This window comes from Cytobacillus sp. FSL W7-1323 (assembly GCF_038595015.1).
Lineage (GTDB): Bacteria > Bacillota > Bacilli > Bacillales > Cytobacillaceae > Cytobacillus > Cytobacillus kochii.
Genome location: NZ_CP151998.1, coordinates 1,614,797 through 1,727,166 on the forward strand (window position 1 = coordinate 1,614,797; position 112,370 = coordinate 1,727,166).

Below are 112,370 nucleotides of genomic sequence, written 5' to 3' on the forward strand. Positions count from 1 at the left end.
GAGGCAAACGATATTGCATACAAAGAAAGAAATATTTTCTCAGAACCTTTAGCAATTGATGAAATTAAAGAAATCCTTCGTATGACAGAAGATGGAACAGATGAGATTATTTCAACACGTTCTAAAACATTCCAAAAATTGGATGTTAATCTTGAAACGATGCCTTTACAGGATTTATTTGAATTGATAAGAGATAATCCTGGATTATTAAGAAGACCGATTATCTTAGATGAGAAAAGATTACAAGTAGGTTATAATGAAGATGAAATTCGACGCTTCCTTCCTAGGAAGGTTCGTACGTATCATCTACGTGAGGCTCAAAAGTTGGTTAACTAAAACCAATCGTACTCACTTAACTTCACATTTAATCCTAAGTATGCTTAAATGAAAACGAACAAATCCTTTTATATGATTTGTTCGTTTTTTAGTTTCTTTCAAATAATTTTTGGATAAGTTTAGAAAAAAGCATTGCGCATCCATCTCCAGAGATACAGTAAAGATAGCCGAACCAAATTCTTTAGTCTATACACTAGATATTTCTGATACATAATAGAAGAACCACATTTCTGCCCCATGATATTCGTACTAATCATTTTACTGTTATTCATACTCGATTATTTCCAAAGGCCATTACAGTGTTTTATCACAAATCAATAGCGAAAAAAAGCTTTTCATCAGCCTAAGCTTGTTTCTTGTAGGGGACAGGTTTTTTTGATAAAATACAAACACAATAAATATATATTGTATTAACGAATATAGGCATTCATTCGTTTTTTGCCAATTGTATTTTTGGGCATTCCCTTTACAGCATATTTATCATAAAATATAACAAAAGGTAAAACATAATAGGTATATCTGTTGTTACACATTATTTTCTCATTATTCTTGCTAGAATGATCACTAAAAGAATAATTTTCTTGAAATAGGGTAAATGGTAGTAAAGTAGTACAAATTAGGGGTTATAATCCCTTCACAAAAAGCAAGAAGGGAGAGTTGCTAAGTGGAAATCGAGAGAATTAATGAAAACACGGTGAAGTTTTATATCTCATATATTGATATTGAGGAAAGAGGCTTTGATCGTGATGAAATATGGTACAACCGAGAGAGAAGTGAAGAACTTTTTTGGGATATGATGGATGAGGTTCACACAGAAGAAGATTTTGTGATGGAAGGTCCATTGTGGATTCAAGTTCAAGCACTCGATAAAGGATTAGAAATCTTAGTAACGAAGGCGCAGTTATCTAAAGACGGACAAAAGTTAGAGCTCCCTGTTTCTGATGAAAAAATGAAGGATTTTGCTGTAGATGAAAGAGTAGAAGCAATGCTTGATCAATTACAGGAAAATGAAGAAGAGGAAGCGGAAGAAAAATTAGATTTCGTTATTGCCTTTAGAGACTTTGAGGATATCATTTCATTATCCAAGAGAGTGGAACTAGGAAATGTTCATACGCAACTGCGTTCATACAAGAATAACTATTATTTAATCGTCGAATTTCCCGAGGAACAATTCGAAGAGGATGAAATTGATAATATTCTAAGTATACTACTTGAATATGGGCATGAAACAGATACAACCATTCACGTGATTTCTGAATATGGAAAGGTAATTATCGCTGAAAATGCTTTAATTGAACTAAAAAAATACTTTTAATAAAAAAGCCGATTTCTTTAAGAAGTCGGTCTTTTCTTTTTATGCAGGAATAAAGAATGATAGGGGAGAAGATAGAATGTATAGAAAGGATGTGAACCTACATGTTAAAGGCAATAACGAATGATGGCAAACTTATTAATGCCCAAGATGTTCAATACGGTAAATATAAGGAAAAGTCTTTTTACTGTCCAGAGTGTAAGGATGTTGTCATTTTAAAGAATGGCATCTTTAAAAAGTCTCACTTTGCTCATAAACCGCATAGTCAATGCTTTGAATCATATGAAAAAGAGTCAGAAGTCCACTTAAAAGGTAAATTATTGTTATACGATATATTAAGAAAATACTATAAAAATGTTGAGGTTGAAAAATATTTCGCTAACATCCATCAAAGGGCGGATCTCAGCTTTGAACATAACGGACTTGTTTATGCCATTGAGTTTCAATGTTCAATAATTCCTACAAAAATAGTTTATAAGCGTACAAATGGCTATATAAAGTCAGGAATAAAACCACTGTGGATATTATCCCACCAACAGCTCCATACTATAGGAAATCATTTATTTTCTTTAACCGCTTTTCATTACTCTTTTCTTCAGCAAACTTCCGCTAAAAAATTTATTATCCCTATTTTAAACGTTGATACAGAAAATTTGTATATACTCTCTCATCTCCTACCAATTTCTACGAAAAAGTCTTTTGCCCATCTAGATCTAAAGCCACTTCGCTCGAATAATTTGTACGAATTATTGAATCTAAGAATTAATAGAATGAGAATGGGCTTTTCTTCTTGGTTGCAAGAAAGGGAGAATATAAAAAGGTATGGAAGCTTTAAATATAGCTCATTTTCTAAACGATTTAAAGATGAAATCTACCGTTGCGGGCTTCATATGGGAAATCTACCAGATTTTTGTGGTCTTCCTGTAAGGGGGAGTGCTAAGCTGAGTACTTCGCCAATTCAGTGGCAAACATATATTTTTATAGATATATTACGCCATGAAGAGTTATTTTCTATAGAAGATGCATATGATTCCATGCAATGCCGCTTGGAGAGAAAAGATATTCGTATACGTGTAGAGGTACCCATAGATCTTAAAGAAGTAATCGATGCTTATTTACATCTTTTATACACTATAAAAATAATTGAGAAAATCGACTGTACCAAATTTCAAATCAGGTCTTCTGAGATGAAAAATAAGAAAATAAGTAAGGCAGAAGGGGAAATAATTATGAAAATGGCATTAAGTTGATATTGAAGTATTTTAAATCAATTGGTGAAACATAATACTGAACAATTACTTTCATTTGATGTAAGATAGTAACAGATAGTAATTTTTAACATAATGAATGTAGGAGGAAAACAATATGGCTAACGATTCTACAGTTAAGAAACTACCAACAAGAAAAGAGGTACCAGTTGAAGAAACTTGGCGTCTTGAAGATATTTTTTCAAGTGACGATGAATGGAATAAAGAATTTAATGAAGTAAAAGAGTTATCTAAAGAAGCAGGCAAGTTTAAAGGGATGTTGCATGAAGGTGCAAAGGTTCTTTATGATGTTTTACAATATCAAGATCACTTACTTTCTCGTATTGTGAAGCTCTTTACATATGCAAGAATGAGATATGATCAAGATACAACAAATGCAACGTATCAAAGTTTAGATGATAAAATCAAAGGGCTGTATTCAGTGGTTGCTAGTGAACTTGCTTTCATAGTGCCAGAAATTCTTGCCATTGATGAAAATCAATTAGCACAGTATATAGCCGAGAAAGAAGAATTAAAAATGTATGAACATGCACTTGAAGAAATCAATCTTCAACGTCCTCATGTACTTACAGCGGAAAAAGAAGCTTTACTTGCACAAGCATCAGAAGTAATGGATGCATCAAGTAATACTTTTGGAATGTTAAATAATGCTGATTTAACATTCCCATCGATTAAAAACGAAGAGGGAGAAGAGGTTGAAGTGACACACGGTCGATTTATCAACTTCCTAGAGAGTGATGATCAGCGTGTACGTCGAGATGCTTTTCGTGCGATGTATACAACCTATGGACAGTTTCGTAATACATTCGCTAGTACGTTAAGTGGAAATGTGAAAAGAAATAATTTCAATGCAAAGGTACGAAACTATCAATCAGCTCGACATGCCGCTTTATCAGCGAATAATATACCAGAATCTGTTTATGATCAATTAGTAAGCACGATTAATGATCATCTTCATTTGCTTCATCGATATGTGAAACTAAGGAAAAAAGTTTTGCAATTAGATGAATTGCACATGTATGATCTCTACACACCTTTAGTAAAGGATGTAAAAATGGCGATTACTTATGATGAAGCCAAAAAGCTAATGATTGAAGGCTTAGCTCCTTTAGGTGAGGAATATTGCAGTATTTTGGAAGAGGGTCTACAGAATCGCTGGGTGGATGTTTGGGAGAATAAAGGGAAGAGAAGTGGTGCCTATTCTTCTGGTGCTTATGGTACGAATCCTTATATCCTCCTTAATTGGCAAGATAATATCAATAACCTCTTCACATTAACACATGAATTTGGTCATTCTGTTCATAGTTATTACACACGTAAGTCGCAACCATATGCTTATGGTGATTATTCCATTTTTGTGGCTGAAGTAGCATCAACTTGTAATGAGGCGTTATTAAATGATCATTTATTAAAAACGATTGATGATGATAAAAAACGTTTATTCTTACTCAATCATTTCTTAGAAGGGTTTAGAGGAACAGTATTCCGTCAAACGATGTTTGCAGAATTTGAGCATGAGATTCACCAAATGGCTCAAAATAATGAAGCTTTAACAGCAGATGCACTTACTGAAAAGTATTATGAACTGAACAAGAAATACTTTGGTGGTGAGGATATCATTATTGATGAGGAAATTGGATTAGAATGGTCAAGAATCCCTCACTTCTATTACGATTATTATGTATACCAATATGCTACCGGTTATAGTGCTGCAACGGCTTTAAGTGAGCAAATTTTAACAGAAGGAAAACCGGCAGTTGATCGCTTTATTGGTTTCCTTAAAGCAGGTAGTTCTGATTACCCGATAGAAGTGCTTAAAAAAGCGGGTGTGGATATGACAAGTTCAGAACCGATTAAGGCAGCATGTAAAGTGTTTGAAGAAAAGTTAAATGAGATGGAACAATTGTTAGAAACGATTTAATATTTTTATCTAGCAGCCTTTATCAAATGATTTAGGCTGCTAACTTTAAAGTAAACAAAAAGTAATGAAGAAAGACAAGATGTTTTCTAATAATAATGGCAGTTCACTATGAGTAGTAGAGAATTTGACAATAATGTGAAATGGTACACAAACTATTGCGAGCTTAAAAAAGCCATGGTATATTTGTATTGTGAAGTTAATCACAAACAAACAATTTACCCCTTTGTTTGATCGTGAAAAATTTCTCCCATCCCCTTTGTTAAATATATTTACATGAAAAACCCTACGCCTCATGAGAGAGTGTAGGGTTTTTTACTATGTGGATTGAAGGTTGATTGACTTATGTTTTTAAGAAAAATAAATATGACATACCATCCATAAACTGATTCTCCACTTGATTGGGTCTTACAAACCATTTTGACTAAGAAACAGGCATTGCAATTAATGATAAACAGCATTAGATAGAAGTTTCGTTTCACTTACAAGAGAAGCCAATGGTGTGAACAATAGAAAGAGAGAACTAATTTTGTCATGTTAGGCGATTAACAGGGAGTGTGAGCATGAATAGGGGAGACGCTTCATACTGTAATGGTGAGGTTTTTCCTTTTAGTCCGCCCTTTACCACGGCATAAAAAAGACTGATGATAAGTATCATCAGTCTAGTGATTTCCAAAAAGATCCGTGCTTTGCAGGTACTTGCTCGACCACTTGCTTCAGTTGAAGTTTTTTCATTTCTTTATTTACTTCTTGCTCCGTCATATTATAAACGACTGCTATTTCTGAAGTTGCGACAAGTTTATAATGTTTAATAAACAGCTCTATGTCAGGTAATGGAGAAGGTTCGAGTCTATATGGAACCATTTCCTTTAGTATTTGCTCATACACATCAAAGCTGTACTGCCCTGTAACTTTTATGCCTTCATCTTCAATGTTTTCATTGAAGAACACCATCGTTGGAATTTCTTCTACATCCATCTCAGCTGTAATCTTTACATCACATTGAAATGCTTTTGCAGCACTTTCTGAATGTATATCGGTTACAAATTCAACTACGTCTAAGCCAATTTGGCTGGCGCATTCTTTTAATACATCAAAGTCTGATACGTTTTTCTTTTCGAGAAACAACTTCTCTTGAAGTTTTCTCAAAAAACGAATGCCGGCTTTTCTGCCCTGTAGTTCGGCTGCCTTAATGGCAATGGAGGCTAACTGAGGGGATAATACCGGATTTTCGTACCAAACAGAGCCGTCACATGACATCCCTGATCGACTAGCGGTTTTCTCCCATTGTTCAACTAATTGGTCGTAGTTTTGTCTTTTGCCTCTATTTAAAGCATTGAGCTTCCCACTTATTACATGCTTGAGAGAAAAATACCGACCATATTCTACAGACAGTTTTTTAATTATCGGCTCTAAACTCCAACATTCTGGGCATAGCGGATCAATAAACATATAGATTTCTAACGGCTTATTTTCACTACCATGACAATGTGGTGAGACAGATTTACTTTCAAATTCTTCATGATTCATTTGTCATCACCCTCTAATTCATCTTTTTCAGGTGTATTTACCATATGTTGTGCTGTGAGAGTCAGTCTCTCGAGAAATCCTTCTTTCAAGCGTGTATCCAATTCGACTTCATTCATTGCATCCTCCATACAAGAGAGCCATGCCTTCGCACGTGTCATTGTGATGGCAAAAGGTAGGTGCCGTGCTCTCAGCATCGGGTGACCGTGTTCTGAGGTATATAATGGCGGGCCGCCTAAAAATTGTGTCAGAAACTGCTTTTGTTTTCTAATTGTTTCAGTTAGATCGTCAGGAAAGATTGGGACGAGCTCAGGATGTTGTCCAACCCGTTTATAAAATGCTTCAACAAGTAGGTGAAGTTTTTCCTCACCTAACGCGTCGAACGGAGTATTGATATTCTCGACCATTGTGATAGAACCCCTTTAAACAAAAGTATGTTAATAAAAGCGATGATTATTTCATCAGCTAGACATAATTCCTTCATGTTTTGATATTATTTTATCAATGTAACGGCTATATCTCAAACAAATAGCTTTGTGCCACGAATTAATATTCAGTATGCAGGTATTTTCAGTTCTATTATATGGGGCAGATCTCTTGGAAAACAAGTACGGAGGATGATTCTCGAGGTTGGATTTCTAAAACAAAAAAGTAGTGACTCAAAAATGAAGTCACTACGATACTTAGACAAATTGTTTTTGGTTTAGTAAATTCTCTGTCACCTTTTGAACATAGTTTTGTGTTTCTTTAAAGGGTGGAATGCCATTATACTTATCAACATTACCAGGACCAGCATTATATGCTGCTAAAGCAAGCTCGGTATTATTCCCATAACGATCAAGCATTTGTCTTAAATATTTTGTTCCTGCCATAACATTTTGGGTGGCATCAAATCTATCATTCACACCAAGCCACTTAGCTGTTTCGGGCATTAATTGCATCAAACCACTTGCACCTGCTGAACTAACTGCATTCGGATTAAAGTTGGACTCTTGTTGAATAACAGCAGTAATTAATTCAGTTGGTACGTTATAGGCGGATGCAGCTTGATGAATGATATTTTGAATTGATTGATCACTATTCTCTCCTTTAAACTTCGTAAGCTGTACAGGAGGAAGAGAAACAGGAGAAGAGGTGAGCATTGTTTCGGCTATCGTTTGAACTGCTCCTATCTCCTGTGAGAAATCAGCAGAAGAATCATTCATTCTTGCTGTAATTGAATTTGATAATAATTGTGAAAAATCAGTTGTATTGCTGTTTTGCGTTGTATTTGGAAGAAAGGTTTGTAAGCTTTGCATTTGCATTAATAGTTTAAGCTGATCAATATTCATTATGACTCTCCTCATATGTCCTTGTTAATCATCTATTCTTCTTTTCTGAACTTCCCGAAATAATCTTTTCACTTTGTTCTCTGTTTTTCTTATCGGTATATTCATCTCTTTTAATAGTTTTTTAAAGGAATTTAAGCCATTTTCCCTATTCAAAACCTCATATTCTAATTCAAAGTCCACCTTATTTAAATATTCACTATTATCTAGGACGATTAAACCGTCCGCATTATTTTTTTCTGCACGGCTTGTTAATAAAGAACCAAATAACTTAAACGTCTCCTCAGGGAAATGGAGGTCACTTTTAAGTGAAGCTAAATATTGCTTATCGATGTACCCTTGTTTGATGATATGCTTTGCTTCTTCCGGTTGAAGATCATGGTTAGTTTCTAATAAGCCATCTGGGTGAGGTTGCTTTAATGTGAGTTCGAATTGATTATTTTTTTCTCTAATTCGAAGCGCACATCCTTCGTTTTTTAAAAAGAAAGTTGGCGTATCAAAATAATAGTTGATTTGAGTGAAGAAATCTTTGTCTTCTATATGAAGATGCTTTCTTAATTGAGCAAATTCCTGTTCTGTAAGCATATTTTTAAATTCAATTTCTATATTTTGTGACATGATTAATCCTTCCTATTCTCTCGACTACATGTATAATCAAATGAGAGATACATGATTTCTTAATACTTATCATTATTATGGCGCTGTATCGCATAATCTGCAATGTTCTTTGAGATTTTTTCCCCTTCTATGGTAAAATGTAAGAGTTTGGAGGTAGATGAAATGAATAAAAAAGTAGAAGTACAAAGTGCGTTATGGAATGATGAAGGAAAGGAATTATTATTAGAAATTGACTCTACTTTATCTGTGAATGATTTCGAGCCAAGAGCACAGATGCTAGTAGATTCCGACCATTTATCATTTATATACATAACAGAAAAAAATGATGATTATACATATATCATGTTACATGAATCATTATGGCAACAATTAAAGCAAGCATTGGTTTTTAATGGTGAAGTGTATTTGCATGATGGAAAAGAAAAGCTTAAATTACCTTTATTTCAAGAGGAATTACAATATCTTATTGAAAATATACGGGGTAACAGTAATTATGGAGATGAAATGGTTGAGAAAGTCGAGGCTATGTTTGAGTAACTTCTCTACTAATGAAGAGTAAATCATGTACCTAAGTTTCTTTCGTCGCTTTATTGCAAAAATTTCTAACTAAATCAAGTTAGAGAAATGAACTTACATAAGGGTGGTGCATGTATGAAGCATTGGGATCAATTTTTAGGGCCATATAAACAAGCTGTAGAAGAGTTAAAAGTGAAACTAAAAGGGATGAGAAGTCAGTTTGATTTCGTCCCAGAGCACTCTCCTATAGAATTTGTGACCGGCAGGGTAAAACCTATAGCTAGTATATTAGATAAAGCCAACCAAAAAGGAATTCCACTTAATAGGTTGGATGTAGAAATGCAAGACATAGCAGGTATGAGAATGATGTGTCAATTTGTTGATGATATAATGAAGGTAGTAGAATTGTTACGTATGAGAAATGACTTTGAAGTGGTGGAAGAAAGAGATTATATTTCTCATGAAAAAGCAAGTGGGTACCGCTCTTATCATGTAGTTATCGCTTACCCTGTACAAACTATCCATGGGGAGAAAAAGATATTAGCGGAAATTCAAATTAGAACGTTAGCGATGAATTTTTGGGCCACGGTTGAGCATTCATTAAATTATAAATATAAAGGCCAATTTCCATCTGATATTCAAATGAGATTACAAAGAGCAGCTGAAGCAGCATTTAGATTAGATGAAGAAATGTCATCGATTCGAGGAGAAATTCAAGATGCACAAGCATTTTTTTCACAAAATAAAGAAAAGCAGCAAAAGAATAAGTCATAGAATGAAAAATAAGAGGAGCTACTAAACAATGAGATTTGCGATTACGTCTAAAGGTGATACGAAATCGAATACATTGATGCATAAGATGAGATCGTACTTACTTGATTTTGATCTAGTATATGATGAAGAACAACCAGATATAGTCATTTCTGTTGGTGGCGATGGAACTTTGTTGTACGCATTTCACAGATATAGCAGCCGCCTTGATAAAACAGCATTCGTTGGTGTTCATACGGGCCACTTAGGATTTTATGCTGATTGGGTACCTGATGAAATTGAAAAGCTTGTAATCGCAATAGCAAAAACTCCTTTCCAAGTGGTGGAATACCCTCTTCTTGAAGTCATTGTCCGCTATTTGAATGGGGGCAAAGAAACAAGGTATTTGGCTTTGAACGAGTCTACAGTTAAAGCTGTGAATGGTACATTTGTGATGGATGTAGAGATTCGAGGTCAGCATTTTGAAAGATTTAGAGGAGACGGTTTATGTTTATCCACGCCTTCAGGGAGTACGGCTTATAATAAGGCGTTAGGTGGTGCGATATTACATCCGTCATTACCTGCTATTCAATTAGCTGAAATGGCATCGATTAATAATAAAGTGTTTAGAACAGTCGGTTCACCTTTAGTTTTACCAGCACACCATGCTTGCCTTTTAAAGCCTGTGAATAAACCGGATTTTAAGATTACAATCGATCATTTATCGCTTTTGCATAAAGATGTAAAATCAATTCAATACCGTGTAGCCGATGAAAAAATTCGCTTTGCTAGATTCAGACCATTTCCATTTTGGAAAAGAGTACATGATTCATTTGTTGCTGATTAACTGAGTGACTTTGGGTAAAATGGATGCTAGTTGAATGGAAATCCGAACAAGTTATTCTAATTCTGTCAAAGGGTTTGAATATGTTCGGATTTTTCTTTCCTGTAAATGCAAAATGTATAAGTTCAGTAATCCACAAGCAAAAATAGAAAAAGTCACTATGACCAAGCATCCAAGCGTTTGACAAAAGAGAATGGCAATATAATAAAATTGTTCGCACACTTAACTCTGATATTTTCTAAAGGAGCATGATATAGAAGCTTTGAGTTGCTGTCCACAGCAATATTCCTAAGGTAGGCTGGAAAAATAAGCTTCATTTCACTCGTATCCCAATGCTTCTTAAAGAACTGTCTTTGTTTGCATTTACTTCGTTTATAAGGAGATAAAAGAATGTTTACTTTACAATGGCAAATTGATTCACTTGATACACCAGTTAATATCAAATCATTCCTATCACAGCAAAATATTTCTAAAACCGCTTTGACAGATATAAAGTTTGCTGGAGGTTTTATAAAAGTGAATGGAGTAGAACAAAATGTGCGGTATATGATTAATAACGGCGATGTATTAGAGGTTGGCTTTCCACTTGAGAAAAGAAGTGAAGGTTTGCAACCTGAAAATATTCCTCTCTCCATTCTTTACGAAGACGATGCAGTATTAATCGTTGTGAAGCCAGCAGGTATGAGCACTATTCCATCGCGAGAACATCCAGGTGGGAGTTTAGCGAATGCCTTATTAGGTTATTATATCAACCAAGGAATAGAGTCCACTATTCATATTGTTACAAGACTGGACAGAGAGACGTCAGGTTTAGTATTAATTGCCAAGCACCGTCATGTTCATCATCTTTTAAGTCGTCAGCAGCAAAATAATGGTGTTCAAAGAAAATATAAAGCTTTTGTTTGTGGGTTAATGGCAACAAAGGAAGGGTGGATTGAGGAGCCAATTGGCAGAAAACCTGATAGCATTATCGAAAGAATGGTTAGCCCGAATGGTAAACATGCAGTGACGTATTTTAAACAACTATCTCAGCAAAAAGAAAGACAATTCACTGAATTAGAATTGTCTTTAAAAACGGGCAGAACCCATCAAATACGAGTGCACCTATCTCATATCGGCTTTCCTTTAGTAGGAGATAATTTATATGGGGGTTCGACCAAATTGCTGCAACGTCAAGCCTTGCATTGTTTTTCCCTATCTTTTACCCATCCTATATCGATGGAAGTCCTTAACTTTTCAATTCCTTATCCTGAAGATATGCAAGCATTACTAAGTTAATCAAAGCGAGCAAATTTACCCTCCTGGAAGGGAAGCGAAGAGGAAACAGATACAGTCTGTAATTCAGGGTATTTAAGAGCCGTTAATTTATTGCCAAAAACTGCGCCAGTATCAATATTATATGTTTGATTGATTTTGCGCACTTCTCTCACAGGTGTATGGCCGTAAACAATTAATGTTTGTCCAGCATAATTTTGTGCCCAATCTCTTCTAATAGGAGATCCATCAGGATGGTTCTCTCCTGTAATATCACCATAAAGAGCAAATGTTTTTGCTTTTTTATCTTTTTTACCAATCCACTCTTCCTTCATTCCTGCATGTACTAATAATAGTCTTCCTTCGTCTAGTAAATAATAAAGAGGAGATTGTTCGTATAACTCGATAAACTTACGAAGTATATCTTTTCTTTCTTGTTTATTTAAGCTTTGTAATTCTTCTACTGTCGTTTCTAAACCGTGAGTAGTCTTTACAGGATTTCCTAGTGCATAGCGGTATAATTTATTGCAGTGATTGCCAGGAACATAATAAGCTCGATTCTTTTTTATTAATTGATATACGGTTTGAATGACTTTTAATGATTGTGGACCACGATCAGTTAAATCACCGATAAATGCGAGCTGCCTATCGTGTTTTAAAGGAATGCCTGAATGCCAGTCATAGCCTAGCTGAACGGTTAGATCCTTAAACTCTTTATAACAACCATGAATATCCCCAATTATATCTAGTTTCATTTACAGTCCCTCACTTTTAAAGTAGTTTGAATCGTTTAGATATGAAAGTTATAGAATTCTTATCGTTTGCATTTTTATTTTTCATATGTTTAGATTTTATTTCGACTAATTTTATTAAAAAGGAGTGATATAGAATGGAACATGGAAATTCAGTCGCCTCACTTGTAATTGTTATCGTGATAGCTTTCTTAGTACCGATTATACTACATCGTCTAAAAATCAACTTTATCCCAGTTGTAGTAGCAGAAATTCTAGCAGGATTAATTATTGGGAAAAGTGGATTTAATATAGTACAAGAGGATATGTGGCTTGAAACTTTATCGACATTAGGTTTTATCTTCTTAATGTTTCTAAGTGGGCTTGAAATAGATTTTTCCGCATTTTCATCGAAAAAGAAAAAGCACCGATTGGAAAATGGCAAACCTGAACCAAATGCATTTCTCACTGCGAGCATCATTTTCGCCGGTATTTTTATCGTGTCATTAGTTTTATCATATGTATTTGTTTTAGTAGGCTTTATCGATAATGTGTTTCTAATGACGTTAATTATATCAACGATCTCACTTGGCGTTGTTGTTCCTACCTTAAAAGAAGGGAACATCATGAATACTAATATCGGGCAAATCATCTTGCTTGTAGCGGTCATTGCCGATTTAGCAACGATGATTCTACTCGCCGTATTTGTTTCAGTAAATGATGGCGGAGAAGGGAATACATGGTTATTATTACTACTATTTGTTGTTGGCGTGATCTTATACTTTGTAGGAAGAAGATATAAAAATAATAACTTCATACAGTCGCTATCAACTGGAACAATTCAAATTGGCACGAGGGCTGTTTTTGCACTCATTATTTTCTTAGTAGCTGTTTCAGAATCTGTTGGAGCAGAGAATATCTTAGGAGCATTTTTAGCAGGTGTACTTGTCTCATTATTGGCACCAAACCAAGAACTTGTTCATAAATTAGATTCGTTTGGATACGGCTTTTTAATACCAATTTTCTTTGTAATGGTAGGTGTTGATTTAGATATTTGGTCACTTTTCGCTGAGCCAATGTTATTAGTGTTTATTCCATTATTATTATTGGCATTGCTCATATCTAAATTAATCCCGGTTTTTTATATGAAGAAATGGTATGATATGAAAACTGTTGTCGCGTCAGGATTTATTTTAACTTCGACGCTTTCATTAGTCATTGCAGCTGCGACCATTGGTCAAAGAATGGGTATGATCTCTGAAGAAATGGGGGGGATGCTAATATTGGTAGCTGTTATCAGTAGCATCTTTACACCTATTGTCTTTAAGAAATTATTTCCAAAAGAAACGGTCAAAGAGAAGAAGATTAAAGTATCCTTCATTGGTGCGAACCAGATTACAATGCCGTTATCCAATGAATTAGCTTCAGATATGTATGAAACGAGTGTTTATCATACAGCTCAGCAAAAAGAGGAACCATTTATTATACCAGCCTTCGAGTTGAATGAACTTCCTGCTTTTTCAATGGAAGCAATAAAAGAAACAGAAATATTGCAAGCTGATGTTGTTGTGATTACAACTGGAGATGAGGATATTAACCTTGAACTGGCAGAAGCACTGAATGAATCAGGAATTAATCGTGTCATTTGTCGTTTAGAAAACCCCATTCTTGAAGAAAAGGCAATAGGTGCTGGAATTGAATCATTTTCAAGTATGTTGTCAACGAAAACTTTATTACGAGCGTTGATCGCTTCTCCGAGTGTAGTGGAGATATTTGAAAATCAAGAAACGACCTTATATGACGTGAAATTACGAAATTCTAAATTTGATGGAATGACAATCAGACGATTTCCTTTTGCCGGTGATGTTATATTTGTTCGTATCTTAAGGGGGCAAGAAACAATTATTCCCCACGGTGATACAGAGCTTTTATTAAACGATCGCTTAATCGTCACCGGTTCTCGGGAATATGTGGAAGAATTGAAGTGGGAATTAGAGCTTCACTAATTATTTCTAGGTACGAATAGATTCTATGACAGAGTCTATTCGTATTTTTTTTGTATAACCTCATGCGTCACATTCCTATTGAAAGTTGAATGTTTTTCATGTAATATTAGTACTAGGTACTAATAACATGTATAAATTATAGGGGGATTATAAAATGACGATCTCATTAAAAGGGAAAACTTACGTTGTAATGGGCGTAGCGAATAAACGTAGTATTGCCTGGGGAATAGCAAGGTCACTACATACAGCAGGTGCAAGCCTCATTTTTACATATGCTGGTGAAAGATTAGAGAAAAGTGTCCGAGATTTAGTAAGTACCCTTGATGGTGCGGAGAACTCACTTGTATTACCTTGTGATGTGACGAATGATGAAGATGTAGAGAGTTGTTTTAGACAAATAAAAGAAGCAGTTGGAGAAATTAATGGTATTGCACACTGTATCGCATTTGCCAATAAAGAAGAGCTTCAAGGAGAGTATATGAATACATCTAGGGATGGCTTCTTGTTAGCGCATAATATTAGTTCGTATTCTTTAACAGCTGTTGCTAAAGCAGCAAGACCATTAATGGCTGAAGGCGGTAGCATTGTTACCATGACTTACCTTGGTGGTGAAAGAGCAATTAAAAACTATAATGTCATGGGTGTAGCAAAAGCTTCACTTGATGCAAGTGTTAAATATTTAGCAGTTGACTTAGGAAAAGAGAATATTCGCGTAAATTCTATCTCTGCTGGTCCTATTCGTACTTTGTCAGCTAAAGGTATTGGTGAATTCAATTCAATCTTAAAAGAAATCGAAGAGAATGCGCCATTACAAAGAACAACAACGCCTGAAGAAGTAGGAGATACAGCTGTGTTCTTGTTTAGCGACATGTCAAGAGGTATTACGGGAGAAAATATTCACGTCGATTCTGGTTATCACATTCGCTAATTCAGTACAATTGTTAATAAATGAATGGCTAGCATTCATTTAAAATTGCACAATTTATTTCATGCGCACACAACTCGTTAACTATAAGACAAGTTGTGTGCGCATTTTCTATTTCCATAGCACGGTGTGTTGGAGTGGAAACGAGACGCGAAATGTCCAGCTAATAATATACATGAAAAAAAGAATCATGGTAATGTTTGTGTATCTTCGGTTTGCACATATTTTGCAAACGCTCTTAGCTCGGCTTACATCTTTGATTTTGTATTTCAGTACCATGCCAATCCTATTTGCGGGGCACTCATGTGAGATTTCGCATTTGAGAGCTGTGCAAATCGCATTAGCGGGGCACTCAAGAGAGGTTTTGCATGTGAGTGCTGTGCAAATCCCATTAGCGAGGCACTCGAGTGAGATTTCGCATGTGAGTGCCGTGGGAATCCCATTAGCGAGGCACTCAAGGAGAGGTTTCTTATTTGAGCTCCGTGCAAATTCCATTAGTGAGGCACTCAAGTGAGATTACGCATGTGAGTGCCGTGGAAATCTTATTAGCGAGGCACTCGAGTGAGATTACGCATGTGAGTGCCGTGCAAATCTTATTAGCGAGGCACTCGAGTGAGGTTTCGCATGTGAGTGCCGTGCAAATCGCATTAGCGGGGCACTCAAGAGAGGTTTTGCATGTGAGTGCTGTGCAGATCCCATTAGCGGGGAACTCGAGTGAGGTTTCGCATGTGAGTGCCGTGGAAATCCCATTAGCGAGGCACTCAAGTGAGATTACGCATGTGAGTGCCGTGGGAATCCCATTAGCGAGGCACTCGAGTGAGATTTCGCATGTGAGTGCCGTGGAAATCTTATTAGCGAGGCACTCGAGTGAGATTTCGCATGTGAGTGCCGTGCAAATCGCATTAGCGAGGCACTCAAGAGAGGTTTTGCACGTGAGTGCTGTGCAGATCCCATTAGCGGGGCACTCGTGTGAGGATTCGCATGTGAGTGCCGTGGAAATCCCATTAGCGGGGCACTCAAGTGAGATTTCATATTTGAGCGCCGTGCAAATTCCATTAGTGAGGCACTCAAGTGAGGTTTCGTATTTGAGTGCTGTGCAAATTGCATTAGCGGGGCACTCAAGTGAGATTTCGTATTTGAGTGCCGTGCCAATCCCATTAGCGAGGCCCTCGAGTGAGGTTTCGTATTTGAGTACTGCGCAAATCCCATTAGCGAGGCACTCGAGTGAGATTTCGCATGTGAGTGCCGTAGAAAATCCCATTAGCGAGGCACTCGTGTGAGGTATCGCATGTGAGTGCCGTGGAAATCCCATTAGCGGGGTACTCAAGTGAGATATATATTTGAGCGCCGTGCAAATCCCATTAGTGAGGCACTCAAGAGAGGTTTCGTATTTGAGTGCTGTGCAAATCGCATTAGCGAGGCACTCAAGTGAGATTTCGTATTTGAGTGCCGTGCCAATCCCAATAGCGAGGCACTCGAGTGAGGTTTCGCATGTGAGTGCCGTGGAAATCGTATTAGCGAGGCACTCGAGTGAGATTTCGCATGTGAGTGCTGTGCAAATCGCATTAGCGGGGCACTCAAGAGAGATTTCGCATGTGAGTGCCATGCCAATCCCAATAGCGAGGCACTCAAGAGAGATTTCGCATGTGAGTGCCGTGCCAACCCCATTAGCGAGTCACTCGTGTGAGGTTACGCATGTGAGTGCTGTACCAATCCCATTAGTTGGGCACTCAAGTGAGATTTCGCATGTGAGTGCTGTGCCAATCCCAATAGCGAGGCACTCAAGAGAGGTTTCGCATGTGAGTGCTGTGCCAATCCCAATAGCGAGGCACTCAAGAGAGGTTTCGCATCTGAGTGCGGTGCAAATCCTATTAGCGAGGCACTCGAGTGAGATTTCGTATTTGAAAGCTATGCCAATCTCATCAGCGAGGCACTCAAGTGAGATTTTGCATTTGAGTGTCGTGCAAAACTCAGCTCTCATCATGCCATTTACATTGTGAAAGGCTTCACGCTTAGTTTCTTAATTCTATTATTTTTAATCTAACTTATGACACACTTCTTCACCATTGTCTACTGATCTTTTGGAAAACCTGAAAAAACGTTAGTAACATGTACTGATAATTAAAGAGGAGTCTGAAATATTTGAATACTGTTTCATAAGATCTTTTTTCATTATTTTTTTGATCGATAAAGAAACTTTAAATAAGGTGATATAAGACAATCAGGGATATGAATATAAATTTATTGTAGTAGGACTCTATATGAAAACATTTCGTAGATTGAAGTCTTCTGGCGAATTTTTTCCTTTCAGTTAGTTAAAATGAACGCCCATTTTTATTTCACATATAATATGTTGGCGCTTCGAATTTATTGAAGAGGGATAGGTGAAAGACATGGATACGCAAAATAAAAAAAAGAAGCCTTTATTATATGTACAACAATCTAATCTTCCTTCTCCTTCGACATCAATGCAGTCAACTTATTCCAGTAAAAATGAAGTTGAGGAAGAAGAAAAAGAGGTTATCACAAATTCTTCAATAGATGAACAAGGTGAGGTGGAGAAAAAAGAAGAACATGTACAGCAAGTTTTAGAAGAATACGAGGAAAGTCAGTCAGAAAGTGAGCAAGGGTTTAACCGTGTGAAAAGTTTTAAGGATATGAATGTCCAGGAAAGGATTGATTATCTCCTTCATTTTCCTAAGCAATTACCTCCTGTACCTTGCTTATTTATAAGTGATGATAAGCATATTAGGGGATTTATTGAGTTAAAACAAGGCAATGAGTTAATGATTAAAACATTAAGCGGCAGTATGCAAACCATTCATATTCATAGTATAAAATCGATAAAAATGGTCGGTTTTAGGTGAGTAGACTGTATATAAAAAGCCAGTCGAGTAAACGACTGGCTTATATACAATTAGTCTTCGAAATATTCAACACAATTATCTACTGGTAAATAAATATCTTGAATACATTGAACTGCACAGAAGCAATCCAAATCTACAGTGATACAGTTTTCACTAGAACGGAAACCATCTACTTTACAAATTTTAGATAAATCAATGCAGCAACCTTCTGTAATATCAGCTGTTTCATAGCAACCAGGACTTGTTTCAGTAACTGGTTCTAAAACTCTTAGCGTAGCACATGAATTATCGAATATCTCTTCTACTCTAAAGAAAATTGACGTACAAGAGCAATCATCAACATTTGTTAAAAATGCGTGGAATGGTGAACCATCAGCTGTACTTAACGTAAATACGCGCGTGTTAGGGCGTCTCACTCTCTTCTTTTTACCTCTCTTTGGAGAGATCGCACCGATTGGTTCTAAAAAACAATTAGAGCCACAATTACAATCTTCATCTTCACGAATTTGATCTTGGATATCTCTTATCGCACGTACGACTTCAGCTACACAGCTGCCGTATTTATTATCCTTTTTGTTACAACCCATATTCTTTTCCTCCTTATTCATTCTTTGATCTACATTAATAACATATTGAAGAAACAGGCTATGGGTTACGGACAAACGCCTTATTTTTTGAAAAAATAGGCATATTTTTTAAAGGAAGGGTGGAGATATGAATGGATCTTACCTTTTTTGAATTTCTTTTACTCTCATTTGCTTCTTTCCGTCTAACAAGACTAATTGTTTATGATCAAATCACTGAATTTATAAGAAGACCATTTATGTTAGAAGTTGATGAAGAGGATGAACATGGGAAAATAGAAACATATATCATTCCAAAAAATAAAGGTATAACTGGATTTTTTGGTAAGCTTCTTAGTTGTTATTGGTGCACTGGGATATGGAGTGCGGTGATTATATACTTAATGTATGCATATTTCCCTACAATAGGTGTGTTGTTAGTGGTGATTTTGTCAATTAGTGCATTGGCGGCAATTATTGAAGGGATCATTCAAAAAATGATTATTCAATAAAAATTGGGCTATTGGATTATACGAGCTCTTCCTCACTTGAATATGTTAAAGGTAAAAGGCATATATGATGAAGGAGGGCATTTGAAGTTGAACAAAAAAATATATACAAATAAAGAAGCTTTTAAAAAGAGAATTGCAGAATCAGGGGGAAGTAAAAAATCCTCCGGTTGTGGTTGTGGAAAGAAAAAGAAGAAAAGCAATTAATATAAAAAGACGAGCCATTAATAAATGGTTCGTCTTTTGTTTTTTTTGGATAAGAAATTAACTTTTAGAGAAAATAAAAAAATAATGAAAAAGGTAAGGAAGGGACAAGAATGCCAAAATACTTGCTACTATTTATAAGTTTATTTTTAATTGCTGGATGTAGTAAACATGATTCTAATGAAGCACCGTTATCACTTGTTAAAGCAACAAACCCTACTCCGTCATTAATACATAGTGAATCACGGTCAACTGATGAAGATATGCTGCAAAGTATAGAAAAAGATATCGAAAAACAGAAAGAATTATATGATGCAGCAATTGTAAAGAATGATGATACCGTTTTAGTTGTTTACAAAGTAAGACATTTACAAAGATTTCACATGAAAAAAATTGAGAAAAATGTTACAGGGAAATTAGAAGATAAATATCCTGATGTTAAATTTATTGTTTCAAGTGATTTTAAGATTTTTCTTGAAGTAGTCGAATTACATGAACAAATGAAGAATCCCAATTTTAGTGCAAAAGAAGCCGAAAAAAAGTTCGAGAAAATAGTTAAGTTGAAAAAAGAATTAACATAGGAAGGTGAATAAGGATGTGTGCTAAACCAAAAAAAACGCCTGACCAAGAGCAATATGATCAATTAGAAAAAAAATATGAAACGAAGCGCCCAGTCTTGAAAAATTGTCTTCGGGCATTTTGGGTTGGAGGATTATTCTGCATAGTAGGACAAGCGATTTCATATTTTTATATCTATTTCTTTAATTTCACAGAGCAAACAGCAAGTAATCCTACTGTAGCTACTATGATATTTATTGCGATGCTTTTAACTGGATTTGGTGTTTATGACAGACTTGGACAATTCGCAGGAGCAGGTAGTGCAGTGCCAGTAACTGGTTTTGGAAATGCGGTTATTTCAGCGGCAATTGAACATCGCACGGAAGGGTTTGTCCTCGGTGTCGGTTCTAATATGTTTAAGCTAGCAGGTTCGGTTCTATTATTTGGAGTATTCTCAGCTTTTGTGGTTGCATTAATCAAAACTATTCTAATATATATGGGGGTAATTTAATGCTAAAGGGGAAGCAATCATGGGTTTTTAGTCAACGCCCAGCTATTATTGCTACCGGTGTGACTGGAGGGCCGTTTGAGGCAAATGGTCATTTAGCTGATGACTTTGATCTTCTCCATGAAGATTTATGGATGGGAGAAGATTCATATGAAAAAGCACATCGTGTGCTAATGGAAGGTGCTAGTCGAACGGCATTAAGAAAAGCAGAAATGGAAAAAAAAGATGTGCAATTCTTCCTAGGTGGTGACTTAATTAATCAGATCACCCCGACAAGTCTCAGCGCAAGATCATTAGAAATACCTTACTTCGGTTTGTTTGGTGCATGTTCCACATCAATGGAAGGATTAGCGCTTGGTTCATTTATGATTAATTATGGTGGGGCAAATGCAGTTATAACAGGAGCAGCAAGTCATAATGCTGCTGTTGAAAAACAATTTCGCTACCCTACAGAGTATGGAGGGCAAAAGCCACCAACTGCACAATGGACAGTAACAGGTGCTGGTGCAGCACTTCTCGTTCAAAATAATGGAGGAAATGATCCGGTTACGACAGCTGCAACAATCGGTAAGGTGGTTGACATGGGGGTGACTGATCCATTTAATATGGGTGGGGCAATGGCTCCTGCAGCAGCAGATACCATTTATAATCATTTTCAAGACATGCAAATAGAACCCTCTTATTATGACTTAATTGTTACTGGAGACTTAGGAAAAATTGGTCGTGTAACTGCATTGGAATTATTAAAGAATAAGGGGCTTATTATTCCAGATGAACAGTTCCAAGATTGTGGCATACTCATTTATAAAGAAGATCAGCCCGTGCAATCAGGTGGAAGCGGTGCAGGTTGTTCTGCATCCGTTTTATATGGTCACCTCTTAAATAGAATGAAAAGAGGAGAGCTAAAAAAGATCTTAATGGTCGCTACAGGAGCCTTATTATCGCCACTTACAGTACAACAAAATGAATCAATTCCATGTATTGCACATGCAGTGGCGATTGAAATGCCATAAAGTTAGGAGGATGAATATATGCTACCAATGTTTTTTTGGGCTTTTGTTGTTGGAGGCTTATTTTGTGTGATTGGTCAAATTTGTTTTGATGTATTTAAACTGACACCAGGTCATACTTTGAGTGCGCTTGTCGTGTTAGGAGCGATATTGGATGGGGTAGGACTTTACGAGCCATTATTGGATTTTGCTGGTGCTGGTGCATCTGTACCCATAACGAGTTTCGGTAACTCACTTGTGCACGGAGCTTTACAAGAAGCAGAGCAACATGGATTAATTGGCGTACTAACAGGGATGTTTGAAGTTACGAGCTCAGGTATTTCATCCGCCATCCTGTTTGCTTTTATTGGCGCCCTTATTTTCAAACCAAAAGGATAAGCCTGATTTCAATGAATTAAGGGCCAAGCGGGTACATGCCCAAACATTCTCATATAACCATACATAATGTATAAGGACAAATACATTAGTGAGGTGAATTTATATGGGCTTTGGAGGCTATGGCGGCAATTGTGGTTGTGGCGGTTATGGCGGCGGCTACGGTTACGGCGGTGGCGGTGGCTATGCTGGAGGTACTTTCGTTTTAATCGTTGTCCTCTTCATTTTATTAGTCATTGTCGGTGCTAGTTTCTGCTAATTGTCTTTTATTCTTTGGAGAGATGTGTAATAATAGCATCTCTTCTTTTTTATAGTTATAAATTTTCTGAAAGAAATTTTTATCACGTTTTTAATTGGGCGACATAAGATAAATGGAGTTCAAGAAGGAGCGTGAGGTAGCGGATGGATAATCATTTTTTTAAGAATATCGAGAAAAAAACAGGCGTGAATATGAAGGATGTATTTGAATTAGCGGGCTCGTTACAAAATGCGAATTTTAAAGATGAAGACACGGTTCGTGGCGTCATTCGCAGGGTGTCGCAAATCGCCAACAAACCAGTATCTCAAGAAATGGAAGACAAAATTGTCGATTCTATTGTAAAAGAAGGTAAGTCTTTAGACTTTAATACAATAAACAAAATGATTAATAAAAAATAATGAGAGTCTAACAAGAATTTTTTATCGAACGATTGATTGCCTGCGTGAGATGATACACACGCAGGTTTTTTATTTACTATATATTTTATTTTTGATATGGGGAAGAAAGCGTGATGGATAGGCTTTTTTTCCTTTTCTATGTTGCAAAAGTGATAAATGTAACTGTTCCTTGGCTCTAGTCATTGCTACATATAATAGTCTTCGTTCTTCTTCTAAACTCTGCTCTGTTCCTGTACGATATTCTTCAAGGGCATAATCGTGGGGAAGGCTGCCATCGACTACACTTAAAATATAGACAAAGGGATACTCTAACCCTTTGGCTTTATGAATAGTACTAAAGGTTACAGCGTTCTCAATCGTTTTACTTATTTGCTTCATTTCTTTGATTTTTGCACGCATATGATCCGCATACTCAATGAACTCAAGTAAAGTAGTAAACTTCTTAGCAATTAATTTTAGTTCTCTTAAATCCTCTGAACCTTTATCCATTTTGTTTCCTTCATTACCACGCTTCTTAATGAAATCTTGTATTTGTAGCTCTTTTTCGATTTTTTCAAGTGCTAATAAAGGTGATAGTTGTTTAATTGCTTTAATCGTAGTTACCGTTTTCTTTGCTTTGCTTTGTTGAAACGCATATTTGCTCTGTACCATAGATAAACATTCAAGTAAGCTGCAATCATGTAAGATACTATTCGCTTTCATATCTTGCAAGTGTGATTGTGTTAAAAAAAGAGCCGGTAAGATATCCTTAAGAGCCTGCGCATCTTCCTCATTAATCGCAAGTCTTAAAAAACTAAGCAGTGTCCGGATAATAAAGCGATCATAAAATGATTCGGCATCTTGTTCTATTTTAAATGGAATATTAGACCTGGTAAATCGTTCAAATAGTGCACGACTTGTTGAATGCGTTCGATAAAGGATGGCAAAATCATTAGGTTGGTGCCCTTGTCTTATTCTCTCTTGAATATCTGTCAAAATCATTAAAGCTTCTTCTTCTTCATCGTAAGGGTAGAAGAGTGTAGGGTATGCTTCGTTTTTAAATTGTGCGACCATGTTTTTTGCTTTTCTTCTTTTGTTTTTTTTGATAACTTGACTCGCAAATGCAGTGATTTCGTGACTAGAGCGATAATTTTGTTGTAATGTAATTTGAAAACTGTCATCAAACATCTGTTCAAACTCGGTTAAATACGATGGATCACTACCTCTAAAAGCATATATAGATTGATCATCATCACCTACTGCACAAATATGCTCACTTTCAGGTACTAGCATTCTAAGTAATTCAAATTGAACTTTATTTACATCTTGGAATTCATCAATTAAGATATATTTAAATCGCTTTTGATACTGTGCTAAAATTTGCGGATTTTTTTTAAATAGCTCATAACAGCTACTGAGCATATCATCAAAATCAAAGGTATTCAATCGCTGTTTCTCTTCTTCATAGGCTTGATACATTTGTAGTACCTTTTCCTCCCATGAATCATTCGCCCTTACATCCGTAGGGGATTGCAGCGAGTTTTTCCAAAAGCTAATTAACTGTAAGGCCATATCAAAAGGGAAATCCTTTTCATCAATATGTAGGGCCCTTGCTGATTGTTTGATCATTTGTTCCTTCTGCCAGTTCTTTAAAAGGTAACGGTGGTCCCATTTTTGATTATTATGATCATGAAAAGAAAGAATACGATAGAAAATGCTATGGAAAGTTCCGCAAACCATTTGATTAATATGCTTTGCTGTAACGTATGGATAAGTTTTTATCCGTTGTTTCATTTCGTTAGCTGCCTTAGCTGTAAATGTAACGAGTAGAACAGAACGGGGATCAACTTGATATTCATTGAATAAATAAGCCGTTTTCCCTGTTAAAACGCGTGTTTTTCCACTTCCTGCTCCTGCGAGAACAAGTAACGGACCATGACAATACGTAACAGCTCTTTTTTGATCATGATCAAAAGAAATCCCGTGCTCTTCAAGTGAACGAAGATACCCCTCTGTAGGACTAGCTTGAGAAGCTGTATTTTCTGCAAATGGTGGAATATTTTTAATACGTACAGGGGTTTTAAAAGGCTTTTCCACTTCTTCGAGAATTGATCGACCTTGAGGTAAACGAAAGCCATTGACTTCTTTTTCTTTCGTTTTCTCTGTTGCTTTCGGAATGACTTCGTCCACATAAGCGCACTCTTTTTCATTGTTATGATAAAATTTTGGTTCATCCTGAATACCTAAATAAAATAAAACGTTTTCACCACAATGGGTACAATAAAGGTTCCCTCGTTTTCCTTCTTCATGTATAAATGGATAGTCTGATCGTTTCAGTGTATGTAATTGAATCAGTTCTTGCATTAATCGTGCACTTTTCATCATTTAGCCTCATAACTTAAAAAATTTACTGCATAAAATTAATCATAACAAAGATTTTAGCGCTAAAAAAGAATAAATATGTTTGTTATCAATTGAAAAGGGTTAGTAGTAAAGTAAAGGGGGCAGTGTAATGATTTATCCAATCTCAACCGTTCAAACGGCATACCAACAATATGTAGAGCGAATGTTTATGAATCGAAATCGCTCAATGACTTATAGAAATATTGAAAGGGTAGATCCATCCCGTGGTCAAACAGAAACCAATCATTTATATAAGGACAATAGAAAAAACCATTTATCCTCTTCGCTAAAAGATAGAGAAACAAATGGTAAACAGGGAATAAAAGGAAAATGCGTTGATTATTACGCATAATATTTCAATAGGTCTGGATATGTAACCCGTCTTCTTTTTCCCAGTCAGCATATAGAATTTCCTTCACATTCTCATAACCTTTCTTTTTTAATTTTTCATCTAGAAATTTGACATCCCAACCGAGAATGTTTAGGTTTTCATGAACAATCTCACCATCTAAAATGATATTAATTGGCACCTTAATCTTCGGATATTTTAATTGCAAGTCCTCAATGGTTGGCGTTGTATATTCAGGCTTTTTCAAGGCGGTAATTGTACCATTTGTCTCTAAGAATGCATATTCGCATTGTCTTAAAGAGAAAATATCTTTTGCCCTCAGTAATTCTTGCAGCTGGTTGAGGTCCAAATGATTCTTTTTCAATTGCCCATATTCAATTTTTCCTTTACGAATCACAATGGAAGGACCGCCTTCTAATAATTTTCTTGTTCTTCTGAACTTCTGTGTGATTTTTTCTGTAGTAAGAATCAAAATGGTCCAAAGAAGAACAGAGAAAAGCATTTGACTTATCCCTGTATTCTCATCATAAAGTGCATTTCCTACTAGTTCTCCTAATACGATGGCAGAAATAAAGTCAAAAGGAGTGATTTGGGATATTTGCGACTTTCCAAGAATCTTGGTCATAATGAAAAGGGCAATAAATCCAACAACGAGAACGAAAGTAATATGTATATATTCATGCATGGGAAACACACCTCTTAAACAAATTTACTGTGACCTTGTTATTGTGTGCTCTTCCCCATTTTTTATGATTAAAAAGACGATCGGATTTTTATTAAATTCAAGCTTCTACATTGTTAATGAAGACAAAAAAGAGATGCGGAATGCACCTCTTTTTTTGCATTTAAATTTGTTTCTTCATTGTTCGGTGAGGTATTCCTGCATCAAGAAATTCTTCAGAGATGACTTCGTACCCTATTCGTTCATAAAAGGGAATCGCATGTGTTTGTGCGTGAAGTTTTAAAGCAGGTACACCTTTTTCTATAGCAAAAGATTCGATCGCATGCATTATTTCTTTGCCGGCTCCTGTTTTTCTTGCATTTTCTTTTACACAAATGCGTTCTACTTTACCATAGCCATCTACAATTCTGAAACGCCCAGCACCACTAGGTTCATTATCTTTATAAAGTACAAAGTGTGTAGCTTCGTCTTCAAATTGATCGATTTCTTCTTCTAATGGAACTTTTTGTTCGTCTACAAATACTTCTTTTCTTACTTGATAAGCTTCTTGTAGCTCTTGTTCGTTTTCTACTATTTTAACGTTCATGTTGTTTTAACCCTTTCCGAGGCGGAATGTTTCATGTACACTCCAAGATCCGTTTTCTAATTGATATAATAAGTGGAATCGATCAACCGTTTCTTCGTGTTCTACATCAAGCATTTTCAGTGAACCATAAACATCAGAATGTTCATCATCGGAAAGTTTTTGTCCAATTGTAATATGAGGGACAAAAGCATATTCTGATTTTTCTCCAACTGTTTGTTCATTGATTTTTTCATGTAGTCGTTCGAGTTCATCTGTTGGGTTAATCTTTAAGTAAATAACGTTATTAACAGGTTGAAATGAACTCACCTTTTTAACGTTCATGTGAAAAGGTTGTTGAACTTTTGCAATTGCATTCAAAGCATCAGTTGTTTGTTTTACTTCTTCTTCTGTAGCTTCAAATGATTTTAATGTTACATGTGGAGGAATCAATGCGTAGTGAGGGTCATATCTTTTCCGATAAGAGTTCGCCAAGTCTTGAATTTTTTTTGACGGAAAAATAACGATTCCATATTTCATAGTTCTACCTCCAAAATAAAATATTTTAAAGAACTTGTCTTATTTTACTATTATAACAAATTTTCAAAAATCATCATATACTAACGAATGTATATAGAAGAAAAAGACAGTTTGACTAAGAAGTAGCCAAACTGCTGTTTCATTAAAGCATTTGCTTGAGAGCACGTTTTAAATCTGGTTGCCAATATGTCCATGTATGATCGCCATCAAATTCATCATAAAAATAAGGGAAGCCTTTATCCTTTATTAATTGTGAAAGTTCCCGATTGGGTGTAAGGAAATCTTCTTCCTTACCGTCAGTTGTTTTGACTGTTGTCTCACCCGTACCAATCACATGATATATATTTAACAGATGTGTATCTTTAAAGGATTTGACTTCTTCCATTACTTTTTCATTCGCTAATGGCGATTGTAAAATGACTGTCCCAAAAGTATTAGGGTATTGTAGAGCAGTTAAAAGAGATACAGTCGCCCCTAAGGAGTCGCCGATCAATGCTCGCCCCATTCCCATTTGGTACGTTGGATATTTTTCGTCAAGGTAAGGTACAAGCTCGTGAGCCAAGAATCTGATATAAGCAGCATTTTGTTCACCATCTGGATGATATTTACGACGGCGGTCTTGTACATTTTTATAAGGAATACCAATGATAATTGTATTTTCCATTTCTTTTGCATCAAGCAACTCATCCGCTGTTCTGCCGATTCGTCCTAATTGAAAATAGTCTTTGCCATCTTGAGCAATTAAAATATTATATTTATATAGCGGTGAATAATTGCCCGGTAAGTATACAAGTATTTCTAAATCTTCCCCTAGTACCTCACTTTTAAAAGTAAAGTCCGTGATTGTCCCTTTTGCTGTATTCATAAAGTAGAACTCCTTTGTTAAAATAATAATCCTATATGGGGTTATATTATCACACAGTGGATGAAACTTCATATAGTAAGTCTTCATTTCCTTAATGAAGAAAGATTCACTCAATTAAGTATGTATGTTTATTTTCCACTTCTATTATATGTAAAGAGCTCTATAATTATAAAACTTCATGAAATTAAGCAAATACCAGTGAAATCAATTGACAGATATACGCTAAAATAGTATATTTATAAATGTCTTAAATATATACATAAACGATTCCGTAGCTCAGCTGGGAGAGCGCTACCTTGACAGGGTAGAGGTCGCTGGTTCGAACCCAGTCGGAATCATTAATTGAGTTGTATCAAGAGTTTAACGCTGTTAGTAAACTGTATAATGTACTATGGTCGTAGCTGGAAATGCTACAATCCTGAAAGACCACTTCGCATATTTTGTGAGGTGGTCTTTTTTTATGCTTTTAAAGTTTGCTGTTCAGGATTTTCTTGATGATAGGCTTTTTTTAAAATGTAACTCCTAAAAATCTAGAAAGTTACCGTATTATGATTAAACAATTTGAGGACTTTTGTTTAGATCGCAATGTTTTAAATGTTGAAGATATAACAGTAAACACAGTCAAACAGTTTATCCTTTTCTAAAACAAGATAACAATGCAACTACTATAAACTCCAAATTACAACGTGTCCGTGCTTTCTTATATTATATGATTGAATGTGAAGTCATTACTGATAATCCTGCTAAAAAATAAAGAAAGGCACAGAAGATATAAAGATTGATGCCTTTACTGATAGTCAAATTAAACAAATGTTGAACTATTATAGAAGGCTAAAACATAAGGATAAAGCTTTTTAGATTGTGGGGTAGGGTACAATGTCCTAGAGGTCTGCGAGTTGAAATTATACGCAATAAATTTTTCAACTGAAACCACCATTTACCAACTTTGTATTACTTAAGTAGACTATTGAAATACTGAAAATGTTGCGGTACTATTATACTAGTAAGTTTACAATTTTAGTATTTAAGGGAGAAAACTGAATATGAAGAAGTTTTTTAAGATTGGTTGCATGGGATTTATTGCAATTTTTGTACTAGGTATTATTGGTGCTATCTTTTCAGGTGGGGATGATGAAACTACACAACCTACTGAAAAGGCTGAACCTGCAAGCACTGAAGAGGTAGCAACTGAAGAGACAGATAAAGAAACTGAAAAAGTAAAAGAAGAAGATGCAGAAGAAATGGCTGAAGAAACTACTGAAGAAAAAGAAGAACCAAAGGAAGAACCTAAAGAAGAAGTGAAGGAAGAAAAAGAACCTGAACTATCTCTTTCACAACAGAACGCAATTCAAACTGCTGTGAATTACCTAGACTATACAGCCTTTTCTAGAACTGGTTTAATTGAACAGTTAGAATATGAAGGTTACAGTAATGAAGAAGCAACATATGCGGTAGATCACATTGAAGTTGACTGGAAAGAACAGGCTGTTCAGGCAGGTAAGAACTATCTTGACTTTACTTCATTCTCTAGAAGTGGGTTGATTGACCAGTTAGTTTATGAAGGGTTTAGCCAGGAACATGCAACTTATGCAGTTGATCAAATAGGATTATAAGAACCAGGGAAGCGAAAGCTTCTCTTTTTTTATCTGAATATTTACCTTTCGTTGTTGTCATATGTTGTAATATATTTTGAAACTACTTGGTTAGATCAATTGGTTGAACAGGTAATTGAAACTGGTGCGGTGAAGCTTACATACTTTTCATTATTCCTTTAATGTCAGCTTCCATTTCACCAATATTTTCTATAATAAATTCAAGTGGTTTTCCCATATCATTCACTGCTATGTTTTCATTAGTTCAGAACTCTTGAATAACTCGTAACCAAGTTCTGAAGGGGGGGATAACTGCATTTTACAGTTCTATTTTCAGGAATTCCCGTAACAAGTATTTAAAATATTACTTGATAAAATCATTTTCTTGCAAATTTTCATATGAAAATGTCATGTTAATCCTGGGATATGAGAAAAGACCCCTATAGACTCTTAAAGGAAGTGAAATGAGGTAAATCAGCCACGTTAAATAGCGAGTGTAAACAAGTCTTACTGCGAAGAAAATGCGAAAAGTGAGTGGGGTGTAAATTAGTAAAAAAGCACCTCATTTCGAGGCGCCTATAAATTATGATTCTGTTCCTTTACTCATGTGCAAAGGAGGCGGGATTAACCAACCTTTTTCCTTATTTAACTTTAACATTTTGGCACCAAACTGAGCTTTATTCATATGGAACTGACCATACATCATTGCGACATCTTCTCTGATTGATTGACCAATTGCTTGACTACATGCAACTAATCCAGCTGCAGTATCAGCAGAGATTGCAGCACTGATCTCTGGGTCAGTGGATCTTGCACCAACAGGAATATCATTTAAATCTGCATTAGGGCGGGCAGGTGGTGCAGGTGGTAACCCGATTCCATTACTTTTTAAAAGCTCTTCTAATTGTTGGTTCTCAGCACGTAACCCTTTAATAGCTTCTTCTATTAGCTTTTTTAAGTCATCATCGCCAGCATGGTTCATAAGTGTCTCATAACCAGATATCGTTCCATTGTTTGTAAAAAGGTTAGTGAATAGTCCATAAACTTCACCATAATGTAGTGGTTCATCTTTTGGATTTCCGCTTAAAATTCCCATAATTGCACTCCCTATCTTATTAAGTTTCATGATTTTCTCCTTATGTAAGGATTGGCCACGATAGATAGTTTGTGTATGCAATATATAAATTATTCATGAGTGAAAATAGTTAATAAAGGCCCGTTTTAAAACGAGGCGTTTCTTTAAGCTCTGCTTAATTGGATATAAGAATATAAGTAACAAAGCTCACGATATAAATGATAAAAAATAGAAAAGCGGTTTTGGCGGTTTTAGATTGGAGATATCCTTTTAAATTATTTTTAAAAATACCTGAAATGAAAACTATAAGCGAAATGACGAAAGCTACAATAGCAATTATAAAGGTGAGCTGTTCCATAAAAAATATTCCCCTTTCAAAATAGGTTTCATCAAAAGCTTAAATTGTGGAGGAATTCCACACAATCGAAATACATTACAAAATATGTATTAGTGTGACAATTTCGTCATATTAAGAAAAAGTGGGTAAATAAATTATGATATTACAAAAAGGTAAATTTGAATTTAAAGATTCCCTTGTCTAGCTCACCTTCTTTGAAGAATTCCTCGGTTCAGTATGATTAAGTGTGGTGAAATTCAGATTAAGTAGTAGGTGCCATGTTGTGTTGAGAAAAGTTATTCTGATGTTTTGGAAGATGGAGGTACGAACTAAGCCAAAAACATAAAGACGAATTATGAATGTAGGTAGGTCTATTGGAAAAACTTAAAAACATAATAAAGGAAGCCTCGCTAAACAAGGCTTCTTGGTATTTAGAGTAGGGTAGAAAGAGTTTGTATTCACAGTTTGTTTAAGGATACTACTTTTAGTAGTACCAGTAGGATAGAAGTTAACGCCATAAATACAGCCCGAACATATATGTCCGGACTTTTTTATTTATTGATCTCGATTTTCTCTATCTTCTTCTTTTATATCAGATAAATCATTTTCCTCAGCGAATTCTGTAGAGTAACTCACTTGTCTTCCATCAATAACACGATTATCGACGTCTCTGTCTTCTTCTTCTGTCATTGGTGCAAAGAGAAGAGATAGGCAAATGAGGCCGCTAATTCCGACTAATGTATAGACAATGCGAGAGAGGATGGCATCTTGGCCTCCGAAAATCGTTGCAACTAAATCAAATTGGAATAATCCAATAAGTCCCCAGTTAATCGCGCCAATAATAACAAGCGCTAAAGCGATGCGTTGTAATGTTTTCATTGTATGATCTCCTTATTCTAATTTTTATTACATCTATATTTTTTGATAACAGGATTTTTTTATACACGAAGACATTTGTGTCTATTTGATATTTTTTACTAATTATGGTATTATTAGAATAATCAAAAAATAATTATAGCAATTGTTCTTTTTTAGGATATCCTAATAAAGAGGTGATAAAAGAATGTGGTGGTTTCTTATCTTGATTCTTTCCCTTCTAGGATTTGGACTCGTGATTGACTGGGTAGCGAAGAAGAAAGGTTTAACAAAATTTGATCCTGAAGAGAATGAAAAAAATGTCCCAGATTCACAACGTATTTATACGGAGAATTATTTACAACAAATACGAAATCAAGACGATCAAGGTTTCCATTAAAATAATTAGAGGGTGTCCCACAAGGGCAGCCTCTTTTTTCATTAGTATTAGTAAAAATATTTACAAATCCTTGGGGTGTGTCAGAAAGTTAAATAGCATAGTTGAACTTAATTATAAGTATTGTGAGAGACAAAACAAATACAGAAGTGCATTTTACTTAGAATTACTGTATTTATTAAAGGAATAAAGACAACTTTGGCAAATAGTTCGAGGTTAATGTCGACAGTAGAGAGCACTCGATTATAAAAAGAAGTTAAAGGAATAATCATGAATAGCTTTTTGGTGAGTCTTCTAGCTTTATGAGGACTCACCTATTGTACTTTTAATTTGATTGCTCATCCATAACCGTACTTAACTTTCCTTTGACCTCAGAAATTAAGCTGATTTGAATAATATTAAAAATAATAGATACCGCCAGACTGCCAATAAAGAAACCGAGCAAGGTTTTTAGCTTTGCATTGATTATTTTCATCATCTTATTTGCCACTCCTTCCGTTATTATTAGGTATTTTTAGCTTTTATTTGTAAATTATGTATGTCGATAAAGCGATGAAAGGTGAATAAAAAACTATCTCTTGAAACATATTGAGAAAGAGGTTAATTGTGAAGGAGGTAAAGTTATGAGTAAGGAGGAATATCTAACAGCATTACATATAGATAGTAAACAATTTCAACAATTGCTATCTGATTATTGGAAGTCATATTCTGACTATACACATTGGCAATTTTGGATGGTACTCTTTCTCTTTATTGCTCCTTTAGTGTTCGTCTATTTTTTTATTGATCGAAAGCGGATATTTGAGGTGTTTTTCTACGGATATACAGTGAATATGTTATGGACCTTTATCGATACAATGTTATTGCGGAAAGGTTTGTTTATTCATAATTATTTTCTCATTCCTTCATTACCTAGTGCAACAAATATGACGACCTCTTTACTTCCGGTTGTTTTTTTATTTGTTTATCAATATTGTACAAATAGACAAAGAAACTTTTATTTATATACAATTATTGTGAGTGCTATTATTGCATTTGGTTTTGCAACGATTGAAGAGAAGGTAGGCTTCGTAAGCTTTTATGGAAGTATGAATCAGTTCTATATATTTTTGATTGACCTAGGGATATGTTTTACTTCATATTGGTTCACTATATTTTTTCTTAGGTTAAAAGAAAATGCGTTTGCCAATAATTGAAAAAGAGATGTTCTAATGCAGTTGGAGTGCTAATTATTGCTCCCCTCTAGGTAATTGACAATAGAAAGGTCTTTATCGTCATGGCTTTTACGATAAAGATCTTTTTCGCTTTGATATACCTCTCACTTAATATCGTTTAACAAGGAAATATAAAAAAAGCTGAACAAATAAGGAGTGTGCATGAGAAGTGGAATGCAGTAAAGAAGCCGAACGAGAAGTATATAATTATTAATTTTTTCATTTATCATTTGCGTGGTAATGGTGAGTACATACAAACAAATTAAAAATAGCGAGGGAGTGAATTAAATCGATTCACTTCCTCGCTTTAAGATCCGTGGGAGACCTTTTCTTTGCCTCCCTAGGGCATTGCTTTTTACTTAATGGTTATTTTTGATTACGGAGCTGTTGTTCACCTAAAGCAACCAGTCGTTTAGTCATTTCCCCTCCGACTGATCCGTTAGCACGTGCAGTGGTTTCTGCGCCAAGTTGTACACCAAATTCTTGAGCGATTTCTTCTTTCATTTGATTTAATACTTGACCTGATTCGGGAACGACTAATTTATTTCTGCTCATTGAACAAATCACTCCTTCGTCATTTTGAGCAAGTGAAACATTGCTCTTTTATAAGGTTTCCTAATGTAAGGGCTATCATTCATATGGGTAAAAACTAACAGGTAAAAAAATGAGTAAATTTTCTAAAAAATATAAAATTGAGCATTGACTTATGAGAATTTTGCGATAAAATAAGAATAACTTAATAGATGTCATATAATCTAACATCTATTAGTTAAGTTATATGACGCGGGAAATGGGGGAGAAAAGATATGGATGAAATATTTTATCTGAACAGTGTGTGGACAATGATTGCTGCAATTTTAGTTATTTTTATGATTGGTGGATTTATATTACTTGAAGCAGGATCTACACGAATGAAAAATGCAGGTCATATTACCGGGAAAACTATTTTTACAGTGGGATTAACTTTCCTTGTTTTCTGGGCTGTAGGTTATGGATTTATATTTGGAGGAAACGCGAATTTCTTTGTTGGCATGACGGACTTCTTCTATTCAGGAGCTGAAAGTGGAGATTCAGGTTTATCTGATACGGTTTTCTTTGTATTCCAAAGTGCCTTTGCTGCTATTGCTGTTTGTATCGCCTTAGGTGGTTTTGCTGAAAGAGCAAAGTTCCCAGTCTATGTTGTTTTTACTATTTTATTCTCTGCTGTTATTTATCCGGTTGTTGCACATTGGATATGGGGTGGAGGCTGGTTAGCGGGACATGAGAAGCAAGATTTCGCAGGCTCAACAGTTGTCCATTTAACAGGTGCAATGGCTGCCTTAGCTGCAACTATTTTATTAAAGCCTCGTATCGGGAAGTTCAATAAAGATGGTTCTAGTAACAATATTGCAGGACATAACCAAGTCTATACTTCATTAGCTGTGCTTATTCTTTGGGTAGGATGGTTTGGATTTAATGCAGGTAGTACAACATCAGTTGATGGTGCATTTTTCGGATTTGTTGCACTAAACACAAATTTAGCTGCAGCGATGGGTGCGGTTGCAGCATTAGCTATCTCTTGGATCGTTCTTGGTAAATCTGATATTGTTACAACATTAAATGGTGCACTTGCAGGTTTAGTTGCCATTACGGCATCGTGTGCTTTCGTTGAACCTTGGGCTGCTGTTGTTATAGGTTTAGTTGCCGGACTTTTAGTATTCTTTAGTGTAAAGTTCTTTGATAAAATGAAAATTGATGATCCAATCTTCGCATTATCTGTTCATGGTGCAGCTGGAGTATGGGGTACTTTATCTACAGGATTCTTTGCAACACCAGAATTAGCAGAGCAGGTAACTGGTCAAGCAGGATTATTCTATGGTGGCGGATTTGGCCAATTAGGCGTTCAAGCGTTAGGAGTTGTAACATCAGGACTTTTTGCCTTTGTTGCTTCATTTGTCATTCTCTTCGTAATGAAGAAAATGATGAATGGTCTCCGTGTTAGTGAAGAAGAAGAAGTGATGGGCTTAGACATGAGTGAACATGGTAGCTATGGTTATCCAGAAGAGTTTATGTCAAGTGAGAAACAAACGAAATTAACATCATAAGGTGAAGCCTCCTATAGTGGGAGGCTTTTACCCTCTGTAAGGAAGTGTTGTTTTTGCCGACGGATGATTTTGAGACATATGAAGCGATTAGAGATTGGCGGGATTATGAATTAACTAAGAAAAAGTTTAATCAAGTGCAATTAAACAATTTTCATGATGAAGTAATGAGAGCTACGTTTCATTATGCTGTAAAAAGATTAGGGGAAAAACCACCGAGCGAGTTTGCTTGGTTTATAACAGGTAGCGGTGGAAGAGAAGAACAAGGTTATATAAGTGATCAAGATCATGGGATCATCTATGAAGAAAAAGACGCCACCTTGCAAAGATATTTTCATCAGTTAGGCAAAGAATTAGCCGAGGGGCTCAATATTGTTGGTTACCCATACTGTGACGGTAAAATTATGAGTAGTAATCCCCTTTGGTGTAAGTCACAACCTGAGTGGTTTGAGCAACTACAGTCATGGCTAGATGAAAAATCTTGGGCAACAATGAGGCATCTGCAAATATTCTTTGATGCAAGAGTGTTAGTGGGAGAAAGCGAATATATTAATCATTTAAAGAGAAGTGTGCATGAGGCAGTTCAAAAAAATCCTTATAACTTAAAGAGATTATTGGATAATATACAGCATATAAAAACCTCTATTGGGCCGTTGGGGCAAATATTAACGGAAAATCATGGATCACATAAAGGGGAAATCAATATAAAGTACGCAGCATTCTTACCTTTCGTTAATGGCATTCGATTACTTTCTATAAAGGAGGGAATAGTTGAAAGCTCGACATTGTCACGGTTAGAAAGATTAATGTGTAAAAAGCCATATAAACACGCATTATTACCGTATCATCATGATTTCCAACAGTTACTAAAATTACGCCATTCACTACTTACCCCTATGTCAACCTACGAAGATGGCCATTATTTAAATGTGAGAAACATGAATAGGGAAGAAAAAAGTAAGATAAAGGTGATTTTGAAAAATGGCAGAAGACTTCATCAATATGTAGAAGATGTAATTGAGCAGGAAGTGAAATAATGGCTTTTGAACCCTTTTTTCAATTTGTCCGAAAGTTAAATCAAACTAGGTTCGGTGGGCTCCAGACGCAAGACTCTAAATCAATGGCTTTCATGAGACAGCTTCAAAAAGATTTAAATCAAGATCGATTGATACAAACGTCATTAAATCAAATGAGTGCTGTAGTTGTCGATATAGAAACAACGGGGTTTAGTCCAGATAATGGTGATCAGATACTATCAATTGGAGCTGTCAAAATCCTAAATGGAAGAATTGATCATGACAATTACTTTTACTCTTTAATACAATATGAAAAAGATTTAGCTTCATCAATAAAGCATTTAACGGGATTGAAGGAAGAGGAGTTAAAAAATGCGCCACCTTTAGCAGATGTGTTAATGGAATTTTTGAAATATACGGAGAGCTTACCTTTCATTGCTCATCATTCAAACCATGAAAAGCGCTTCTTTCAGCATGCGTTTTGGCAGCTTTATCGAACATCATTTAAACATCGCGTATTTGATACCTCCTTTTTATATCGTATCATTGATACAGTGGAACACTCTGTTAGGCTAGAGACATTATGTGAAAAAAATCAGATTGAAGTCAAACATCGCCATCATGCTTTAGGTGATGCCATGTTAACAGCTAAACTTTGGGTATGTTATGTTGAAAAAGTCAAAGAAAAGGGCTGCTTTACAATGCAAGATGTTTATGAAAAGTTAGCTAAATTACCTTAATTGAAGTAATGCCACAGATGATTGAACTGTGGTTTTTTTTATTAAAAGAATTTCAAGTAGTGACATTTGTCATGTGAAGGGGGTGACATCACACACTAAACGGACAAGTAAGCCATCTCATATAATTTTAGTAAGGAGATGGTGTTAATGGAAACAATCATTGCTACGAAACATTTGACTAAAAGGTATAAGGATTTATGGGCAGTTAACGATGTGTCTTTTGAAGTTGAAAAAGGGGAGTTATTAGCTGTACTAGGGAAGAATGGGGCTGGTAAATCAACCACCTTGCTGATGTTATTAGGGTTAGTTAAACCAACCTCAGGAAATATACTGATTTTAAATAAGAAACCTCATGAGCGAGCGGTGAAAGAAAGAATTGGTGTGATGCTCCAAGAGGTCAGTGTCATTGATGCATTGTCTGTGAAAGAAGTATTACTCATGTTTAGTAGTTATTATGAAAACCCTTTACGTTTAGAAGAAGTGTTGGAAATTACAGGTATCCCTATAGAGCTGCTTAAGAAAAAGGCGTATAAACTCTCGGGTGGTCAAAAAAGAAGGTTGAATTTTGCATTAGCCATTATAAGTAATCCACAAATCGTTTTTTTAGATGAGCCAACTGTTGGCATGGATAGTACAGTAAGAAAAAAATTTTGGCAAGCGATACAATATTTAAATGATGAAGGTAAAACGGTTATTTTTACCACTCATTACTTACAAGAAGCTGATGATGTTGCCAAGAGAATTATGTTATTTAATCAAGGAAAGGTGATTGCTGATGGTTCACCTTTACAATTAAAAAGTCATTTGTCTGATGGAGCTATCTCGTTTAAATCAGATCAGGTTGATATCAGCTTGCTACAAACATTTTCTCATGTCATAAGTGCGAAAATAACTGATCAACGGATTGTGTTAACAACTTCTTCCACTGATGCGCTTTTGGGGGAGTTGTTTGAAAAAAAGGTCGTTATGCGAGACATTCATTTACATCGGGCAAGACTTGAAGATGCGTTTGAATTATTAACAGTAGAAAGGGGGATCAGTGAATGAGAGGATGGTTGATGCAGACAAAAGTAGAGGTATTAAGGATATTTAGAAATCCTTATTTTGTTTTTTGGTCTTTATTTATGCCTATCGTTTTTTATTTTGTTTTTACAAATATATTTAATACTGGAATGGGAGACAGTTGGAACAGTCGGTTCTTAATGTCCGTTACTTGTTTTAGTGTGATGGGGACGAGTATTTTGACGTTGGGCATTCGATTAGTAGAAGAAAAGGCTCATGGTTGGTCCACTTTAATGAGAACAACCCCGCTTAGTTCAAGTGTTTATTTCTCAGCAAAAATGGTTGGGCAAACGATGATTCACATTTGTTCTGTAACCATTATTTTTGTTGTTGGTGCGGTGATAAATGGGGTTAATTTGAGCGTTTGGCAATGGCTGACAAGCGCGCTATGGATATTAATTGGCGCTTTACCTTTTCTCGCTATTGGAACAATTATTGGTGCAATGAACAAGGTGGAGACAGCTGCTGGAATCAGTAATTTCTTTTATATGGTCTTAGCTTTCATGGGGGGGTTATTTATGCCAATTGAAGTGTTGCCATCAATTTTTAAGTCAATTGCTAAAGCGATTCCTTCCTATCATTATGGAGCGGGTGTATGGGAGATTACAGAAGGTGGCAACCCTTCTTTGCTGAATATTGCTGTATTAGCAGGATATTTCCTTCTATTTGTAGTATTAAGTATTTATATTAGAAGAAAGCAAGAAGTGGTGGTGTAAGCTTTTTGGGTTATAAGTTATTTCCTGTCAAATATGGTTTTCTCCCATATGTTTTTTTGGTCTATTTAATGTTTCCGATTATTGTTTTAATAAATGAAACAGGGGTAAAGGCAGTGATTGGATGGATGCTTTTATTCCTTTTTTTTCTATCTTATAGGAAACTTTTCTTTGATCCACCAATGTCCTCTTATATGGGTTGGTTAATACTACAATTGATCATTATTATTATTTTTACCTATTTTTATCAACCTTCATTAGTATTGCTCGGGTTCTATTGTGCAAATTTCATCGGGTGGCTGCGTAATTCTAAGATGTTTACAATTAGTATGATTTTATTTGTATTCTCTTCGATTTTACCTGTTATTTTACAATATGAAATGTTGAGCGAATCCACTTATCTCTTCGTAATGGTTGTTGTTATGATTATATCTCCTTTTGGTATTCACTCCATGTCGACGAAAATGGAGTTAGAAGAAAAATTAAATGAAGCAAACGAACAGATTGAAGTATTAATTAAAAGAGAAGAGAGAATGAGAATAGCTCGAGATTTACATGATACACTCGGTCATACACTATCTTATATAACATTAAAATCTCAACTAGTAGCGAAAATGACTAAGCATCAAGCTGATCCCCAAATTGTCACCAAAGAGGTAAATGAAATCGAGCGGACTTCACGGATTGCCTTAAAACAAGTAAGAGAGTTAGTGGCAGACATGCGAGTTTTAACAATTGCTGAAACGATTAGTGATTGCAAAGGGATATTAAATTCAGCCAATATTACGCTGGAGGTAACAGGGCTGAATAGATGTGAAAATATGACATCAATGATGCAAAATATGATCAGTATGTGTATAAAAGAAGGAATTACAAATATCGTTAAGCATTCTCGGGCGACTCATTGTGTAATTGGATTATCGCAAAATAATTTAGGGATAGAGGTAACTATTTCAGACAATGGAATAGGATTTAATCGAGACACGAAATTAGGGAATGGTTTAAAAGGCATGTCTGAACGTCTAGAGTTAGTTGAAGGTAGCTTGAACTTTTTCCATTATGAAACAGGGTTATCTGTCAATGTATTCATTCCAATTGTAGAAAGAAAGTTCGGAGGTACTTAAATGATATGATAAGAGTTTTAATAGCTGAAGATCAGCAGATGTTAAGAGGAGCGTTAAGCACATTATTAAACTATGAGGAAGATATAGAAGTCATAGCGCAAGCGAGTAATGGAAAAGAAGCAACAGAATTAATTCATCAATTGGCACCAGATGTATGTTTATTAGATATTGAAATGCCTATAAAAGGTGGATTAGATTTAGCAGAGGAAATATTTGAAGCAAAGTCATTATGTAAAGTTATTATCTTAACAACGTTTGCTAGAACAGGTTATTTTGAAAGGGCAATAGGAGCAGGAGTTCACGGATACTTATTAAAAGATGGACCGAGTGAAGAACTAGCTGAAGCCATTAGGCGTGTGATGAATGGTCAGAGAATGTTTTCTCCGGAACTGGTATTTAATCAATTGAGACAAGATAACCCACTCACTTCCAGGGAAAAGGAAGTGTTGAAGCTTATTGCGTCGGGTTTAACTTCAAAGGAGGTTTCGGCGCACCTTTTTTTGTCTGCTGGGACGGTGCGCAATTATATGTCAGAAATCATTAATAAGTTAGAGGCAAAGAATAGGATTGAAGCAATAACTAAAGCAAAGGAGAAAGGTTGGATATAGTGGCTTACATAAAAGGTGGAACGCCCTTACTAAATTCAGTTATTAATGTAGAAATTGATTGTAATTGTTGATCATCTAAGTCAAATGCTACCTTGACTTTATTTTCTAAATCCGATGTGACTCGTCTTTTTCCCACTTCAACAAGTGCGATGAGCGAGAAGCTGCAGCTCACAATTCGAGCGAAGTCTCGTTGTGTCATATTATAACTTTTTCTAATAAATTTAATCATATCTTTATTCATATTTTTACTCAAATCCATCACCTACTATAATTGCAAATTTAAAATCACGCTCTCTATAAAATTAGCACTTTTTTACGTTGTTTGTCAAAGTATATTGTTGACAAATAACATTTTACCTGTTAGTGAATGAGTTGTTTTCTCATTGTAAGTATATAGTAGACTACAGTTATCTTCATTTTAATTGATTGCCCATAATAATAAAAAGAGACTGGGATTCACACTTTCCCAGTCTGCTTCAGATTAGACAATTTCTATGTTAGTTGTCTTATGACTTCGTGTGTCAATTATTTTCTTGATGTAAATGATTAACACGATGATCGATAAGACTGTCCCAATTGTTAAAGATATTGGATAAGATAATTGCAATCCTTCAGGTGCGTAAAATATATAAGTAGCAGATACTCCTGTCATGAACATAGCTGGAATTCCTGTTATGAGGTGCTGCTTATTAGATTTTAGTAGGAAACTTGTTGCTGTCCAAAGCATAATCGTGGCAGATAATTGGTTGGTCCAACCAACATATCTCCATAAGAAGGAATAATCAATCGTTGCTAAAAGAAATGTTGGAACACCAACTAATAATGTGACAAGTAGTATCTGTCCATTCCCTTTAAAGTTCAAGTACTTCGAAATAGTTTCAGAAAGCATCATTCTCGATGAACGTAACGCTGTATCTCCTGTTGTAATAGGTAGAATAATAACACCCAGTATCGCTAAAATGCCCCCTAGTGTACCTAAAAGTGAAATGGAAATTTCATTCACCACGCCTGCTGGCCCGCCGGTCGCTAAAGCTTCCTGTAAGCCACCTGTTCCTCCGAAGAATGTCATTCCTGCTGCTGCCCAAATAAGGGCGATGATTCCTTCACCAATCATTGCTCCGTAAAATACTTTTCTTCCATCAGACTCTTTTTTTAAAGTTTTTGATACAATTGGACTTTGTGTTGCGTGGAAACCAGATATAGCGCCACATGAAATGGTAACCATTAATAATGGCCAAATTGGCAATTCTTCAGGGTGTAAATTGCTAAAAGTTAAATTTGGAATAGGTTGACCATTAAATAGTAAAGCGATACCAATGGACACAGCCATAAAGATTAATATCGCACCGAATATCGGATAAATTCTACCAATAATTTGGTTAATCGGGAGAACCGCTGCAATAACGAAATAAGCAAATACAATCATTAACGATACAGTAAAACTAAGTGGGGTAATAGAAGAAATCAATTGGGCTGGGCTTGCTGTAAAAGCAGCTGCTACCAAAATCATTAATATAATGGATAATATATTAATAAAAACTTTCATTCCATTCCCTAGATATCTACCAACGAGATTAGGGAATTGTTCTCCCTTATGTTTAAGTGAAAGCATTCCTGAAAAATAATCATGAACAGCTCCAGCGAAAATACAGCCAATAACAATCCATATAAACGCGACAGGTCCGTATAATGCACCCATTAATGCGCCAAATATCGGACCGGTGCCAGCAATGTTTAATAGTTGAATAAGATTTCCTTTCCACCAGCTCATTGGGACAAAGTCCATGCCGTCTGCTTCTGTATACGCTGGGGTTTTTCTACTATCATCGATACTAAAAACTTTCTCTACGAATTTCGAATAAAACATGTATCCAAGAATAAGTAATACAATTGCTACAAGGAATGTTGCCATATTTAAGTGCCTCCTGCTGATGTGATATATTTCTGAAACTTTGGAATATATGATGTATTGTAAGTGCTTTTTTGCTGTAAAGCAATACTTTTTCAGAAAAATGTTATTTTTATATAATTTTCTAATAGATGAACTTATTATTGGCTATTATGAACCTCTGAACGGGGCAGAACATAATTTGGTATTATATGTTGTCAGAAGAAAATTAAATAAAGGGAGGTAAGTGTTTATGACCATTATTATTCAGTCACAGGAGAAGCCCCCTATTCATTCATTTAGTCCTATACAACAAGATATTTATAGAGCACTCGATTCTTCACCACAGCAATTTTTTTATGATTCTGCTTTTGTTTTTGAATTTGAGCTACTCTTAAGAGAAAAACTAATTCAAGCCGCTTACCAGTTACATGAAAGTAAAGCAGAATTCGCTCCATTTGATGTATCAAGATTTAACCCTCAGATTTGGACAAAAACGAAGTACGGTTATGTATTAAAACCATATATATTACCCTCGGATGCGATAAGGGATGTGTTTCATAATAGCCACTTATATGCATTTGAATGTTCTACAGCAATTGTATTGTTATTTTATAAATCAGTATTGGATTCGATTTCGATTAGTCGATTTAACACTTTATTCCAAGGTCTTTTAGTTTGGGATTGGAATTATGATCAAGACTTAGGTATAGATACACGGATAGGAAGAGATTTCATTCCAGGAGATGTTGTTTACTTTTATAATCCCGATTTCGAGCATCCAATATGGACGGGAGAAAATGCAGTCTATTTAGGTAATGACCGATACTTTGGACACGGAGTAGGATTGGAAAGTGAAAGAGGGATGATAGAAGCATTGAATACGCTAAGAAAGCCAGGAGCGACACAGGATGCGTATCTTATTTCACAACATAGTCGCTTAAGTTACAAATACCTTTCACAATTTGCACGTAGAGTACCACATCAGAATTACGATTCTTCTATTTTCCAATTACTTTAATAGTAATACTTAATATGTCTCATAAAGGCATATTTTTTTTGTTCGTGGGCATACAAAAAATAGTAACTTTATTGGTGCCTTAAGGAGTTTTTTATATGAAATTAATTGATGTATTTAACTTATTACAAACGGACTTAAAAGATAGTGGTCATGAAGTAGTGAAAGGTTTAACTACAGATTCAAGGAAAGTAAAACGAGGATATTTATTTATTGCCATTTCCGGTTTTGAAAAGGATGGGCATAAATATATAGAAGAAGCAATTAAAAATGGAGCGATTGCTGTGATAGGGGAAAAGCGATTATCGCTCACTGTTCCGTATATTGCAGTTCAAGATTCTAGGAAAACATTAGGCATTTTAGCAAGCATATTTTATGCCCACCCCAGCAAAAAACATCGCTTAATTGGGATAACGGGCACAAATGGTAAAACAACTACAGCCTATCTCATCCACCATCTCATCAAAGAAGCAGGGTATTCTTGTGGAATGATAGGCACGATAGAAAATAATATTAATAACCAAACAAGAAAAGCTAAAAATACAACTCCAGACGCTTTAGAACTACAATCTTTATTAGCTGAAAGTATGGATGATTTTATCATACTAGAAATTTCATCCCATGCACTCCATCAACATCGTACAGAAGGATTACTGCTTGATATAGCTATTTTTACAAATTTAACTCATGATCATATGGACTATCATCATACGATTGAAGAGTATTACAGCGAGAAAAAGAAAATCTTTTCTTTATTAAAAGATGAAGGCGTTGGATTAGTCAACATTGAGGATACATGGGGGGCGAAAATAGCACTTGAGCAGGAACATAATAAAATAAAAACAATTGGTAAAGCTGGCGATTATGATCTGCAGCTCACGTTTAAAGATGCAAAATATCAGTTAAAAATATCAAGTGTTAAAAAAGATACTATTGTAGCAGATTCACCATTACCGGGGAAACATAATCTTTATAATACAGCTATCGCTATTGCTGCTTGTTTAGAATCGGGCATATCAAAAGAGGTAATATCGCAAGGATTAATGAATTTTAGAGGAGTACCTGGCAGATGGGAGAAATATTACAATAAGAAAGGGGCCGTATTTATTATTGATTATGCTCATACAGAAGATGCTCTCATCTACCTTCTCCAAACAGCTAAGGAAAATAGAGCGAAAAAAATATATATGGTTTTTGGATTTCGAGGAAAAAGGGATAAAAGCAAGCGAATTAAAATGGTTAAGGTGGCATCTACTTATTGTCGGCAGTTTATCCTTACATTAGATGATATAAATGGGGAGAGTAAAACGGTTGTAGAAGAAGAATTATATAACTTAACAAAACCATTTACAAATGGGGAAGTCATAATGGATCGCACTATGGCTATAAAGAAAATGTGGGAAATAGGAGGAAGTGGTGATTGGATATTTGTTATTGGGAAGGGGCATGAGAATTACCAAGATATTTTTCACCTTCAAACGAAAAATGACATTGAAACCATCCAATATTTAATAGAATGGGAAAAAGGTGAAGATCGTTAATATTTACTCCTCACTTTTAGCTAATAACTGTAAATGATCAGTGACAATTGCGTCTATATCCCAACACCTTACACTAGCTAATTGTTTTTTAGTATTAATTGTCCAGATAATTGTTCGTAATTGAGCTTGTTTTATTGCGGACATCACTTTTTTGTTAACCATTGTCCACTTCAAACTCACATAATCGAATTCCTGTGCTATTCTTTTTATGTCTTTAGTTTGAAGGGGGTAATTGACTAATAAGGCCAATTTCACCGAGGGCATGAGCGTTTTTATCTTCCTTAGTGAGTCGAGGTTGAAAGACTGAATTATGATTGAATCAGTAGAATATTGCATAAGTAAAGAATGTAGTAAGCTTTCAATGCCTGGGTTTTTTTCAGGCTTTTTTAATTCAATTAAAACACCTATCTGATTGTAATATTTATTCAATACATCTTTGAGTAATGGAATTTTTTCACCTTGGAATGTTGGAGAGAACCAACTTCCGGCATCAAATTGGCATAACTCTTCATATGTATAATCAGATACTTTACCTGTCCCATTTGTAGTTCGATCAATTGTTGCATCATGTATGACAACGATTTGTCGGTCTTTAGTTAACTGGATATCTAATTCAATCATGTCAGCACCTAATTGAAGCGCACGCTCAAAAGCAATCATGGTATTCTCTGGACATGTTCCGGCAGCACCTCTATGAGCAATTTTTTGAAAGCTGGGATGAAAGAACTTGTTTTGTTTCTTAAACATTAATGCCAATTTAGCATTAATCGTATGATAAGCTCTTCTCACTTGTCTCATTCTGATGCCCCTTTCTCATGATTTTTGCTTATCGTAAATGACGATGACACCTGTTGTCAATCCCAGTCCTCATATTTAATTTTACCACCAGTCAATGCGATTGTTTGATGTTCCCCTTGATATATTAGCTTACCATCCTTCTTTACTACTAATTTTTCATAGGTAAACACTTTTTGTCCTGAAGGTAGTTGAACAACAATTTTCTCGCCATAATCAGTCTTAGGTGCTTCAATAACAATGATACTTCTACTATAAAAGTAAAGGGATGTAATAGCAGTAATCATAAGTGTTATGAGAAGAATCAGTAATTTATCTAAATTAAAATGTTGCTTTCTATTCCTTTCTTGACGTGTCAAACAGTTCCCTCCTATTCTATATTCAACATATTCAGATGGAAGAAAATCATGACAAATAATGAAATATTTGAAACCTATCGCCCGCTCATTCGTATGTATGTTACAACCTATTTTTATACGAGGGGGAGTGTGAATTTGTGTGAAAGAAAGGAAAAGTATAGAAAACAAGGATGATGATGATGGAAGTTTTTAACCTATCCGTTGAAACACTGTATTTGTATGCGTTGATTATCTCAGGTGTACTAATTATTCTTTTATTCTTTTTTGGGGATGTATTAGGTGGAATAGAGGAAGCTAGTCCTTTTCTTAATCCAATATTAATACTTGCCTTTATCGTCTTTTTATCAGCAAGTGGTTATTTATTTGAAGTATTAACTTCGTTGAATAGTATTCTCATTGCATTAATCTCTGTAATTATTGCCTTTATTTTTTCCGTACTATTAAATGTGTTTATACTTGTTCCAATGTCATCTGCTGAAGAATCGCTTGTCTATTCAGAAGACTCGTTAAGGGGACGGGTAGGAGTTATTATCATTCCAATCCCAGAAAAGGGCTATGGTGAAGTATTGATTGAGAGCTATTCAGGTAGAATTTCTAAAACAGCTGAAAGCCTTAATGGGCAGGCAATCGCTAATGGCGAAAAAGTATTAGTCATTGAGGTAAAAGAAAGTCGAGTCATTGTTACGACACATGAACAGATATAAAGGAGGAAAAACTTATGCTTTTAATATGGATTGTTATTGGAATTGTAGCGGTTTTAATTGTTGCGCTATTAGGAATTTTTGTTACGAAATATCGTACTGCTGGACCAGATGAAGCTTTAATTGTGACAGGTAGTTATTTGGGCAGTAAGAATGTACATGTTGATGAAGCAGGTAATCGTATTAAAATTATTCGGGGTGGAGGAGCGTTTGTATTACCTGTTTTCCAGCAAGCAGAGCCTCTTAGCTTATTATCAAGCAAATTAGAAGTCTCAACTCCAGAAGTATATACCGAACAAGGTGTACCTGTTATGGCAGATGGAACGGCTATTATTAAGATTGGTGGCTCGATTGGTGAAATTGCGACTGCGGCAGAACAATTCTTAGGTAAAACGAAAGAAGATCGTGAAAATGAAGCGAAAGAAGTATTAGAAGGTCATTTACGCTCAATACTTGGTTCAATGACAGTTGAAGAAATTTACAAAAACCGTGATAAATTTTCACAAGAAGTTCAGCGTGTCGCTTCACAAGACTTAGCGAAAATGGGTTTAATTATCGTTTCATTTACTATCAAAGATGTAAGAGATAAAAATGGCTATCTGGATTCATTAGGTAAACCGAGGATTGCACAGGTGAGAAGAGATGCAGACATTGCTACGGCAGAAGCAGAAAAAGAAACGCGAATAAAGCGAGCAGAAGCCGATAAAGATGCACAAAAAGCAGAATTAGAAAGAGCGACGGAAATCGCTGAGGCAGAAAAAGAGAATCAAATGAAAATGGCGGATTATCGTCGTGATCAAGATATCGCTAAGGCACGTGCTGACCAAGCCTATGATTTAGAAACAGCGAGAGCTAAACAAGAAGTAACAGAGCAAGAAATGCAAATAAAAATTATTGAAAGACAGAAATCGATTGAATTAGAAGAAAAGGAAATACTACGAAGAGAAAGACAGTATGATTCCGAAGTCAAGAAAAAGGCAGACGCAGATCGTTATTCAGTGGAACAGTCAGCAGAAGCTGAAAAACGGAAACAAATTGCCCAAGCAGATGCGCATCAATATCGAATAGAATCAGAGGCGCGTGCAGAAGCAGAAAGGGTACGTGCAGATGGGTTAGCCAAAGCAGAAGCACAAAAGGCACAAGGTGAGTCAGAAGCAGAAATTATACGCTTGAAAGGTTTAGCAGAAGCAGAAGCAAAAAGGAAAATCGCTGAGGCATTTGAGCAGTACGGGCATGCGGCGATTATGGATATGGTTATTCAAATGTTACCAGCATACGCGAAAGAAGTGGCAAGTCCTCTTTCTAATATTGATAAAATTACAGTTGTAGATACTGGTAGTGGAGCAAAAGGTGGAGCGAATAAAGTGACAGGCTATGCCACTGACTTAATGACAACAATGCAAGAATCTGTGAAGGCATCGTCAGGCTTGGATATTAAGGAATTAATCGAAAATTTCTCAGGCAAATCTAATATTAAACAAAGCATTGAGCAATTAGGTATGGATATTAAAACGGAAAATCATAAAAAAGAAGCGTAATAGTGGGTAAAAAAACAGCAGTGAGCCTTAACTCACTGCTGTTTTGCATTCATTTATTCAGCTGTTTTTAAATCTTCAATAGAATCAATATCCATATATTCAGGTACAACTATTCCTAATTTCGTTCCTTCTAAGTTAGAACCTAGATCTTCAAATTTACCTTCAAATTTCTCATAATAATCAGCATGAGTTAAAGGTAACCATCCAGCAACATGGGCATCAAGACTACCTTCAGCAACACCAGTCCACATTGGACCCGCCTCAACTTGACTAATATTCACATCGTAACCTAAATCAGTCAAAACTTTACTGATAACATTCGTACTTGCGATTTCAGTATCCCAAGCAACATAGCCTAAGCTAAGTTTTTCACCATCAACTGAATCAACACCATCAGTCCATTCAGATACGAGGTCTTGGTTATTCTCAACCCATTCAGCCGCTGCTTCTGCAGGATCTTGTCCTTCCGAAATCTTCACCATCACATCATTCATGTGTTCTTCAGTCCAATTGAAAGCATCTAATACTTGATAAGCGCTTGGTTTGTCTTCAGCTAGACCATTTCTAACGATTGTATTGATATTTTCCTCTTCTCCAAAAGTACCTTTAGGGTCTTCTAAATATTTTAGATCAAATTGTGAGAACATCCAATGTGGACTCCAGCCTGTAATAATAATAGGTTCTTCAGCATTATAAGCCTTTTTCAATGAAGCTGTCATTGCCGCACTAGAGCCTTCAACTAAAGTCCAATCACTTAATTCATATTCTTCAAGTGTTGAATTTGCCGCCTTCATAATGCCTGCACCAGGATCGATACCGATAATTTCGTGATCAACCTGATCTCCTACAGTTGCATTTTCGTCGGTTTCATTTGATCCACATGCTGCTAAGCCTAATGCGACAGCTGGAACCATTAAGTAAGATAGCCATTTTTTCTTCATGTTAAAGTCCTCCTAGTTTTTTTTCTTTCCTATATTTTGAGTAAGCCTGTCAAGGATAATAGCCATAACGACAATCGCAAGACCTGCTTCAAAACCTGTACCAATTTGAATCTGTGTTACTGCACGATAAACATCCGCACCTAAACCTGGCGCACCAACCATTGATGCGATAACAACCATTGATAAAGAAAGCATAATACTTTGGTTTATACCCGCCATAATCGTAGGTGTTGCTAACGGTAGTTGTACCTTTAGTAATCGTTGTTTTACAGTTGATCCAAAAGCTTCAGTTGCTTCAATAATATCGGTAGGGACTTGTTGAATCCCAAGAATGGTTAAACGGATAGTTGGTGGTACGGCAAAAATAACAGAGGCAACTACACCTGGTACAACCCCAATACTAAAGAAGAATATAGCTGGAATTAAATAAACGAATGCCGGCATAGTCTGCATAAAGTCAAGAATGGGTGTAACAATTTGTTGCACAGTTCTTTTTTGTGAAGCCCAAACACCTATTGGTAGTCCAATAATGACGGTAATAATAACCGATGTTAAGACAAGGGATAGGGTTTGTAACATACCTTCCCAATAGCCGAGATTTTGTATTAATAACAGTCCAATCAATGTGAAAAGAGCAATGCCCTTGCTAGCCAATTTCCACGCGAGGATTGCTAAAATAATGATTAAAATCAATGCTGGGATAGCCATTAACACTGTATTCATACCATTTACAATCGCTTCAAGTGCAATTGTAATACCGTCAAATACAATCGCAAAAGTAACAGTCAGCCAATCTACAAAGGCATCTATCCAGCTAGCGACGGGAATTTTAGGAATAAAGCTTTCTTCCATGATTAGTACACCTCCTTAATAGATTGATCTTGAGTTGTACTCGTATCATGTTCAAAATCATTAATGGCATCGTTATTGCCTGCGAGTGCAGCAATTACCGCACCACGAACGAGAATACCGTTCAAGCGGCCATTTTCGTTTACCACAGCTACAGGAATGGAGGCAGTAGAAACAATATCAAAGAGATCTGTAAGTACGGTATCTTCCGTTACTGTTTGATAACTTGTATCTAATATCTCTTCGATGGTTTTTCCTGAATCAACTGCTTCTTTTGCTGCTGTTGCATGGACAATACCGCGAATATTTTTCTTTTTATCAACAGCATAAATACTTGAAATACCTAGTTTCTTCATTAGTTGTAGGGCTACTCTTGGCCCTTTATCTACCTGTACGGTTTCCGCTCTCTTCATTACATGTTGAGCTGTAAGTACTTTCGATAAATCCACATCTTCAACGAATCTTTCAACATATTGATTAGATGGGTTCATCAGAATCTCTTCAGGTGTACCAATTTGTACAATGGCACCATCTTTCATCAACGCAATTCTATCCCCGATTCTTAGCGCTTCATCTAAGTCATGTGTAATGAAGACAATCGTTTTTGCCATCGAGCTTTGTAAATCAAGGAGTTCATCTTGCATATCTTTTCGAATTAACGGGTCAAGAGCGCTAAAAGCTTCATCCATTAATAAAATATCCGTATCATTTGCTAAAGCTCTTGCTAACCCAACACGCTGTTGCATACCACCACTTAGTTGATCAGGATATTGATTCTCATAACCTTCAAGTCCAACAAGTTTTAATGCATCAAGTGCTTTTTGTTTACGGTTATCCTTGGCCATTCCTTGAATTTCTAAGCCATATTCTGTATTTTCTAGAATGGTACGATGGGGGAGTAGGGCAAACTTTTGAAAAACCATGCTTATTTTCTTTCTTCGAGTTTCTCTTAGTTCGTCCTTGGACATTTTTGTAATGTTCTTTCCATCAATAAAAATGTCTCCAGTTGTTGGTTCGATGAGTCGGTTGAGGGTTCTTACTAATGTAGATTTACCACTACCAGAAAGTCCCATTATGACGAAGATTTCACTATCATAAACATCAAAATTGGCTTGGTTAACACCAATGGTTGCACCGGTCTGTTTAAGAATTTCATTTTTACTTTGACCCTCATTTAACAGTTGAGTGGCCTTTTTAGTGTTTTTGCCAAATATTTTTGATACTTGACTCACGCTAATTTTTTTTGCTCTCTCATCCATTGTTTCACCTCGTTTAACTTGTATATGTTTGTTTTTACAGGATTTGGATCATATTCGAATGAAAAAATGGTTTTTTCTTATTAGGTACTTTTTGTATTTACCTACTTTGTGAAATATATGGAATCAAACCGTTATATTATTAATTATTTTGTAACAAAAACTACAAAATGAGACAATTTCCATCATTCTTAATTATGAATCCTCGTTCTATTTTCCTGTGAATTACGACCTCCTTAATTGTAGGAGTTTAAAGAAATAAGAGCAAAGTTCATATATGAGCATATTCTATAATATAGTTTGTACAGTAAAAACTGTACGAACTGTATACAGTGAATTCTTATAAATGCTCTTGAATGCTCGATATTCCAATTGATGTGCTTTCTTTACATAGGAGGAAAAAATGATAAGCTAAAATTATAAATTTCTCGACATGACAAGTTTTAGTTAACTATAATGAACAATAATAAATATCAATGAAATAAAAATGGGTGTGATGATGAAACAATGTATGAAGAAAGGTTAGACAAAGCCAGAGAAAGAGTAATTGAAACCATTTCTCAAAATATGAATCTTTACGGGATAACACCATCTGTAGGTAGGTTATATGGTTTATTATATTTTCAAGCAAAACCAATGACGTTAGATGAAATGAAAGAAGAATTAGGTATGAGTAAAACCAGTATGAGTACCTCTGTAAGAAATTTATTAGAATTAAAAATGGTGGAAAAAGTATGGAGAAAAGGGTCAAGAAAAGATCAGTATCAAGCTGAAGAAGATTGGCATCAAACTTTTGTTGATCTTTTTACAACGAAGTGGAGACCGAGTATTTCCATGAATATTTCCGCAATCGAGAAATCATTAAAGGAAATCAATTTATTAATAGAAGAGGAAAATGCCCCAGAAGAGGTTTTAGCAGCAGCTCGTGAAGATGTAACAAAATTACATGAGGCCCTAAATTATTATGATTGGCTAGGGCGATTAGTGAATAGTTTTGAAACAGGTGAAATTTATCAACTTGTGCCAAAGGAAAGAAATTCTTAAATAACGTTTTCTATAATTACTACCCCATCAATATATGTTGTTGTTACGTAACAACAATATAACTAAAAAAGAAACAAAGCTCCTTTTTCTTCAAATGAATTTTTGAAAAAGGAGTTTGTCTACACTCTGAAAGCCACAGCTCTTGTTTCTGTGGCTTTTTATGTTGGTTCACTTAAAATGTGGTCTCAGTCACTGAGATAGAGGGGGTGGGCAAAAAAGGAGCGTCTCAATAGGGAGAATCACGGTTCTCAGGAGAAAAGGAAGATAGCTTCATAGGTGCATACATAACTTATATATTGTTAGCTTAATATTAAACATGCGCTGCATTCAGAGGGTATGGAAAAATTAGGAAACGTCGAGCGGAATGGACATGCGCTATTCAGAAGAAAATCGGTGAATGAGTGCTTCGCAAAAGGGGTTAGCAAGTCCCTCAGAAGGAAACCGAAGAGTGAGTGCTTCGTAAAAGGGATTAGCAGGTCACTCAGAAGGAAAACGAAGAGTGAGTGCTTTGCAAAAGGGATTAGTAGTTCACTCAGCAGGAAATCGAAGAGTGAGTGCTCTGCAAAAGGGATTAGCAAGTCCTTCAAAAGGAAACCGAAGAGTGAGTGCTTCGTAAAAGGGATTAGCAGGTCACTCAGAAGGAAATTGATAAATGAGCGCTTCGCAAAAGGGGTTAGCAAGTCCCTCAGAAGGAAACCGAAGAGTGAGTGCTTCGCAAAAGGGATTTGCAGGTCACTCAGAAGAAAATCGGTGAATGAGTGCTTCGCAAAAGGGGTTAGCAAGTCCCTCAGAAGGAAACCGAAGAGTGAGTGCCTCGCAAAAGGGGTTAGCAAGTCATTCAGAAGGAAACCGAAGAGTGAGTGCTTCGCAAAAGGGATTAGCAGGTCACTCAGAAGGAAACCGAAGAGTGAGTGCCTCGCAAAAGGGATTAGCAGGTCACTCAGAAGGAAACCGAGAAGTGAGTGCTTCGCAAAAGGGGTTAGCAAGTCATTCAGAAGGAAACCGAAGAGTGAGAGCTTCGCAAAAAGAATTAGCAGGTCACTCAGAAGAAAATTGATAAATGAGTGCCTCGCAAAAGGGATTAGCAGGTCACTCAGAAGAAAATCGGTGAATGAGTGCTTCGCAAAAGGGGTTAGCAAGTCCCTCAGAAGGAAACCGAAGAGTGAGTGCTTTGCAAAAGGGATTAGCAGTTCACTCAGAAGGAAATCGGTGAATGAGAGTTTCACAAAAGGGGTTAGCAAGTCATTCAGAAGGAAACCGAAGAGTGAGTGCTTCGCAAAATAGGTTTGCCCGGCATTCAGAACGTAAACCAGAAGAGAAAGTCGAGCAATTTATATATTAACCGGTAAGAGTTGGATGAAGGGGTTCGAGAGACAGAAAATACACTCCTCTTGGATAAGCCTATAGTTATTTGCCCTAAAAATGTGCATTTGACTATCGCACATATTAGGTTAGTTGAATAGGATATATAGAATCAAGATAAAGGAGGTTATTCAAATGTCAGAAGGATTTGGATACGGTGGAGGCTTTGCACTCCTAGTTGTTTTATTTATTTTGTTAGTGATTATTGGAGCTTCTTGGGGATACGGTGGCTGCTGCTAATCACCTAATGGTTTTGGGATAAAGGGTAAATATAAAAAATAGGAGGAGATCTTTTTATGTATGGTTACGGTGGAGGCTGCGGTTGTTATGGCGGTTACGGATACGGTGGCGGATGTGGCGGTTTCGGTGGCGGTTTTGCACTGATCGTTGTATTATTCATCCTTTTAATCATCGTTGGAGCTGCTTGTTTTAGATAATTGCTAAATAAAAAGAGGGGATGCCAATAAAGGCATCTCCCTCTTTTTATTTCATTTGGGCAAATAATTAATCTATTGGTGCATTAATATAAAGTTTTCCTTCAGCGATTTCAGTCGCTTTATTGCCAAAGCTATCTTTAACAGTGACTTCAATCTCTGCACCAGGAGCTACAACATTAGAGGTTGCAGTATAATAACCAACATAATGACCTGGAGATGTTTCCATAATTGGTAGGTCATTAACGTTTGTGGTTTGTGCACGTAAGTTTGTTAAAGGCATTTTTAATGCAAATGTTGCTTTTAAGCCTGGCTCACTGTCAAATTCAATTTTCACTGTTTGACCAGCGGCTAATTCTTTATCTTCTCCTGGTTGAAGGTTTTCAATATCAAGGCTTGAGTATTTGGCTTCAATTGTTACAGTTTCAGTCGAAGAGTTACCCGCTTCGTCAGTAGCAACAACTGTAATTTCGTTTGTACCTTCATCTAATAAAATACGTTTTGAGAATGTACCATCAGATACATTTGCATTTTGGCCATTTACTGTAACAGTATCTAAGTGGTCATCAGAAACCGTTCCTTCTACAGTCACCGCTTCTTTATTTGTTTTCGAACCATCTTCAGGACTAGTAATAGCAAGTGATGGAGCTTCTTGATCTAATGTAATTGTCACTGGCTCTGAAGGATCCGTTTCACCAACCTCGCTTACACCTGTAGCAGTTAAGACATTTTCACCTTCATTTAATTCAACATCTAAGCTGAATTCACCCTCTGCACTAGCAGTTGTTGTTCCAGCTTCTTCATCACCATTGTACACTTTAACATCCACATTTGGTTGTGTTGAACCTTCCACAGTTACTGTTTCTTCATTAGTATAACTTCCATCAGCTGGGGAAGTAATAGTTGGTGATGTTAATTCATAGTTTACTACCGCACGAATCATATAGTTTCCTTCAGCAGCAGGTGAAGCTGACCAAGCGCCACCAACTAATTGGAAGCTTCGTCCAGCGTTATCTCCATTCTCATCTGTTCCTAATCCAGGAGCATTAGGGTTAGGGTCTGTTTGAATATAAACCATGAAGAAATCACCATCTACTGTTACACCTTCAGTGGCAAGATCGACATGTGTCCATTCACCATTTCTTAATGCTGTTGCATCAATAGGTCCAGCTAGTTTTTCACCAGGGGTACCATTGTCTGTTGCATCATAAATCGCAACTTGGAAATCTGTTCCACCAGGTGTTGGAAAAGATGTATCCCAGAATCGGAATAAACCGCCAGTAACCATTGCAGATTCTTGACCCTCTTCAAGACTCATACGAACACCCCAGCCATTGCCAGCATCATAGAATGCACGTGCGTTTTCAGCTGTACCATCATCATAGCCAATTTCACCTTCAAAACCGATGAATGGTTTTAGTTCGATATTTACTTCCACGTTTTCTTCATCAAGTGTAACCGTCACATCTTTACTTGAATAAGAGTTAGCCATTACACGTAGAGTGTATTCACCTTCATAAGCCGTAATTGAATAGTTACCATTTTCATCTGTTGTAACTGGTGTTACTTTTGCATCCTCAACAAGCAGGATAGTTGCTCCAGTAATTGGTTCACCAGTTCTTTCATTTGTTACGGAACCGTTAATTGTTCCTTGCGGTAGTTCATCTAAGACGAAGTTTGCAACTGCTTCTCCATCTGCTTCAACATTTACGGTTTGCGTTTCTGAAGCAAATCCATATGTTTCTGCTAAAAGAGTAAATTCTCCAGCCGCGTGTACTAATTGGTAAGAACCATCAGCAGGGTTCGTATTTACAGATCTACCTGATTCAAGGACACTCACCTTTGCACCAAGTGGTAAAGACATAGGAGTTGCTTTTTTGTCAGATCCTTTTTCAACTGTAGCATTTTCAGTATTAGGTTGGATCTTATCAGCGTTTACTGGTTTCGCGTCTTTTTTTGCTTCAGTTTTCGCATCTTTCTTTTCTAATGTAACTTTTCCAGTTTTCGCAGTTTCAAGTGGTGTGTCTGTTAATGCAACATCATCAATGTACCAACCAGGTCTGGTTACAGAACCATCAGTTGTTAAGTTAAAGCCGATATAAATTCTTTGACCTGCATATTCACTTAAATCAACCTGGCCATCAACCCAATCATTTGAAAGATTAGTATATCTAGCAAGTTGAGTCCAATTTTCTTGGTCTGTTGAGACGAAAACATGGCCATAATCATAATTATTTTCAATGTTATACCATTGTTTAAATTGTAAAAAGCTATTTCCTTCTGGTAAATCGATCGGAGGCATAACAAGTGTCATGTTTGCATTACTTGCATATTGACTGTCTAAGCCAGTTGCAAATACTTTTTCTCCAGAGAAAGCACTTTCAGGCCCTGTAGTCGGTACACCCCACTCCCAGTTATTAGCGGCGCCAGAAGAAGTCCAGCCAGCTGGAGTTGATTCAAAGTCTGTTGAATAGCCAACTGTAATACCAGGCAATACAGATACCTCATACATGTCACTTTCAACTGTGTTTCCACCGAAGTCAGTCACAATGAATTTATAGGAGACAGAAGGTTCAGCAATGTCATCTCCTGGAATAACTGTACTATACGTGCCAGATTTGTAATCCCCACTGTCACGTGCAGCTGTAACTGTTTTTGTGCTTCCATCAGCAGCTGTATATTCAACGGTTACATTTGTTACACTTACATTGTCAGCAGCTGAAACTTCTAATGGTAAATCCATACCAGCATAAGTTTCTTCAATTGCTTCATGTTCTAATGTTGGCGCTTCTTCATCTTCGCCATCTTTAGCGACAGTACCCTTAATTGTCCCCAATCCATCTAAGATAGAGTTAACAGCATCGTAAGCGTTTACTAATCCATTACCGAAGCCATTGTTAGGTACTTCTGTATATGTTTCATTTGTTAAAGGTATCGCAGTAGAAGAAATAATTTCTTCCATATCTTCAACAGTTAAACTTGCATTCACTTGTCGAAGAAGAGCAGCAACAGCTGCAACATGCGGACCTGCCATGGAAGTTCCGTTCCAGCCACCTTCATATCCACTGCCAGGTACCGATGAGCGGATATTTACACCAGGAGCTGAAATATCTGGTTTAATAATTCCTCCATAAGGGGAAGGTCCTAATAATGAAAAGCTTCCTAGGTTATCATTGATGTCCGTTGCTCCAGTTGTGTACGCTTCTGGTAAGTTACCAGGATTCGCAACTGAACCAGGACCACCTGGATTAAATAAAGTTGTATTTCCTGCAGAGAATTCAGGGAAGATTTCAGCAGCACGCCATGCTTGAACTACTTCTCTATACCAATCATCGATTCCAGGACCGCCGCCCCATGAATTGTTAACCACATCTGGCGCCATTGCTGGGTTTGGATTACCTTCAGCATCTGTAGGAGCTAAAATCCACTCACCAGCTGCAATTAATTGAGCATCAGAACCGCTACCGCCAGCATCTAATGCTTTAGCAGCAATCCATTCTGCGCCGGGTGCAACACCAATTTGGTTGCCACCGTCTGGCTCAGAACCAACCATAGTACCCGTTACATGTGTACCGTGACCGTGGTCATCATAAGATTCTTCATTGCCACTCACAGCGTCGAAGAAATTGTACTCATGATCTGGTGATTCTGGATTAGCAGGATCATACCCACGATATTTCTCTTTTAATGCTGGGTGATTCCATTGAACACCTGTGTCAATGGAAGCGACAACTGTACCTGAACCGTCTATGCCCATTTCCCACACAGCAGGTGCTCCGATATGATCAATATTCCATTCAATATTATTGATCTTACCAGCTTCTTCCGCTTTTGCTTGCTCTTCTACCGTTGGTGTATGTAGCTTTCTTGTTTCATTTGGTAGAATTTTTTCCACTTCAGGGAAAGTGGCGATTTGTTCCATTACATCTTTAGTCGCTGTAACAGCAACCGCATTTACGATAAAGAAAGATTGAACTTCTTTGGCGTTTCCTTTCTTTTCTTGTTTTTCAAGGTAAGAAAGCACAGTATCTTGTGATTCAATTGCCACTGTTCTCATATCTGAAACAATAGCTGAGCGTTTCATATATTTTGCTTGAGCAGCAGACTGTTTTTGAGCAGCTGCAGCTTTTTCTGCTTTTTGTGCTGATTTTTGAGGATCAGCTTTTTCTTTGAATTTCACTAAAAATGTTACTTGTTCTTCTTTTTTAAATTCTTTCGTTAATGTTTTGCTTATTTTGTTTTCTGCTACTTCACTAGCTGACTTTGCTACAGAGGTATTTACACCTTTATTACTAGCAGAGCTGATGCTAGGAAACATCATTGGCACGATTAAGAAAGCAATCATAGCCATACTTAGTAGACGAAACCAACCATTTTTTCTTTTACGCTTCAAGTAATTCCCCTCCTAAAAATGTTTTCATTATATTTGAATAATCCTTGGTATTCACCTCCTCATATATGAAGGAGTGTTTACTTTTCAAAATAAAAGTAGCTCTCCTTATGATTAACACTCTAGCTAACGAAGGGCTTCAAAGTTGTCGGAAAATGTCGAATTTTTTTGTTCGTTTTTTAAAATGAGTTAATCGTAATAGCGAACAAATCAATAATTAGTACATTTGAAACCAAAGCTATGAGAATTTTTGCCGATTCTTTGCTTGTTTTCAAAAAAAAGGACAGATAATTGATCAAATTTTTAGAAAATTAAGTATTTAGTAGTTGTGTTGGAAAATCTTACAATTTTTTATAAGTCTTTTGATTGCGTTCATAAGTATAGGGTCGATAGTAAGAGGGGAGAGATTTGATGTTCATTTGGTGGGTAAAAAGAAATATTTTTTTGCATATACAATAGTAGAAATAATTGTTACAGGGTATGTTTCACTTAAAAGGAACTAAATAGATAAAGTATAGGAAAATTAGTACGGAGGTTATGGAAAGTTTTTTGTATTAGGTAAATAGTTTCGATTAAAACTGAAAGTAATCTTGTCTTATTTTCTAGAAAAAACTTGTCGCTTTTTTTAGAAAAGGAAAAGAAGGAAAATTCAAGTTTCTTTGGAATTGTAATATGTAGGAAAGATAAAGAAAGGATGAAAAGGGGTTGGGATCAGACGGCCAATCATTTATTGAAATCTATCGTATTTATCATCATCAAATCTTTAGGTTTATTTATTCAATGATTGAGCAACAAGAAACAGCGGAAGATCTAACGCAAGATACATTTATTAAAGCTTTTATGTCAAAAAATCAGATTGAGCACCCAGACAAAATTCATAGTTGGTTATTCAGTATTGCTAAAAATACGACGATTGATTTTATTAGAAAACAACAGAAGTTACAACATGAGTTATATTTAAATAAAGATTGGATAAAAAATCATTCTATTCCAGAAAATCAATTTATTCAGGATGAGGGAGTTCATGCGTTATATCAGGCAATAAACCACTTGAAAACGAATTACCGAAATGTATTAGTGTTAAGAAAAATAAAAGAATGTACCATTAAAGAAACTGCAGAAATTTTAGGTTGGAGAGAGGATAAGGTGAGAATTACCACAACGAGAGCTATTAAATCATTAAAGAAAATTTGGAAAAACACATATGGGGATCAATACCATCTATTATGATAGATGGCTTATTTTTTGTCATCAGTATTGTAAAAGTGTATATCTTATTCCTCTAGAGAAGACAAGATATGCGCTTTTAAATCACCTCGCTTTTTACTCCAATAATCGTTTGATTCTCTCCATTTCCTCCTTTTTATTTTCTTGAAGGAAATAAAAAACGCCCAAAGGATTCACTATGGGCGCATATCAAAAATATATGAATTGTTTTAAATATGTTCCCTACTCTGCTATGAGACAGATCAGGTTCAAAGGGTCATCATCTAAAACGGATGAAATCTCAACCAGCAATTACTGGCCCCCCCACATTTTGGTTTATTTGCGTTTTTATTTCCACCATTATTGTAGTAGAAGTTTATTATAATGCTAGTCTAAATTAATCTGGGAGAAATATCCTAATTACCCATGGAAAACATTGCGTTTGAAGTAGTCTTTCTATCCATGTTAGTCTTAATTTTGTTATTTTGATTTAAATGTATATATGAATGGAGGAAAAAATGTTGAAACTGATTGCAGTTATCTTTGCAGCAAGTACATTGTTTTTAGTCCATTTCATCCAATCTGCTGATTTACGCGTTTATGCTGAGACATTAGATGTTTATGATATATATGAGGTTAAAGAGGACGAAACAATTACTTCCATTGCTGATCAATTAGAAGTGTCTGAGGAAGAATTAACAATAATGAATCATTTAGAAGATCGAACGGTTCAGAAAGGTGATAAGCTTATCGTTCCAAAAGTAGAGGAAAAGGTAAAGGAAGAAAAGAAGCCTGACATTTCGTTAACATCTGAGGAGCAGGATCTTTTAGCAAGACTTATCCATGCAGAAGCGAAAGGCGAACCGTTTGAAGGAAAGGTAGCTGTTGCAGAAGTTGTGATTAATCGAGTCCAGGACGAACGTTTTCCTGATACCATTCGCGATGTTATTTATGAAAATAAGCAATTTCAACCTGTTGACAATGGTTCGATTAATAAGCCTGCAGATAAAGAAGCAAAAAAAGCAGTAAAACAAGCAATGAAAAATCATGCATTGCCAGATGAAACGGTCTTTTTCCACAATCCAACAATCGTACCGCAATCTTGGTTGAATACGAGAGAAGTTGTTACAGAAATCGGTAATCACCGTTTTTCTATGTAAAGCAAACCCTTCTATCTTATTGAACGAAGATGAACTAATGATAAGGAGCCAAGGGTGACATCAGTCACATTAGGCTCTTTTTATCGTGTTAAAAAGGATTGTTAATAAGGAATTTACTTGCCTTTATTTGGTGTTCAATTATAATGGGAATTGAAATATAAATAATCACCTTACGTTATGTCTTACATAAAGGAGTGATACTATGTTATCAAATATTGGTATACCGGGTCTCATTCTTATACTTGTACTGGCCCTCATTATTTTTGGGCCGAAGAAGTTACCTGAAATTGGACGAGCAGTGGGAGAGACGTTGAAAGAGTTTAAAAACTCTGCTAAAGGTTTAGCTAATGATGATGAGGACTCTAATGAAAAGAAGAAAAACAATTTAGAGAAGTAATTTCAACTAAAAGTTGGCATATCTTATGTCAGCTTTTTTGTTTGTAATAAAACAATATTGGATGACAATAGGATTATTATTGTGAATAAAACGTGCAAACTCATTGGTTATCTTTTTAAATAAAATGCCATATATTGAATACGCATTGCAAAGTTTCTAATACAAGGATAAAATTGAGGGTACGCAGTAGCGACAGATAAGAATTTATACATGTTAGTGAGGAATTTTATTATGAGTACATTTAAAGACGAAGTATTATCACGTCGAACATTTGCAATTATTTCCCACCCGGATGCTGGGAAAACAACCTTAACAGAAAAGCTTCTTTTATTCGGAGGGGCCATTCGTGATGCAGGGACTGTTAAAGGGAAAAAGACAGGGAAGTATGCAACAAGTGACTGGATGGAAATAGAAAAACAACGTGGTATTTCGGTTACGTCTAGTGTTATGCAGTTTGAGTATAATCAAGCTAAAATCAATATCTTAGATACACCAGGACACCAAGATTTCAGTGAAGATACTTATCGTACATTAACAGCAGTGGATAGTGCAGTAATGATCATTGATTCAGCAAAGGGGATCGAGGATCAGACTTTAAAACTCTTTAAAGTTTGCCGTATGAGAGGTATTCCTATTTTTACATTTATCAATAAATTGGATCGACAAGGTAAGATGCCGTTAGAACTTTTAGCAGAATTAGAAGAAGTAATGGGGATTGAATCATATCCGATGAATTGGCCAATAGGAATGGGGAAAGAGTTTCTAGGCATTTATGATCGTTTTAATAATCGCATTGAACAATTTAGGGTAGATGAAGAGGATCGTTTCCTTGAATTGAATGATGAAGGAGAAATTAACGAAGAACATTCTCTAAAACAATCGGGACTTTATGAACAAACGTTAGAAGAAATTATGTTGTTAAATGAAGCGGGTAATGAATTTTCGCGTGACCGCATTGCTTCAGGGGATTTAACACCTGTCTTCTTTGGCAGTGCTTTGACTAATTTTGGTGTGCAAACGTTTTTGGAATCTTATTTACAGTTTGCTCCTTCTCCTCAACCAAGAGAATCGACTGTTGGAGAAATCAATCCTTTAACAGAAGACTTCTCAGGGTTTATCTTTAAAATTCAAGCGAATATGAATCCTGCACATAGGGATAGAATCGCTTTTCTTAGAATTTGTTCAGGTAAATTTGAACGAGGGATGAGTGTAAATATTCCACGTCTGGGTAAACAAGTGAAATTAGCACAATCGACACAATTTATGGCAGATGATCGTAGTACTGTTAACGAAGCTGTAAGTGGCGATATCATTGGGATTTATGATCCAGGAACATATCAGATTGGTGACACATTAACAAGTGATAAAAATGGTTTCCAGTTTGAAAAATTACCTCAGTTCACCCCTGAATTATTTGTTCGAGTGACAGCAAAGAATGTAATGAAGCAAAAACATTTTCATAAAGGGATTCAACAGCTAGTGCAAGAGGGAGCTATTCAGCTCTTTAAAACTGTGAAAACAGATGAGTATTTACTCGGAGCAGTTGGACAATTACAATTTGAAGTATTTGAACATCGTATGAAAAACGAATATAACACGGAAGTATTAATGGAGAGGTTAGGCTCTAAAATTGCAAGATGGGTTGAAGGTGAGGACAATTACGATAACCTTTCTAGCTCACGTAGTTTACTTGTGAAGGACCGATATGAACATCAAGTGTTTCTATTTGAAAATGACTTTGCTCTTAGATGGTTCCAAGATAAAAATCCAGATGTACCATTATATAATCCGATGGATCAGCAGCAACAATAAATATAATTAAAGGCACGCACAATTTTTGTGCGTGCTTTTAATATGCATCTTTAATTTTAGCAATCAACGTACAAGGTTGACATGTTTGGCACGAACATCATCTTGCTTTTTAAAGAAGAAGGTTGATCCACAGATGAGTTTTAGCAACCGTAGTTGTCCGTAAAGTATAGGCTAAGGTCAAATTATTTATATAAAAATAATGATTGACAGTAAATGAAATACAGATTATAGTATAAATACGTTACAAAAATACTTTAGTGCATAAAAGCGTTTAAGCAAAATAGTATTCTTAGTTTTTATATAATTTAACCGGTAGTGCCAGTAGAGGATTTATGAACAGCTAAAGAGACTGAATGGTTGGTGAAAGTTCAGGTCATAAATTTTTCGAATTACACCTACCTATAAAGGTTAAAATAGATGAAGTGGACAAGTGTGGTGTCTTGTCAATTAGGGTGGTACCGCGGAGATCATTCGTCCCTAAATAAGGGATTTATGAGCTCTTTTTTTACGCTTTTAGAAATATTGGAGGTTAATTTATTATGCAACAAGAACCAAGCATCAAATTAAAAACATGGGAAGCTATACTTATCACAATCATTCTCCTTAGTGGTATAAGTTATTGTATGATTGCCCTTGAGGCACCACCACATATTCCCATTGTATTATCGATGATCATTTTAATTATTTATGGATTATGTAAAGGCGTTAAGTATAGAGAAATAGAACAAGGCATTATGGATGGGACAAAGTCAGGGCTTGGCGCTACATTTTTATTCTTTTTTATTGGTATGTTAATAAGTAGTTGGATGGCAAGCGGGACAATTCCAACGTTCATTTATTATTCTTTAGATATTGTAGGACCGAATTATTTTTATGCCATTAGTTTTGTTGTTACCGCTATTATTGGTATGAGTATTGGCAGTTCATTAACAACAGCAGCGACTATTGGTGTTGCATTTATGGGATTGAGTGGTGCATTAGATTTAAACCCGGCTATTACTGCAGGTGCAATTATCTCAGGAGCATTTTTTGGAGATAAAATGTCTCCACTGTCTGATACAACTAATTTAGCATCCATGACAGTTGGGGTTGATTTATTTGATCATATTAAAACAATGAGTATGACAACAATTCCTGTATTTATCTTATCCTTTATTATTTTTTTCCTAATTTCACCGAAGGGAATGGAAGAAGCCAGCTTAGTAAAAATTAATGAGATGCAGGAAGGTTTATTAGCGCTAGGGTTGGTGAAATGGTATGCAATCATACCTTTTCTTGTATTAGTTGTACTAGCGATAAAGAAAATACCTGCTTTAATTACATTAGCAGCTTCAATCGTTACGGCAATTATTGTTTCATTCTTTGTGCAAAATGAAATGAATTTAGCTAAGCTTATTACTATTTTATTTAGTGGTTATACATCAAATAGTGGGATTGAGGATATCGACTCATTATTAACTAGAGGTGGAATGGAAAGTATGTTTTTCTCTATTTCACTGGTCCTATTGGCTTTAGCAATGGGAGGGTTATTTATTAAATTAGGGATATTAGCAGCACTTATTCGTGGGATTACTGACTACTTATCTAAACGTGGCCCATTAATTTCAGCAACAGCTTCAACGGCAGTTGGTATCAATTTTATTGTAGGTGAGCAGTATTTATCTATCCTATTAACAGGTAACGCTTATAAAGACTCTTTTAGTAAAGCGAACTTGCATCCTCGATATTTATCCAGGGTTTTAGAGGACGCTGGTACAGTGGTTAATCCTCTTGTACCGTGGAGTGTTTGTGGAATCTTTCTAACGACAGTGCTAGATGTTAATACATTAACCTACTTGCCATTTGCCTTATTTTGCTTAATAAGTCCATTAATGACTATTTTATATGGTTGGACAGGTTGGACAATGAAGAAGCAGTAGTCATTCAATTTGTATAATATAAGCCATTTTCTCTTCTAGATTTCTAATAGATGAAGAGAAAATTGGCTTTTTTATTTTTTTATAAAAGGGATGTAAAATTATTGAAATAAGTTCATAAAATATTCTCGCTTTCCCATTATTTTAGTGAAAGTTGTCTTAGATTTTGATGACGTTTTGATATATTTTAATTTTTGATAACATTTTTTTAGTTATATTTCACAAGTATGAAAGTTGCACAACTTTTGTCATTATATTGTAGTGAATGTGGTATAAAAATATTCTTTACCCCTATAATTTTCTAATTTTACCCGTATATTTGTAAAGATAGGTTAATAAAGTTTGTGGCAAGTCTTCATGCTCAATTCATCTAAATTTCCTGTGTTATAATTTGGGTGAATAAAGAGGTGAATGCATGATTAAATCACTGTTTAGAGGCTTGAAGACACAACATAAAACCATTGAAGAAGAAGTTTTTGCAATTCAAAATGGTGATCGACAATTAAGAGATGTGTTTATAAATAAATTTAAACCTTTTGTAGCAAAGTCGGTATCTTTAGTTTGCAGGAGATTTATATATGATTCCGATGATGAATTTAGCGTGGGTTTAATCGCTTTTAATGATGCTATTAATAATTATAATCGAGCAAAAGGGACAAGTTTCGTTTCTTTTGCTGAGGTTGTTATTAAACGAAGAGTGATTGATTATATTAGACAGCAATCGAAACATCAGAACCTTAGTTTAGATGCAAGCCATCACTATGAGGATGGTTCGAATGAGCAAGCCAGTGCATTAATAGAATCAGAAATATCGATAAGGGGCTACTTAGAAATACAAGATCAACAGGCAAGGAAGGAAGAAATAATTAAGTTCACGAATGATTTATCTCATTTTGGTATTAGTTTCAAAGAGATTGTAAAATGCTCGCCAAAACATGCCGATGCAAGAAGGACAGCTATTGAAATTGCCCAATTAATTGCCAATGATGTGATGTTGAAAGACCTGTTATATTCCACCAAAAAATTACCCATCAAGCATATGGAATCAAGAATAAAAGTAAGTAGAAAAACAATAGAAAGAAATCGTAAATACATTATTGCAATGACATTAGTTCTATGTAATGACTTTGTCTATTTAAAGGATTATTTGAAAGGGGTGTTAGAAACGTGAAAAGAGGAGTGATTGTCGCTATTGATGAACGTTTCTTAACACTTTTAACAAATGAAGGAGAATTTTATTTTAGTTATAAATACGAAGCAATATATGAAATAGGTCAAGAGATTGAGTTTGAGCCTGTGATGAAAAACCATAAGGTAGAATCTGTTAAAAAACCGAAATATGTAAAAATGATTATGATTGCTGCTGTATTTATTCTTTCCTTTTTAGGCTTATCCTTATGGCCTAATCATTCTGAACAGACAATCTACGCTTATATGACCATTGATATTAATCCAAGTATTGAACTAGCCGTAAATGAACAATTCGAAGTGATTCAATTGAAGGGTTACAATGCAGATGGAAAAAAAATCATTCAAGAGATATCGGATTGGAAAAATAAACAGTTTGATACCATATTTTCAGATATCCTTTTAATTTGTAAGAGTCAGGGTTATATGCAAAAAGGAAAAGAATTAACGTTCGCCACAGTTGTCATGTCAGATCAATATTTTAAAGAAGAAAGATTAAGGAAACATACTGACTTTGTTACAAGGGAATTAAATGAAGAAGATGTAAGTTTGCATTTAATTGAAGGCTCTAAAACAGAACGAGAGTTAGCTCAAGAAAAAGGACTTACTCTAGGGGCATACATGGAGTTGAACGAGAAGACTGAATATGACAATACCGCAAAATCGGATGTAAATGAATCTGAGGAAGAAAAAAAGACTGCAAGTGATAAAGAAGAAAGTAAGGAAGATAACAAAGAAAGTGAAATAAAAAAAGAAAAGGAAACATCCATAGAAGTGAAGGAAGAGAAGGGGACAGTGCCCACTTCTGATGATAATGAAGCTATCGATCCAAATATAGAGACAAATGAATCAATACCAAATAATGAGGTTGAAGAGAAGAAGTTTCGTTATAAGAAGCATATTGATGATGAACACAATGACTCTTCGGCTGTCACTAATAAGGAGATTGAAAATAAAAAATTTAAAGGAAAACATAAAAATAAAAATGATGATGATGACGATGATGAGAAAGAACAAAATGATACCGATAATTCCGATGTTCATGACGACGATGAATGGCATAATAGGCATAATCAAGACAAGCACAATAATGAAAAAAGGGATAAACATAATGAAAGGAAAAAATATAATAAAGAATCACCATAATTGCAAGATTTATGGGTATAATAAAAAGTCCGAGTTGAACCTCGGACTTTTGCCATGTTATTTTTGTTTTCCAGAAAGTTCTGCTTGAGCTTGTTGGACTAATCTTTTTGTAATTTCTCCTCCAACTGAACCGTTAGATCTGGAAACAGTATCCGAACCTAACTGTACGCCAAACTCTTGAGCAATTTCATATTTAACTTGATCTAAATATTGTTCAATTCCCGGTACTAAAAGCTTATTACTATTCTTTGGCATGATTACACATCTCCTAAAGATAATTTACAGTAATTGATATCACTGTATTTGTATTATGATGTATTGCGTTTATTTCATGAGTGGTAAATTAGCTGTTTGTATCCTTGTTTTGGCAAAGAAAGAATAATTAGCTTTCAAAACAGGGGTAGATTATATTATTATAGAGTGTAATTGAGTTTAGTTGAGGTGAAAAACGTTTGTTAAAAGATTTAAAAGACTGGATAAATAGGCGTTCGCCAGCACAAATAATCACTGCATATTATTTCTTGTCGATTTCAATTTCTGTAGGACTCCTCTATTTACCAGGTGTGAATCAAAAAGGTGTAGAAGTTAGCTTTATAGATACTGTATTTACTGCTGTAACTGCTGTTAGCGTAACGGGGTTAACCGTTGTTGATTTATCACAAACCTATAGTGTTTTTGGTTATTTTGTGATTATGATTATTATGCAATTTGGTGGAATTGGTATTATGGCATTAGGTACATTCTTTTGGATGTTGTTAGGTAAGAAAATTGGATTGAAGAGTAGAAAACTAATTATGGTTGATCACAATCAGTATGCGCTTTCTGGGCTTGTTCAACTAGTGAAAGAAATAATTAAATTAATGATTCTTATTGAAGTAATAGGAATGTTTATACTTGGCTTTCATTTTTTAAAGTATTATCCTACGTGGGACGAAGCTTTTCTCCACGGATTATTTGCCTCTGTAAGTGCAACAACAAATGGAGGGTTAGATATAACAGGTTCATCAATGATTCCATATGCCCATGATTATTTCGTGCAGTTTATTACAATCATTTTAATCTCTTTAGGGGCAATTGGTTTTCCTGTTTTAATCGAAGTCAAAGCTTTTCTATTAAAACGTAAATGGGAAAACTCTCTCCCGTATCGTTTTTCTTTATTTACTAAAGTAACAACCGTTACATACGCTTTTTTACTCGTTTTTGGAACAATTATTATTTTAGTTATGGAGTTTCAGCATTTTTTTAAAGGGCTATCATGGCATGAAAGTTTCTTTTATGCACTATTTCAGTCAGCGACGACGAGAAGTGGTGGGTTAGCAACAATGGATGTTAGTGAATTTACTTTACCAACCCTCTTGATTATGAGTATTATGATGTTTATTGGTGCTTCACCGAGCTCTGTTGGTGGAGGTATACGGACAACTACCTTTGCCTTAAATATTTTATTTATCTGGAATTTTGCCAAAGGAAATAAACATGTGAAAATCTTCCGCAGAGAAATTCATCAAGATGATATATTGAAATCTTTGGTTATTACAATTTTAGCCACGCTTTTATGCTTTGTAGCAGTGGTGTTGATTAGCATTACCAATACACATTTATCACTTATTTCCATAATATTTGAAGTTTGCTCTGCTTTTGGAACGACTGGTCTTTCCATGGGGATAACAGCTGATTTAAGTAATACTGGAAAAATTGTCATTATGATACTAATGTTTGTCGGTAGAATAGGCTTAACCTCATTTTTATATATCATAGGTGGTAAAGAAGAAAAGCCACATTATCATTATCCAAAGGAAAGAATTATTATTGGATAATTAGGTTGATATGAAAACCAAGCTTAATAAAGAGCTTGGTTTTCTAATCTGCTTTATAACCTGCATCTTTTGTTGGGTGAGAGAAGGGAGCATCCGGTAATTCTTTTTCTTCTATAAGTGCGCGATTCTCAGGGGTATTAAAACCAATATCATTTGTTGGATGAACCCATTTGTCTCCAGCCATCACAGCTGGGTCTACGTCATCACTCCAATTCTCAAGTGGAGACTGCTCTGATACATAATTACTATCCCCAATTGTTACCCCAAATTCGTTTACAAAAGGTGGTTGAAGCTTCTTATGACTTTTTCGAAAGTCAGGTGAAGAAATTTGATGTGGTAAACTTTCTATTTCGCTTCGCTCTTGCTTGTTTTTTCTTTTCACTTATTATCACTCCTCTTTTTATCTTTCTCTTCTGTTTAATCGTTTATGAGATTGAACATGAAGAAATAAAAGGTAAGCATAATGACCCTAAATTAGGCGGAAAATATGTTTGTTCTTACGAAATATGAAGGAGGAGTCAGAAAATGAAGAGAAAAGCTAGCCATCGTGCTGTTGAAAAATATAGTAAGACACCAAAAGCCAATCAAGAAGATGTTGAATTTTCAGCTGAATTTACTAGTGGTGAAAATGTAAATAAAGGTGCCAACCGCAATTCAAAACAAGGAAGAAAAGGGAGAAGTTAAATGTACCAGTTGAAAAATGAGCGGAAACAGAAACAGCCTCCTCAAGTGAATGTTGAGTTCGGGATGGAGTTTGGCGATTTGAACGCTTCAAAGATTTATGAAGTTACAAGTAAAAAAGTCAAGGTTAATAAGAAATGAAAGTACAAGCCAGAAAAGTTCAAACTACTTTTCTGGCTTGTTTTTTCATTCTATGATGCAAACACAGCTGCCTGTTCTTTGGCATAATATACAACCATCACAGATTCATCCATTTCAATGAAACCGGTCTGAATATATTTCTCAAGATTAAATGGAAGCTTCTCTACGATGGAATGCTTATATAGTTCTTTTTCGTTTAAATGTAATTGAGCAAAGTCTTTGCTGACGGAACTTGGATCTTTCAGAAAATGTTGATAAAGCAAAGATCGTTCTTTTTTATCAATTGAGGATGGCCACCAAGGTTTTCTAGGTTTATATTTTTGATTAGATAGGTAATCATATTTCATTAAGCCTTCTATGACCTCTAAATTTTTCACTTTTGTATCCTCTAAGAAAGAAAATAATCGATGGAATAAATCTTCTAATTGGTGGCCAATTCTTGACCAGCCTTTCCCTTCCCAATAACTTCCGAACTCTTGGAAAAAATCAAAAGGGGTAGGGAAAATGTTTGTAACTAAGTATTCAATCGTATGATCCATCCGATGGTCATTCCAATATTTTTCTAATACATCTTCTACTTGTTTGATTCGGATAATATCTTGGAATGATAATACATTGTTTCCAAGGATTTCATAAGGTGATTGATCCATATAAATATATTGGTGATTGGCAGCACTTTGTCTTAACCCTGTACCCCTCAACATTTTTAAAAATCCTAGTTGTAATTCTTCTGGACGCAGAGCAAAAACATCATTGAAGGTCTTCTTGAATGATGCATAATCCTCCTCAGGCAAACCAGCAATTAAATCAAGATGCTGATCAATCTTGCCACCTTCTTTTACCATTGTCACTGTTCGAGTCAACTTCTGAAAGTTTTGTTTTCGCTTCACTAATTCATTCGTATAATCATTAGTTGATTGTACGCCAATTTCAAACCGGAATAAACCAGCAGGTGCGTGATCGTTTAGAAATTGAATGACTTCTGGCCTCATAATATCAGCTGTAATTTCGAATTGAAAAACCACGCCAGGCATATGTTCATCAATAAGAAATTGAAACATTTCTAACGCGTAACTCCGACTAATATTAAATGTTCGATCCACAAATTTAATCGTTTTCGCACCGTTTCGCATTAAATAACGAATATCTTCTTTCACCTTTTCACGATCAAAATATCGAACACCAACTTCAATGGAAGAAAGACAGAATTGACAACTAAAAGGGCAGCCCCTACTCGTTTCAATATATGTAACCCTTTTGCCAAGTTCCCTCTTATCCTCTTCAAATCGAAAAGGAGAGGGGAGTTCACGAAGGTTAAGTTTGTTGTTTTGTGGATTAACATGCAATTTGCCATCTTCAAGATAAGCAATGCCGTTCACTTTGCGCCAATCCTTTTCACCATCTATTTGATGAAGTAGCTGTTTAAAAGTTTCTTCACCTTCACCTACAGCGATAAAATCAATCTCTGAAACATTCTCTAACCATTCAGGGACATCATAGGTCACTTCTGGTCCACCAAGTATAATTATTACTTCCGCATTTATTTTTTTGATCATACGAATGACTTTAATTGTTTCTTCAATATTCCATATATAACAACTGAAACCTATGACATCTGGTTGCTTATTAATTAAATCAGTAACAATATTCATAACTGGGTCTTTAATTGTATATTCAGCTAGTTCAACGTTGAAATCAGGCTCAGCAAATGCTTTTAAATACCGTATGGCAAGGTTAGTATGAATATATTTAGCGTTTAATGTTGACGCAATGACTTTCATTTTCTTCTCCTTTTATATGCATTAAGAAAAGCGGTCGAGGCATAAATACCTAACAGCTTCTTATCTTTGACTAACGTTTTCATTTGACAGTTTTCTAGGCAATACATTTTATTTTATCATAATTTTTATTAAAATCCTAAAGTCAAAAATTAATAAGTTTTAACATTGACTTCATATTGTCTTTAAATTGGTAAGGTATGATTAACCTATCAAAGGAGGAGTGATAAGATGTTAATCGCAGCGATTATACAGTGGCACCGCTTTTGGTTTGTTGGTATAAATTACTTTTTAGAAGGTGATATACCTGAGTGGTTGTTTCACCGACTATTTTCGAAGTCCATGCATCATCAAGAAAAGCTCATCTTTTTCTTGAAGAAACAGAAGGTCACCTCACGCACAAGGAGAGCATCAATACATGGGTAGTATTGTTATAAATAATATAAAAAAATGGCTATAGACATATACTCATCAAAAGTATAATATCTATAGCCATTTATTTATTCTTTACGATTGTTTTTTTCTTCTTCAATAATCCCATCATTTCCTTTATCAATGCCAGTAGCCTGATTGATCATCATGGAGAAAAGGTTTAAACCTTGATCCATTGGATCCATTTCATATTGTTTTTGGCCAATTTTTCGAGATTTTTCAATATCACTCATTAAAGGCACCTCCATGTTAATTAGGTTGCACTAGTTAATTTGGCACCATTCATAAATGAAAGAATTAATTATTTTTGGTTAAGGTAATGTTGTAAGCACATGGCACAAGTGATGGAATCTTTACTAATAAACTTTATCCGCCTTAAATCTGAACGATTAACTATTGTAAAGTGGTGATAAGTAAAACCACATTCCGTCTTTTTTTGATTTTTAACAATATGAACTACATTATCTTGTTTACTTACAATTGTTGGAAACATCATAAACGTTTTACTCCTTTTATACCTGGTACTAATATGTGATAATGTAATGATAATCTATTTTGTGTTTTTTGTGAAATGATAAAATAAGGTAATCGAAAGGAAATTTGATACATAATTAGAAATTTATGAAGTGGATAGTGCCGATTAAAATAGTAGTGTTTATTAAGAAGATTTTTAGTCGCAAATTTATTTAGATGACCAAATTAATCGCAGTGTTTTTATTAAATTTAAATAAACAGTCTGTTTATATAGGAATAAAAGACAATAACGGCAAGGAGATTTATGAAGTGGATGTCATTATAGTTACTGACCAAGAACATTTTTATGGTATTAAATTTTGATGAAGCATTCTTTCAACTGCTGAATTTGCTTGAATTAAATGAACAAAGGAATATAAAGAAAGAACTTTAGAGATTATTGCAAACAAAGGGGTACATACATCTAAAGAATTCTTTTATCAAAATGAGCACCAAGATCAGGGTCTAGGTGCTCCGGGAGGATGAAAGTAAGGGGGGATTTTTAGCCAGCCTCTTTTGTGCATTGTGTTTTTAAGATTCATACTAAATATCATTTTTTCTGCATAAAATCTAGCCCACATAAGTCCAATATCATTTCTAATTGATTGAGTCATGTTAGTTGAACACATCATGATATTTGAAGCGATTTTAATACTAATTAAATTTGCAATTTCATCATTTGTAGATTTAACACCTAATGGAATGTTATTCGGATCAGAGTTAGGCTTCGATTGAGCTGTATTTGAAAGAGGGATACCTTCATTTATCATAAAATTTTCTAAGGTTCTTTTTTGGTGTTCAGCTAATCTTTTCGATTCAGTTAATAAATCTAATAACTCTTTATCAGTAGTTGTATTTAAACAAGTTTCTAATGCAGGAATTTCTTCAGCAATTGAAGTGTAGTACAACCAACACCCCATGGCTTCTCCTATATGTGGATTCTGTTTAGGATCATCTTCTATCGATGTTGATTTTATGTAATTTATAACTGCTTGAAAAGCGTTAGGCAATGATCATCCCTCCGTAATCTTTAGTTATTTAATCTAAATTATCTCCAAAAGTTAAATAACTATGTGTGTAATGAGAATATAAGAAAATGTACCATGAAATAAATAAACTAAAGTTGCGCTCAATTGATCAGAGAGGACTTATTAGCAATATATAGTACTCGAACATAAAAACGTAGGAGGATCTTATTCGTTTTCATTAAGTCGGAGAACCCATAAAAACATGCTGATTCTAACAAAATGCTTTCAGATATGAAAAAATAGCAATGCATCGTTAGGAAATGCTACCAATAGAAAAGTTTGCTAACATGGATTAAGTTGAGTTGATTAGGTGATGCCGTAAATTAACAAAAGGTAGCTGGGGTAAATCCAGAGGGCTTGTACCCCTCTGGATCAAAAATTAAATGGCAGTGAATCTATTTACCTTTCCGCCGCTATCCTGAACAATAGCAAGTCCTAATATTGCATTGATTAAATCTGGTATATTAATATTTTGGGCATCTAAAATATAAGCAACAGTACCTCCACCTAATGGGAAACTATTACACCCAATGATATAAAGTTGACCTTGCTCTACTTGATATTCTTTTAGTGCAGGTGCTCCAGAACCTGGAAATGTACAGCTTGATTCAGCAGTTTCACCACCTGAGGTAAGAACAATAACATCACCTAAACCTGGAACAGGAACAGTTATAGCCATAAATATCAAACTTCCTTTCAAATCTAATTGCCAGCTGACTTTGTATCTTATGTTAATCAAATGTGAAAGCTTGGATTTAAAACCTAAAGAAGTAAAAATGATATTAATGACCACTGTATATTAAACAAATAATCGATTGATTGAGCTAAGCTAGGTTTACATATAAATAAGTAAGTAGGAAGGGACATTTTTTGAATAAAAATATTAAAAAATTCATTCCGACCCTAACTATTATTTTTTACTGGAATATAAGAAATGGAAATTAAAAATAAAAGGTCGATAACCCCCTTTAATACCAAGGGTTATCGACCTTTTATAATTAGCGTCCCAGATAGGAATCGAACCTACGACCTACAGCTTAGGAGGCGGTCTTACTTAATATGAATGGTAGGGGAGAAGTTAGAAAGATACTTATTAAATCAACGTTTTCTTGATGTGTGTAGGATATAATAGGATGAAAAATGGAACAAAATTATCGGTTTCGACCCCATTTCGACCCCAAACGGACCCCTAAGCTTTTTTCTTGAATAGTTGGTCAAAGTGATTAGCAGCAGTTTTATCAGCTTCTTCTAATACATGTCCATATATGTTCATAGTAGTTGATATATCCGCATGTCCTAATCTTTCACTAATTACTTTCGCATGAACACCTTCATTTATGAGAATTGTTGCTGAGGTATGGCGTAGGTCGTGGAAACGTATATGCTTGAATTTATTTTTGGATGTAAAACGTCTCCACCATTGCCCAATACTATCGGGGCGAATAGGTTTATTAAATACATTCGCAAATACAAAGAAGTGATCTTCCCATTCCAACATATCGCCAACTTTAAATTTTTCTTTTTTTCGTTGGTGATATAACTTATCTAATAACACTATAACACCATCAGGTACAGTCACTGTTCGGTCTTTACCGGTTTTTGTACCTTTTATAGTGACTCCCTGACCTAGAACCTCCGTTATTGCTTGTTCGATACGAATTGTGTTTTTTTCAAAATCTATATGTTTCCATTCCAGAGCCGCGATTTCACCTTCTCGAGCTCCAGTTGTAACCGCAAGCATAATTAACGTTCTCCAAAATAAATCTTTATCTTTCAGTAAATCAATTAATTGAGTAAGTTCTTCTTTTGAGTACACTTCTGACTTTTTAGATTTACCATTGGGTGGTTTAGCGCCAATTGCGGGATTTTCATTGATTAATTTCCATCTTTTAGCACAAGATAAAACGTTATTAAAAGCCTTGTAACAGTTAAGAATGGAAGATGCAGAAAGTTTGCCTTCTTTACCATCTAAACGTTGACCATCTTTTTTTAGATCGTTTATGAAATTTACAACATGGATTGTTTTAATTTCTTCTAATTTGAAGTGACCATACTTAGGTAATATTCTTTTTTCTAAAATGCTGATGTAATTTTGCAGTGTATCAGGTGATAATGTATCCTTTGCATGTTTGTCTAACCATTGAGGGATAAAAGATTGCAGTGTTAGTTTATCTTCTGCTTTAAAGTATTTACCAGTTAGAATTTCAGCTTCAAAAACGGTAAGCTCTTTTTTTGCTTCTTTCATATTTTTTGCTTTTACTGTTTTTCTTTCTCTTATGGGAATGCCCTTATCGTTGTATCCGATGATTACGGTCAATCGATAGCTTCCATTTCCACGATTCTCGACGTTAGCCATTTTAACCCTCCTTGGGAATATATGTTCGTTTTTTGTTTAAAAATAAAAGCCCAAAGGACTCTTATTTATTAAATATTGGATGGTGCCAATATTCGTCAGCAACATTAGGAATGTTATCATGTTGGAAATTACCAAAATCTATTTTATCTATTGTTTCTCGAGAAAAAGATATTGACATTACAGTGTCATTGCTCTGTTTACCATATTGGTCTTGCATTGGAAATATGATACTGATATCTATATCCTTTATATCTTTTTCTTTTACAAGATTCTCTAATACATCTGTTACTTTTATCCACATACCTGTTTTAATCATGTTTGTAGTTAAACTATCTTGACCAAAAACTTGTAAAGAAAGATAACCCTTATCTTTGTTGAAACTTAGATTAACTATGCTATCTTTTTTGTCGAAGTCATTTTTCTCTCCAAAAGATTTGTGTACGGCATTCTTAACCCTGTTTTCAATACTATTGTTTTCTTTCTTTTTAGCTGTAGCCTTTTCTTTAGCTTCTTTATCAGCTTTAGCTTTTTCAGCCTCTTCTTTCTCTTTAGCCTCTTGTTCTTCTTTTTCTTTTTGAAGTTTCTCTTCTTCCTTCTTAGCCTCTTCTTCTTTAGCCTCTTTTTCGTCAGCTAATTTTTGAGCTTCTTGTTCTTTCTGTATTTTAGCTTCTTCAGCTTCCTTCTCTGCATTCTCTTGTTCTTCCTTTTTGTTCTCAGCTAATTCAGCTTCTTCTTTCTCTTTAGCCTTTTGATCTTTTTCTTCTTCCTGAGCAGCTAATTCTTCAGCTGTTGGTTGAAACTTAGTATCATCTACAAATAAGTATGAAACTAATGAAACTGCCAACAATGCAACCGACCATATAAAATATTTTTTGTGATTTCCATCTTTCTTCTTTCTTCTTTTAAACCCCAAAACAATTAAAATAACGAATCCAATAAAAGCAATTGACATAATATATTCCAAAACAAAATCTCCCTCTAATTGAAATTAATAATAATTTTAACAAAAATAATCATTTGGCGAGGTTATTTACCTAAGTCTATAATCCTATAAAATTAGTAAAATTTTTTAATCATGTAGCTTAGTTCTTTTGGGATTCCATAAACAGAACAGACCTGATTAATATCTCTAAATTCGGAAAAATTACATTCTTGAAGTAGAAATGCCACAGCAAACATATTTGCTTCAACTTCTATTCTTGCTGATGAAAATAATGTTTTTTCTCTTAAAAAGGGTGTATTAACTCTGGGGTGTAGTTCTGAGTGACCTAATTCGTGAGAACAAGTAAACCTCTTTTCTAGGTAATTAAGATTACTGTTTATAACAATGTACTTATTTTTTCTGTCATATTTATAGAAACCTTTAATTTCATGATGTAAAGCCCATTCGATTATATGTATATTTTTTTGTTTAGCCAACTCGAATGGGTCACAAGTCTTTTCTTTTTTTACCAACACTTCTACTTTACTTCTTATCCAATTCACAACAGCGCCTCACATTCCTAATCGTTTTCTCTATCTCTATACTTTTTAGGGATGTACTTTTTGTTAATTCTTTGTGTTTGTCTAAATATGTGTTCCATGGCGTCAGTTAGTGACTCAATTGCTTCTTCACTCATTGGTTCTCCCATGAAGCTTAGACCGTCTTGCTCAGTTAGATCTTTCTTGAATTCTTCAAGTCGTTTAGCGATGTCTTTTTCTTCTTTTGTAATTGCACCATTTCTTTTATTACCTTTGTCTCCGGTAATTAAGTAATCAATAGAAGTACCATATAAAGAGGCTAATTTAGATAACATTTCTTTATCAGGTGTCCTTATCCCGTACTCCCAATTGGCATATGTTGACACTGTCTTTATACCAAGTCTTCTGGCAACCTCGGTTTTGGACCAACCTCTATTTTCTCTTAATTCCTCAAGTATTTTAGGGGTAAGATCATTCATAATAAGCACCTATATTCCTGATTAATAGCTAGATTTTAACATAATTACACGTATTAGATAAAAAATTACACAAAAAGAATAATAAAAATGTTGACTTACACATATCGGGTAAGTTATTATATGTTTAAAAGTTACACATAACGAGTAAGAGAAGTGAGAGTGTGACGTTAATTAAATTGAGAAATTTAAGGTTAGCTAAGGGAATTTCTCAAACTCATATGGCTAAACAACTTGGATATAAATACGCAAGTGGATATGCCAATATTGAGATGGGAAGAAACAAACCAAGCTTAGAAGCTGCAAAAAAAATCTCAGAAATATTAAATACTAATGTAGAAGAGCTTTTTTTTGAACAAAAGTTACTCAATAAGAGTAACAAAGAAATTTCTGCCTAGAAGGAGGTACCGCATGAGTATCCTAGACAAAACACTCTGGGCTGAAATCAAGTACAACATCCTACTAGCGGCCTTACACATCGAGAACGGTGAATCCAATGATCTGGTTTTATCAAAGCTTTTGGAAGTCGTTTCATTGTTAGAAAATACTGAACCGAATGGAGTGAACAAAGTTGAATCGTGAAACACTTACTGTTCAAGAAGCAGCTGTCTACATTGGTGTTTGTAAAGACACCATTTACACCATGGTTAAAGAAAAGCAAATACCTCATGTCAAAGCAAGAACAAGAATTTTATTTAGGGTAAAAACTCTTGACGCTTGGATGAGAGAACAAGAACAACAAAATTTGGAGGCAATGTAATGAATCAACTAACAAACTTTAATCACGCAATGTTCGGCGAACTGCCTGTAATCATTATGAATGATGTTGAATGGTTTGGTGCTAGCGAAGTTGCTAAATCCTTAAGTTATGGAAATCCTTATGATGCAATCAAAAATCATGTTGAAAGAGATGACCTAGCGGTCCACGACATCATCGATCGCCTAGGTAGGAAACAAAATAAAAAGTTTATTAACGAATCTGGATTGTACAGTTTAATATTTGGTGCTGCTAAGCAAGGCAATAACAAAGAAATTAAAGAAAACGCCAAGAAATTCAAAAGATGGGTAACAAGCGAAGTTCTACCATCTATTAGAAAAACAGGTTCTTATAACAAAGTCGTTCCATTGAACAATAAAGAGTCACTGATAGCTGCAATGAAGCTTTCTATAGAAACATCAGAAGAACTGGACCAAGTAAAAGGTGAAGTCAAAGAAATTCGCCACATGGTTGAAGAACAAATCACTCTTACAAGCGGTGAGCAAAGACGGCTTCAAAAGGGCATTGCTACGAAAGTTTATGAAATCGAAAACGACCCTGAATATAGACCGTTGCTTTTTAGAGAAATACATCGAGAAATCAAGGATCGCTTTGGTGTTGCAAGTTACAAAGACATAAAGAGAAAAGAGCTGCAAGCAGCTCTCAACTACATAGAACATTGGGTTCCTCGAAAAGTTTCTTGAATCAGAAACCATCCGGTGAAGCTGCCAGGCAAAAACCGGATGTGTTCCTTCATAAATATATTTTATTCGAAAACTAGAAATCTAGCAGTACATAAATCGGAACATGACAACTAGAAAACCGAACAAATTGTTCTAATTTGGAACAGAGAAGGAGGATAGAAGATGTATTACGGTTCTTTTCTTAAGAAATTGAGGGTTATCAAAGGCTATTCGCAAGAGGAAATGGCTGAAAAAATGCTTATGCCGCGAACGACAATATCAAAAATTGAAAACAACAAGATGGAATTGAAATTATCTGATGCAGTTAGATGGGGGCAAGTGACGAATGCACCTGAAGCATTAGCAGCTATGGTATGTGGAGTAGATATCGCTTCGTTAACACAAATATTAACCATGTTAGTAGGAGGTTTTAGTAGATGGATATGGTGATTCTAACAATGATGTTTACATTTATCGCATTTTTCTTAGGAGTTATGTTTGGAGATTTTAATAGTAAAAACAAAAATGAGCAGTGAACGGCCAGGCTCACTACTCAACGACTCATATGAAATAACCAACTTAATTATACCATTCATACGGTGGAGAAACAAGAACTTTTGTTCCCACCGTGCAGGGTCAAAGTATATCTACCTACCACCCCATCCCCTTACTTTGATTCTGCACGGTGCGAATAAAGCGCCAAGATCTTTGACAATCGAACAGAAAGGAGCGAGCCATTTGAGTAAGAAAATCACGCTTTATGCATTGATTAAAAGACTCCAAGAGGATGGCGTGAAAATTGACTGGTGTGTCAAATTCACAAATCTAAAGGAGGGTTGATTGATGGAGCATCCTGAGGTTACGCAGTTACGAAGGACAGGCTATCCGAATTTGGTTGCACAGCCAGAACATGCTGGGATTGACTACTTTGGAGAAGAGATTCTCGAAGGTGATGAAATCGTTGAATATGACGGCGAGATTATCTTGGAGGGCAATCTTCAACGGTATTTATGCGAGGTGCTTGGCTTTGAGTTCAAAAGTGCATAAAAAAAGACTCCTGCGAGCAACAGGAGCCGATGATTAAACAATATTTAAAGTTATTTTAGCACAAAGCTTTGATAACGGTAAAGGGAGGATATCAAATGGCAGTTAGCAATGCAATATCAACAAAAGATATGAGTCGTTTTGAGTGGTTACAAGAACGTTCCAAAGGAATTGGCGGTAGTGATGCAAGTATTATCCTTGGGCTAAACAAATACAAAACAGCTTTTGAGCTGTGGTTAGAAAAAACAGGTCAAGTCGGACTGACTGAAATTAGTAGCGAAGCAGCATACTGGGGCAATGAAATGGAGGAAGTGGTTGCTAAAGAGTTTGAAAAGCGTACAGAAAAGAAAGTACGTCGTCGCAACTACATGTTCTCTCATCCAGATCACCACTTTATCAAAGCCAACATTGACCGCGAAGTCATGAAAGAGTCTGCTCTTCTAGAGTGCAAGACTGCTAGTGCGTATTTAAAAGCTGAATGGGAGGGAGACGAAATTCCTGCTTCGTATCTCGTACAGGTTCAACATTATCTAGCAGTAACAGGCAAGGAGAAAGCTTATATCGCAGTTCTAATAGGTGGAAACCACTTCACTTGGAAAGAGATCGAGCGAGACGACGAGTTAATCCAGATGATTATCGATGCAGAGGTGAACTTCTGGGAGAAACATGTAATTGGCTTTGTTCCGCCAGAATTAGATGGTTCAAGTGCTGCCGAACAATACCTCAAAGAGAAATATAACAAAGCAGAAGAAGGGAAAGAGATTGTTCTACCTTCTAATTATAAAGAAATGCTTCTCAGTTATGAGCAAATTAAGAACGATGAAAAGCTCATACAAACAGCCAAAAAAGATATTGAGAACAAGATCAAAGCCGAGTTGAAAGATGCAGAGGTGGGACTTGTAGACACTCATATTATTACTTGGAAAAATGTAGTCTCTAATCGAGTAGATACAAAGGCATTAAAAGAAAAATTCCCTGACATCTACAAAGAAGTAATCAAACCATCTACATCACGCCGTTTCGGCATTAAGGAGTTGAACTAATTATGGCAACGAATGCAGCATTAAAAAATCAAATTGCTAGCAAACAGGATGCAGCCCCTCAAAAGGTTGCTCCTCAAGCACTAGGGCTTAAAGGGCTGTTAAACGCCCCAACAATGAAAAAGAAATTCGAAGATGTTCTTGATAAAAAGGCTCCTCAGTTTATGTCATCACTTTTGAACCTCTATAACGGAGATTCTTACCTACAAAAAACTGATCCGATGACAGTAGTTACCTCTGCGATGGTTGCCGCAACTTTAGATTTACCGGTTGATAAAAATCTAGGATATGCCTGGATAGTTCCATACAGTGGAAAAGCGCAATTTCAACTAGGTTATAAGGGTTATATCCAGTTAGCCCTCCGTACAGGTCAATATAAGGGAATTAACGTTATCGAGGTAAGAGAAGGGGAGCTAGTTAAGTGGAATCGTCTAACCGAAGAATTGGAGCTTAATCTCGATGGAGCAACAAGTGACAAAGTTATTGGTTATTGCGGTTATTTCAAGTTAATCAATGGGTTTGAGAAAACAGTCTATTGGACTAGAGGAGAAATTGAAGCCCATAAAAAGAAATTCTCTAAAAGTGATTTTGGATGGAAAAAAGACTTTGATGCGATGGCTAAGAAAACCGTCTTAAGAAACATGCTTTCTAAATGGGGTATCTTGTCCGTTGAAATGCAGACAGCCGTTTCAAAAGATGAACAAGTACCAGAAATGAAGGATATCACCGAAGAAGTAGATCAACCAGATATTATCGATGCTGTACCGTCAGAAGAAAAACCTAATGCGGATATAGATATTGAGTTTGATGTAAATGAATAACCAAACAAACGTAGTCCTGCCTGCTTGGATTTTCGAGCAGGCACAGGACAAAGAACAGTTGAAAATGCTTGTACTAAATTATATGAGGAAGTACCCGGATTATACCGTGAAACGGATAACTAAGCGGTTTGCAGTTTGTGAGATTAATAGGTAATAAGAGGTTGGGGGTGAAGGTTTGCAAGGTTACATTAAGCTTTATCGTAAGTTAATTGATAGTCCAGTTTGGGATGATCCAAACTACCTTAAATTATGGATGTTTTGTCTAATGAAGGCTACTCATAAAGAAAGAGAAATACTTATAGGAAATCAAGTCGTCACCCTCGAACCTGGCCAATTTATTACCGGCAGAAAAGCACTTTCGGATGAGTTGAACCGAGGAATGAAGACTAAACACAAGCAAAGTGAGATTTCATGGTGGCGCTACTTGAACAATCTAGAAAAGTGGCAAATGTTGAACATCAAAAAAACTAACAAATATAGTGTTGTATCTATAACCAAATGGTCAGAGTATCAAGAATCTGAACAACAATTGAACAACAACAGAACATCAAATGAACAACAACTGAACACAAACAAGAATGTAAAGAATGTAGAGAATGAAAAGAAAAAAGAAGTTACTACAACAGCGCCAGAAAATCCGGTCCAATTGTTCGAATATATTCTTTGTCGATTATCACCAATTCAGATGGAGTCTCTTTCTCAGTGGATTGACGATTTTAAAGGCAATCAAGAAATCGTAAATGCAGCTATTAAACTAGCTGACAAGAAAAACAAACGTAACTTTAACTTTGTGGAGTTTCTCCTTAAAGAATGGCATAGCAACAACCTAATGGATATCGATAGAGTACGAGCTTATGAACGAGAGAAATTTAACAGCTCTAAAGTAAAACCTTTCGCTCGTAAAGGCAAAGGAATTGTACGTACTGAAATGTTGCCAGATTGGTTTGAAGAGAATGAGCAACAATCTAAACCACAGCCTAGCGATCAACCAGCAGTCAATGATGGTGAACAAATGAGCGAATTTGAGCGCTTGATGGAGTTACGAAAAAATTCGGGGAGTTGAAGGAATGGCGAAAATGCAGGCTTTTAAAAACAAAGATTTGAGGCGTAAAGGTTACATCGAAGAACTTAACGCAATGAATATTACGACTAGTCGTGAAGGAGTGCCATTGGAGCAACTTGATTACGAAGCCCTTAGATACGAAAAAACAATAGCTTCATTCAGAGAAATAGATTCAGAGACAAGCAGTAACGCTTGGTTCTAAGGAGGAATATGAAATGACCATTCAAAATGTAAAACCAGTTTTAAATTGTCCGCGATGTAAGACAAAAGGATATCTACTCGCTCCATCAGGCAAATTGGTGTTAATGGAATGTGATGACACAAAGTGCGGCCAACAATGGCATACCTTCGCTAAGATTTGCCCGGAATGCAAAAAGCCTAATGGATACTTTGTCGAAGGACCATGTAGAAAATGCTATGCAGAGAAGTACATGTCGTCATGAAGAAGCGTAACCCCGTTATTCAGAAAGCTTATGAACAAGGCAGAACTGAGGGCTTTGCGTTAGGTGAGGATATGGGAGAACTGAAAGGTATTGCTAAGACAACATCATTTTTCCGCGAAAAATTTCTTGAGTTAGAAAAAACGCCAGGTATAGGACCGAAAACCTTGGATCGGATTCGCAAGGCAATCGGTGAGAAGTATTTTGAAGCAGGTGAGCGTAATGGTTCTTAAAAACGCAGCGAAACAAAGACAAAAAAGAATCATTGTTTTAGAGGATTTGGATTTTTTATGGGATGAGTTGGAGCTAGAAAGAAGTCGCTCGTCAGTGGAAAATTGGAAAAGACGTTAGGTTGATTGCTAGTAGTTTTAATAGAGATCCAGACGAAGTGTTATTAGCTCTCATCCATTTAGCAAAAGAGGATATGGTCTTCAAAAGAAATGGGGGACTTACCCTTGGATTTTAGAAAAGCGACTCTAGGGCAGCTATATTACATATCACGACACACAGAATTAGCCCTAGAAGTTCTTAATGAGATTAATAGGAGGTTAACCTATGCAAGATATAATCATTCGACGTGCAAGGAAATATGAAGCTGAAAAGGCAATTCAGGACCATGTGAAAAGAGGATGCAAAATCATTTTTCCTCTAACTGAGTTCTCAAAGCAAGGTAAGACATTTGATCGTGATAGCTACAATCGTCATGTCTTTGCTGGACATAATTATTCGTCAGTTTGGATGGCTAAATTAAGAAGGGTGGAAGGTTAATGTTAGATTTAATTGCAATGTACGAGGCACAGAAGGCATTTAGAAACAGGATTGATTATAAAGGTGATGACCGTTTTGGAGAACTTATTCTGGCTCTTCAAGTGGAGTTAGGGGAATGTGCGAATGAACTTCCGGAAGTATTCAAGTTTTGGGCACATAAAGAGAACAACCTACAAGAAGCGTTGATTGAATATGCTGACGGACTTCATTTTATCTTGGATATCGGTCACGAAATATATTTTGAGGACTTTGACATGATTTACTTGCTGTCCGGAGCAGATAAGAAGCGACCAATAGCAACCCAGTTTAGATACATCTTCGCTCTCGTATCAAAGTTGGATAAGACAAAAAGTTCAATTACCTTTATCGAGCTACTCTCTGAATATATCGGTCTTGGTGAAATGATGGGATTCTCCTTTGAACAGATTGAAGAAGCATTCTATGTGAAAGATGTCATCAACCACGAGAGGCAAAGCGAGGGGTATTAATGGGAGCAAGAAAATACAACAAGTACGGCAACCATAAACAAGTTGTCGATGGACATAAGTTTGATAGCAAAGCAGAAGCAATGTATTACGGCCAATTAAAATGGTTGCTGCAAGCTAAACAGATTAAAGGGTTTAAGATGCAACCGAGATACCTTCTTCAAGAGGGCTTTAAGAAAAACGGAAAGACCTACAGAAAGATTGAATATGTTGCAGATTTTGAAGTAGAAAAATTAGACGGGACAATCGAGATCATTGATATAAAAGGAACAGTCACCAAAGAATTTTCAATAAAAAGAAAACTGTTCGAGCGTCAATACATGGATTCTATTAAATTACTAAAATATGACCGAGATAGGGGATTCGTGGAGGTAAGTTAATGGCTAGAAGAATCGTAGAAACGAATGTAGTTAGTCTTGATCGAGAAAAGCTACAGGTTGTTGTCATCTACGAGGAAGGCGTATCGAAGCAGCAGATTAGAAATGAAAATCCATATAGTAAACGGCATGGGGTTATTTTCCCCAGTGCCGGGGCTTATGTGGTAAAAGGGTTAGATTACTGATTTTGTATTTTGTTCACTAAAATTTAGGAGGAATGAACGTGCGTGAGATAAAGTTTCGTGCTTGGGATAAATCAAGAAAAGAAATGGAATACATCAATAATATGTATTGGTTTGAAGAAAATGGTGTTGATGATATCAACAACAATGTGTTTTTGGATTTCATGCAATACACAGGCTTAAAAGACAAGAACGGCAAGGAGATATATGAGGGAGATATACTCGCTTATCAAGGATTAGACGGTAGGAATCTAAATCTAGTTGTGAAATGGTCAGAACGTGATGCAACATTCCTGTTTGGTGGAGTTAGAACAGATTATGCAATCACAGGTGAAGTTATTGGTGACATTTACGAAAATCCAGAGTTAATTAATCAAGAAAAATAAAAAGAAGAGCCCATGCGGTGGCTCTTCCAGGAGATACATTTGGCTAATCCATTGTAATCTCTATAAGATATGTGGATTTCGAATTATTGCTTGGACGTTTTGATTAACTTTTGAATTATTAAGTTTACTAGAAAGGGGCTGGCCCAGTGATAAAGATACTTGAATTGTTCGGTGGCATCGGCGCGCCCCGGAAGGCATTAATCAATCTTAGTGTAGAACATAAGTGCATCGATTATGTGGAATGGCAGGCCAACAGGGTTAAAGCTTATAACGCTTTATACGATCATCTTCATAAGCCGCAGGATATTTGCGGTTGGGATTTAAAGCCGGATATTTTGGTTCATGGATCACCATGTCAGGATAACAGCAGAGGAAATCGAGATCGAAAAGGAAATACGGATGGTTCTAGATCGAAGCTAATGCTTGAAACACTCAGGATTATTAAGGAAATGGGTGAGTGGAAGCCAAAAGTGGTCATCTGGGAGAATGTTAAAGGTGTCCTAGATAAAGACGTTATACCGATTTTTAAGTATTACTTGCAACAGATGAAGGATTTAGGATACACAAACTCATTTGATGTATTAGATGCTCGTAAATTCGGCATTCCTCATGCAAGAGAAAGAGTATTTTGTGTCTCTTTGTTAGGAGGAGAAATATTTGATTTTGGTAAACTGCAGCACCGGCCGATGAAGGATATTAAATCATTTTTGGAATATGGACCAGATGACGAAATTCCAGAACAATATCTCATTACTATCCCATCAATGCTAAATAAAATTAAAGAATTTAATCCTAATCCTAGTGGAAGTTATAAACGGCAATTAGATGTCATTACAGATTTCTGTTACACCATAACCGAAAGGCAAGATCGATGTCCTAATGCAGGCATAATTCGTTTAAACAAACCACAATACCGGTACTTAACTGAACGTGAATGCTGGAGACTACTTGGTTTTGATGATGAGGACTTTAATCTCATGTTAAAAGAGTTCCCAACAAAAGCAGGGAAGAGGAATGCTACGTTATATGCTCTTGCTGGGAATAGCATTGTGGTACCAGTCTTGGAAGCGATTTTTAAGGTGATATTAGATGGGAATTACGGAATGGATTTAATATCGGATTCAACAGGTCAACTTCAATTGATCTGTTAATAAACAAAAGAGTAAAGGAATTTCCTAAGGAGGGAAAAGGATGGATTACTCACTAGAAAAATCAACAATGGAACGCTATGATATTCAAATTAAAAATGAAGATGGTTGGAGATGTGCCTGGGCGATTATTTCTATAAGTAATGATGGAGTATTCAATGCACAAACTGATTGCGGGAATTTTTCTTACAGCTGGGGATCGTTTGGTGAATGCTTCAAATCATTTTTAATAGATGTCTGCAGCAAGGACTCGAGTTACCTGTATGACAAGATTTCCAGCAGCGAACGACAGGGCAAGATTGACGTGGAAAAGACAATTGACAATATGAAAAAACGTGTGATTGAAAATCGCAAAGAAGCTGGATTGAGATGGTTAGGTAGTGGTAATCTAACAGCTGATGAAGCAAGAGAATTGTGGGATTCATTAGACTTCGTACAAGACAATCACGATGACATCACAGCAGAAGCATTTTCCTCCATTTTTCATTATGAGTTGCCAGATAAAGAACGAGGTAAAGTCTTTTCTGATGAATGGTGGTATGACGATATTTTAGTCACAACAGATGATCAGCAGGCAACCGCATTTTGTGAAGTTGTTGCTCCTATATTTGCTGAAATACTTAAAGAAGAGTTAAAAGCTAAGGAAACTGCCTAAGCAATAAGTAAATTAGGGGTGAATTGTAAATGAAGAAAATGTTTCTCGTAGAAATTGACTATAACGAACTTGAAGAAAATAAAGACGCACATGTTCTGTACGACATTGGGTTGGAAGTAACAATTGAAAATATGATGGAAGGCTATCTTGAACATAACTCAATTAAAAAAGGTTATGCCGTAAAAGTTAAAGAGATTAACGAAACTTACTGATAGATCAGTTGCTATGGTAAATGATTATTAGAATAAGGCATAGCTGATGGAACTGAAAGACATATCCAGCCTTATCCCTTCTGGTTTTACCAGACTTCATAGCAATAATATGCTTTAAAGCATCCATTAGGATCTACTGTTCCAGTTGTAGATGCAGAAGCAGATGTTGAAAAGGTTGCAAAAAGTAGTAAAGCAAGTCCTGTTCTAAACATTACTTTTTTCATTGTACCACCTCCTTTTCTATGAATCTGAGAATATTTTAACAGAAAAAATTAGTGTTTTTGAATAAAAATTTTGTCTATTCTGAAAAATAATTATTATATACTATCGAGCTAACGTAAGGTAGATAAGTTGATTAGGAGGGAAAGGCGTTTGGAAAAGTTTTTTATCCGTTATCATATCGAGGGAGATCGGGCTGTAATTGATTGTAAAGAATTTGGAAGCCTAGGCGAAGCAATAGTTAAAGTTGGCAACTCAATCAGAAAAGCAGAGTGGGTTGGTGCTGTAAAAAATGATGGTCATGTGGTTGAAATCAAAACTAAATATATTACTCATTTTGAGGTTATGACAGAAAAGTCAGCAAAGCTTGAATCGGACTTAAATTCTTTAGCATCTATTGCTAAAAGAGCTTTTAAGTAAACAAAAGATAGAGGAAGTGTACTAAATGGCAAATGAATTAACAGAACGTGAAATGGCAATAATGGAGGCAAAAAGATTTGTTACTATTCCAGAACCAGACTATTCGCAAATGTCAATTGATGAAATAAGAAAAAGAATTGAATATATGGAAAGTGCCTTTAGACTGGCATTTGAGAATGAAGAAGATGATGATGTTGATTTATAAAGGGGTTGTTTAAATTGAACGAAACAAGTAAGGCAAGGATGAGGAACAATTTAGAGGCTTTCTTTGAAGCAAAAGGTTTTAGAAAAGAGACATTAAAACTTTTGAACTTTGACGGTTTAATGGATTTAGCTGAAGAGTATCACTTTATCGTTAGAAATTAAAAAAGCCAGGAATCCCCGGCACCCAATTATATTTTAACATAGGGGGTTCCTGTATGAAAGAAGCTGCCAGCATTAAAAGAATCGAATCGTTGTTAAAAGATTATCATTGGATGAAAAAAGAAGTGGAGCGCCTTGAAAAAGTACTATTTGGATATTCTACACCTATGAAAAGTTGGGGTGTCGCTCAATATGGGATAGAGGCAACTTTGCCAAAAGGAAGCTCTGGAAAAAGCCAAGCGGAGTTAAATAACATGGATTTACGTGAAGAACGTTTATATAACAGGCTAGAGCGACTTAGAGAGAAAGTATATGTGATTGAGTTTGCTGCCGAATTATTGGAAGATGAACGCGACAAAGTCATTTATGATTGTATCCTAGATGGCATGTCATTCCGAGAGATATCTTATCATTTGTGTATATCTAGAAATCAGGTCAAAAAAGCCAAAGAAACCATATTGAACCATTTGAGCCAAAAAAGCCACTTTGTGCATTTGTTGAAACACGAAAAATCGGCATGCTAAAATGGAAGGCAGGACAGGGGAGAAGAAAAGCTCTTGTTTTTCTACTTCGAAATATACAAAATGAAAGGACAACTCGTTGTGAAGTTGTCCTTATTTATTATTTAGATTGATTATCATCCGGGGAATTAAGGTATGATTCAAGATTATCAAATAAATTATAGATTATTGATTCTATATCACTTGTATCTTCTTCTTCCTGATCAATCTTTATTTCAGTATATATTTTTTCAAGAGTTTCAGATTGTTTAGCTTCTGCTTTGTAGATTTCTTCTAGTATCTCAGTTTGTTTAACTTCTTCAGCATAAATTTCTTGATGCCTCTGTTCTGCTATAGGTTCTGACTGAGCACTATATATATGGGTCTGGGCAGACTGAAGAATGAAAATTAATATAGGTAATACAAAACCCCAATTAATTATAAATGGTTTAGCTTCTTTTTCGTCTGATTCAGAGACAATTGAGTCTTCCAAGGTTGGATGATTCAAAAAATCATTAACAGATTGTTCTATGTCTTCAGGTACATAGTCTTCTAATATTTCAATATTTTCTATTAATCTTGGAATAATGCTCTCCCATTTTACCAATTCTGTTTGAAGTTTAATTAAGTTATCGAATCTAGGCATGTTCTTAAAGATATCCTCAGTGAAGGACCAATCAATAGATGTTATCACTTTTCGGTTTGCTTCTGTCATTTTTAAAAATGGTTGCATGTTTTTGAGTATAGGGCTATTTTTTTCGAAAAGTTGTAGTTGATTTGCAAATTTAAATGCTGGTTGTAAATCTTTTATTAATTTTAAATTGGCATCGTTAATAGGTTTTAGTATCTCAAGTATTTTTTTATGATAATCATTATTATCCATTTTATATTCCTCCTCTACTATATATTAACAAAAAAAAATCATAAGAGAATACGGATATTCAAGTAAAAGTTATATGGAGGTGGGGTGATATGTAATGAACTGGGATGAAATAAGAAAAGAATTTGAGACATCAAAAATTACATTAAAGGCACTTGCTGAAAAGTATGATATAAAAATTGGCACATTAAAGAGCAGAAAAAGCCGTGAAGGATGGTCGAGGGATCCCACTAAAAAGGATGCAACCAAAAAGAAGAAGGTTGCAACCCCTGAACCCGTCATTGAATCAACTGATTTAACAGACAAGCAAGAGTTATTTTGCCTTTACTATATCAAGTATTTTAATGCGACGAAGGCTTACCAGAAGGCATATGGCTGTGCATATTCGACTGCAATGGTTGAAGGACATAGACATCTAAGAAATCCTAAGATAGTCTCTGAGGTTGAAAGATTGAAGCTTGAGAGGCAACAAGGAATATTTTTGGATGCAAAAGACATTCTTCAAAAGTACATTGACATTGCCTTTGCTGATATAACTGACTTTGTAGAGTTTGGTAAAAAGGAGCAACCAGAACTGAGTATAAGTGATGGTGAACCTCTGTTAGATGAAAACGGAGATCAAGTCATGTATTCATACAGCTTTGTTGATTTCAAAGAATCAGAGGAAGTTGACGGCACTCTTATTACTGAGGTTAAGAAAGGCAAAGACGGAGTTTCTATCAAGCTTGCTGATAAGATGAAGGCTCTTGAAATGCTTACCAAATATTATGATTTGCTTTCTGAGAATGATAAGAAGCGATTGCAGGAAGAGAAAATCAAGGTGGATATTGAAAAGACCAGAACAGAAATTAAAACAGAAGAAGATACTGGCGGTAAAGTAGTCATTGTAAACGACTTGGAGGCAATGAGGAAGGCGATGGAAGATGACCAGAACAATTAATGTCATGGACTTAATGAACGTTAATTTCTACTCTCTATGGCTTGCTAATCAGTCTCATATTGTTGCCAAGGGTGGCCGTTCTTCTATGAAATCCTCAGTGATAAGTTTGAGGTTAGTAGTTGATTTTCTTGGTGATGAACAGGGTAATGTTGTTTGCTTGCGTAAAGTAGGTAAATACCTATCAACTTCTATTTATGAGCAGATCAAATGGGCTATTTATTTGTTGGGTGTTGAAAATGAGTTTTACTTTGGAAAATCTCCATTATTAATACGTCATAAGGCAACAAATACGGCCTTTTACTTTTATGGTGTTGATGATCCAATGAAAATTAAGTCAGCTAAGATTGCTAAAGGGTATGTAATGGCTCTTTGGTTTGAAGAAGCTGCTGAATTTGCTGGTGTGGAAGATATAGATATAGTTGAAGATACATTTATACGGCAGGAGATTGAAGGGAAAGAGGTTAAAGTGTATTTCTCTTATAACCCTCCGAGAAATCCATACAGCTGGATTAACGAATGGCTTGATACTAAGGCGGGGGATGACGATTATTTTATTCATCATTCCACTTATCTTGATGATAAGAAAGGCTTTTTATCAGAGCAAATGATTCGAAAGATAGAAAAGTATAAGGAAAATGATATCGATTATTGGCGATGGATGTATTCTGGCGAGGTCATCGGACTTGGGGATATGGTTTATAACATGAATCATTTCCATGAGATAGATCAATTACCAATAGATGATGACATTATTCTTATTGATACCTCTTCTGACACAGGTCACCAAGTATCTGCTACTACACATTTGGCTTTAGGATATACGAAAAAGAGAAATGTAATTTTACTTGATACCTATTATTACTCACCAGAAAACAAGGTAGTGAAGAAGGCTCCAAGCGAGTTATCTAAAGACTTAAAAGAATGGTCTGATAGTGTTCGTAAAAATTATAATAGACATTTTGATGTACAAACAATAGATTCTGCTGAGGGAGCTCTGAGAAACCAATATTATAAGGATTATGGCGTTAGCCTTCATCCTGTAGCAAAGAAGAAAAAAATAGACATGATTGATAACGTTCAGGACCTTTTGGCCCAAGGACGTTTTTTTGTTTTGAAAAACAAGTCGAATGAAATATTCCTTACTGAACATCGAAAATATCAGTGGGATGCTGATACTTTGCAGACTGATGACCCAAAAGTTATTAAGGTTGATGACCATACATGTGATGCCTTTCAGTATTATGTCCAAGATAATTTGAGAAAGCTTGGATTAAAACGATAGGGGTGAACTTATGTTTAAAACAATTATTCAGAAGATAAGGAGGTGGTTTTATCAAATGAATTTGGTAAAAGGGATAAAAAGTGTATCTAAATTACCTGATATTCCTGTAGATGATGCTTTCTATCAGAAAATTGATCAATGGAAAGCTTTGTATGCGGGGTATTTAAGTGATTTTCATGATGTTAAGTATAAAACGATTGATGGAGAGAAAGAACGCCGTAGAGCTTCACTACAGATGCCTAAAGTAGTATCGCAGGAATTAGCTTCACTCATATTTAATGAACGGTGCGAGATTAATATTTCGGATGATGCTTTGTCAGAAAATATTAAAGATGTATTTGACAATAATCGCTTTTATAAACTTTTTCAAGATAACCTTGAATACACTTTTGCATTAGGTGGCCTTGTAATTAAGCCTTTTGTTGAAGATGGAGTCATTAAACTCTCTTTCGTTACAGCTGATTGCTTTATACCCGTGTCATGGGATAACAAAGGAATTAGAGAAGGTGTATTTATTAACATCACTAAAAAAGGTGACAAGACATATACCTTACTTGAATGGCATTTGTGGGAAGGTGGCAATTATGTCATTAGAAATGTACTTTATGAAAGCCAAAACGGAAATGAATTAGGTGTCGAAGTAGGTTTAGATACTTTATATCCTGATTTAGAGCCTGAATTAATCATTTATTCATTCACCCGTCCTAACTTTGCTTATTTCAAGCCTAATTCAGCGAACAATATTGATTTAAACAGCCCTCTAGGTGTATCCGTTTATGCTAATGCACTAGATACTTTACAGTCATTGGATATAGCATTTGATTCATTTCAAAGAGAATTTGCTCTAGGGAAGAAAAGAATAATTGTTCCAGCTTCAGCTGTTAAAACTGTAATAGATCCTGATAATGGAGAAATGCGTAGATATTTTGATACAGATGATGAAGCATACGAAGCTTTAGGATTCGGAGATCAAGACTCTGATGCTATCAAAGAAGTATCGTTTGAATTACGTGTAGAAGAACACCAAGCAGCTATACAAGCTTTCTTAAATATCCTTGCTATGCAAATAGGTTTTTCTCCTGGTGCTTTCACTTTTGATGGACAAGGAGTGAAAACAGCTACTGAGGTAGTTTCAGAGAATAGCAAGACATTCAGGACCAAACAATCACATGAAAATGTAATTGAAGCAGGTTTGCAGGAGCTTATTGAATGTATTGTTCAAACTGCAGATATGTATGGCTTGTGGAAAGGACCTGAGGATTACGAGGTGACAGTCGCCTTTGATGATTCAATAGCAGAGGACCAGACAGCAGAGATTAATAGACAGATACTTTTAATCACTAATAAGCTTCAAACACGTAAGAAAGCCATTGTGAAGATATTTGGCTATACGGAGGAAGAGGCTGAACAATTGGTTAAGGAAATCTTAGAGGAAAATAAAACTATGTCCCCTGAAAATGTAGACTTCTTTGGAGTTGGGAATGAATAATGCCTACTCCATTCGAGCAACAAAAGCTATCTGAAAACCTATTAAAAATCTATATCAGTATTGAGGATGAAATACTCTTAGGTTTTGCCAAATTACTAAAAAAGCATAAAGTGCTATTAAGTTCAGAGGATTTAGATCATTGGCGTATTAGGATGCTCTCCGAAATACCACAACTTCAGCAAAAAAATATCATTAATGTTGCAAAGAAATCAGGATTGGCCATTGATGAAATAAGCGAAATACTTCAAAAAGCAGGATTTAAGGCTGCTTCCGAAGTTGATGGTGATCTAGCTGAGGCTGTTCGGCTGGGTGCTGTTATTACGCCGCCAGTTGCACAAGAAAGTTCAACTTTACTTGCTGTTTTAGTAGCTTACGAGAAACAGGCAAGGGAAACATTTAATCTCATCAATACAACCATGCTGAATCAATCACAGCAGGTCTATTTAGACATTATTAATCAAACAGTAGGACAAACTCTCACAGGAACTATAACGCCTCAACAAGCACTTAGAAAGACAGTAAGGGAATGGTCTGATTTTGGTGTACCTGCATTAATCAGGAAAGATGGTTCAAGGTTAAGTACTGAAGCTTACGTCAATATGGTGACACGCTCAATGTCTAATAATGTGGCCAATGCAATGCAAGATACAAGGATGGATGAACATGGTGTTGATTTAATACAAATATCAGCACATAAAGGAGCAAGGCCGCGATGTTTCCCTTTTCAAGGGAACATATACAGTCGTTCTGGCACTAATCCTAAATATCCGCCTTTTTCATCTACATCGTATGGTGAGCCTGCTGGACTGTTTGGAGTCAATTGTGGCCATGTGAAATATGCCTTTGTAGAAGGAATATCAAAACCAAGAGAATATGATTTTAACAAGACTGAAAATGATACTTTTTATAAACTCACTCAACAGCAAAGAAAACTTGAGAGAGGTATCCGAAAGGCAAAAAGGGAAAAGAAATTCTTCGAAGAAATTGGAGATACTGAAGCTGCTGATTTAGCAAATAAAAAAATCCTCCTTCGACAAAAGAAGATGAGAGACTTTATTAAAGATAGTGGTTTGCGTAGAAAATACAACCGTGAGCAGATAACTGGTTCTTCTAATATTAATCAAAATAGAACGCTAGAGAACTATGATAAGTTAAAACAGAATCAGAGATTAAAAGAAGAGAGATTAGCAAAAGAGAAAAAAGTAAGGAATGATATAAGAAAACAAATAAAAGAGGGTACAGTCAGCTTGAAAATTCATAATGGTAGGCAGGAAAAGCATATACCAGGAACGAATAATTTCAAGTTAAAAGATCAGGATTCAAAGAATAAAGGGTATCTTGGTACAAGTTATCTCAAGATATCGTTAGAGGAAATAGAAGCACTAATAAAACAATATTCTACCAAAGGAACTCCTGTCATAAATAGAAAAGGGGAGTGGAAGAATAAAGAAATTATAATTGACTGTGGTAAATTGATTGGATACGATGTAAAAAAAGATAAGAAAATTCCAGCTTACGGATTTGTTATTCATTACTCTAAAGCTGGTACACATATTGTTCCATATGGAGGTGAAGATAGTGGAACATCATAAACCTTTTGAATTAAACTATATAGAAACTTTAATCGGGAAAAAGGTTTTAATCACATTTTCTGATGGGGAGAAAGTTGAGTCCAATGTAAAGGAAATGACATTACCTTGGAATAACCCAGATGATAAGTGGTCACTTATGCTTGATGAATTTGAAGTAGATGAAGATGAAATAGCAACAATTCAAATAATAAATACTTGATAAAAGTCTTGTATCTAAAAGGATATAGGTCTTTTTTTATTGGTCTTTTTAAAGGCAAGACCCTAAAGAGGCGCAACCTTTTGCGTGAGGTGTGACACGCTAAAAAACATAAAAAAGGAGTTTTGAAAATGAACTTACAAGAATTATTAGGTGAAGAATTATATAACCAAGTTATGGAAAAGGTAGGTGATAACAAATTAGCTGTAGTCTCTGACGGTAATTGGATTCCGAAAGATAAGTTTAATGACAAGCTCAATGAAATCAAGGGTTTAAAAGATCAAATTACTAGTCGAGATAAGCAACTTGACGACCTGAAAAAAGTTGACCCAGAAGCTTTACAACAGAAAATTAACGATTTACAAGAAGAAAATAAGAATACAAAAACAGAGTATGAAGGAAAACTTAAAAAACAAACCTTCGATTATGCATTAAAAGATGCACTTACGGGTGCGAAAGTACGCAATCCAAAGGCAGCAAAGGCGCTATTGGATTTAGAGTCTATCAAGCTCGATGGTGATAAGCTCCTTGGTCTCGAAGATCAATTGAATGCATTGAAGGAAAGTGACAGTTATTTGTTTGAGGAAAAAGAAAAAATAAATGCAAAGTTTTCAATTGGTCAACATAAGAAGGAACAAAACGCAACAGTTGATTTAAAAAGTATGTCTTATCAGGAAAGACTTAAATTAAAACAGGATAATCCAGCTCAGTATGACAGCTTAGTTGGGCGATAGGAGGAATTTTAAATGGTACAAACAAAATTAACAAACATGGTTGACCCACAAGTCTTAGCGGACATGATTTCTGCGCGATTGGAGGATGCTATTCGTTTCTCCCCTTTAGCAAATGTGGATAGCACATTAGTAGGACGACCAGGTAGCACGGTTACTGTTCCTAAATTCAAATATATTGGAGATGCAAAAGACGTTGCTGAAGGTGCAGCTATTGACCTTGCATTACTAGAAACAGATACAGATGACTTCACCATTAAAAAAGCTGGTAAAGGCGTTGAATTAACTGATGAAGCTGTCCTTTCTGGTTACGGTGACCCTATGGGGGAAGCCGAGAAACAATTACTTATGTCAATTGCAAATAAAGTAGACAATGATGTCCTAGAAGCTTTAAAAACTACAACTCTAGTATATGAATCTGCGCAGGGTATCACTATTGATGCTGTAGATGGTGCTCAAGGAATTTTTAATGATGAAGATGCAGAGCCGATGGTACTTATTGCTAATCCAAAGGATGTTGCAAAGCTTAGAAAGTCAGCAGCAGAGGATTGGACAAGAGGATCTGAGCTTGGAGATCGTATTTTGGTTACAGGAGTTTTCGGCGAAGTTTTAGGAGCGCAAGTTGTTCGTTCTCGTAAGGTAGAAGAAGGTACAGCCTATCTTGTAAAACGAGGTGCATTAGCAATTTACTTGAAGCGTTCTGTAGATGTTGAAAGTGACCGTGATATTCTTCATAAAACAACTGTAATTACAGCTGATCAGCATTATGGAGCCCACCTTTTCGATGAGTCTAAAGCTATTAAAATCACCACAACAGTTGCAGGAGGATGATAATTTGTTAATTTCACGATATAAGCAAGGATTAGTGAAAAAGGAAGATACTCCTGTTCAACAAAACACTCAAGCCAGAATGACTAAAGATCAAATTATCGAATCATTAACAGAGTTAGGTATAGATTTCGATAAAAATGCAAAAAAAGATGAATTAATGGAGTTACTAAAAAAAACAACAGAGGGTGAGTGATAACATGCCCTACATCGATTATCAATATTATAAAGATGAGTACCGAGGCATCCCTATTGAAGAGGATGCCTTTAATCGTTTAGTTGAAAGAGCGACTGATATTGTGGATGAAATGACACAATATAGACTTAAAACATCCATCCAAATGGATTCGCTACCGCCTTTTATTCAAGGCCAGCTCAAAAAAGCTACTGCAGCTCAAGTTGAATACATGAACTCACAAGGCGAAGGCGTAGAACACGGTGAAGCAGACGTTTCCAGCGTTTCTATTGGTAAGTTTAACTATTCAGAAGGTCAAAACCCAAGACGGTTAACAAGACAGCAAATAAGAACGTCTCCTGCGGTTACAGGGTATCTTGCATCAACGGGGTTACTGTATCGCGGGGTGAAAGTTCTTGGCTAAAATTAAACCGATACCAAAGAGCTTGCTTATCCATTCAATCGAATATGAAAAATTTTTAAAGGATGGAAGACACGGCCCTGAGTTTGATGAAAAAGAAGCTATTGTTTCTGTTCGAGTAGAATCTACTACTAAGTTAATAAGAGATTCTAATAATGAGGAAGTGCAAGCAAGCGCGATTATTTTTATCGATTCAGTAAATACACCAAACGCTAAACCTTTAATCGAAAAATCAAAAGTATATTTTAGAGGAAGGGATTATGTTGTTATATCCTGTGAATCTTTATATGCATTAGATCCAGAAACTCCTCATCATTGGGAGGTGTCCTTAACTTGAGTCGAGTTAGAGTAAGTGTCCAACTTGGTAATATCACTAGAAAAATAGGAAGAGCAAAGGAACGAACGCAGCCAGTATTGGATAATCAGGTATTGCAAGATATGAATGATTTTCTCCCTGCTGATACTTGGGCCTTGAGAGATTCCAGTTTGACTAACTCTAACATTGGTCAAGGGGAATTAAAGTGGAAAACACCATATGCCAATAGGCTTCATAAGAATCCTCAATTTAACTTTGCTAAAGATAAGAACCCCAAAGCTGGAGGTCTATGGGATGAACGCGCTAAAGCCGTATATGGACCAGATTGGGTAGAAGTTGCACAAAGGGAAATGGAGAATAACTTATGACAATGGATTTCTTAGATAGATTAATAGACTTATTAGATATACAAAATTACTATGCACCTGTAGTTTCTCCTGTAACTGTTAATGGAAATAGTATAGCTGTTACAACTTTACCGACAAGGAATTATCACTACTATATGGATGGTTCCTTTAATCAAGGATACGCTTTTCAAGTATCCGCAAAGCATGAAAAACAGATGTTAGCCTATAACACGATTCAAGAGATTTCTCAACTTATGGGAAAGAGGGGACTAATCATACCTAGCCAAAATGATTCTTATGATTTTGAAGGTATGGAGATTACAACTAGTCCAAATCTCCTTATGCAAGATGAGAAGTATTATATTTTCGCAGCAACATTTAATGCAAATTTATTAGTTTATAAGGAGTGAAAGAGATGTACCATTTGAATTATTTAACTCAGTATAAAATAGGAGAAACAAAAGAGGAATTACATCCATTAGCAGCTGGTATTTCCACAGTTGACCCATCTAGTGAAGAATCTACTGAAGATTATGCTTACTATGATGGGAATGGTGGTTCTGAAGAAGTAACTACCGGTTTGAAAACTGCTTATGCTTTCTCTGGTAATAGGAAGTATGCCGATGATCCGGCACAAGAATTAATTCGTAATAAGTTATTCAAAATCAATGAGAGAGAAGTTTATTTTCAAGTAACAGAACCAGACGGCCGTGTTATTGAGGGGCCAGCAACCTTAAAAGATATTACTCCATTCGGCGGAGATGCCAATGCGCGTGCGACGTTCGAATTTACAGTTACCTTTAAAGGCTTACCAACCGATAAGCCAGCTGGAACACCTGGCAGTGGAGAATAATAAAATCTAACTGAAAGCCTCCTTTTTTGGGGGCTTTTTATAATTGGAGGGGATTTTAATGGCAGTAAAAATTAATTTAGAAAATAAATCACTTATACCTGTAGAGTTTGGAGAACTTTCATTTAGTATAGATGTCTCTGACCGTGGAAAAGAGCATTTAATTAGTTTGGTTAATAAATATGACAAAGAAACAGATGGTATTGAATTAGAGGTAACAGATCAAAAAACATATATGAAAGCTGTAGAAACAATGAAAAGTGTACTTGAGAGAGTTTATGATGATCTTTTTGGAGTAGGTTCATTCAAAAAGATATATGACAAGTACCCTGATGTCATTCTCCTTTCTGGAAGTTTTGTAGAAGTCTGTGAGGGAGTTATCACTGAATATGATAAACGCACCGGTAAAGAGAAGATGGATAAATACTTAAACCAAAAACAGCGAAAAGCTAAGTGATTGAAGGTGAGGGCATGTTTTCCCTTGCTAGGAAATTAGAAACCTCCATTCAATACAAAGGGGAAGAGTATGAGTTAGATTTATCCTTTGATAATGTACTGCTTTTATTTGAATTGTTGAATGACAAGGATTGTAGTGAATTTGATAAATTAATGATTGCCATGAACATACTTTTTAAAGATTCATTTGAGTTTGATGCTGAAGAAATGGTCGAGGTCTATAACTACATCATGCTAAACATGATTGTTCAAGGTCAAAAGAAAGACGAACAGCATGATCTTGCTGGTAATGTCATCGAAGAAGATGAAGAAGAAAAGAAAAATCTTTATAGCTTAGAAGAAGATGCGCAATATATATACGCTTCTTTTCTACAAGACTATAAGATTAATCTTTTTGACATGCAAGGGAAGCTCCATTGGCTCGAATTTAACGCATTACTTGTTTCTTTGAGCGATGACACCATGTTTAAAAAGGTTATTGATATTAGGCAGAAAGAGCCTGATAGGCATATGTCAGCAGAGGATAAAAAGAAGCTCATGGAACTGAAAAAAATGTACGCCCTTAAAAAAACTCAAGAAGATATTGAGTTCGATGCTATGGATCTTGCACAAAAAAGAGAGTATATACTGAAACGCCAGGCGGAAGAAGGTGAGAAAGATGGCTAACTCCGATGGTTCAGTTGTTATTGATATCGTACTTGATGATTCCGATGTCAATCGACAGGTCAGAGCACTAAATAGAGAGCTAACTAGTGTTGGTGAACGTATGCCAAACGTTTTCCAAAGGGCTTTGACTCAAGTTAGGCGGGGTTTAACATCTTTAGGTACCACTATCAGAACATCTTTTTCTAGAATGTTCTCTGGGTTGTCTCGTGGACCATTTGCTCCAATAACTCGCTCTATTTCAGGGATGACGCGTTCATTTACCAGTAGCTTTTCAAGGATTGGAGCATTAGGAAGGTCTACTTTCTCTAGCTTAGCTAGAAGCATTAGGAGCGTTGATACAGCAGCACAAGGTCCTATCAGTAGTATGTTGAGAATGGCGGCTACAATCACTGGAATTGCCGGTGCCATGGATCTAATGGGTAGAGCAATTAGTCGTGTAGATACGATAGATACAGCAACAAAATCATTAACAGTGTTAACTGGTTCAGCAAAAGATGCCGAAATGGTAATGAATGATTTAATTGATGCAATTGACGGGACACCTCTTGCTCTTAATGATGTTGCCCTTGGCGCAAAGAAGATGGTTGCTGCTGGTATGGATGCTAAGAAGGTTAAACCTGTTTTTAAATCAATAGCTGATGCGGCGTATGGGGTTGGAAATGGAGCAGCATCTATGGATCAGATAACTGATGCGATATCTTCAATGCAATCTGCCGGAACTGTTTATGCTGATGATATCGGAAGATTGGTTGATGCTGGTGTTCCTGCATGGAAGATATTGGCCAATCAAACAGGTAAATCCGTAACAGAAATGAAAAAGTACGTCTCTGATGGTATGTTGGAATCTGATGCAGCAATAGAGATGTTTGTTAATGGTATTCAAAATGGAACTAAAGGTGTAGCCGGGAGCACAGCTGCGATGGCTAATTTGGCTAAAACAGCTGGTGATACTATAAGTGGTTCCTTTGGAAATATGAGAATAGCAATTGTTAAGGTGTTGGCAAACGTTGTAGATGTATTAAAGGGAGACATCATTGGTGCGTTAACAGGACTTTGGAACATGTTTAAAGCTGTAGGAAGATTTACAGGAAGTGAAGCCTTTGCAAAAGGGTTGAGGTTGATTGTCGATGTTATTAAAGCTTTAACGCCAGCATTATTAGGATTAGCAACTGCATTTGCAGTTTTTGGGTCATATATGGGCGTTATTAAAATGATTGCTTTAATGGTCGCCGCTTTTACTGCATTAGGAACAGCAATTACAGCCAATCCAATAGTTGCTATTATAGCAGCTGTTATCGGATTAAGTGTAGCGCTTGTTTCTCTCTATAAGACTAATGAAACATTTAGAAATGTTGTTCAACAATCTTGGCAAGCGATTCAGAATGTTGTCCTCACAGTAGCAGATAAAATTAAAGTAGGAATTAACTCTATACTGCCAGCTTTAAAATCTTTCGCTGATTGGTCAGGAGATAAATTGATTCAAGGTTGGCAATGGTTACAAACAAATGGTGTTGCTGCAATGGTAGCCATTGGAACAGCAATCGGCATTGCAGCATCCTACATGAGCAACTTTGTTGGTTATCTAATGGAGAGCAGTTTTATACAAGCAATTATTGAGGGTATTAAACTCTCTTTTGAAAACTTGCATAATATCCTTCTCACATTAGTTCCTTTTATAGCAAAAATAGGATTAGCATTTTTAGGGGTCACTGGTCCCTTAGGTTGGGCTATTGCTTTAATAACAACATTTTCAGCTACTCTTCTTAAGATGGGTGGCTTTTCTGCTGAGGGTATATATGGTGCGCTTGATAAGTTTGGTCAAGCTTTGAAAGGGATATTAGATCAGGCGCTTGTATTGGTACCGCAATTTATTGAGATTGGTGCCCAGTTGATTGTTAAATTAATTCAAGGAATTGCATCAAGTATTCCTAAAGTTGTTAGTGTAGTGCAACAAATCCTACAAATGTTTACACAAACAGTGGCTACCTATTTGCCTGTAATTGCTTCTGTTGCAGTAATGATAATAACCACATTGGTAGAGGGTATAGCTACTTATTTGCCACAATTGATCAATACTTACATTACAATTATCACAATCTTAATTGAATTGATAGGTCAGTATCTTCCAGCAATTATTGAAGCAGGTATTCAAATTTTAACAACATTGATTACAGGTATTGTGAATGCACTTCCAATGATTGTGAATACTGTAATCCTTATCGTCACTACTTTAATCGGCTTAATAATCGAGAATTTACCTATGGTCATAGAAACCGGTGTAGGAGTTTTGATGGCACTTATAGATGGAATTGTGCAAGCCTTACCTGTTTTGATAACGGCAGCTCTCACTTTGGTTATTACTTTACTTTCAGCCATCTTAGATCAATTACCAACTATTTTGATGGCTGGCGTCGAATTACTATTGGCTTTAATCGATGGAATATTATCTATTTTACCCTCATTGATTGAAACAGCAATTACATTAATAGTAACAGTGGTAATGACTCTTATTGGCGCTTTACCTCAAATTATTGCAGCAGGAATAAAAATTCTCGAGGCATTGATTAAAGGAATTATTCAACTCATCCCAGCTCTGATAAAGTGCGCATTGCAGTTAATAGTAGCTCTTGTTGGTGCTTTAATTAAAAATCTACCTCAAATCATCAGAGCTGGTATACAAATTCTTAATGCTTTAGTAAGGGGTATTTTAAGTATTATAGGTACACTTCTTAAAGCTGGGGCAGAATTAATCGTTAAATTAGCACAAGCCATTGCTAAAAAATTTCCTAGTATCGTTAAAGAAGGAAAGAAAATACCAGGGGAAATTGTGGATGGTATAAAAGAAACAATTTCTAAAATGACTAAAATTGGTGAGGACTTAATCTCTGGAATCGTTAAAGGGATTGGTAATGGTTTTGGATGGGTCAAGGATAAAATCGTTGAATTAGGCGGTAATATTACCAGTTGGGCGTCTAGCATCCTTAAAATCAAATCTCCATCAAGAGTTATGAGGGACAAGATAGGGAAATGGATTCCTGCAGGTATCGCTGTTGGTATTGATGAAGATGCAGATCAGGTAAAGAAAGCTATGAGCAAGATGCTTAACTCGTCTCAAATAACTGCTGAAGCTGCTATCGGGGTGAAAGGTAGTTCATTCGGTAAACAATTAAACCTATCCCAGAAAGTAATGTCTGGTTCAACTAAAAATGAAATAAATGGTGGTAGTGAAACAGTTTTACCTGAAAAACTGGAAGCTGTGATTAATATAGCAGGTTATCAGGCTAGGGGATTAGTAGATTTTCTAAAAGGGGAACAAAAAGTTAATTCTCGCCGAGTTTCAAGAAACATAAAGGGGGCAATAACATGAGTTTTTATATGTCCTTTAATGGTCATGTATTGCCCATTAGGATTTATCGAGTAGGTGGAAGAGGGCCAATTGAACAAGAGGTAATCGGGCAAGAAAAAGTAAATGGACCAGGAGCTTATTTTATAAAACGTAGATTAAAACCTCGACGTTTACCTGTTGATTTTACGATTATATCTTCTGGATTAAGTGATATGCGTTCCAAAATTGATATGCTTAATTCAATGCTATATGTTAAAGAGCCGGTTCCTATAGTATTCTCTGATGAGCCAGATAAAACATATTATGGAATTTTAAACGGAGAACATGATTGGGATGAAATTGTTTATAGAGGAAGAGATACACTCCCCTTTGTTTGTCTTGATCCTTTTAAGTACGGTACTGAGAGGTCGTACACAATAGATCATGGAACTATATTGAACGGTGGTAGTGTAGAAACGTGTCCAACTTTTGAAGTTGTATTTACTGATTCCGCATCTGAATACGTGATAACCCATCAAGAAACTGGTGGTTTTATAAGAGTCATATGGAATTTTGTTGCTGGTGATCGATTAATTATCGACACTTCAAAGAGAAAAGTAATTATTAACAATAACTTGAGGATGCCTGCTTATGATTGGATGAGCAGGCCCTTTAATTTAGTACCTAGTTCAAATAGTTTTGCTATTGCTCAAAGTGATTTTTCGACCACAAAGATAAAATTTACTCCTAAATGGAGTTAAAGGAGGTGAGGGAATGGCAGATTTATTGGTTTTTGACCCAGAAGATAATCTATTATCAATACTGTCTAATTCTGCCGATGAAGCTTGTCAATTTTGGGATGCGCCTTATAAAGAAATTGTAAATAATGGCTCTTTTTTTGAATTTACAGCACAAGGTGATCATGAGGATTCAAAACATTTAATAGCTGAAAATCAAGTTGCCTTTTTGGATAAAGACGGTGTTTTCCGTCTTTTTGTTATTAAAGAGCCAAATCAAACCAATGATTTAAATGGTCCCATTATTCATTGTTTATGTGAGTCAGCAATGAATGAGTTAAATGAAGAAATCATTGAGGATATCAGACCGTACAACTCCACATTAAGAAATGCATTAACTAGGGCACTTTCAGAAACACGTTGGGAAGTTGGAGAGACAGCCGATCTAGGTATCAATTCAACTAATTTTTATTACATTAATGTGAGTGAAGCAATTGAAAGTATCATTAATATTTGGGGCGGAGAAATTCGTGATCGAATAGAAGTTCAAGATAATAAAATCATAGGTAGATATATTGATATTTTGCCACGTCGTGGACAGGATACAGGGAAGTTATGGGAAATTGATAAAGACATACTGTATTTGTCTCATAAAGTACAATCCTATCCTAAGACGGCTCTTTACGGCCGTGGTTCTTCACTTGAAATAGAAGATGAAGAAGGTAATGCAACCGGAGGGTTTACTCGAAAGATTTCCTTCGCAGATGTAGAATGGAAGATTTCGAAAGGTGATCCCGTAGACAAACCAAAAGGTCAGACGTGGGTTGGCGATTTACAAGCACTTGCGCAATTTGGAAAGCTTAACAAAGATGGTAGTAGACGGCATAGAAAAGGAATATATGAGAATGGTGAACAGGAGGACCCTGAGGCACTTCTACAAGAAACTTGGGAAGCCCTTCAACAAGAAAAGAAACAACTCCATAACTATGAGATGGATGTATTTTTATTAGAAGAAATCACTGGACATGAACATGAAAAAGTCCGTTTAGGAGATACCACCTATGCAATCGACCGTTCTTTTACTAATCCTGTTGAAGTAGAAGAGAGGATTATCGCCTTTGAGTACGATGTTGCTGCACCTGACAATTCTGGATATGTTGAATTAGGTCAATACATTGATTTATACAGTGATGAAGATAGAATAGATCAAATTGAATCCAAACTTAATGATAAGAGTGGAATATGGGATAAGGGTGGCGGTCCAATTACAGATGATCGTTTCCCTAAAATAACACCATCAAAACCGATAAATTTTGTAGCTGACGGTAACTTTCAAACAATCACGCTCACTTGGGATTATGATGCAGCTTCTTACCTATCGTCTTATGAACTGTATGCATCACAAGTTCAAGGGTTTACACCTGATCAATCCAACCTTATATGGCGAGGGAAAATGTCCGGGCATAATTTTATCGCTGAAACAAATCAGCAATGGTATTTCAGAGTAAGAGCAGTAAATACACATGGTGTTGCTGGTCCATTCACAGATGAGATAATGGCTCAAACAGTAAGGATTATATCTGATGATATCCTTTTCGGTCCTGATATTGCTGCAGAGTTAAGAGAGTTATCAAAAACTGCTGACATACTGGCTGATGGCACTATTTACGCTGATATGATTCGCCAAGATGTATATGATCAAATCCAAGCTGATTCAAAGCAATATACTGATGCTGAGATAACAGCAACAGAGGTTAGCTTGATGTCTGAGCTTGCAAATAAAGCAGGCTTTGACTATGTGGATGGAAAGATATATCTGGTTAATGAGGAATTGATTAATAAGGTAGACAATGGTGTTTATCAGAATAAAATTCTCCAAATTGATAACAGCCTACATGGGTTGTCTTTACGAGCGCAAAATGTGGAAGCTAACGTTAATGAATTAAATGGTGAGGTTAGTAATGCTCTTAGTCAAATTACTGCGGTTGATATTAAGGCTAATGGGATTTCTACTAGTGTGAATGAGCTTAGGTCAGACTTTAATAATTTGGAGATTGGTGGAAGGAACTTATACTACAACTCTCTATTTGATAGACCAGTAGGGATTTGGGGTTCTGTAACCCTAACAAAAGTGGATGGTAATCCTAATTCAATGATAGCAAAACGTTCTACTACGTCGAGTCAAAATTTCGGATTTACCAATCATCCCGATGATAGAAACATCAATTTCAAACAAGGTCAAGTTTATACTTTAAGCTTTGAAGTACGTGGAACCGTTACTACTTTGGACTATATTTTTCGGATGAGACCAACTGAGAGTAATGCGGTTTTACCACCACAGGCAGTCAATTCATCAACTGAATTTCAAAAGGTATCTATTACTTTTACTTCGACATGGAGTAGTGATTCGGGATATATATTGATCGGCTCTACTCAACCCGAAATTGGTAAATGGTTTGAGATACGAAGGGTAATGTTGGTAGAAGGTGAAAAAGAAGTAGGTTGGAATCCTGCACCAGAGGATATAAACAGTCGCATCTCATCAGCAGAAACAAAAATTGACCAAACAGCATATGAATTAACATTTAAAGCAACCACTCAAGAAGTTAATTCATTAACCGGTAGAATGACTTCAGCAGAATCATCCATTAGGCTATTATCTGATGATATTGAGTTGAAAGTAGACCGAGATGGCATTATCAGTGCAATCAATGTACAACCTGGAACAGTTAAAATCCACACTAGATTACTTGATGTAGGTGATTTTACAAATCTTATTGATAATGGAGATTTCGAGGATGACACAGTTGGTCAATTGCCTTCTGGTTGGATAAATGAAAACTATAATACTACTATTCAAGTAGTCGATCAGACATCATGGTCTGGCAATAATGGATCATCAAAATGCTTAGGGTTGTGGGCTAGTGATGTTAGAAATGTAGATGCTCAACAGGAAAGAATAATAAAGGTTCAAGAAGGTGATGAATTATACTTCGAGCTAGATTATCGCTTTAATAATCTTGTTGGACCTGGTTCATTGTCCTATGGGGTAAGGACTTACGACCTCAAGAAACAACATCTTTCATGGACTACTGTAGCATATGCGACAACTAAAACTTATGCATGGACTAAGTTAACTGGGACCTATAAAGTGCCAGCTGGTGTTGGATATATCAGGCTTCGAGTAAGCTTTACCAATAACGGTGAGATAACAAATCGGGCTTGGATTGATAATTTAGTTGTTAGAAGAAAAAACAATGCAGCCCTAATTGTGGATGGATCAATTACTGCAAGCTTGATGGCTGCTAATAGTATTACGGCTCAAAATGGCGCATTAGCAAATGCGTCTATTACGCGTGCAAAATTACAAGATGCCATTATCGGTACAGCACAAATAGATGATTTAGCTGTTACAGCAGCAAAAATTTCAAGTATCAACGCTGATAAAATTAATTCTGGTGCAATCCGTGGTATTGATATATATGGAGCACAATTTCGTTCTAGTGATGGTCTTACTCAATTAGACATAACTGGTGGTAATGTACGATTAAGGCAAAATAATGGTCGCTATGTTCTTATAAGTCCTGATGGGTTATTTGGTTATAACTCTGGTGGTGATGTTCGTTTTCAAGCTGATAGAACATTGGTAACATCATCAGCGTTTGGAACTTCTAATACAAATGTATATCTAGCTGCAATGGAGGGTGGAGAAGCTAGGGTAGTAGACTATCGTGACGTACCAAGTGATGGTTCAATAGACAGTTATCGCTATTTACCTCTAAGAGCTAGTGGTATCTATGCAAACTTCGTAAATGTTAATGGGGGACTCAACGGGATTCACCTTTATTTAAGACCATTTTCCGAGGGCGAAGTACGCATAACAAGAAATGGAACTACTGATAGCTATAGATCAGTGAGAGCTAGTGGTTATTTTGGTGATTATTTCGAGACTAACACTATAACAGCTGGTACTAACTTGTTTATACGTCCGGCATCTGGTGCAGAAGTAAGGTTTACCGATGCGAGGACAACGGGGAATTACTCGCCAATAAGGGGGTCAAGGGCATATTTCGCTGGTATAGCAACTAATACATTTGCTGGTGGTACACATTTATACTTGGGTGCAAATGGGGATGTGCGGGCAACGGGAGTTACTTTTGGGGACAACGACATAATATGGAGGGATTTCCGGGGGGCTGGCTTACATGCTAACTTTGTTCAAATAAATGATCAAACAGATGCAACCCATTTATATTTGAGAATGGGATCTACTGGCGAAGCTCGTGTTACAAGATCTAATACTACAGGCACATATCAACCGATTAGAGCGTCAGAATTTAGACCGCCATCATCCAAGAGAGATACAAAGAAAAATATCGAGAAACTAGAAAGAAATGTTCTGGATGAAATCAGGAAACTATCTATCTATAAATTCAACTACAAATTTGAAGAGGAAGAGCATAAAAGGCATATTGGCGTAATGCTGGATGAGGTAACTAGCGATGTAGTAGCTAGTACAGGTGATACGGTGGATTTTTATTCTATGATTGGGTATTCTCTCAAAGGAATTAAAGATGTAATTTCAATAACTGACTTACATGCAGATGAAATAAATTGGCTTAAAATAGAAAATCAATATTTAAAGCAAACAGTTGTAAATCAAGAAAAAAGAATCGCACATTTAGAAGGATTACTAAATGTAGCTTAGGAGGCAAACAAAAATGAACTTCAAAATTCAGCATAAACACTTAAGTAATGTAGCAGACTTTTTACAAAATCAAGTTAGTGCCAAAGGGAAAAAAAATATCCATCGTATGCGGGTTGTAAATGTGCTTGCTGAAAAAAGTAAGATAGTTGGAGAAGAAGAGTTAGCTCTTCTAAAGGAATACGGTAAAACTGACGAAAAAGATGAACTAGTTTTAAACGAACAAGGTGGGATTCGAATGGAGGATGCCAAGGAGTTCAAAAAACAGCAAGAAGCTTTATATGATGAGCTTTTTGTTGTGGATGATAAAAATCTTGAATCTGCATTAAAGACAGTAGAAAAATTAGTAAACGAATATGACAAAGAGCTTTCAGGGAAATCTGCGGAGGCTCATTTTATTTTATGTGAAGCATTTGAAAATGAAGAAGAAAAAGGAGATGAAGAATAATGTTTGATATCCAAATCACTGGTACAAATATTCGTTATGCAGATGGTGGTATTTCGGTAGTACATGTTCAATTCAGAGCTAATGATTCAGATTCAACAGTCACATTAAATGGTTATATTCCAATATCCGCAGAGGATTATCAAGGAAATGAATCTATTCCAGCATTGAAAAATGTAGTGAGAACTAAATTAATTGAAAGACTAACACCAGAAGCCGAATAAGGCTTTTTATTTTGCATAAGGGGGAGAGACATTGGAGGCGGTCGAGGTGAATACTCACGATAAAGACATTACACAAATGAAGCAGGATATCAAACTACTAGAGAAAGATGTTGCTGATCTAAAGAATAAAACATCTGTACATGAGGAACAAATTAAAGCAATTAATAAAACCTTAGATAGTATTAATGACAATACAACATGGATTAAGCGCGCCTTGATAGGTGCTATTATTACAGCGGTTTGCACCGGCTTAATTGGCGGAGCAATCGCTCTTTTTTATAACGTGATAGGAGTATGAATAGATTGAAAATGGACAAAGGTACAGTAATTAGAACAGCGGTGTTATTGGTGGCAATTGTTAATCAGTTCTTGGTAGCAACAGGATTAAATCCAATCCCAGGTAGCGAACAACTATGGGGTGAAGTTTTAAGCACAGCATTTACTGGTGTGGCTGCAACATGGGCATGGTTTAAGAACAACTATGTAACTGCAAAAGGTAAACGTCAAAAAGCTGCTTTAAAAATGAAAGGTTTGACTAAATAAGGCTGTCCAATCGGGCAGTCTTTTCTAATACAATAAAAAAGGGAGTGTTTTAAATGACATTACATTATCTAGAAAGAAACTTAAATAACATTGCAAAGCTTGCGGACAATACAAAGGCTCTAGCTCTAAAATGGCATGAGTATTTAGTGAAAAATGAAATTAATATTCTTATTTACGAAACTATCCGTACCGAAGCAAAACAGCGTGAATATGTAAATAGTGGAGCTTCTCAAACTATGCGTTCTTATCATTTGGTAGGACAGGCTTTGGATTTTGTTCCTGTAAATTCAAAAGGTGAAACACTTTGGAATGGATATGGTGCAGCCGATGTAAAAAAAGCTATTAAAGAAGCTAAACGATTAGGATTTGAGTGGGGCGGGGATTGGAAAAACTTCGTCGATAAGCCTCATCTTCAATATTATTACAAAGGCTATGGAACAGATACTTTTAACGGTTCGAAAGCTAGTTCTCCATCTGTTGATAAAGGAACACAACCATCTAATATTGCTACTAGTATTGTGGACTATCTCAAATCAAAAGGTGTAGATTCCTCATTTACAAACCGTGAGAAAATCGCTAAACAGCATGGAATAATTAACTATAAGGGAACACCTGAGCAAAACACATTATTATTAGAGAAGCTGCAAAGTGGAGTGAAACCAGTAGAACACAGTAAACCTAAGGAATCTAAGCCAAAAGCTAAAAAAGAATATGTAACACTTCCAGCGACAGCTAAAACATGGAAGACCTATAAATTAGATGTTGCTCCTGTGAAGAAGAATTCTGATTGGTCTTTGACTCCTTCAGCATTTGGCGGTTTAACTTATGAAGTTCTAGGACGTCCACAGGCAAATGTAGTAACCATTAATACATCAAAGGGTAAGAGAAATATTTATGTTGGATCAGATACAAGTGCTAAAATTTTTAAAAAATAAAAGTAGTCCTTTGTGGACAATGTAAATCTTTCCATCTCTGTGTGTCTTAGTATAGAATAAGAATTAAATATATAGATACACAGGGGTGGGAAAATTGTTAGAACTGGAAATAGGTAATGACAATAATAGGCTGAAAACCGCATTTATTGATTTTAAATTCTTTTGTGAGAATGATTTTAATAAGCAACTTTTAATTTCGACATTAGAGAAAAGTATTAATAATAAGAATTGGCCAATGGAATATTATAGTTTAAGGGAGTATAATTTACCGACCATTATAGGAAAAGATGCTTCTGATTTTTTCTTTTGGTTTATTTTTGGA

At 35.8% G+C, this 112,370-nt stretch carries 134 protein-coding genes, 1 tRNA gene, 2 pseudogenes and 1 riboswitch (2 of these 138 running past the window's edge); of the genes and pseudogenes, 101 read left to right on the forward strand and 36 right to left on the reverse strand.

Annotated features, from left to right (window positions below; genetic code table 11):
* The 4 genes from spxA to pepF all read left to right on the forward strand — a co-directional run.
* Positions 1-336 carry the 3' portion of a transcriptional regulator SpxA gene (spxA, locus tag MKX67_RS08330; RefSeq protein ID WP_095369795.1) on the forward strand. The gene continues 60 nt to the left of window position 1, outside the view, so the window shows 336 of its 396 coding nt (coding positions 61-396); its start codon lies beyond the left edge, outside the window; the stop codon is at positions 334-336.
* 664 nt (positions 337-1,000) lie between these two features.
* Positions 1,001-1,651 (forward strand): adaptor protein MecA, encoded by a 651-nt coding sequence (mecA, locus tag MKX67_RS08335; RefSeq protein WP_095369794.1) that lies wholly within the window; start codon positions 1,001-1,003, stop codon positions 1,649-1,651.
* Between the two features lie 101 nt (positions 1,652-1,752).
* Positions 1,753-2,898 (forward strand): competence protein CoiA family protein, encoded by a 1,146-nt coding sequence (locus MKX67_RS08340; protein WP_342489122.1) that lies wholly within the window; start codon positions 1,753-1,755, stop codon positions 2,896-2,898.
* Positions 2,899-3,013: 115 nt separating this feature from the next.
* A complete protein-coding gene (gene pepF, locus MKX67_RS08345) occupies positions 3,014-4,837 on the forward strand; it encodes an oligoendopeptidase F (protein WP_342489123.1) in 1,824 nt (607 codons plus the stop codon).
* Positions 4,838-5,491: 654 nt separating this feature from the next.
* Here the strand turns inward: pepF and MKX67_RS08350 are convergent.
* The 4 genes from MKX67_RS08350 to MKX67_RS08365 all read right to left on the reverse strand — a co-directional run bounded on the left by MKX67_RS08350 (position 5,492) and on the right by MKX67_RS08365 (position 8,307).
* Complete coding sequence (locus MKX67_RS08350; RefSeq protein ID WP_095369791.1) at positions 5,492-6,364, reverse strand: ClpXP adapter SpxH family protein; 873 nt, start codon at positions 6,362-6,364, stop codon at positions 5,492-5,494.
* Positions 6,361-6,768, reverse strand: a complete 408-nt coding sequence (locus MKX67_RS08355) for a globin (protein ID WP_095369790.1) — start codon at positions 6,766-6,768, stop codon at positions 6,361-6,363. The genes MKX67_RS08350 and MKX67_RS08355 overlap by 4 nt, the downstream gene beginning before the upstream one ends.
* 276 nt (positions 6,769-7,044) lie before the next feature.
* The gene (locus MKX67_RS08360; RefSeq protein WP_342489124.1) at positions 7,045-7,692 is read right to left on the reverse strand and encodes a lytic transglycosylase domain-containing protein; all 648 of its coding nucleotides are present in this window, start codon (positions 7,690-7,692) and stop codon (positions 7,045-7,047) included.
* A gap of 24 nt (positions 7,693-7,716) precedes the next feature.
* A complete protein-coding gene (locus MKX67_RS08365; protein ID WP_322909173.1) occupies positions 7,717-8,307 on the reverse strand; it encodes a CYTH domain-containing protein in 591 nt (196 codons plus the stop codon).
* A gap of 162 nt (positions 8,308-8,469) precedes the next feature.
* Here MKX67_RS08365 and MKX67_RS08370 point away from each other — a divergent pair, with 162 nt between their 5' ends.
* From MKX67_RS08370 to MKX67_RS08385, 4 genes are all read left to right on the forward strand, one after another.
* On the forward strand, positions 8,470-8,844 hold the full coding sequence (locus MKX67_RS08370; RefSeq protein WP_342489125.1) for a hypothetical protein: 375 nt from the start codon (positions 8,470-8,472) through the stop codon (positions 8,842-8,844).
* A gap of 114 nt (positions 8,845-8,958) precedes the next feature.
* Positions 8,959-9,597 carry a GTP pyrophosphokinase family protein gene (locus MKX67_RS08375; protein ID WP_095369786.1) on the forward strand — a complete coding sequence of 213 codons (639 nt, stop codon included), beginning with the start codon at positions 8,959-8,961 and terminating at the stop codon, positions 9,595-9,597.
* 28 nt (positions 9,598-9,625) lie between these two features.
* On the forward strand, positions 9,626-10,420 hold the full coding sequence (locus tag MKX67_RS08380; RefSeq protein WP_342489126.1) for an NAD kinase: 795 nt from the start codon (positions 9,626-9,628) through the stop codon (positions 10,418-10,420).
* 387 nt (positions 10,421-10,807) lie between these two features.
* Positions 10,808-11,695: an RluA family pseudouridine synthase gene (locus MKX67_RS08385; RefSeq protein WP_095369784.1), complete on the forward strand. Its 888-nt coding sequence runs from the start codon at positions 10,808-10,810 to the stop codon at positions 11,693-11,695.
* Here the strand turns inward: MKX67_RS08385 and prpE are convergent.
* Complete coding sequence (gene prpE, locus MKX67_RS08390) at positions 11,692-12,426, reverse strand: bis(5'-nucleosyl)-tetraphosphatase PrpE (RefSeq protein WP_095369783.1); 735 nt, start codon at positions 12,424-12,426, stop codon at positions 11,692-11,694. The two genes, MKX67_RS08385 and prpE, sit on opposite strands and share 4 nt — an antisense overlap.
* A gap of 134 nt (positions 12,427-12,560) precedes the next feature.
* Here prpE and MKX67_RS08395 point away from each other — a divergent pair, with 134 nt between their 5' ends.
* From MKX67_RS08395 to MKX67_RS08420, 6 genes are all read left to right on the forward strand, one after another.
* Complete coding sequence (locus tag MKX67_RS08395; protein ID WP_342489127.1) at positions 12,561-14,408, forward strand: cation:proton antiporter; 1,848 nt, start codon at positions 12,561-12,563, stop codon at positions 14,406-14,408.
* Positions 14,409-14,562: 154 nt separating this feature from the next.
* Positions 14,563-15,336 carry an enoyl-ACP reductase FabI gene (fabI, locus tag MKX67_RS08400; RefSeq protein ID WP_342489128.1) on the forward strand — a complete coding sequence of 258 codons (774 nt, stop codon included), beginning with the start codon at positions 14,563-14,565 and terminating at the stop codon, positions 15,334-15,336.
* A gap of 316 nt (positions 15,337-15,652) precedes the next feature.
* Positions 15,653-15,847 carry a hypothetical protein gene (locus tag MKX67_RS08405; protein ID WP_342489129.1) on the forward strand — a complete coding sequence of 65 codons (195 nt, stop codon included), beginning with the start codon at positions 15,653-15,655 and terminating at the stop codon, positions 15,845-15,847.
* Positions 15,807-16,613 carry a hypothetical protein gene (locus MKX67_RS08410; protein ID WP_342489130.1) on the forward strand — a complete coding sequence of 269 codons (807 nt, stop codon included), beginning with the start codon at positions 15,807-15,809 and terminating at the stop codon, positions 16,611-16,613. Before MKX67_RS08405 ends, MKX67_RS08410 begins: the two co-directional genes overlap by 41 nt.
* Before the next feature lie 111 nt (positions 16,614-16,724).
* The gene (locus tag MKX67_RS08415; RefSeq protein ID WP_342489131.1) at positions 16,725-17,333 is read left to right on the forward strand and encodes a hypothetical protein; all 609 of its coding nucleotides are present in this window, start codon (positions 16,725-16,727) and stop codon (positions 17,331-17,333) included.
* Positions 17,334-17,726: 393 nt separating this feature from the next.
* Positions 17,727-18,200 carry a CotO family spore coat protein gene (locus tag MKX67_RS08420; protein WP_095369779.1) on the forward strand — a complete coding sequence of 158 codons (474 nt, stop codon included), beginning with the start codon at positions 17,727-17,729 and terminating at the stop codon, positions 18,198-18,200.
* A gap of 50 nt (positions 18,201-18,250) precedes the next feature.
* On the opposite strand, the gene MKX67_RS08425 is transcribed toward MKX67_RS08420, so the two are convergent.
* Positions 18,251-18,787 (reverse strand): CotY/CotZ family spore coat protein, encoded by a 537-nt coding sequence (locus MKX67_RS08425; protein ID WP_095369778.1) that lies wholly within the window; start codon positions 18,785-18,787, stop codon positions 18,251-18,253.
* A 131-nt stretch (positions 18,788-18,918) separates the two neighbouring features.
* On the opposite strand from MKX67_RS08425, the gene MKX67_RS08430 reads away from it, so the two are divergent.
* The 7 genes from MKX67_RS08430 to MKX67_RS08460 all read left to right on the forward strand — a co-directional run bounded on the left by MKX67_RS08430 (position 18,919) and on the right by MKX67_RS08460 (position 22,584).
* Positions 18,919-19,275 (forward strand): DUF1360 domain-containing protein, encoded by a 357-nt coding sequence (locus MKX67_RS08430; RefSeq protein WP_095369777.1) that lies wholly within the window; start codon positions 18,919-18,921, stop codon positions 19,273-19,275.
* Positions 19,276-19,589: 314 nt separating this feature from the next.
* Positions 19,590-20,057, forward strand: coding sequence for a YhcN/YlaJ family sporulation lipoprotein (locus MKX67_RS08435; protein ID WP_322909178.1), 468 nt, complete (start codon positions 19,590-19,592; stop codon positions 20,055-20,057).
* Between the two features lie 14 nt (positions 20,058-20,071).
* The gene (gene spoVAC, locus MKX67_RS08440; RefSeq protein ID WP_095369776.1) at positions 20,072-20,545 is read left to right on the forward strand and encodes a stage V sporulation protein AC; all 474 of its coding nucleotides are present in this window, start codon (positions 20,072-20,074) and stop codon (positions 20,543-20,545) included.
* Positions 20,545-21,555: a stage V sporulation protein AD gene (gene spoVAD / locus MKX67_RS08445; protein ID WP_095369775.1), complete on the forward strand. Its 1,011-nt coding sequence runs from the start codon at positions 20,545-20,547 to the stop codon at positions 21,553-21,555. Before spoVAC ends, spoVAD begins: the two co-directional genes overlap by 1 nt.
* A gap of 18 nt (positions 21,556-21,573) precedes the next feature.
* Positions 21,574-21,930 (forward strand): stage V sporulation protein AE, encoded by a 357-nt coding sequence (gene spoVAE / locus MKX67_RS08450; protein ID WP_095369774.1) that lies wholly within the window; start codon positions 21,574-21,576, stop codon positions 21,928-21,930.
* A gap of 103 nt (positions 21,931-22,033) precedes the next feature.
* Entirely contained in the window at positions 22,034-22,186 is a 153-nt protein-coding gene (locus MKX67_RS08455; protein ID WP_095369773.1) for a YjcZ family sporulation protein, read from the forward strand.
* Positions 22,187-22,329: 143 nt separating this feature from the next.
* Positions 22,330-22,584 (forward strand): stage VI sporulation protein F, encoded by a 255-nt coding sequence (locus tag MKX67_RS08460; protein ID WP_095369772.1) that lies wholly within the window; start codon positions 22,330-22,332, stop codon positions 22,582-22,584.
* A 69-nt stretch (positions 22,585-22,653) separates the two neighbouring features.
* Here the strand turns inward: MKX67_RS08460 and MKX67_RS08465 are convergent, their stop codons facing one another.
* Positions 22,654-24,945 (reverse strand): ATP-dependent helicase, encoded by a 2,292-nt coding sequence (locus tag MKX67_RS08465; protein ID WP_341055154.1) that lies wholly within the window; start codon positions 24,943-24,945, stop codon positions 22,654-22,656.
* 130 nt (positions 24,946-25,075) lie between these two features.
* Between MKX67_RS08465 and MKX67_RS08470 the strand changes: the two genes are divergently transcribed.
* Positions 25,076-25,318: a hypothetical protein gene (locus MKX67_RS08470; RefSeq protein WP_342489132.1), complete on the forward strand. Its 243-nt coding sequence runs from the start codon at positions 25,076-25,078 to the stop codon at positions 25,316-25,318.
* Between the two features lie 4 nt (positions 25,319-25,322).
* On the opposite strand, the gene MKX67_RS08475 is transcribed toward MKX67_RS08470, so the two are convergent.
* From MKX67_RS08475 to MKX67_RS08490, 4 genes are all read right to left on the reverse strand, one after another.
* Positions 25,323-26,000, reverse strand: a complete 678-nt coding sequence (locus MKX67_RS08475) for a DUF421 domain-containing protein (RefSeq protein ID WP_095369769.1) — start codon at positions 25,998-26,000, stop codon at positions 25,323-25,325.
* A 160-nt stretch (positions 26,001-26,160) separates the two neighbouring features.
* Positions 26,161-26,583, reverse strand: a complete 423-nt coding sequence (locus tag MKX67_RS08480) for a GNAT family N-acetyltransferase (RefSeq protein WP_322909181.1) — start codon at positions 26,581-26,583, stop codon at positions 26,161-26,163.
* A gap of 6 nt (positions 26,584-26,589) precedes the next feature.
* Complete coding sequence (locus tag MKX67_RS08485) at positions 26,590-27,099, reverse strand: YjcG family protein (protein ID WP_095369768.1); 510 nt, start codon at positions 27,097-27,099, stop codon at positions 26,590-26,592.
* Between the two features lie 142 nt (positions 27,100-27,241).
* Positions 27,242-27,964, reverse strand: coding sequence for an esterase family protein (locus tag MKX67_RS08490; protein WP_095369767.1), 723 nt, complete (start codon positions 27,962-27,964; stop codon positions 27,242-27,244).
* 265 nt (positions 27,965-28,229) lie between these two features.
* Between MKX67_RS08490 and MKX67_RS08495 the strand changes: the two genes are divergently transcribed.
* A tRNA-Val gene (locus MKX67_RS08495) sits at positions 28,230-28,302 on the forward strand.
* Between the two features lie 705 nt (positions 28,303-29,007).
* Complete coding sequence (locus MKX67_RS08500; protein ID WP_322909182.1) at positions 29,008-29,577, forward strand: Ltp family lipoprotein; 570 nt, start codon at positions 29,008-29,010, stop codon at positions 29,575-29,577.
* Between the two features lie 562 nt (positions 29,578-30,139).
* Here the strand turns inward: MKX67_RS08500 and MKX67_RS08505 are convergent.
* Positions 30,140-30,652: a DUF3231 family protein gene (locus MKX67_RS08505; protein ID WP_095373485.1), complete on the reverse strand. Its 513-nt coding sequence runs from the start codon at positions 30,650-30,652 to the stop codon at positions 30,140-30,142.
* Between the two features lie 871 nt (positions 30,653-31,523).
* The gene (locus MKX67_RS08510) at positions 31,524-31,847 is read right to left on the reverse strand and encodes a DUF378 domain-containing protein (RefSeq protein WP_095369765.1); all 324 of its coding nucleotides are present in this window, start codon (positions 31,845-31,847) and stop codon (positions 31,524-31,526) included.
* Positions 31,848-32,031: 184 nt separating this feature from the next.
* On the opposite strand from MKX67_RS08510, the gene MKX67_RS08515 reads away from it, so the two are divergent.
* A complete protein-coding gene (locus MKX67_RS08515; RefSeq protein ID WP_095369764.1) occupies positions 32,032-32,223 on the forward strand; it encodes a hypothetical protein in 192 nt (63 codons plus the stop codon).
* 322 nt (positions 32,224-32,545) lie between these two features.
* On the opposite strand, the gene MKX67_RS08520 is transcribed toward MKX67_RS08515, so the two are convergent.
* A complete protein-coding gene (locus MKX67_RS08520) occupies positions 32,546-32,698 on the reverse strand; it encodes a hypothetical protein (RefSeq protein ID WP_157733742.1) in 153 nt (50 codons plus the stop codon).
* Between the two features lie 145 nt (positions 32,699-32,843).
* Between MKX67_RS08520 and MKX67_RS08525 the strand changes: the two genes are divergently transcribed.
* Entirely contained in the window at positions 32,844-33,416 is a 573-nt protein-coding gene (locus MKX67_RS08525) for a hypothetical protein (protein WP_095369763.1), read from the forward strand.
* A 384-nt stretch (positions 33,417-33,800) separates the two neighbouring features.
* Here the strand turns inward: MKX67_RS08525 and MKX67_RS08530 are convergent, their stop codons facing one another.
* On the reverse strand, positions 33,801-33,989 hold the full coding sequence (locus MKX67_RS08530; RefSeq protein WP_095369762.1) for an alpha/beta-type small acid-soluble spore protein: 189 nt from the start codon (positions 33,987-33,989) through the stop codon (positions 33,801-33,803).
* A 251-nt stretch (positions 33,990-34,240) separates the two neighbouring features.
* Between MKX67_RS08530 and MKX67_RS08535 the strand changes: the two genes are divergently transcribed.
* The 7 genes from MKX67_RS08535 (at position 34,241) to MKX67_RS08565 (ending at position 40,778) form a co-directional block, all read left to right on the forward strand.
* Positions 34,241-35,518, forward strand: a complete 1,278-nt coding sequence (locus tag MKX67_RS08535) for an ammonium transporter (RefSeq protein ID WP_322909183.1) — start codon at positions 34,241-34,243, stop codon at positions 35,516-35,518.
* A gap of 53 nt (positions 35,519-35,571) precedes the next feature.
* A complete protein-coding gene (locus MKX67_RS08540) occupies positions 35,572-36,552 on the forward strand; it encodes a DUF294 nucleotidyltransferase-like domain-containing protein (protein ID WP_322909184.1) in 981 nt (326 codons plus the stop codon).
* Entirely contained in the window at positions 36,552-37,271 is a 720-nt protein-coding gene (locus MKX67_RS08545; RefSeq protein WP_095369759.1) for an exonuclease domain-containing protein, read from the forward strand. The genes MKX67_RS08540 and MKX67_RS08545 overlap by 1 nt, the downstream gene beginning before the upstream one ends.
* A gap of 147 nt (positions 37,272-37,418) precedes the next feature.
* On the forward strand, positions 37,419-38,318 hold the full coding sequence (locus MKX67_RS08550; protein WP_095369758.1) for an ABC transporter ATP-binding protein: 900 nt from the start codon (positions 37,419-37,421) through the stop codon (positions 38,316-38,318).
* Complete coding sequence (locus MKX67_RS08555) at positions 38,315-39,049, forward strand: ABC transporter permease (RefSeq protein WP_095369757.1); 735 nt, start codon at positions 38,315-38,317, stop codon at positions 39,047-39,049. The genes MKX67_RS08550 and MKX67_RS08555 overlap by 4 nt, the downstream gene beginning before the upstream one ends.
* Positions 39,050-39,054: 5 nt before the next feature.
* Positions 39,055-40,170 (forward strand): sensor histidine kinase, encoded by a 1,116-nt coding sequence (locus tag MKX67_RS08560; RefSeq protein ID WP_342489133.1) that lies wholly within the window; start codon positions 39,055-39,057, stop codon positions 40,168-40,170.
* 5 nt (positions 40,171-40,175) lie between these two features.
* A complete protein-coding gene (locus MKX67_RS08565; RefSeq protein ID WP_095369755.1) occupies positions 40,176-40,778 on the forward strand; it encodes a response regulator transcription factor in 603 nt (200 codons plus the stop codon).
* Positions 40,779-40,782: 4 nt separating this feature from the next.
* On the opposite strand, the gene MKX67_RS08570 is transcribed toward MKX67_RS08565, so the two are convergent.
* Entirely contained in the window at positions 40,783-41,031 is a 249-nt protein-coding gene (locus tag MKX67_RS08570) for a helix-turn-helix transcriptional regulator (RefSeq protein WP_306469957.1), read from the reverse strand.
* A gap of 228 nt (positions 41,032-41,259) precedes the next feature.
* The gene (locus MKX67_RS08575; protein ID WP_307314746.1) at positions 41,260-42,690 is read right to left on the reverse strand and encodes a carbon starvation CstA family protein; all 1,431 of its coding nucleotides are present in this window, start codon (positions 42,688-42,690) and stop codon (positions 41,260-41,262) included.
* A gap of 229 nt (positions 42,691-42,919) precedes the next feature.
* Here MKX67_RS08575 and MKX67_RS08580 point away from each other — a divergent pair, with 229 nt between their 5' ends.
* Together MKX67_RS08580 and MKX67_RS08585 are read left to right on the forward strand one after the other, a co-directional pair.
* Positions 42,920-43,687: a protein-glutamine gamma-glutamyltransferase gene (locus MKX67_RS08580; protein WP_095369753.1), complete on the forward strand. Its 768-nt coding sequence runs from the start codon at positions 42,920-42,922 to the stop codon at positions 43,685-43,687.
* 95 nt (positions 43,688-43,782) lie between these two features.
* Complete coding sequence (locus MKX67_RS08585; protein WP_307314743.1) at positions 43,783-45,225, forward strand: UDP-N-acetylmuramoyl-L-alanyl-D-glutamate--2,6-diaminopimelate ligase; 1,443 nt, start codon at positions 43,783-43,785, stop codon at positions 45,223-45,225.
* Positions 45,226-45,228: 3 nt separating this feature from the next.
* On the opposite strand, the gene MKX67_RS08590 is transcribed toward MKX67_RS08585, so the two are convergent.
* Positions 45,229-46,023 carry a glycerophosphodiester phosphodiesterase family protein gene (locus tag MKX67_RS08590; protein WP_095369750.1) on the reverse strand — a complete coding sequence of 265 codons (795 nt, stop codon included), beginning with the start codon at positions 46,021-46,023 and terminating at the stop codon, positions 45,229-45,231.
* 56 nt (positions 46,024-46,079) lie between these two features.
* Positions 46,080-46,379, reverse strand: coding sequence for a hypothetical protein (locus tag MKX67_RS08595; protein ID WP_095369749.1), 300 nt, complete (start codon positions 46,377-46,379; stop codon positions 46,080-46,082).
* Positions 46,380-46,558: 179 nt separating this feature from the next.
* Here MKX67_RS08595 and MKX67_RS08600 point away from each other — a divergent pair, with 179 nt between their 5' ends.
* Both MKX67_RS08600 and MKX67_RS08605 read left to right on the forward strand, forming a co-directional pair.
* Entirely contained in the window at positions 46,559-47,083 is a 525-nt protein-coding gene (locus MKX67_RS08600) for a hypothetical protein (protein ID WP_322909186.1), read from the forward strand.
* A 14-nt stretch (positions 47,084-47,097) separates the two neighbouring features.
* Complete coding sequence (locus MKX67_RS08605; RefSeq protein WP_095369747.1) at positions 47,098-48,618, forward strand: flotillin family protein; 1,521 nt, start codon at positions 47,098-47,100, stop codon at positions 48,616-48,618.
* Positions 48,619-48,671: 53 nt separating this feature from the next.
* On the opposite strand, the gene MKX67_RS08610 is transcribed toward MKX67_RS08605, so the two are convergent.
* Genes MKX67_RS08610 through MKX67_RS08620 form a run of 3 tightly spaced genes read right to left on the reverse strand, consistent with a single transcriptional unit; the run spans position 48,672 to position 51,667 of the window.
* On the reverse strand, positions 48,672-49,559 hold the full coding sequence (locus MKX67_RS08610; RefSeq protein ID WP_095369746.1) for a glycine betaine ABC transporter substrate-binding protein: 888 nt from the start codon (positions 49,557-49,559) through the stop codon (positions 48,672-48,674).
* Between the two features lie 12 nt (positions 49,560-49,571).
* The gene (locus tag MKX67_RS08615; protein WP_095369745.1) at positions 49,572-50,411 is read right to left on the reverse strand and encodes a proline/glycine betaine ABC transporter permease; all 840 of its coding nucleotides are present in this window, start codon (positions 50,409-50,411) and stop codon (positions 49,572-49,574) included.
* A gap of 2 nt (positions 50,412-50,413) precedes the next feature.
* Positions 50,414-51,667, reverse strand: coding sequence for a glycine betaine/L-proline ABC transporter ATP-binding protein (locus tag MKX67_RS08620; RefSeq protein WP_095369744.1), 1,254 nt, complete (start codon positions 51,665-51,667; stop codon positions 50,414-50,416).
* A 504-nt stretch (positions 51,668-52,171) separates the two neighbouring features.
* Between MKX67_RS08620 and MKX67_RS08625 the strand changes: the two genes are divergently transcribed.
* The 5 genes and pseudogenes from MKX67_RS08625 to MKX67_RS08645 form a co-directional block, all read left to right on the forward strand.
* Complete coding sequence (locus MKX67_RS08625) at positions 52,172-52,708, forward strand: GbsR/MarR family transcriptional regulator (protein ID WP_095369743.1); 537 nt, start codon at positions 52,172-52,174, stop codon at positions 52,706-52,708.
* 754 nt (positions 52,709-53,462) lie between these two features.
* The gene (locus tag MKX67_RS08630) at positions 53,463-53,765 is read left to right on the forward strand and encodes a hypothetical protein (protein ID WP_342489134.1); all 303 of its coding nucleotides are present in this window, start codon (positions 53,463-53,465) and stop codon (positions 53,763-53,765) included.
* A gap of 156 nt (positions 53,766-53,921) precedes the next feature.
* The gene (locus MKX67_RS08635) at positions 53,922-54,050 is read left to right on the forward strand and encodes a hypothetical protein (RefSeq protein WP_322909188.1); all 129 of its coding nucleotides are present in this window, start codon (positions 53,922-53,924) and stop codon (positions 54,048-54,050) included.
* 155 nt (positions 54,051-54,205) lie between these two features.
* A complete protein-coding gene (locus tag MKX67_RS08640) occupies positions 54,206-54,310 on the forward strand; it encodes a YjcZ family sporulation protein (RefSeq protein WP_095369741.1) in 105 nt (34 codons plus the stop codon).
* A gap of 116 nt (positions 54,311-54,426) precedes the next feature.
* A pseudogene (locus MKX67_RS08645) lies at positions 54,427-54,507 on the forward strand (YjcZ family sporulation protein); the annotation flags it as partial.
* A gap of 67 nt (positions 54,508-54,574) precedes the next feature.
* Here MKX67_RS08645 and MKX67_RS08650 read toward each other — a convergent pair.
* Positions 54,575-58,897, reverse strand: a complete 4,323-nt coding sequence (locus MKX67_RS08650) for a S8 family peptidase (RefSeq protein ID WP_095369739.1) — start codon at positions 58,895-58,897, stop codon at positions 54,575-54,577.
* Positions 58,898-59,599: 702 nt separating this feature from the next.
* Between MKX67_RS08650 and MKX67_RS08655 the strand changes: the two genes are divergently transcribed.
* The 7 genes from MKX67_RS08655 (at position 59,600) to MKX67_RS08685 (ending at position 67,719) form a co-directional block, all read left to right on the forward strand.
* Positions 59,600-60,124 (forward strand): sigma-70 family RNA polymerase sigma factor, encoded by a 525-nt coding sequence (locus MKX67_RS08655; RefSeq protein WP_322909189.1) that lies wholly within the window; start codon positions 59,600-59,602, stop codon positions 60,122-60,124.
* Between the two features lie 199 nt (positions 60,125-60,323).
* Positions 60,324-60,436, reverse strand: a riboswitch (TPP riboswitch).
* Between the two features lie 182 nt (positions 60,437-60,618).
* Positions 60,619-61,260: a cell wall hydrolase gene (locus tag MKX67_RS08660; RefSeq protein WP_180316982.1), complete on the forward strand. Its 642-nt coding sequence runs from the start codon at positions 60,619-60,621 to the stop codon at positions 61,258-61,260.
* A gap of 202 nt (positions 61,261-61,462) precedes the next feature.
* Complete coding sequence (locus tag MKX67_RS08665; protein WP_095369736.1) at positions 61,463-61,657, forward strand: twin-arginine translocase TatA/TatE family subunit; 195 nt, start codon at positions 61,463-61,465, stop codon at positions 61,655-61,657.
* A gap of 231 nt (positions 61,658-61,888) precedes the next feature.
* Positions 61,889-63,469 carry a peptide chain release factor 3 gene (locus MKX67_RS08670; protein WP_233435266.1) on the forward strand — a complete coding sequence of 527 codons (1,581 nt, stop codon included), beginning with the start codon at positions 61,889-61,891 and terminating at the stop codon, positions 63,467-63,469.
* A 539-nt stretch (positions 63,470-64,008) separates the two neighbouring features.
* Entirely contained in the window at positions 64,009-65,388 is a 1,380-nt protein-coding gene (gene nhaC / locus MKX67_RS08675) for a Na+/H+ antiporter NhaC (RefSeq protein WP_342489135.1), read from the forward strand.
* 412 nt (positions 65,389-65,800) lie between these two features.
* On the forward strand, positions 65,801-66,556 hold the full coding sequence (gene sigI, locus MKX67_RS08680; RefSeq protein ID WP_095369734.1) for an RNA polymerase sigma-I factor: 756 nt from the start codon (positions 65,801-65,803) through the stop codon (positions 66,554-66,556).
* The gene (locus MKX67_RS08685; RefSeq protein WP_095369733.1) at positions 66,553-67,719 is read left to right on the forward strand and encodes an anti-sigma factor domain-containing protein; all 1,167 of its coding nucleotides are present in this window, start codon (positions 66,553-66,555) and stop codon (positions 67,717-67,719) included. Before sigI ends, MKX67_RS08685 begins: the two co-directional genes overlap by 4 nt.
* Before the next feature lie 57 nt (positions 67,720-67,776).
* On the opposite strand, the gene MKX67_RS08690 is transcribed toward MKX67_RS08685, so the two are convergent.
* Positions 67,777-67,974 (reverse strand): alpha/beta-type small acid-soluble spore protein, encoded by a 198-nt coding sequence (locus MKX67_RS08690; RefSeq protein WP_095369732.1) that lies wholly within the window; start codon positions 67,972-67,974, stop codon positions 67,777-67,779.
* A 197-nt stretch (positions 67,975-68,171) separates the two neighbouring features.
* On the opposite strand from MKX67_RS08690, the gene MKX67_RS08695 reads away from it, so the two are divergent.
* Positions 68,172-69,536: a TrkH family potassium uptake protein gene (locus tag MKX67_RS08695; RefSeq protein WP_307314723.1), complete on the forward strand. Its 1,365-nt coding sequence runs from the start codon at positions 68,172-68,174 to the stop codon at positions 69,534-69,536.
* Between the two features lie 43 nt (positions 69,537-69,579).
* Here MKX67_RS08695 and MKX67_RS08700 read toward each other — a convergent pair whose 3' ends face one another.
* Complete coding sequence (locus MKX67_RS08700; protein ID WP_095369731.1) at positions 69,580-69,918, reverse strand: DUF3905 domain-containing protein; 339 nt, start codon at positions 69,916-69,918, stop codon at positions 69,580-69,582.
* 143 nt (positions 69,919-70,061) lie between these two features.
* Here MKX67_RS08700 and MKX67_RS08705 point away from each other — a divergent pair, with 143 nt between their 5' ends.
* Both MKX67_RS08705 and MKX67_RS08710 read left to right on the forward strand, forming a co-directional pair.
* Entirely contained in the window at positions 70,062-70,220 is a 159-nt protein-coding gene (locus MKX67_RS08705; RefSeq protein ID WP_180316980.1) for a hypothetical protein, read from the forward strand.
* A complete protein-coding gene (locus tag MKX67_RS08710; protein WP_307314721.1) occupies positions 70,221-70,358 on the forward strand; it encodes a hypothetical protein in 138 nt (45 codons plus the stop codon). It abuts the gene before it with no gap.
* Positions 70,359-70,408: 50 nt separating this feature from the next.
* Here MKX67_RS08710 and MKX67_RS08715 read toward each other — a convergent pair whose 3' ends face one another.
* The gene (locus tag MKX67_RS08715) at positions 70,409-72,139 is read right to left on the reverse strand and encodes a B12-binding domain-containing radical SAM protein (protein WP_095369730.1); all 1,731 of its coding nucleotides are present in this window, start codon (positions 72,137-72,139) and stop codon (positions 70,409-70,411) included.
* Positions 72,140-72,367: 228 nt separating this feature from the next.
* Between MKX67_RS08715 and MKX67_RS08720 the strand changes: the two genes are divergently transcribed.
* Positions 72,368-72,562 carry a hypothetical protein gene (locus tag MKX67_RS08720; protein WP_095369729.1) on the forward strand — a complete coding sequence of 65 codons (195 nt, stop codon included), beginning with the start codon at positions 72,368-72,370 and terminating at the stop codon, positions 72,560-72,562.
* Positions 72,563-72,636: 74 nt separating this feature from the next.
* Here the strand turns inward: MKX67_RS08720 and MKX67_RS08725 are convergent, their stop codons facing one another.
* From MKX67_RS08725 to MKX67_RS08760, 8 genes are all read right to left on the reverse strand, one after another.
* Positions 72,637-72,801, reverse strand: a complete 165-nt coding sequence (locus tag MKX67_RS08725) for a hypothetical protein (protein ID WP_180316979.1) — start codon at positions 72,799-72,801, stop codon at positions 72,637-72,639.
* Positions 72,802-72,869: 68 nt separating this feature from the next.
* Positions 72,870-73,064 (reverse strand): hypothetical protein, encoded by a 195-nt coding sequence (locus MKX67_RS08730; RefSeq protein WP_095369728.1) that lies wholly within the window; start codon positions 73,062-73,064, stop codon positions 72,870-72,872.
* Between the two features lie 475 nt (positions 73,065-73,539).
* Positions 73,540-74,091: a DUF3231 family protein gene (locus tag MKX67_RS08735; RefSeq protein WP_307314720.1), complete on the reverse strand. Its 552-nt coding sequence runs from the start codon at positions 74,089-74,091 to the stop codon at positions 73,540-73,542.
* Positions 74,092-74,488: 397 nt separating this feature from the next.
* Positions 74,489-74,788, reverse strand: coding sequence for a hypothetical protein (locus MKX67_RS08740; protein ID WP_342489136.1), 300 nt, complete (start codon positions 74,786-74,788; stop codon positions 74,489-74,491).
* A 510-nt stretch (positions 74,789-75,298) separates the two neighbouring features.
* Entirely contained in the window at positions 75,299-76,465 is a 1,167-nt protein-coding gene (locus MKX67_RS08745; protein ID WP_342489137.1) for a tyrosine-type recombinase/integrase, read from the reverse strand.
* A gap of 61 nt (positions 76,466-76,526) precedes the next feature.
* On the reverse strand, positions 76,527-77,429 hold the full coding sequence (locus MKX67_RS08750) for a hypothetical protein (protein WP_342489138.1): 903 nt from the start codon (positions 77,427-77,429) through the stop codon (positions 76,527-76,529).
* Positions 77,430-77,521: 92 nt separating this feature from the next.
* Positions 77,522-77,950 (reverse strand): ImmA/IrrE family metallo-endopeptidase, encoded by a 429-nt coding sequence (locus tag MKX67_RS08755; RefSeq protein WP_342489139.1) that lies wholly within the window; start codon positions 77,948-77,950, stop codon positions 77,522-77,524.
* 17 nt (positions 77,951-77,967) lie between these two features.
* The gene (locus tag MKX67_RS08760; RefSeq protein ID WP_342489140.1) at positions 77,968-78,405 is read right to left on the reverse strand and encodes a helix-turn-helix domain-containing protein; all 438 of its coding nucleotides are present in this window, start codon (positions 78,403-78,405) and stop codon (positions 77,968-77,970) included.
* Positions 78,406-78,566: 161 nt separating this feature from the next.
* Between MKX67_RS08760 and MKX67_RS08765 the strand changes: the two genes are divergently transcribed.
* The 20 genes and pseudogenes from MKX67_RS08765 (at position 78,567) to MKX67_RS08860 (ending at position 88,463) form a co-directional block, all read left to right on the forward strand.
* Positions 78,567-78,800 (forward strand): helix-turn-helix transcriptional regulator, encoded by a 234-nt coding sequence (locus MKX67_RS08765; RefSeq protein WP_342489141.1) that lies wholly within the window; start codon positions 78,567-78,569, stop codon positions 78,798-78,800.
* A 13-nt stretch (positions 78,801-78,813) separates the two neighbouring features.
* Positions 78,814-78,984 (forward strand): hypothetical protein, encoded by a 171-nt coding sequence (locus MKX67_RS08770; RefSeq protein WP_342489142.1) that lies wholly within the window; start codon positions 78,814-78,816, stop codon positions 78,982-78,984.
* Positions 78,974-79,162: a helix-turn-helix domain-containing protein gene (locus MKX67_RS08775; RefSeq protein ID WP_342489143.1), complete on the forward strand. Its 189-nt coding sequence runs from the start codon at positions 78,974-78,976 to the stop codon at positions 79,160-79,162. Before MKX67_RS08770 ends, MKX67_RS08775 begins: the two co-directional genes overlap by 11 nt.
* Positions 79,162-79,863, forward strand: coding sequence for a BRO family protein (locus tag MKX67_RS08780; protein WP_342489144.1), 702 nt, complete (start codon positions 79,162-79,164; stop codon positions 79,861-79,863). Before MKX67_RS08775 ends, MKX67_RS08780 begins: the two co-directional genes overlap by 1 nt.
* A gap of 162 nt (positions 79,864-80,025) precedes the next feature.
* A complete protein-coding gene (locus MKX67_RS08785; RefSeq protein WP_342489145.1) occupies positions 80,026-80,292 on the forward strand; it encodes a helix-turn-helix transcriptional regulator in 267 nt (88 codons plus the stop codon).
* A gap of 393 nt (positions 80,293-80,685) precedes the next feature.
* On the forward strand, positions 80,686-80,889 hold the full coding sequence (locus tag MKX67_RS08790) for a hypothetical protein (protein ID WP_341092042.1): 204 nt from the start codon (positions 80,686-80,688) through the stop codon (positions 80,887-80,889).
* A gap of 95 nt (positions 80,890-80,984) precedes the next feature.
* Positions 80,985-81,929: a lambda-exonuclease family protein gene (locus tag MKX67_RS08795; protein WP_342489146.1), complete on the forward strand. Its 945-nt coding sequence runs from the start codon at positions 80,985-80,987 to the stop codon at positions 81,927-81,929.
* A 2-nt stretch (positions 81,930-81,931) separates the two neighbouring features.
* A complete protein-coding gene (locus MKX67_RS08800) occupies positions 81,932-82,747 on the forward strand; it encodes a recombinase RecT (RefSeq protein ID WP_342489147.1) in 816 nt (271 codons plus the stop codon).
* 175 nt (positions 82,748-82,922) lie between these two features.
* Complete coding sequence (locus tag MKX67_RS08805) at positions 82,923-83,810, forward strand: DnaD domain protein (protein WP_342489148.1); 888 nt, start codon at positions 82,923-82,925, stop codon at positions 83,808-83,810.
* Between the two features lie 4 nt (positions 83,811-83,814).
* Positions 83,815-84,012 (forward strand): hypothetical protein, encoded by a 198-nt coding sequence (locus MKX67_RS08810; RefSeq protein WP_342489149.1) that lies wholly within the window; start codon positions 83,815-83,817, stop codon positions 84,010-84,012.
* 237 nt (positions 84,013-84,249) lie between these two features.
* Positions 84,250-84,483, forward strand: a complete 234-nt coding sequence (locus MKX67_RS08815; protein WP_322910563.1) for a hypothetical protein — start codon at positions 84,250-84,252, stop codon at positions 84,481-84,483.
* A complete protein-coding gene (locus MKX67_RS08820; RefSeq protein ID WP_342489150.1) occupies positions 84,473-84,601 on the forward strand; it encodes a hypothetical protein in 129 nt (42 codons plus the stop codon). The genes MKX67_RS08815 and MKX67_RS08820 overlap by 11 nt, the downstream gene beginning before the upstream one ends.
* A 204-nt stretch (positions 84,602-84,805) precedes the next feature.
* Positions 84,806-85,018, forward strand: a complete 213-nt coding sequence (locus MKX67_RS08825) for a hypothetical protein (protein ID WP_342489151.1) — start codon at positions 84,806-84,808, stop codon at positions 85,016-85,018.
* Positions 85,018-85,506 carry a dUTP diphosphatase gene (locus MKX67_RS08830; protein WP_342489152.1) on the forward strand — a complete coding sequence of 163 codons (489 nt, stop codon included), beginning with the start codon at positions 85,018-85,020 and terminating at the stop codon, positions 85,504-85,506. The genes MKX67_RS08825 and MKX67_RS08830 overlap by 1 nt, the downstream gene beginning before the upstream one ends.
* Positions 85,506-85,874, forward strand: a pseudogene (locus MKX67_RS08835) (DUF1064 domain-containing protein); the annotation flags it as partial. The gene MKX67_RS08830 and the pseudogene MKX67_RS08835, both read left to right, overlap by 1 nt.
* 8 nt (positions 85,875-85,882) lie before the next feature.
* The gene (locus tag MKX67_RS08840) at positions 85,883-86,065 is read left to right on the forward strand and encodes a hypothetical protein (protein WP_342489153.1); all 183 of its coding nucleotides are present in this window, start codon (positions 85,883-85,885) and stop codon (positions 86,063-86,065) included.
* 38 nt (positions 86,066-86,103) lie between these two features.
* Positions 86,104-86,448 (forward strand): YopX family protein, encoded by a 345-nt coding sequence (locus tag MKX67_RS08845; RefSeq protein WP_341052040.1) that lies wholly within the window; start codon positions 86,104-86,106, stop codon positions 86,446-86,448.
* A gap of 146 nt (positions 86,449-86,594) precedes the next feature.
* Positions 86,595-87,599: a DNA (cytosine-5-)-methyltransferase gene (gene dcm, locus MKX67_RS08850; RefSeq protein WP_342489154.1), complete on the forward strand. Its 1,005-nt coding sequence runs from the start codon at positions 86,595-86,597 to the stop codon at positions 87,597-87,599.
* A gap of 40 nt (positions 87,600-87,639) precedes the next feature.
* Complete coding sequence (locus tag MKX67_RS08855; protein ID WP_342489155.1) at positions 87,640-88,251, forward strand: hypothetical protein; 612 nt, start codon at positions 87,640-87,642, stop codon at positions 88,249-88,251.
* Between the two features lie 29 nt (positions 88,252-88,280).
* Complete coding sequence (locus MKX67_RS08860; protein WP_342489156.1) at positions 88,281-88,463, forward strand: hypothetical protein; 183 nt, start codon at positions 88,281-88,283, stop codon at positions 88,461-88,463.
* 86 nt (positions 88,464-88,549) lie between these two features.
* Here MKX67_RS08860 and MKX67_RS08865 read toward each other — a convergent pair whose 3' ends face one another.
* A complete protein-coding gene (locus MKX67_RS08865; protein WP_342489157.1) occupies positions 88,550-88,687 on the reverse strand; it encodes a hypothetical protein in 138 nt (45 codons plus the stop codon).
* A 148-nt stretch (positions 88,688-88,835) separates the two neighbouring features.
* Between MKX67_RS08865 and MKX67_RS08870 the strand changes: the two genes are divergently transcribed.
* From MKX67_RS08870 to MKX67_RS08885, 4 genes are read left to right on the forward strand one after another with little or no spacing between them, the layout of a single operon-like run.
* Positions 88,836-89,102: a hypothetical protein gene (locus MKX67_RS08870; protein ID WP_342489158.1), complete on the forward strand. Its 267-nt coding sequence runs from the start codon at positions 88,836-88,838 to the stop codon at positions 89,100-89,102.
* 25 nt (positions 89,103-89,127) lie between these two features.
* Positions 89,128-89,307 (forward strand): hypothetical protein, encoded by a 180-nt coding sequence (locus MKX67_RS08875; protein ID WP_342489159.1) that lies wholly within the window; start codon positions 89,128-89,130, stop codon positions 89,305-89,307.
* A 14-nt stretch (positions 89,308-89,321) separates the two neighbouring features.
* Positions 89,322-89,468: a hypothetical protein gene (locus tag MKX67_RS08880; protein WP_342489160.1), complete on the forward strand. Its 147-nt coding sequence runs from the start codon at positions 89,322-89,324 to the stop codon at positions 89,466-89,468.
* Between the two features lie 53 nt (positions 89,469-89,521).
* Positions 89,522-89,989: a sigma-70 family RNA polymerase sigma factor gene (locus MKX67_RS08885; protein ID WP_095371164.1), complete on the forward strand. Its 468-nt coding sequence runs from the start codon at positions 89,522-89,524 to the stop codon at positions 89,987-89,989.
* A 97-nt stretch (positions 89,990-90,086) separates the two neighbouring features.
* Here the strand turns inward: MKX67_RS08885 and MKX67_RS08890 are convergent, their stop codons facing one another.
* Entirely contained in the window at positions 90,087-90,848 is a 762-nt protein-coding gene (locus MKX67_RS08890; RefSeq protein WP_342489161.1) for a hypothetical protein, read from the reverse strand.
* Positions 90,849-90,942: 94 nt separating this feature from the next.
* On the opposite strand from MKX67_RS08890, the gene MKX67_RS08895 reads away from it, so the two are divergent.
* The 24 genes from MKX67_RS08895 to MKX67_RS09010 form a co-directional block, all read left to right on the forward strand.
* The gene (locus tag MKX67_RS08895) at positions 90,943-91,785 is read left to right on the forward strand and encodes a terminase small subunit (protein ID WP_342489162.1); all 843 of its coding nucleotides are present in this window, start codon (positions 90,943-90,945) and stop codon (positions 91,783-91,785) included.
* On the forward strand, positions 91,769-93,067 hold the full coding sequence (locus MKX67_RS08900; RefSeq protein ID WP_342489163.1) for a PBSX family phage terminase large subunit: 1,299 nt from the start codon (positions 91,769-91,771) through the stop codon (positions 93,065-93,067). The genes MKX67_RS08895 and MKX67_RS08900 overlap by 17 nt, the downstream gene beginning before the upstream one ends.
* Before the next feature lie 10 nt (positions 93,068-93,077).
* Entirely contained in the window at positions 93,078-94,556 is a 1,479-nt protein-coding gene (locus MKX67_RS08905) for a phage portal protein (RefSeq protein WP_342489164.1), read from the forward strand.
* A complete protein-coding gene (locus MKX67_RS08910) occupies positions 94,556-96,148 on the forward strand; it encodes a phage minor capsid protein (protein WP_342489165.1) in 1,593 nt (530 codons plus the stop codon). The genes MKX67_RS08905 and MKX67_RS08910 overlap by 1 nt, the downstream gene beginning before the upstream one ends.
* On the forward strand, positions 96,135-96,347 hold the full coding sequence (locus tag MKX67_RS08915) for a hypothetical protein (protein WP_342489166.1): 213 nt from the start codon (positions 96,135-96,137) through the stop codon (positions 96,345-96,347). Before MKX67_RS08910 ends, MKX67_RS08915 begins: the two co-directional genes overlap by 14 nt.
* A 128-nt stretch (positions 96,348-96,475) precedes the next feature.
* A complete protein-coding gene (locus MKX67_RS08920) occupies positions 96,476-97,078 on the forward strand; it encodes a phage scaffolding protein (protein ID WP_342489167.1) in 603 nt (200 codons plus the stop codon).
* Between the two features lie 12 nt (positions 97,079-97,090).
* On the forward strand, positions 97,091-97,906 hold the full coding sequence (locus MKX67_RS08925) for a N4-gp56 family major capsid protein (protein WP_342489168.1): 816 nt from the start codon (positions 97,091-97,093) through the stop codon (positions 97,904-97,906).
* A gap of 4 nt (positions 97,907-97,910) precedes the next feature.
* A complete protein-coding gene (locus MKX67_RS08930) occupies positions 97,911-98,099 on the forward strand; it encodes a hypothetical protein (protein WP_342489169.1) in 189 nt (62 codons plus the stop codon).
* A gap of 4 nt (positions 98,100-98,103) precedes the next feature.
* Positions 98,104-98,502 carry a hypothetical protein gene (locus MKX67_RS08935; protein ID WP_328199920.1) on the forward strand — a complete coding sequence of 133 codons (399 nt, stop codon included), beginning with the start codon at positions 98,104-98,106 and terminating at the stop codon, positions 98,500-98,502.
* On the forward strand, positions 98,495-98,836 hold the full coding sequence (locus MKX67_RS08940) for a putative minor capsid protein (RefSeq protein WP_342489170.1): 342 nt from the start codon (positions 98,495-98,497) through the stop codon (positions 98,834-98,836). The genes MKX67_RS08935 and MKX67_RS08940 overlap by 8 nt, the downstream gene beginning before the upstream one ends.
* Entirely contained in the window at positions 98,833-99,183 is a 351-nt protein-coding gene (locus MKX67_RS08945; protein WP_342489171.1) for a minor capsid protein, read from the forward strand. Before MKX67_RS08940 ends, MKX67_RS08945 begins: the two co-directional genes overlap by 4 nt.
* Positions 99,180-99,572 (forward strand): hypothetical protein, encoded by a 393-nt coding sequence (locus MKX67_RS08950; protein ID WP_328199916.1) that lies wholly within the window; start codon positions 99,180-99,182, stop codon positions 99,570-99,572. The genes MKX67_RS08945 and MKX67_RS08950 overlap by 4 nt, the downstream gene beginning before the upstream one ends.
* Positions 99,573-99,577: 5 nt before the next feature.
* On the forward strand, positions 99,578-100,015 hold the full coding sequence (locus MKX67_RS08955) for a capsid protein (RefSeq protein WP_328199915.1): 438 nt from the start codon (positions 99,578-99,580) through the stop codon (positions 100,013-100,015).
* A gap of 58 nt (positions 100,016-100,073) precedes the next feature.
* Positions 100,074-100,469, forward strand: a complete 396-nt coding sequence (locus tag MKX67_RS08960; RefSeq protein ID WP_342489172.1) for a hypothetical protein — start codon at positions 100,074-100,076, stop codon at positions 100,467-100,469.
* A complete protein-coding gene (locus MKX67_RS08965; protein WP_342489173.1) occupies positions 100,466-101,134 on the forward strand; it encodes a Gp15 family bacteriophage protein in 669 nt (222 codons plus the stop codon). Before MKX67_RS08960 ends, MKX67_RS08965 begins: the two co-directional genes overlap by 4 nt.
* The gene (locus tag MKX67_RS08970; RefSeq protein WP_342489174.1) at positions 101,127-104,501 is read left to right on the forward strand and encodes a tape measure protein; all 3,375 of its coding nucleotides are present in this window, start codon (positions 101,127-101,129) and stop codon (positions 104,499-104,501) included. Before MKX67_RS08965 ends, MKX67_RS08970 begins: the two co-directional genes overlap by 8 nt.
* Positions 104,498-105,220, forward strand: coding sequence for a distal tail protein Dit (locus tag MKX67_RS08975; RefSeq protein ID WP_342489175.1), 723 nt, complete (start codon positions 104,498-104,500; stop codon positions 105,218-105,220). The genes MKX67_RS08970 and MKX67_RS08975 overlap by 4 nt, the downstream gene beginning before the upstream one ends.
* A 13-nt stretch (positions 105,221-105,233) precedes the next feature.
* Positions 105,234-109,904, forward strand: coding sequence for a phage tail spike protein (locus MKX67_RS08980; RefSeq protein ID WP_342489176.1), 4,671 nt, complete (start codon positions 105,234-105,236; stop codon positions 109,902-109,904).
* Between the two features lie 13 nt (positions 109,905-109,917).
* Positions 109,918-110,349: a hypothetical protein gene (locus tag MKX67_RS08985; RefSeq protein WP_342489177.1), complete on the forward strand. Its 432-nt coding sequence runs from the start codon at positions 109,918-109,920 to the stop codon at positions 110,347-110,349.
* Positions 110,349-110,570, forward strand: a complete 222-nt coding sequence (locus tag MKX67_RS08990) for a hypothetical protein (RefSeq protein ID WP_342489178.1) — start codon at positions 110,349-110,351, stop codon at positions 110,568-110,570. The genes MKX67_RS08985 and MKX67_RS08990 overlap by 1 nt, the downstream gene beginning before the upstream one ends.
* Before the next feature lie 76 nt (positions 110,571-110,646).
* On the forward strand, positions 110,647-110,868 hold the full coding sequence (locus tag MKX67_RS08995; RefSeq protein WP_342489269.1) for a hemolysin XhlA family protein: 222 nt from the start codon (positions 110,647-110,649) through the stop codon (positions 110,866-110,868).
* 11 nt (positions 110,869-110,879) lie between these two features.
* The gene (locus MKX67_RS09000) at positions 110,880-111,113 is read left to right on the forward strand and encodes a phage holin (protein ID WP_342489270.1); all 234 of its coding nucleotides are present in this window, start codon (positions 110,880-110,882) and stop codon (positions 111,111-111,113) included.
* 53 nt (positions 111,114-111,166) lie between these two features.
* Complete coding sequence (locus tag MKX67_RS09005) at positions 111,167-112,048, forward strand: M15 family metallopeptidase (protein WP_342489179.1); 882 nt, start codon at positions 111,167-111,169, stop codon at positions 112,046-112,048.
* A 94-nt stretch (positions 112,049-112,142) separates the two neighbouring features.
* Positions 112,143-112,370 carry the 5' portion of a hypothetical protein gene (locus MKX67_RS09010; RefSeq protein WP_342489180.1) on the forward strand. 474 nt of this gene lie beyond the right edge of the window, so only the first 228 of its 702 coding nucleotides appear in the window; it begins with the start codon at positions 112,143-112,145; the stop codon falls past the right edge of the window.

What these genes read in the sequence shown, in the direction of transcription:
- MKX67_RS08340 (WP_342489122.1), top strand. Translation starts at nt 1,753, where the DNA reads ATGTTAAAGGCAATAACGAATGATGGCAAACTTATTAATGCCCAAGAT.
- pepF (WP_342489123.1), top strand. Translation starts at nt 3,014, where the DNA reads ATGGCTAACGATTCTACAGTTAAGAAACTACCAACAAGAAAAGAGGTA.
- MKX67_RS08350 (WP_095369791.1), bottom strand. Translation starts at nt 6,364, where the DNA reads ATGAATCATGAAGAATTTGAAAGTAAATCTGTCTCACCACATTGTCAT.
- MKX67_RS08355 (WP_095369790.1), bottom strand. Translation starts at nt 6,768, where the DNA reads ATGGTCGAGAATATCAATACTCCGTTCGACGCGTTAGGTGAGGAAAAA.
- MKX67_RS08360 (WP_342489124.1), bottom strand. Translation starts at nt 7,692, where the DNA reads ATGAATATTGATCAGCTTAAACTATTAATGCAAATGCAAAGCTTACAA.
- MKX67_RS08365 (WP_322909173.1), bottom strand. Translation starts at nt 8,307, where the DNA reads ATGTCACAAAATATAGAAATTGAATTTAAAAATATGCTTACAGAACAG.
- MKX67_RS08370 (WP_342489125.1), top strand. Translation starts at nt 8,470, where the DNA reads ATGAATAAAAAAGTAGAAGTACAAAGTGCGTTATGGAATGATGAAGGA.
- MKX67_RS08375 (WP_095369786.1), top strand. Translation starts at nt 8,959, where the DNA reads ATGAAGCATTGGGATCAATTTTTAGGGCCATATAAACAAGCTGTAGAA.
- MKX67_RS08380 (WP_342489126.1), top strand. Translation starts at nt 9,626, where the DNA reads ATGAGATTTGCGATTACGTCTAAAGGTGATACGAAATCGAATACATTG.
- MKX67_RS08385 (WP_095369784.1), top strand. Translation starts at nt 10,808, where the DNA reads ATGTTTACTTTACAATGGCAAATTGATTCACTTGATACACCAGTTAAT.
- prpE (WP_095369783.1), bottom strand. Translation starts at nt 12,426, where the DNA reads ATGAAACTAGATATAATTGGGGATATTCATGGTTGTTATAAAGAGTTT.
- MKX67_RS08395 (WP_342489127.1), top strand. Translation starts at nt 12,561, where the DNA reads ATGGAACATGGAAATTCAGTCGCCTCACTTGTAATTGTTATCGTGATA.
- fabI (WP_342489128.1), top strand. Translation starts at nt 14,563, where the DNA reads ATGACGATCTCATTAAAAGGGAAAACTTACGTTGTAATGGGCGTAGCG.
- MKX67_RS08420 (WP_095369779.1), top strand. Translation starts at nt 17,727, where the DNA reads ATGGATACGCAAAATAAAAAAAAGAAGCCTTTATTATATGTACAACAA.
- MKX67_RS08425 (WP_095369778.1), bottom strand. Translation starts at nt 18,787, where the DNA reads ATGGGTTGTAACAAAAAGGATAATAAATACGGCAGCTGTGTAGCTGAA.
- MKX67_RS08430 (WP_095369777.1), top strand. Translation starts at nt 18,919, where the DNA reads ATGGATCTTACCTTTTTTGAATTTCTTTTACTCTCATTTGCTTCTTTC.
- MKX67_RS08435 (WP_322909178.1), top strand. Translation starts at nt 19,590, where the DNA reads ATGCCAAAATACTTGCTACTATTTATAAGTTTATTTTTAATTGCTGGA.
- spoVAC (WP_095369776.1), top strand. Translation starts at nt 20,072, where the DNA reads ATGTGTGCTAAACCAAAAAAAACGCCTGACCAAGAGCAATATGATCAA.
- spoVAD (WP_095369775.1), top strand. Translation starts at nt 20,545, where the DNA reads ATGCTAAAGGGGAAGCAATCATGGGTTTTTAGTCAACGCCCAGCTATT.
- spoVAE (WP_095369774.1), top strand. Translation starts at nt 21,574, where the DNA reads ATGCTACCAATGTTTTTTTGGGCTTTTGTTGTTGGAGGCTTATTTTGT.
- MKX67_RS08455 (WP_095369773.1), top strand. Translation starts at nt 22,034, where the DNA reads ATGGGCTTTGGAGGCTATGGCGGCAATTGTGGTTGTGGCGGTTATGGC.
- MKX67_RS08460 (WP_095369772.1), top strand. Translation starts at nt 22,330, where the DNA reads ATGGATAATCATTTTTTTAAGAATATCGAGAAAAAAACAGGCGTGAAT.
- MKX67_RS08465 (WP_341055154.1), bottom strand. Translation starts at nt 24,945, where the DNA reads ATGAAAAGTGCACGATTAATGCAAGAACTGATTCAATTACATACACTG.
- MKX67_RS08470 (WP_342489132.1), top strand. Translation starts at nt 25,076, where the DNA reads ATGATTTATCCAATCTCAACCGTTCAAACGGCATACCAACAATATGTA.
- MKX67_RS08475 (WP_095369769.1), bottom strand. Translation starts at nt 26,000, where the DNA reads ATGCATGAATATATACATATTACTTTCGTTCTCGTTGTTGGATTTATT.
- MKX67_RS08480 (WP_322909181.1), bottom strand. Translation starts at nt 26,583, where the DNA reads ATGAACGTTAAAATAGTAGAAAACGAACAAGAGCTACAAGAAGCTTAT.
- MKX67_RS08485 (WP_095369768.1), bottom strand. Translation starts at nt 27,099, where the DNA reads ATGAAATATGGAATCGTTATTTTTCCGTCAAAAAAAATTCAAGACTTG.
- MKX67_RS08490 (WP_095369767.1), bottom strand. Translation starts at nt 27,964, where the DNA reads ATGAATACAGCAAAAGGGACAATCACGGACTTTACTTTTAAAAGTGAG.
- MKX67_RS08500 (WP_322909182.1), top strand. Translation starts at nt 29,008, where the DNA reads ATGAAGAAGTTTTTTAAGATTGGTTGCATGGGATTTATTGCAATTTTT.
- MKX67_RS08505 (WP_095373485.1), bottom strand. Translation starts at nt 30,652, where the DNA reads ATGGGAATTTTAAGCGGAAATCCAAAAGATGAACCACTACATTATGGT.
- MKX67_RS08510 (WP_095369765.1), bottom strand. Translation starts at nt 31,847, where the DNA reads ATGAAAACATTACAACGCATCGCTTTAGCGCTTGTTATTATTGGCGCG.
- MKX67_RS08515 (WP_095369764.1), top strand. Translation starts at nt 32,032, where the DNA reads ATGTGGTGGTTTCTTATCTTGATTCTTTCCCTTCTAGGATTTGGACTC.
- MKX67_RS08520 (WP_157733742.1), bottom strand. Translation starts at nt 32,698, where the DNA reads ATGATGAAAATAATCAATGCAAAGCTAAAAACCTTGCTCGGTTTCTTT.
- MKX67_RS08525 (WP_095369763.1), top strand. Translation starts at nt 32,844, where the DNA reads ATGAGTAAGGAGGAATATCTAACAGCATTACATATAGATAGTAAACAA.
- MKX67_RS08530 (WP_095369762.1), bottom strand. Translation starts at nt 33,989, where the DNA reads ATGAGCAGAAATAAATTAGTCGTTCCCGAATCAGGTCAAGTATTAAAT.
- MKX67_RS08535 (WP_322909183.1), top strand. Translation starts at nt 34,241, where the DNA reads ATGGATGAAATATTTTATCTGAACAGTGTGTGGACAATGATTGCTGCA.
- MKX67_RS08545 (WP_095369759.1), top strand. Translation starts at nt 36,552, where the DNA reads ATGGCTTTTGAACCCTTTTTTCAATTTGTCCGAAAGTTAAATCAAACT.
- MKX67_RS08550 (WP_095369758.1), top strand. Translation starts at nt 37,419, where the DNA reads ATGGAAACAATCATTGCTACGAAACATTTGACTAAAAGGTATAAGGAT.
- MKX67_RS08555 (WP_095369757.1), top strand. Translation starts at nt 38,315, where the DNA reads ATGAGAGGATGGTTGATGCAGACAAAAGTAGAGGTATTAAGGATATTT.
- MKX67_RS08565 (WP_095369755.1), top strand. Translation starts at nt 40,176, where the DNA reads ATGATAAGAGTTTTAATAGCTGAAGATCAGCAGATGTTAAGAGGAGCG.
- MKX67_RS08575 (WP_307314746.1), bottom strand. Translation starts at nt 42,690, where the DNA reads ATGGCAACATTCCTTGTAGCAATTGTATTACTTATTCTTGGATACATG.
- MKX67_RS08580 (WP_095369753.1), top strand. Translation starts at nt 42,920, where the DNA reads ATGACCATTATTATTCAGTCACAGGAGAAGCCCCCTATTCATTCATTT.
- MKX67_RS08585 (WP_307314743.1), top strand. Translation starts at nt 43,783, where the DNA reads ATGAAATTAATTGATGTATTTAACTTATTACAAACGGACTTAAAAGAT.
- MKX67_RS08590 (WP_095369750.1), bottom strand. Translation starts at nt 46,023, where the DNA reads ATGAGACAAGTGAGAAGAGCTTATCATACGATTAATGCTAAATTGGCA.
- MKX67_RS08600 (WP_322909186.1), top strand. Translation starts at nt 46,559, where the DNA reads ATGGAAGTTTTTAACCTATCCGTTGAAACACTGTATTTGTATGCGTTG.
- MKX67_RS08605 (WP_095369747.1), top strand. Translation starts at nt 47,098, where the DNA reads ATGCTTTTAATATGGATTGTTATTGGAATTGTAGCGGTTTTAATTGTT.
- MKX67_RS08610 (WP_095369746.1), bottom strand. Translation starts at nt 49,559, where the DNA reads ATGAAGAAAAAATGGCTATCTTACTTAATGGTTCCAGCTGTCGCATTA.
- MKX67_RS08615 (WP_095369745.1), bottom strand. Translation starts at nt 50,411, where the DNA reads ATGGAAGAAAGCTTTATTCCTAAAATTCCCGTCGCTAGCTGGATAGAT.
- MKX67_RS08620 (WP_095369744.1), bottom strand. Translation starts at nt 51,667, where the DNA reads ATGGATGAGAGAGCAAAAAAAATTAGCGTGAGTCAAGTATCAAAAATA.
- MKX67_RS08625 (WP_095369743.1), top strand. Translation starts at nt 52,172, where the DNA reads ATGTATGAAGAAAGGTTAGACAAAGCCAGAGAAAGAGTAATTGAAACC.
- MKX67_RS08630 (WP_342489134.1), top strand. Translation starts at nt 53,463, where the DNA reads ATGAGTGCTTCGCAAAAGGGGTTAGCAAGTCCCTCAGAAGGAAACCGA.
- MKX67_RS08635 (WP_322909188.1), top strand. Translation starts at nt 53,922, where the DNA reads ATGAGAGTTTCACAAAAGGGGTTAGCAAGTCATTCAGAAGGAAACCGA.
- MKX67_RS08640 (WP_095369741.1), top strand. Translation starts at nt 54,206, where the DNA reads ATGTCAGAAGGATTTGGATACGGTGGAGGCTTTGCACTCCTAGTTGTT.
- MKX67_RS08660 (WP_180316982.1), top strand. Translation starts at nt 60,619, where the DNA reads ATGTTGAAACTGATTGCAGTTATCTTTGCAGCAAGTACATTGTTTTTA.
- MKX67_RS08665 (WP_095369736.1), top strand. Translation starts at nt 61,463, where the DNA reads ATGTTATCAAATATTGGTATACCGGGTCTCATTCTTATACTTGTACTG.
- MKX67_RS08670 (WP_233435266.1), top strand. Translation starts at nt 61,889, where the DNA reads ATGAGTACATTTAAAGACGAAGTATTATCACGTCGAACATTTGCAATT.
- nhaC (WP_342489135.1), top strand. Translation starts at nt 64,009, where the DNA reads ATGCAACAAGAACCAAGCATCAAATTAAAAACATGGGAAGCTATACTT.
- sigI (WP_095369734.1), top strand. Translation starts at nt 65,801, where the DNA reads ATGATTAAATCACTGTTTAGAGGCTTGAAGACACAACATAAAACCATT.
- MKX67_RS08690 (WP_095369732.1), bottom strand. Translation starts at nt 67,974, where the DNA reads ATGCCAAAGAATAGTAATAAGCTTTTAGTACCGGGAATTGAACAATAT.
- MKX67_RS08705 (WP_180316980.1), top strand. Translation starts at nt 70,062, where the DNA reads ATGAAGAGAAAAGCTAGCCATCGTGCTGTTGAAAAATATAGTAAGACA.
- MKX67_RS08710 (WP_307314721.1), top strand. Translation starts at nt 70,221, where the DNA reads ATGTACCAGTTGAAAAATGAGCGGAAACAGAAACAGCCTCCTCAAGTG.
- MKX67_RS08715 (WP_095369730.1), bottom strand. Translation starts at nt 72,139, where the DNA reads ATGAAAGTCATTGCGTCAACATTAAACGCTAAATATATTCATACTAAC.
- MKX67_RS08720 (WP_095369729.1), top strand. Translation starts at nt 72,368, where the DNA reads ATGTTAATCGCAGCGATTATACAGTGGCACCGCTTTTGGTTTGTTGGT.
- MKX67_RS08725 (WP_180316979.1), bottom strand. Translation starts at nt 72,801, where the DNA reads ATGAGTGATATTGAAAAATCTCGAAAAATTGGCCAAAAACAATATGAA.
- MKX67_RS08730 (WP_095369728.1), bottom strand. Translation starts at nt 73,064, where the DNA reads ATGATGTTTCCAACAATTGTAAGTAAACAAGATAATGTAGTTCATATT.
- MKX67_RS08740 (WP_342489136.1), bottom strand. Translation starts at nt 74,788, where the DNA reads ATGGCTATAACTGTTCCTGTTCCAGGTTTAGGTGATGTTATTGTTCTT.
- MKX67_RS08745 (WP_342489137.1), bottom strand. Translation starts at nt 76,465, where the DNA reads ATGGCTAACGTCGAGAATCGTGGAAATGGAAGCTATCGATTGACCGTA.
- MKX67_RS08760 (WP_342489140.1), bottom strand. Translation starts at nt 78,405, where the DNA reads ATGAATGATCTTACCCCTAAAATACTTGAGGAATTAAGAGAAAATAGA.
- MKX67_RS08770 (WP_342489142.1), top strand. Translation starts at nt 78,814, where the DNA reads ATGAGTATCCTAGACAAAACACTCTGGGCTGAAATCAAGTACAACATC.
- MKX67_RS08780 (WP_342489144.1), top strand. Translation starts at nt 79,162, where the DNA reads ATGAATCAACTAACAAACTTTAATCACGCAATGTTCGGCGAACTGCCT.
- MKX67_RS08785 (WP_342489145.1), top strand. Translation starts at nt 80,026, where the DNA reads ATGTATTACGGTTCTTTTCTTAAGAAATTGAGGGTTATCAAAGGCTAT.
- MKX67_RS08790 (WP_341092042.1), top strand. Translation starts at nt 80,686, where the DNA reads ATGGAGCATCCTGAGGTTACGCAGTTACGAAGGACAGGCTATCCGAAT.
- MKX67_RS08795 (WP_342489146.1), top strand. Translation starts at nt 80,985, where the DNA reads ATGGCAGTTAGCAATGCAATATCAACAAAAGATATGAGTCGTTTTGAG.
- MKX67_RS08800 (WP_342489147.1), top strand. Translation starts at nt 81,932, where the DNA reads ATGGCAACGAATGCAGCATTAAAAAATCAAATTGCTAGCAAACAGGAT.
- MKX67_RS08810 (WP_342489149.1), top strand. Translation starts at nt 83,815, where the DNA reads ATGGCGAAAATGCAGGCTTTTAAAAACAAAGATTTGAGGCGTAAAGGT.
- MKX67_RS08815 (WP_322910563.1), top strand. Translation starts at nt 84,250, where the DNA reads ATGAAGAAGCGTAACCCCGTTATTCAGAAAGCTTATGAACAAGGCAGA.
- MKX67_RS08820 (WP_342489150.1), top strand. Translation starts at nt 84,473, where the DNA reads ATGGTTCTTAAAAACGCAGCGAAACAAAGACAAAAAAGAATCATTGTT.
- MKX67_RS08825 (WP_342489151.1), top strand. Translation starts at nt 84,806, where the DNA reads ATGCAAGATATAATCATTCGACGTGCAAGGAAATATGAAGCTGAAAAG.
- MKX67_RS08830 (WP_342489152.1), top strand. Translation starts at nt 85,018, where the DNA reads ATGTTAGATTTAATTGCAATGTACGAGGCACAGAAGGCATTTAGAAAC.
- MKX67_RS08840 (WP_342489153.1), top strand. Translation starts at nt 85,883, where the DNA reads ATGGCTAGAAGAATCGTAGAAACGAATGTAGTTAGTCTTGATCGAGAA.
- MKX67_RS08855 (WP_342489155.1), top strand. Translation starts at nt 87,640, where the DNA reads ATGGATTACTCACTAGAAAAATCAACAATGGAACGCTATGATATTCAA.
- MKX67_RS08860 (WP_342489156.1), top strand. Translation starts at nt 88,281, where the DNA reads ATGAAGAAAATGTTTCTCGTAGAAATTGACTATAACGAACTTGAAGAA.
- MKX67_RS08865 (WP_342489157.1), bottom strand. Translation starts at nt 88,687, where the DNA reads ATGAAAAAAGTAATGTTTAGAACAGGACTTGCTTTACTACTTTTTGCA.
- MKX67_RS08875 (WP_342489159.1), top strand. Translation starts at nt 89,128, where the DNA reads ATGGCAAATGAATTAACAGAACGTGAAATGGCAATAATGGAGGCAAAA.
- MKX67_RS08885 (WP_095371164.1), top strand. Translation starts at nt 89,522, where the DNA reads ATGAAAGAAGCTGCCAGCATTAAAAGAATCGAATCGTTGTTAAAAGAT.
- MKX67_RS08890 (WP_342489161.1), bottom strand. Translation starts at nt 90,848, where the DNA reads ATGGATAATAATGATTATCATAAAAAAATACTTGAGATACTAAAACCT.
- MKX67_RS08895 (WP_342489162.1), top strand. Translation starts at nt 90,943, where the DNA reads ATGAACTGGGATGAAATAAGAAAAGAATTTGAGACATCAAAAATTACA.
- MKX67_RS08900 (WP_342489163.1), top strand. Translation starts at nt 91,769, where the DNA reads ATGACCAGAACAATTAATGTCATGGACTTAATGAACGTTAATTTCTAC.
- MKX67_RS08905 (WP_342489164.1), top strand. Translation starts at nt 93,078, where the DNA reads ATGTTTAAAACAATTATTCAGAAGATAAGGAGGTGGTTTTATCAAATG.
- MKX67_RS08910 (WP_342489165.1), top strand. Translation starts at nt 94,556, where the DNA reads ATGCCTACTCCATTCGAGCAACAAAAGCTATCTGAAAACCTATTAAAA.
- MKX67_RS08920 (WP_342489167.1), top strand. Translation starts at nt 96,476, where the DNA reads ATGAACTTACAAGAATTATTAGGTGAAGAATTATATAACCAAGTTATG.
- MKX67_RS08925 (WP_342489168.1), top strand. Translation starts at nt 97,091, where the DNA reads ATGGTACAAACAAAATTAACAAACATGGTTGACCCACAAGTCTTAGCG.
- MKX67_RS08935 (WP_328199920.1), top strand. Translation starts at nt 98,104, where the DNA reads ATGCCCTACATCGATTATCAATATTATAAAGATGAGTACCGAGGCATC.
- MKX67_RS08950 (WP_328199916.1), top strand. Translation starts at nt 99,180, where the DNA reads ATGACAATGGATTTCTTAGATAGATTAATAGACTTATTAGATATACAA.
- MKX67_RS08955 (WP_328199915.1), top strand. Translation starts at nt 99,578, where the DNA reads ATGTACCATTTGAATTATTTAACTCAGTATAAAATAGGAGAAACAAAA.
- MKX67_RS08960 (WP_342489172.1), top strand. Translation starts at nt 100,074, where the DNA reads ATGGCAGTAAAAATTAATTTAGAAAATAAATCACTTATACCTGTAGAG.
- MKX67_RS08970 (WP_342489174.1), top strand. Translation starts at nt 101,127, where the DNA reads ATGGCTAACTCCGATGGTTCAGTTGTTATTGATATCGTACTTGATGAT.
- MKX67_RS08975 (WP_342489175.1), top strand. Translation starts at nt 104,498, where the DNA reads ATGAGTTTTTATATGTCCTTTAATGGTCATGTATTGCCCATTAGGATT.
- MKX67_RS08980 (WP_342489176.1), top strand. Translation starts at nt 105,234, where the DNA reads ATGGCAGATTTATTGGTTTTTGACCCAGAAGATAATCTATTATCAATA.
- MKX67_RS08985 (WP_342489177.1), top strand. Translation starts at nt 109,918, where the DNA reads ATGAACTTCAAAATTCAGCATAAACACTTAAGTAATGTAGCAGACTTT.
- MKX67_RS08990 (WP_342489178.1), top strand. Translation starts at nt 110,349, where the DNA reads ATGTTTGATATCCAAATCACTGGTACAAATATTCGTTATGCAGATGGT.
- MKX67_RS08995 (WP_342489269.1), top strand. Translation starts at nt 110,647, where the DNA reads ATGAAGCAGGATATCAAACTACTAGAGAAAGATGTTGCTGATCTAAAG.
- MKX67_RS09000 (WP_342489270.1), top strand. Translation starts at nt 110,880, where the DNA reads ATGGACAAAGGTACAGTAATTAGAACAGCGGTGTTATTGGTGGCAATT.
- MKX67_RS09005 (WP_342489179.1), top strand. Translation starts at nt 111,167, where the DNA reads ATGACATTACATTATCTAGAAAGAAACTTAAATAACATTGCAAAGCTT.